We start from the raw sequence: 114,877 nt of genomic DNA on the forward strand, positions 1-114,877 counted from the left end.
CAAGTCTATGTCTCCGCGCGCATTCTGGGACGCGTTGCTGGAAACCGGGCACATCACGGCGGCGATCCTGTTCCTGATTACGGCGGCTTCAATATACAGTCGAATGCTGGGACTGGCGGGGTTGCCCAATCAACTTCAGGACTTGCTTGCAGGGAATTCCGCGTCCTTTTGGTCGATCATGCTGCTTTATGTTCTTCTGATGCTGTTCCTGGGAACGCTGCTCGACACGGCGTCGATCATTCTTATCGTTGTTCCGTTGTTCCTACCTATGGCCGAGGCGCTGGATATGTCGCTGATCTGGTTCGGCATTATCACCGTGGTCGGAGCCGAAATCGGGCTTTTGACACCGCCTTTAGGCATATCCTGCTTTGTCATAAAATCCACGATCAACGACGACCGCATATCACTCAAAGACGTGTTCATGGGCGCACTTCCCTTTGCGTTCGTGATGCTGATCGTTCTGTTCATTCTGATCGAGTTCCCGATCCTCAGCCTTGCCCTGATTTAAGGAGGCCAAGATGCGCTCTGTCACCAAAGACAATATCACTGACGTCTTCATGGGGTACCTGTCCAAAGACTCAGATCCACGAATGCGCGAGATCATGGGCTCTCTGGTCAAACACCTGCACGATTTCGCACGGGAAACCAACCTGACGCATGACGAGTGGCGCGCTGGGATTGCGTTTCTGGAAGGCTGCGCCGCGGTGGAAACCGAGGATAGGCATGAATTCGTGCTAGCCTCGGACGTGTTGGGCCTGTCGTCATTGGTTGACATGCTGCATTCCAGCCCTGACGCGACCAGTTCGTCTGTGTTGGGGCCGTTTCACGTCTCAGGCGCACCCCCGCTGCCGATCGGTGGCGATATGAAACGTCACTACGGCGGGCCGGTCCTTCTTGCTGAAGGCGTGGTCCGGGATACAAAGGGCAATCCGATTGCGGGTGCCGAGCTCGACATCTGGCAAACCGCACCAAACGGGCTCTACGCCAGTCAGGATGAGGAACAGGATATCTACTCTTTTCATGGCTTGATGACGGTCGGCTCAGATGGCCGTTACGCTTTCACCACGGTCAAACCAGTGGAATACACGGTGCCATCTGATGGGCCAGTCGGAGACATTCTGCGAGCCTGTGGTCGCCATCCCTGGCGACCGTCGCACCTGCATTACATCGTCAAAGCTCCCGGTTATCGCACTTTGGTGACCGAGATATTTCCCGACGATGATCCCTATCTGGATGAAGACACGGTGTTTGGCGTGCGCGACGATCTGGTGATGACATATGTTGAACGCCCGGCTTCTGAATTTCCTGATGGCATGGAGCTTTCTGGTAAGATCCATGAACCTTTCTTGCATGTGAATTTCGACGTGACGCTTGCCAAGGACTGATTGATAGATAGGAGGCTTGAGGTGCTGAAACGTATCTTCATTTTGGGCGCTGCGCTGTTTTGCAGTGCCGCCATCGCACAAGAGCGCCCCATCTTCGACACGCATATTCATTACAGCCACGACGCCGTCGAACTGGTGCCACCAGAACAGGTGGCTAAAATCCTTCGGGATGCGGGCGTGCGGAAAGCGCTAGTTTCCAGCTCGGACGACAATGGCACTCAGCTGTTGTTGGACGCGGCACCGGACATCGTCGTTCCAGCGTTGCGCCCGTACCGTCGTCGCGGTGAAATCAACACCTGGATGCACGATGAAACTGTAATTGATTATCTGGAAGAAAACCTGGCCAAAAACGACTACGAAGCTATCGGCGAGTTTCACGCTTACGGCGAAGATATCAAAACGCCGGTCATCCAGCGTATGATTGCACTGGCCAAAGAGCGGAACCTCATTCTACACCACCACGGTGATCGAGAGGCAGTTGACCTGATCTTCGAGACTTGGCCAGAGGCGCGGGTTTTGTGGGCGCATTCTGGCTTTGACGACCCGGCCAGCGTGTCTGACGCTTTGGACACTTATCCCAGGCTTTGGGCGGACTTGGCTTTTCGGTCGGATATGGTTTCACGCGGCCGTTTAGACCCGGATTGGAAGGCCGCGTTCGAGGCGCATCCCGATCGGTTCATGGTTGGCACGGACACATTTGCGCCGGAACGTTGGTACTACGTTGGCCCGCACGCATATTTTTCGCGTGAATGGCTGGATCTGCTGCCGGAACGGATCGCAGACAACATCGCCTATGCCAACGCTGAACGTTTGCTGGCATCAGAATGATCCGCTGGGTTATATGGCTTCTTGCTTCATCGGGCGCAGCAATTGCTTGTGACGCTGTGGGGCAACGCATGGGGTCGGAAGCCCCAGATGCGCCTGCGGTTTATTTGGCTGTCAGCGAAATTCCGTTGGCCCAACCGTTTTCCGTTCTGATTTCAGTCTGCAATGAAGCAACAGCACATGAGGTGCGTGTTGATGCAATCATGCCCGCTCATCAGCACGGTTTGAATTACGTTCCCGAAGTTTCGGCATTGGGCGATGGAATGTTCCGGGTCGATGATTTGCTGTTTCACATGCCGGGACTCTGGGAGCTGCAGGCTGACGTTCATATCGGAGGGCGATCGCTGTCCTACACGTCAGAGATTACGCTCAAATGAAGTTCTGGGCTTTAACCGCGCTAATGGCGCTTCCGGTTGCTGTACACTCAGAAATTCTATTGTCCGAAGAGGAAATACAGCAAACGCTTTCCTTCGGGCCGTGGCCGCCAACATACAAGCCAGACCCCAGCAATCGCGTTTCAGGTGACTCAAGAGCTATTTTGCTCGGCGCGGCTTTGTTCAACGATCCGGTGCTGTCGGTAGACGGCGCTTTTTCTTGTGCGAGTTGTCACGACCCCGAACAGGCATTTACAACATCCGAGGCGCGGGCGCTCGGCCGTGTCAGGTTGGATCGGAACACCCCATCCCTGAGAAACCTTGCGAGTCTGCGCTGGTACGGTTGGGGTGGCAAGAGCGATAGTCTCTGGGCAGCAAGTCTGCATCCGATCATCGAAGAACAAGAGATGGCTCACAGCAGCGAAAGTCTAAAGGCGGCAATTTCCGAGAGTTCTTATGTTGCTGATTTTGAGTCCATTTTCGGCAATATCCGAAGTCAAGACCCGGAGTTGGTCCTGGTCAACACGGCCAAGTCTCTATCAGCCTATTTGGAGACGCTTAGAACCGAGCGGACACAATTTGACAGTTTCCGCGATGCGCTGGAACGCGGAGATCTGTTGGCGGCTGCGAACTATCCCGAAGCTGCTCAGAGAGGTCTAAAGCTCTTTCTGGGGCGCGGGAAATGTGCCCTTTGCCACAATGGCCCGGCATTTTCCAACAATGAATTTCACGACGCCGGTGTGCCTTACTTCCTAAGCGAAACCGAAGTCGATGAAGGACGGTTCGGCGGGTTGAACTTCCTATTTTCAAGCGTCTACACACTGGACGGGGAATGGAACGACGATCCCGCCAAGCAAGGTGCGTGGGCGGTTCGCAGTGTGCATAGGCGTCATTCTGATTTTGGGACCTTTCGTACGCCAAGTTTGCGGGGTGTGGCTGAAACTCCGCCCTATATGCACGACGGCAGTTTGATCGACTTGGACGCGGTGGTCCGGCACTACAGCGAGCTTGATACCGAAAGGCTGCATGCCGACGGTGAGGCCATACTCTCAGAACTGAGCTTGTCCGAGCAGGAGATCGCTGATCTCATTATGTTTTTGGAGACTTTGTCCGGCGTTACATGGCCTTGAGATACTCCAATTCAGCCTGAGTGCCGCCTGAGTTATGCGGCACACCGCATTTGGTTGACCCCATCTCCACGTCAGAGAGTGTGGTCAATGACCCAGCCCGGGGACCTTCAGGCTGATCCGCCCCGCTGGTTCAAGCGAGGAGAGTCAACCTTGTTCCGGATAGGTTCGTGGTTGCCGAGGTAAACTGAGACTGGTTCGAATGCGCCTGACAGCGCCGCCACTCACTCCCGCCTTTCTCCACTGATTTTTTCGCCACGGGTTTCTGTGGGTGGTACCGTGGGCTGTGCCGCTCTACCTTGATCAGAGAAAGCGCGATATGGAGACTGCGGCCGTTTATCCGAAGCGTGCAGTGTTTACCTAAATCCTTCGCCGTCCATTCATCACTCTGCAGCAATTTCAAGCAGGAGCGTCATCTCTACACACGAGTGAATTTCAAGCGTATCCGCAAGGCCGCTCTCGCCGAGCGGCCTCAACGTTGCATGGCCAAAAAAGGGCAGTGCCACGGACAATGTGGAGACCGGTGCTCATCCGCCTACACCTCCATGCATCCTGTTCAATTGAATTTATTTAGTATGAACTCTGCTTCCACGATGTTGACTGAAAGATAGGATCGTCCATCTGGGCGCTGGCCAGACAGGAAACCTTTCGCGATCTCTACTCAGACAACACTGCGCCATTCAGGTCAAAGTGCTTTGGGAACATTGCACGCAGAAATCGGAAAACAATTCTCATTGCTTCGTCGCGGTCAAATGAATCCGGGTGGAGTAGATAATCAGTCCACATGCCTTCGAGCATTGCGAGTGTGCCGTGCGTGGCGTCCCTGGCAACTTGGTTAGGGTGTTCCGAGCCAGTTTCTTTTGCAATTCGAGCGAAAGCGTTGAAAACCAAGTTTCGAAGCTTGGCGTCGCGGGTATCTGAAAACGCAGCGATTGCTGATCTGTTTCGGGCCTCGCCTCGAAATGCGTACCAAATGGAGACGTTTTTCTTGTTGAGGATGGTTTCACTCAAGTCACCCCGAACAATCATTTCAATATGTTCCTGTCCGGTTTGCCCGGTCGCTTCCAACAACTCATAAATGCCATTGTAGTATTGTTCGGATGAATAGCGGGCGGCTTCGTCGACCAAGTTGTCCTTGCCACCAAAATGAAGATGAATCATGCCGCGGGACAGCTTGGCGCGTTGAATGATTTCGCTGACTGAGGTCTCGGAAATCCCTTTCTCTGCCACCGAGTCGAGTACGGCCTCGATCAGAGAAAGGCGATTTCGTTCGCGTATTTCTTGTCGTCTTCCGGTCATATGATTAGGCGGCTCTATTTGTTTTCAGTCTCTTGCGGTGGCGTCTAGTGGCCGATGCGAAGTTGGCCAGCCTCTATGTCGAAATAATCAGTTGACACAACTAGTGCAAAAATCCCAGATTTAAATGGACGATTGTCCATTTTGTGATCGACTGTTGTCACAGCATCGAAAACGACATTCAGCAGGGAAGCATGGCAGGAGCACTACGAAGTGAGACGGGCAGGGGCCTGGCACTTAGCGCGCCTGCGACGCTCTACGTGGGGCTGCTTGTAGCCGTACCGCTTTGTATTCTTGTCGCCTACAGTTTTTGGACCCAGACATATGTCCAGATTGACCGGACATTTACTTGGGCGAATTACCAAGAGGCGTTTACTGACCCCTTGGTTCGACACCTAATGATCCGTTCGGTTGCAATTGCGGGCGCGGTGACATTGGCAACGGTTTGTCTGGCCTATCCGATTGCCTACTTCATTGCTTTTCGTACGCAAAAAAAGACCCTCTGGCTGTTGTTGATCACTATTCCTTTTTGGAGCAGCTACCTTCTGCGCGTGTTCAGTTGGAAACTCATTCTTGGTTTCAACGGGGTGTTGAACTCGGCACTGATTTCATTGGGTTTGATACAAGAACCACTGACATTCCTGCTCTACAATGAGTTTGCTGTGGTCCTTACGCTCGCCCACGCCTGGGCACCTTTTGCCATCCTGCCGATCTATGTATCGCTGCAAAAGATTGACCGCAGCCTTTTGGAGGCCGCAACAGACCTTGGCTGCAGTAAGTTTGAGCGCTTTGTACGTGTGACGCTGCCCCTGACGGTGCCGGGGATCATCGCGGCCTGCCTGATCATTTTCATCCCAACCGTCGGCGATTACGTCACTCCGGCCTTGGTCGGTGGATCGCAGGGAAAAATGGTCGCGAACTTGATCCAGGTGCAGTTTGGCGCCGCCAATAATTGGCCGTTGGGTGCAACCCTGTCTCTTCTCGCCATGCTTTCGGTCGGCTGCGTTGCGATCCTGTTCGTGGTGATCGTCACCGCATTGGGTCGGAGGATCAGATGACCAGGGTATTTCGCATCTCATGGTTGCTGGTTTACGCGATTGCCTACCTGGTGTTTCTCTATCTGCCGGTTTTGCTGTTGCCGCTGTTTTCGTTCAATGACGGAACCATCGTTGCGTTCCCGCTCAAAGGTTTCACGTTGAAATGGTACGCGCAGTTGGGTCAGCAAGACACGCTGTTGCAAGCCATGGTGAATTCGCTGATCGTCGGCAGCGTGACCGCCGTGATGGCAACTTCTCTGGGTCTCTTTGCAGCTCGCGCCTATGTCCGTTATCGCTTCACTGGGCGTGAGTTGTCCGAGGGACTGGTCATGCTTCCACTGGTCATTCCCGGCATCATCGTTGCCAGTTCAATGCTGGTTCTGTTTATCAGCATCGGGCTGAAACCATCGCTGACCACCGTGATCCTTGGGCATGTGTTTGTGGCGCTGCCCTTTTCCGTGTCGATTATGAAGTCTGCGTTTGACGATTTCGACCAGTCTTTGGAGGAGGCCGCGTTCGATCTTGGTGAAAGCGTTGTTGGAACGTTTCGACGTGTTACCCTGCCAATCGTCGCGCCGGGTATCATTGCCAGCCTATTGGTCACCTTCACAGTGTCGTTTGACGAGTTCGTCTTGGCCTTTTTCCTATCCGGAAACAGCCCAACACTGCCGGTCTATATCTGGAGCCAGATCCGCTTCCCGGCAAAACTGCCCAACACGTTGGCGCTTGGGTCACTGCTTTTGCTGTCGTCCGTTCTGCTGCTGTTGATTGCTGAATATTTCCGCCGCCGATCCATCCAGTCCTCAGATTGAAGCCAAAGGAAACAAGTAAGATGAGCGAACAGAACATCATCGAAATTCGGGGCGTAGAAAAACGCTTTGGTTCCTTTGTGGCTGTGTCTGATCTGAACCTGACCTTGAAAGAAGGTGAGTTCTTTTCGTTGCTTGGCCCTTCGGGCTGCGGCAAGACAACGGCATTGCGCATCATCGCGGGTTTTCAGGATCACGAAGAAGGCGAGATCCGGATCGATGGTCGAACAATGGGAGAGGTGCCTGCCAACAAGCGTCCCACCAATATGGTGTTCCAAAGCTATGCGATCTTTCCGCACCTGAACGTTGGCGACAATGTTGGCTTCGGATTGCGCAAGACAAAGCTGTCTCGGAGGGAAATCAAAAAGCGTGTTGCCGAGGCGCTTGAAATGGTCGAGCTTGGCGGCCTGCAGGACCGAAAAGCCAACGAATTGTCGGGAGGTCAGCGGCAACGTGTGGCACTCGCCCGGGCACTCGTTATGCGGCCCAAGGTATTGCTATTGGATGAACCGTTATCTGCGTTGGACAAAAACCTGCGCGAAGCGATGCAGTTGGAAATGCGACGCCTTCAACAGAAGCTTGGAATTACTTTCGTCATGGTCACGCATGACCAGTACGAGGCGATGACCATGTCCGACCGCATCGGCGTCATGTTCGCCGGGCAGCTCAAGCAGGTGGATAAGCCAGAGGTCCTTTATTCCCAACCCTGCAACCGGGAAGTGGCGTCTTTCATCGGTGGAATGAACTTTCTGGATGCCGAAGTGACTTCGGAGAATTCTGAAACGCTCGAAGTCAACGTCAACGGCTTTGGGAAGATGGAAATCGGGGTGAACCCCAACGTCCAGGTGCATGACAAGGAACTTCTTGTCGGGGTTCGACCTGAGCAACTGGAAATCAGCTCGGAAAAGCCGGATGGCTACGATGCTCTTGTTAAGGGAGAGGTTTCGGACGTCGCCTTTTATGGTGAGAGTGTCCACTACTATGTGCGCGTCGACGGTCTGAAAGACAGCATCGCCGTCGCAGTACCAAACTACTTTCACACGGTCGATCACACGCGCGGCGATACCGTCTGGCTTGGCGTTCAAAGCGCCTCGGTGATTGACTTGGGTAAACGTGAATCTTTGGGAGGAGAACAATGATTAAAACAGCATCACTTACGGCAGCAGTAGTTGCCACCTTTACCGCGGGCCAAGCTCTGGCGAACGCCGCTGACCTGACCGTTTTTGACTGGTCCGGATATGAGGATCAGGGTTTCTACGGCGATTATGTCGCAAAGTACGGTGGGGCGCCCAGCTACACCTATTTTGGCAGCGTGGAAGAAGCGTTCACCAAGCTTCAATCCGGGTTTGAAGCCGATTTGGCTCACCCCTGCACAGATGCCCTGAGGAAATGGGTGGCGGCAGATTTGATCAAGCCAATCGACACCAGCAAGCTGGAGAATTGGGACAAGTTGATGCCCAAGATCAAAGAGGTCGATGGCATCACGATCGATGGGCAGACCTACATGGTGCCGTTTGAGTGGGGCAACACTGGCCTGATCTATCGCACCGATATGATTTCGGCGGATGATGTTTCGCTGCAATTGCTTGCAGATCCCGCCTATCAGGGCAAAGTCGCCATTCCGGACGCCGCTTCCAGTGCCTTTGCAATGGCAGCCTTGGCGACCGGAGCGTCCAGCTATACCGATATGAGTGACGAGGAATTCCAAAAAGCGGCGGACTATCTGCGCGCGGTTCATCCGAACGTGCGTTTTTATTGGTCTGATGCCGGCCAGCTGGATCAGGCAATTGCCAGCGGTGAGGTCACGCTGGGTTGGGGATGGAACCAATCGGAACTGAACCTGATCTGGAACGAAACCCCAGCAGTCATGATGCGTGATGTGGACAAAGGCATCGCGACCTGGGTCTGCGGGTATGTACATCTGAAATCTGCGAAGCAGTCGGATGAGCAGGTCTATGACATGCTGAACGCGCTCAGCTCCGCAGCAAGTGGGAAGTACATCATTGAAAGCTGGGGCTACGCCCACGCCAATGAAGACGCTTTTGCACAGGCAGACCCGGAGTTGATCGAAACTTACGGGTTCTCGGATGTGGACAGCTTCTTTGAAGGCAGCCTGTTCTTCGACGCCGTTAACCCTGAGTTGGAGGCCAAGATGTTGAAGGAATTCGAGCGCATCAAAGCGGGTTTCTGAGGGCGCTCTTACAACACAGCCGGGAATGGTGGGGACGTAGTAACCCTTCCATTCCCACGAAACTATTTCCGATTTTCTTGGAGGAAGCGCGGCAATGTCAGGCGCTGACGGATATTCTGTACTCTTTGAACCGGTTCAAATTGGGCCAGTGACAGCCCGAAACCGGTTCTATCAAGTGCCCCACTGCAACGGCATGGGGCACTTGCGACCGCAGGCCGAGGCCGCCATGCGGGCAATGAAGGCCGAGGGTGGTTGGGCCGTCGTCTCCAACCAGGAGACGGAAATTCACCCGACTTCCGACCTGTCCCCGTTTGCCGAAAACCGACTTTGGGATGAGCGGGATATCCCGGCGCTGCGCCTGATGACCGAGGCGGTGCATGGAAAGGGGTCTTTGGCGGCTATTGAATTGGCGCATAACGGTCACCATGCGCAAAATCATCTGAGCCGGGCCCCTTTGCTGGCGCCTTCAGAACTTGCCTTGCAAACTGCTTATCCCAAGCAAGCCAGGGCGATGGATAAAGCGGACATTCGCGAATTTCGAAAGTGGCATCGCGCAGCGGCTCGCCGCTCGCGCGAAGCCGGGTTCGACATCGTGTATGTATATGCCGGGCATCACATGACCTTGCCTCATCATTTCCTGCTGCCACAGTTCAATGATCGAACGGATGAATATGGAGGTTCATTGGAGAACCGGGTGCGGCTAACCCGCGAGCTTCTTGAAGAAACCAAGGAAGAGGTTGGAGACGATTGCGCAATTGCCCTGCGATTTGCGGTTGACGAAATGCTCGGGGCAGACGGCATGCAAGCGCAGGAAGAAGGCCGTGCTGTAGTCGAGTTGCTGGCCGAGCTTCCAGACCTTTGGGATGTTAACGTGGCAGATTGGAGCAACGACTCTGCAACGACCCGGTTCGAGCCCCGCGACGGCTTTCAAACCTCATATATCGAATTCGTGAAACAGGTGACTTCCAAACCTGTTGTTGGCGTCGGGCGTCTTACCTCGCCGGATTTGATGGCGTCACTGGTCAGGAAAGGCATCCTTGATTTTATCGGCGCGGCGCGGCCATCCATCGCTGATCCGTTTCTGCCCAACAAAATCAAGGAAGGTCGCATCGAAGAAATCCGTGAGTGCATCGGATGCAATATCTGTGTTTCATCCGACTCTCTCGGTGTCCCCATACGCTGCACACAAAACCCGACCATGGGCGAAGAGTGGCGGCGGAGATGGCATCCAGAGTTCATTGAGCGTCGGGGGAAAGAGAAAACTGCGCTCGTTGTGGGCAGCGGACCAGCCGGACTTGAATGCGCCATGCAATTGGCGCGGCGGGGATACGAGGTAACTCTGGCGGAAGCCAAGCAAGAGCTTGGCGGCCGTGTCTTGCAGGAGTCTGGTCTGACCGGGCTATCCGCTTGGAAACGCGTCACCGATCACAGGATTTATGACCTTAGGCAAAGAGGGAACGTTCAACTGTTCACCGACAGCCTGTTGTCAGCAACCGAGGTTGTCGAGCTGGGTATTCCGAACGTCTTTGTTGCAACTGGCGCAAAATGGCGACGAGACGGGCGCGGGAAATCTGGATTTCATGGCGTATCAATAAGCGCCGGCGCTCAGGTATTTACGCCGGATGACATCATGTCAGGGACACTGCCGGGGAGCGGTCCGGTTTTGGTCTACGATGATGAACAGGCATATCTCGGTGGTGTGTTGGCGGATCATCTGGCTCGGGCTGGACATGAGGTCGTCTTTGTAACCCCGGCTTCAATGGTTTCGCCGTTTACTGAACTGACGCTGGAACAAACACGGGTACAACGCAGTCTTCTGGAGGGCGGCGTCCAACTGGTCCTGTCTCATACACTGGACAACGTGGCGCCGGGGCAGGCGACCGTGCGATGTGCGTACACGGGGCGAGAACAGACCAAAGACTGTGGTTCATTTGTGTTGGTGACGCAGCGCGCGCGCGAAACCAACCTCTACGATGAGCTGCGCAGCTTGGCCAACAACCCGCTGACTACGTTGGAATTGATCGGGGATGCTGCCAACCCCGGCTTGATCGCGGACGCAGTTTATTCGGGCCACATGGCTGCTCGGAATTTCGAACGCGAGGCGGGCGAAATTGACCGCGAATTTTTCCGTCGGGAACTCGTTTCCCTTGAACTTGTTTGAGGTGCGCCATGCCACAAGATGATTTGCAAGTTATGCGCGACTTGGTGGGCTCGCAACGTGAAGGATTCGTCTTGCCTCGTCACTTCTACACGTCTCAAGCCGTATACGAGAACGATATCAGTGCGTTCTGGAACCGAAACTGGATCTGGGTCGGCCATGTTAGCCAGGTCCCTGAGCCGGGTGATTATTTCCTGTTCGACTATGGACCCGAGTCCATCATTGTCGTTCGGGATCGTGAGGGCGAAGTGCGCGGGCATCTGAACGTATGCCGCCATCGTGGATCGCGGGTTTGCATCGAACGGAAAGGCAAAGCCCGCAACTTCATATGTCCGTATCACGCGTGGACTTTCGACTTGAACGGCAAACTGCGGAACGGTCGATCAATGGGATCGGGTTTTGATCCGGGCCAGTATGGGTTGTTCCCGGTTCAGGTGAAGATATACCAAGGTCTGATATTCGCCTGTGCAGCCGCGAATGCACCACCTCTGGATGCCGCGTTGGAGCGACTCGCCCCACTTTCAAAGCCGTTTGACTTTGAAAATCTGAAGGTCGCTCATGAAGCCTCGTATCCGGTTCCCGCGAACTGGAAACTGGCCTTGGAAAACTATCTGGAGTGCTATCACTGCGCCCCGTCTCATCAGGACTATTCGCGCAGTCACTCGTTGAAAGATCCTGCTCAAGTTCTTGAGTTCAGTGGCGCTCTTCACGAGCGGATGGACGAAGTCGGAGTTCCCTTGGAGGAATTGGACCTGACCGGAGAAAACGCGTTCGCGCCGGGTGCAGATGTCTATTGGCGGCGCTACCCGCTGTTTCCCGGGTATTTGACGGGCAGCAAGGATGGTACGCCTTTGGCTCCCGCTCTTGGAGAGCTAAAGGGTCACGACGGCGGTGCCACCGATCTGGGGATCGGGACTTTGAACTACTTCCTTGTTTATGCAGATCACATGGTTGGCTACCGGTTCGTTCCGCGCGCTCTGCAGGAAACGGATATTCAGATCGTCTGGTATGTGCGCGGCGATGCTCGAGAGGGTCGTGACTACGACAAGAATGCGTTGACATGGCTCTGGCATGTCACGTCGCTCGATGATGAGCGGATCATCCGTCACAATCAGGAAGGTGTGAACTCCCACCATTTCGTGCCGGGACCGCTGTCCGAGATGGAGTGGAGCATTCCTGGTTTCTATCGCAACTACTTCAGCATGATCTGACACGCTCAGAATTCGGAGAAACACCATGACAGAGTTAACGAAGCGCAGATCAAGACGGCGCGGGGGCGGGCGTGAGGCACGTGCTGCCGTGCGAACCAGCAATGTCGCTTCGCAGGCAATCTGGCCGGGGATTGCCGGAGGAAGATACAAGCCCCTTTCAGACGCTGACATTGCGCGCATTCATGAAGCCGCCCTGAGTATTCTGGAGCGTACGGGCGTCGGTGATCCAACACAGGAAGTTCTTGATCTCGTGCTGCCCAAAGGGGCGACGGTGAACGAGCACGGCAGGCTATGCTTTCCTCGGGCCTTGATGGAAGACCTGTTGGCCAAGACCGCAAGCGAATTCTATGTCCATGCACGCGGATCTCGGGCTGGAAAGGACGATATGCACTGCACCAAGGACAAGGTGTATTACGCAAATTCCGGTACGGCGGTGACAACGTTTGACGCGGAAACGCGCAGTTACCGACCATCAACGCTCAAGGATATCTACGATTTCACCCGACTTGTAGACCGGCTCGACAACATTCACATGACCGGTGATACGGTTCTGGCAACGGATGTCCCGCAGGACTACGAGCATGACATGAGCATGCTATACGCCATTCTGGCGGGAAGCGAGAAACCGTCCTGCCTGACATTCCGCACGCGCGAACACATAAAAGACGCCATTCATATGTTCGATTTGGCATCGGGCGGGGAGGGAAAGTTCCTTGAAAAGCCTTCGGTGATTTTTGGAGGCTGTCCCATCGTCTCACCGCTTCGGTTCGGGCGGGAAAACCTGGAAATCCTGATTGATACTGCAAAAATGGGCCTTGTCTGCGACCTTGCCGTTCCGCCACAAGCCGGAGCCACGTCACCAGCGCCATTGGCCGGCACGCTGGCGCAGGCGGTGGCCGAGACCCTTTCCTGCGTGGCCGTTGCCAACCTGATCAACCCAGGAACACCTGTCGTCTTTGCGGCTTGGCCGTTCATTACTGATCTGCGCACTGGATCGTTTACTGGCGGAAGTGGCGAGCAGGCTTTGATTTCAGCCGCTGCTATTCAGATGGGCAACTTCTACAACCTACCAACCAGCGTCGGATGTGGAATGACGGATTCCAAAATCCCCGATGCGCAATATGGGCTGGAAAAAGCGCTTACCTTCGCTTTGGCGGCCCATGCGGGAGCAAACCGGTTGTGCGAGTTTGGTGGAATGCTCGGCAGCCTGATGGGCTGTAGCTTTGAGTCAATGGTGATCGACAACGAGGCAGCGGGCATGATCTCTCGAACACTGCGCGGGATCGAGGTGAGTGACGATACGCTTTCGGTCGACGTCATCCATGAATGCGCAATAGATCCCGGTCATTTCCTTGGTAATGCGCAGACCTTGCAATACATGGAGACCGAGTATGTCTACCCAACCTTGATGGATCGGGAGCTTACCGACACTTGGGAGAAGGCAGGCCGTCAGGATATGTTCGAGCGGAGCAGGTCGGTTGTGAACGATATCCTATCCAATCACTACCCGAACTACTTTGGCAGCAAGGCTGATGAAGAGGTTCGATCCAAGTTTCCGATCAAGTTGCCGCCTGAAGAAATGCGGGCTGGGTGAGCGTAGCAGGTCGCGGTAGGGGCTCGCCACTTGCAAGGTTGCGAGGCCACCCCGAAGCCATTCCTAAGTTCTCAACGCATTCTGGCGCGTCAGGTCCTCGGTCGCCAGCCGGATGCCCTTTTCAAGGATGTCGAACATCTGGTTCAACTCGTCTTCCGAAATGATCAACGGCGGAGAAAACACACACATATTGATGATTGGCCGCAGGATCAGTCCGTTCTCCTGACAATGATGATCGATCAATGCGCCAACTGATTTATCAAGATCCAGCAAGTTATCGGCTTTGGCGTCCGCAACACACTCAACGCATCCAACCAGCCCCATACCGCGGGCATCACCGACGAGCGGCAATTCAGCTAGGGCCTGAAGGCGTTCTGCGAACAGCGGCGTGATCGCGCGGACATGCTCAAGAACGCCGTCACGCTCCATGATTTCGATCGTCTTCAAACCGGCCGCCGCGCTTACTGGGTGGCCCGAATAGGTGAAGCCATTAGAAAAGGTAGCGTCCTGGGCGTGTTCGCCGCTTATTTCTGCTATCAGCCGATCAGAAATGATGCAGGCCCCCATCGGCACATACCCTGAAGTCATTCCCTTAGCGCAGGTGATGATATCCGGCTGAATACCGAAGACGGCTTCGGACGCAAACCAATGCCCAAGCCGTCCGAACCCAGTCACAACCTCGTCCGAGATATACAGGACATCGTACTTTCGGCAGATTTCCAGACAGCGCAGATGATATCCCGGTGGAGGTACGATGACACCTCCAGAGCACAAGATCGGTTCAGCGATGAAAGCTGCGACCTTGTCTGCTCCGGTCTGCAGGATCATGTTTTCCAGATCCGCTATTTTTTCGTCCAGAAAGTCGTCGACTGTCTGCTCGGGGCGACGCGTATAAGGATTCACATTCGGCAGGAAGCGCGTCAGGTGACTTGCCTGGTCCAGCCAACCTTTGTCTCGCTCTTTTCCGGACACTGAGGCCGCCAGGTAGGTCGATCCGTGATAGGCTTTCTGCCGCGATATCACGATCTTCTTTTCAGGCTTGCCCAGAAGGTTGTTGCGAAACTGCACAAACCGAAGAGCGGAATCCACGGCGGTTGAGCCACCTGTCGTGAAGAACACATGGTTCAGGTCGCCCGGCGTCCTCTTGGCGATCTCATGCGCCAACCGGGCGGGGGCTGAGTTGGCATTGTTGAAGGGCGAAAAATACGCCATCTCTTTCGCCTGCTGGGCCATGGCATCGGCAATTTCAGTGTTTCCATAGCCCAATTGCATACACCACATGCCAGCAGGGCCGTCTATTAGGCGCTTTCCGTCCTCAGTGAAGACGTGAACGCCCAGGCCGCTTTCTGCAAAGGTGCGTGCGTTTTGGCCCAAACACGACATTCCCTCCCACGGGTGCAGGAAATGTTCGTTATCCCACTCGCGAATGGACCGAAAGTCAGAGTTGGAAAGGGTCATGCAGCGTCTCGATGAAATGGAAATCACAAAATGAACAAACATTTATTCAATGTCAATTCTTGAACTTTCGCTCTGCTAAATGCGAGAAGACAAAGGGCGACCACCCAGCGGAGGACAAACAAGATTACTCTCGAGCCTGATATCCCAACCAATGCCCGTGATCTGGGTAAGCTGCAGAACCGAAAGCAGTTGATCCAAGCGGCTGCAGAGGCCATCTACAAGTACGGAATTCGCGGCACGACCTCGGCGAGAATCCAAGAGTTGTCAGGACTGTCGCAAGGGATGGTAAACCTACACTTTGGCTCCAAAGAAAAGCTTCTGCTTGCGGTGGCTGAGGAATTGTCAGTCCGCTACGCGGAGCAGTGGAAGGTCATCGCAGCCAATCCCGAGTTGGACCCGGCAGACAAGTTAATCTCTTTCATTAAGGCAGACTTCGATCCCTTGGTCCTAAATGCACGGGACGTCGCAATTTGGTTTTCCTTCCGGGCCGAAGCGCTCTCGAACCCGAAGGTATTTCCTTTCATCGACTCGCGAGACAAAGGTTTCAGGGCGGCGATACTGGAGCTGTTGGAGCAAATAAAGGTTGAAGGCCAGTACGATGACGTAGACGCCAATCTTGCAACAGACGCATTGGTTGCTTTGCTGGAAGGGCTCTGGACCGACTACCACTTGCACTCAGAGATCTTCAAACCTTCGGAGGCTTTGAGGATCTGCCTGTTTGTACTGCAATCGATGTTTCCAAAACACTTTAGCAACCAAAAGATCTAAGGATGAAGGTGGCTTTTGAAAATAGGAACCTACCGAGGTCAATCCCTAATCCGTCCGTGTCTCGTGAATGAATCGCCGCAAGTCATTATTCATTGGTTGGGCCCATAAGACGCACATGAGCAATGCAAAACACCAAATAGCAGCGCGCCGATGATCAGCGAACTAGCCGAAGCTTCCAACCCGCGGCCGCGCGCGATCAGCAAGATTCCAATAACAAAGTCAGTAAAAATCCCGAGATGATAGTATGAGTTGCGCCGGCATCTTCAATCCCACCGGTTATGACCGTTTTCACAACAACGACATCAGCGTCGGCATATGTAGCAAGAAGTCTCATGGTTGGGGGCAGGACCGCCAAACTGGCACCAACCTCATTGGCTGCTCCTAACGGTGTCGGACGTTCGTCAGAACTGCCGCTATGACCGGGTCACGGACAAAGTTCTAGGATTCTTCAAACAGATCGGTCATCCGTAGGATTGCACTACACGGCCGTCGAGAGTGGGAAGGAGTACTTTTCTTCTCTTCCGAAAGTGTAGTGACTCAATTCAAGGCCTCCCTACATGCTGAGAAGGCCGTTACGGCTCACCGGTGTCCAGAAACCCTCCGGTGGAGCCTTTCTGTGTGTCTGACGGTATCGTTTCCAAGGCTACGTTGCTGGATGCTCGGGTGCGTCACCCAAAGCCAATAGTAAAAGGATGGCCAAAAGCGGTGATCCAACCAGACCGATCAGGAACCAAATCAAACCGGATCGGTTGCGCCGCCCCGCCATCGTGATCGGCAGGATATAAAGCCAGATCACGCCAACCAGCAAGGCTAGCATAAATATCAGTTGGATAACCGGTGCGTCCATCAATTTTCGCCTTTCATATCTTGACGCCATGTATAACACGGCTGATCCGGTTTGACAGACGGTGGCCCGAATGTGCTCTTGGGCAAATAAAGTAACTCCCGACATTGGTCCCGGGCGTCCTGGCACTCTCCCGGTGGCTTCCTTGGCGATTAAACGGTGTAGTCCCAATGGTTAGAGCGTTCCGGAGCGCACAGTGGCAAGGTCGGGAATGCGGACAAACTTTCTGTGCGTTGAGGGAACCCTCTAAGTCTAGCCAATATCGGCAGATTGGCCATATATCAGTAGTTTTCTACCAAGACGTTTTTCTGTTGGTCACTTGACTAAAGAAAAGACCGCTTTCCGATCTGAACTGCCAATCTCGCTCAAAGCTTCACCCGCAGCACTGCTGGGCTGGGAGATAGCTAGAATAGTGTGCGGCGTGACAACGGACTCCTTGACTTTCCCACTCTACTCAAAATCCTTGCAGTCAATGAGGGGGAGAGGTTGTGCAAGCTGAGGGATTTGTCAAAGGGCGGCCGATTGACCTGGCAGTATTGGACTACGGGCTGTTCAAGGTTCATTCCACGGGTCGCATCATTGGGATCTGCGGCTTTCTGATCCGGACGGATCTGGGAGAAGCCATACTCATCGACACCGGGTTTCCCGAAAAATATGCGACCGATACCGAAGCCGCGGTAAAAGAAGATCTTTTGTATGAGTTTGGCGAAGTCCTGAAATGTGAACCGGAAAACCTGCCGCGCGCGCAACTGGCAAAGCTCGGTCTCATTCCATCAGACATTACGTTGCAGATTTGTACCCACACTCATATCGACCATATCGGGGCATTGGGCGACTTTCCTGGCATTCCGATACTAATATCTTCCGTCGAGCGGGCTCTGCCTCGTCCATTGTATTGGGGCGATGTGCAGCCTTTGGAGTGGCCCGATCGAGATTACCTCTTGGTTGATGGCGACGGAGAGGTTGGACCAGGTATCCTGGTATTGGCGGCACCTGGTCATGCACCAGGCCAGATCGCCCTGATGGTCGATCTTCCCTCGGGTCCGGTTTTGCTCACCAGTGACGCGATATCCCGACCGTCAGAAATCGATGAGAAATTTGCAGGGTCATGGGATGAAGATGCTGCGATTGCCAGCGCAGACAGGTTGATGCGCCTAGCATCCGAGCGAAACGCCTTTGTGATCTATGGGCATTGTCCAAATCAATGGCCAGTTCTGAAGAAAGCACCAGAGGTCTACCGTTGACCCCAACCGGTGGTCCACCTTTCCCGAAATCGATTGATCTTCCTGAAAACTACCTGACGTCCCGCCCTTGATTCAGAATGATTACATTTCCGCTGGAAACGTCACCGGCCGGTGAAATGAGAAAACTGACCCAAGAGGCGACTTGCTCGGGCTGCATCGCATGACCATGCGGCATGGCGCCAACGGCTTTCTCCAAGACTTCCTCAGACAAGACATTGAACAAGGGCGTCTCGGTCATGGCTGGCGCCAGCGAGTTCACACAGATTTTTTCCTTTGCGTATCGACGGGCTAGGTCTTTCGTAAGGGAATCCATCGCCGCCTTTGATGCCCGGTAGTGCGGAGGGTCAAATACATCGAAATTGTAAGCTCCGTTTGATGAGATATTCACAATCTTTTTGACGCCCTCGCGTTCCAACATCAATCGGACAGCCTGCTGGCAACAATGGAACGCAGAGTTGAAATTGATTGCCATCTGCCTTTCCAGTTCCTCGGGCGGTATATGCGGGAAGTCGGACATGAAGCAGGTGCCAGCGTTGTTTACCAAAGCATCGAGGCCGCCATAAGCTGACTTTATGCCATCAAACGTCTGCGCGATTGCAACTGGATCCGTCAAGTCAACGCAGAATTGTGTGAAATTTGAACCTAACTCTGCCGCCAGTTCATCCAAGCCCTCCTCGTTGAGGTCCAGTCCAAGGACGTGGAACTCACATGTCCGCAATTGGCGGCAGATAGCCTGTCCCATCCCTCCCGCGGCACCAGTCACAACGGCTGTTTTCATAGTAACTCCTCGAACCCTGGCGAAACAGTGGATATCTTGAACTACAGAAGGAAACCCGCAACGCAGGTTTCTGCAAGTATGGATAGTCAATCTCTAAAAAAAATTCGGTGAGCGTCTGGTTTGGGCTCGGAGTTAGACCTTGCGATGTCATTCCACCGCGCTTTGGCGCCGGATGTGCTTTTCGACGTTGCAACTGAAGCAAACGGCAGCATGGTCCGCAAAGCAGACGTTCAAGCAAGTTGCAGCGAATGACCGGTTTGAGCCCCATTCTGACCAATGCTGCAGGTGGAACGAACGACTAGAATACCGACCTCGCGGACATTCCGGAAAGTCAGTCGATTGCCCGCAATGGTTTCTTTGATTGCCTTTGCGAACACCAAGCCAAACCAACTCCTGGTTGACAGCCGTCGAGATAGTGTTCAATCTGCAGAAGCGGAATGCCACTCGGATAGGGGGCTTGCCAATTTGGCCTTGTCCGTGGGGAGGAACTAGGGTGCTGATCCAATTAAGGCAGTGCCCGTGAAGCGCAAATCCGTCTTCACACCCGGTTCTCGATTTGTGTCGAAACCAGTGGTGTTAAATGCCAAAAACAATTGCAAAGTTGAGAAACAAGAAATACGTGAAGCAAGGCGGTCGTTGCTTCTATTGTAACCAACCGATGTGGTCCGGATCGTCGAAGCGCTTCCAAATGACCTATTCGATTTCCGAATCTCATGCGCGCTGGTTTCAATGCACGGCAGAGCACTTGTTGGCAGCGTCTGAAGGTGGGCCTCTGTCGCCAGACAACATCGTTGCCGCCTGCAAGTTCTGCAACTGGACGCGCCATAAGTCGAAGCGGCCACTATCACCTGCAGTCTACAAGAGACAGGTGCTTCGCCGATTGGAGTTGGGAAAATGGAACCGGTTACTTTTCTCGGCCACAACGCTCGGAAACACTGAAAGCAGACGTTGCAAAAAGTAGCCTTAACGTCGGCAATGTGCGCATTGCGAATGAGCGAAAGCACCTCGGGATGATTGGAAATCTGGCGGCGGGTCTAAAACAGCGTGGCGATCGCTTCTGAAAGCGGACAACCATCCAGTGTGTGAGCAACGCAGTTCCCGTCAGCGCTATCTGGATTTACTTGTCGGAGCATGAAGCTTGATTATTGCGGTTTGTGTTCGTCTCGTCTGAGTAATAGACACTTGATGCGGTGTTCTTTGGGAGAGTGGCTGCCCTCTCAAAGTCCCCTGTCGCTTGTGTTTAGCAAATCAATACCAGGTTGAACGATTGACATGCATTCGCAGTTGGTATGCTATCCGCAACCATAACGTTAACAGAAATTTACGACACAGCATCGTGAATTCAATGCGGTCAAACGACTGCAATATGGGAGAAAATAATGAAAAATCCAATACTCGTACTGACGCTTTTGATGACGACGACGTCTTTGGCCAGTGCCGAAACTCTGCGTTGGGCGCGCTCGGGGGATGCGCTGACGCTTGACCCGCATTCGCAGAACGAAGGGCCGACGCATACCGTGCGCCACCAGATGTATGAACCTCTGATCATTCGCGATACGAGCGGTGCATTTGAGCCTGCGCTTGCGACTGATTGGGCCCCCAGCGAGAGCGATCCGAATGTCTGGGTGTTCAACCTGCGTCAGGGCGTGAAATTCCACGACGGCGCCGATTTCACTGCAGAAGACGTGGTGTTCAGCATCAACCGTGCGAAGCAGCCGAACTCGGACATGAAAGAACTGATCAATTCGATTGTCGAGGTGCGCGCTGTCGACGACCACACGATCGAGATCGAGACGGACGGTCCGAACCCCATTCTGCCTGCGAACCTCACCGACCTGTTCATCATGGACAAGGGCTGGACCGAGGCGAATAACGCGGTCAACGTTCAGGACTTTGAAGGCGGTGAGATCACCTTTGCGACCGTCAATGTGAATGGAACCGGCCCCTACAAACTGGTCAGCCGCGAACCGGACGTCAAAACGGTGATGGAGCGGAACGAAGATTATTGGGGGCGTGATCAGTTCCCGATGGCGATCAGCGAAATCATCTATACCCCGATCCAGAATGACGCGACCCGCGTTGCGGCGATGCTGTCGGGCGAGGTGAACTTCCTTCAGGATATGCCGGTGCAGGACCTGGACCGGGTGAATGCCGTCGACGGTTTAGTCGTCAAACAAGCGCCGCAAAACCGGGTGATCTTCTTTGGCATGAACCAGGGCTCGGATGACATCGAGGCGGATAACGTCGATGGCAAGAACCCACTTGCCGACGTCCGCGTTCGTCGGGCCATGTCCAAAGCGATCAATCGAGATGCCATCCAACAGGTGGTCATGCGCGGTCAGTCGCAACCTGCCGGGATGATCGCCCCGCCGTTCGTGAACGGCTGGACTGCCGAGATGGACAGTGAAAGCAGCACGGATGTTGAAGGTGCAAAGGCGCTTTTGGCCGAAGCGGGTTATCCGGACGGTTTCTCGATCCGGCTGGATTGTCCCAACGACCGGTACATCAACGACGAAGGTATCTGTCAGGCCGCTGTCGGGATGCTGGGTCAGATTGGCATCACTGTGAATCTGGATGCCAAACCGAAAGCGCAGCATTTCCCGCTGATCACGGACGGAAAGACCGATTTCTACATGCTGGGTTGGGGCGTTCCGACGTATGACTCGGAATACATCTTCAACTTCCTGGTCCATGGCCGTGAAAGCGACATCGGGACGTGGAACGGCACCGGGTATGACAATGATGAGTTGGATGCCAAGATCGAGTCGCTGGCCTCGAACACGGATCTCGTCGCGCGAGATCAGGCTATCGCCGAGATCTGGCGGGTGGTGCAGGATGAACAGCTGTATATTCCGATCCACCATCAAGTGTTGAACTGGGGTATGGCTGAAAACCTGGACATCAACGTTGATCCCGAAGATCAGCCTATGGTCAAGCATTTTGGCCTGAAGTAAGAAACGTGGCCGGGCCTCGGGATGCGAGGCCCGCCACCAAAGAGTGGGAGCTATCATGAAACGTCTGACCACTGCCGCGCTATTCTGCGCGCTTGCCTTGCCCGTCGCAGGCGAAGAGTTCACGTTTGCCGTTACAACGGACCCGCAAACAATGGATCCTCATGCTGTCAACTCTGCCCCGGTTCTAGGTTTCTTGAACAACGTCTACGAAGGGCTTGTGCGCAGGGGCAAGGACATGACCATTGAACCGGCGCTGGCCACGAGTTGGGAAACCATCGGGGACGGAGCTGGATGGCGGTTCAAACTGCGCGAGGGCGTAACGTTTCATGATGGTTCTGAATTCAATGCGGATGACGTGATCTTCTCGTACCAGCGGGCGTCTGACGAAAAGTCGGACACACGCAGCTGGTTCGCACCCGTCAGCGAGGTGGTGAAGGTTGACGACTACACCGTCGATGTCATGACCACCGCGCCGAACCCGATTTTTCCGGACAGCATTGCCAACTGGATGATCATGGATAGCGGCTGGGCCAAGGCAAACGACGCAGCACTGCCTGACAAAGAATCGGGCAACTATGCGACCCTGAACGCCAATGGCACCGGTGCTTTCCGAGTTACCGCTCGAGAGCCAGGCCTGCGCACTGTTCTGGAGCCGTTCGACGGCTGGTGGGACACAGCAGAACACAACCTGACCCGCGCTGAATTGGTGCCAATCCAAAACCCGGCAACCGCTCTGGCGGCTTTGTTGTCCGGAGATGTCGACTTCATCAACCCGGTCCCAATTCAGGATGTGGCTCGGTTGCAAGGCAATCCGGATGTGAAGGTCATTCAGGGCGTCGAAGCGCGCGTGATCATGCTGGGGTTTGATCAGCAGGAAGGCGCGAGCGAAGCCGGGCAGGGTGGCTCGGACCTTTTCCGAGATGTGCGCGTCCGCGAGGCGGTGGCAAAGGCAGTCAACGTTCCAGCCATCCTGCAAACCATCATGCGCGGCAATGCTGAGGTGGCGAGCCAGTTGGTCAGTCCCGCGATGCGTGGCTATTCGGCTGCGAATGCGGACCCCTATGGCTACGATCCCGAGGGCGCCAAAGCTTTGCTGGCTGAGGCTGGCGCTGAGGGGGCTGAGATCAGCTTTAAATGCCCCAACAATCGCTACCTGAACGACGAAGCCGTTTGCCAGGCGATCACCGCCATGCTGTCTCAGGCCGGGCTGAACGTGACGCTCGATGCGATGCCGGTTCAGAACTACTGGCCTGAACTGCGGGCCGACAACTTTGATATGTATCTGTTGGGTTGGTCACCCGGTACGTTCGATGCCGAGCATCCCGTGCGTTTCCTCGCTTCGACCCCAAATGAGGAAAAGAAGTTGGGGTCGTGGAACTTTGGCGGTTATTCGAACGCTCGCGTGGATGAATTGCTGCCGCTGATCCAGTCCGAGATTGACGAACCCACACGTCAGGCAATGCTGGACGAGGTGGCAGGTATCCTGCACGATGAGGTGGCCTATGTACCGCTTTACGTTCAACCGCTGGTCTGGGGCGCGCGCAGCAATATCGAGCTGACACAACGGCCCGACAACTTCTTCCTTCTGCGCTGGGTAACGGTCAACTAAATGCTGTCATACATTATCAGGCGTGTGGCTCAGTCGGCGCTGGTTCTGTTCGTCGTGGGCCTGGTCGCCTTTTCAATGTTCCGCTTTGTCGGAGATCCGATCGACAACATGCTGGGGCAAGAGCGGACCATGGAAGATGTGGAACGTTTGCGGTCGCAGTTGGGGCTCGATCAGCCGTTTCCGGTGCAATATGTGAAGTTTCTGCAGGAAGCGGTACAGGGCAACTTCGGCGTCAGCTTCCGTCAAGGGCGTCCGGTCGCGGAAATCCTGGCCGAACGCGCTCCGGCAACGTTGGAACTGGCGCTGGTCTCAGCCGTATTTGCCATAGTCTTGGGCATCGCGCTGGGTGTGTTCACCGCAATCCGGCGAGACGGCTTTGCAGCGAATTTCATCATGTCAGCCTCTCTGATCGGGGTGTCCCTGCCGACGTTCCTGATCGGGATCCTGTTGATTTACATCTTCTCAGTTGAACTTGGCTGGCTGCCCAGTTTTGGACGCGGAGAAGTCGTGGATCTGGGCTGGTGGAACACCGGCTTGCTGACAAGCAGCGGACTCAAGGCGCTGATCCTGCCCGCGATTACACTGGGTCTATACCAGATGACCCTCATCATGCGGCTGGTGCGCTCCGAGATGTTGGAAGTACTCCGGCAAGACTATATCCGCTTTGCCCGCGCCCGTGGGCTGAGTGACCGGACCATCAATTTCCGCCATGCGCTGAAGAATACCATGGTCCCGGTCATCACGATTATCGGCCTGCAACTGGGGGCCATCATCGCCTTTGCCATCATCACCGAGACAGTGTTTCAGTGGCCGGGCCTGGGCCTTTTGTTCATCAATGCAATCCAATTCGTGGATATCCCTGTCATGGCAGCATACCTGATGATGATCTCGGTCATCTTTGTCACCATCAACCTTGCGGTCGATATCCTTTACGCCTTCATCGACCCGCGCCTGAGGGTCAGCGCATGAGCCGTGTGAAACGCATTCTGGACAGCGACCAGTTCTACGCCTTCCGCCGCTCGCCCGTCGCCATGGTGTCGGCGACGGTGGCATTGATCCTGATCCTGGCCACGATCCTCGCACCACTGATTGCGCCGACAAACCCGTTTGATCCGGCCAGCCTGAACCTGATGAACGGCTTCACCCCGCCAATGGAACCCAATGCCTTTACAGGCGAAACCTTCCTGATGGGCACAGACGATCAGGGGCGTGATGTGTTCTCGACCATCCTCTACGGAATGCGGATCTCGCTATTCGTTGGGGTGGCAGCCGTTCTGTTCGCGATGGTTCTGGGGATCATTCTGGGCCTGTTATCAGGGTATTTCGGCGGCTGGACCGAAACCATCATCATGCGCACGGCGGATGTGCAGCTGACTTTCCCATCGATCCTTCTGGCCATGCTGATCTTTGGGATCGCCAAAGGCATTACCCCGGTGGAGTATCGCGACCAGATGGCGATCTGGGTGCTGATCCTGGCCATTGGCCTGTCCGATTGGGTGCAGTTTGCTCGGGTGGTCCGGGGCGCAACGCTGGTTGAGAAGAACAAAGATTACGTCGCCGCCGCGCGCATCATCGGGCAAAGCCCGCTGACCATCATGCTGCGCCATATCCTGCCCAATGTACTGTCACCGGTGCTGGTGATCGCGACGATCTCATTGGCGCTGGCGATCATTGCAGAGGCGACGCTCAGTTTTCTTGGCGTTGGCGCGCCGCCGACACAGCCTTCGCTGGGGACGCTGATCCGCATCGGGCAGGGATTCCTGTTCTCGGGTGAGTGGTGGATCCTGTTCTTCCCGGCTTGCACCCTGCTGGCACTGGCGCTGAGTGTGAACCTGTTGGGCGACTGGTTGCGTGACGTTCTGAACCCGAGGCTGAAATGACCGATCCCGTTCTTTCGATCCGCAACCTGACAGTGGAAATCCCCACACGCCACGGCATCTTCAAGCCGGTCGAGCATGTGACCTACGACCTGCATCCTGGCGAGATCCGGGGCGTTGTCGGCGAAAGCGGTGCTGGCAAGTCCATGACCGGCAACGCCGTGATCGGCCTTCTGGATCCCCCGGCCCATGTCTCCGAAGGCGAAGTCTGGCTGAACGGTCGTCGGATTGACGAACTGGACGCCGAGGACAAACGCCGAATCCGGGGCAAAGAGATCGGGATGATCTTTCAGGACCCGCTAACCTCGCTGAACCCGTTGTTCACCGTGGGTGAGCAATTGGTCGAGACGATCCAGCTTCACCTCGGCCTTTCCGCTTCCGAGGCCAAAAAACGCGCTATTGCGCTGCTGGATCGCGTGTCCATCCCCGACCCGGCGGACCGTTTCAACCAGTATCCGCACCAGTTCTCCGGAGGGATGCGTCAGCGGGTGGTAATCGCGCTCGCACTCTGTACCGAGCCCAGTGTTCTGATCGCTGACGAACCCACAACGGCCTTGGATGTTTCTGTCCAAGCGCAGGTGCTGGATCTGATCAAGGAACTGGCGAAGGAGCGTCAGGTCGGCGTGATCCTCGTTACCCACGACATGGGCGTTATCGCCGACACCACCGACTCGGTAACCGTGATGTATTCCGGTCATGTGGTTGAAAGCGGAACGACCGATCAGATCCTCGGCGCACCGAAACATGAGTATACCAAATCTCTGATTGCCGCCGTGCCGCGCCCGCACACCAAAGTCGAGCGTTTCCCAGTGGTCAATTATGGCGAGCGGGAAAGAACCTTCAAGATCGACGATCTGGCGGCCCATTGGGAAAAGACCGATCTGTCCAAATCCGGCAAACTGCTGGAAATCGAAAACATTACTAAGACGTTCCTGCAAAAGGGCGGGCTGCTGCCCTCGCAACGCAAGTACTTCACTGCCGTCGATCAGGTGAGTTTCGACATTCGCGACGGTGAGGTTTTCGGCCTTGTCGGCGAAAGTGGCTCTGGCAAGTCCACAGTCGCCCGGATGATTGGAACACTCTATCCCGTAGACGGTGGTAGGGTGATCTTTGACGGCGAAGACGTCACAGTGATGGAGGCAGAGGCCCTGCAAGCCTACCGCCGCCAGATCCAGATGATCTTTCAAGACCCGTTCTCCAGCCTAAATCCCCGCATGAGGGTCGGGGACCTCGTTGCCGAGCCCATCCATCATCACAAAATCCTGCCCAAGCCCGCTATTGAACCGCGCGTGCGCGAATTGCTTGACTGGGTTGGCCTGGCCAAGGACGCGTGGCGCAAGTATCCACACGAGTTTTCCGGTGGGCAGCGTCAGCGCATTTGTATTGCTCGCGCCCTCGCAACTCAGCCCCGTTTTCTGATCTGCGATGAGCCGACCAGCGCCCTGGACGTGTCCATTCAGGCGCAAATCCTGAACATTCTCAAAGACCTGCAGGAGCATCTGGGCCTGACTATGCTCTTTATCAGCCATGATCTCCCGGTCGTACGTCAGATGTGTGACCGGGTGGGCGTGATGCGACATGGGAAGCTGCTTGAAGTTCAGGAGACGGACGCGTTGTTCGAAGCTCCAGAGCATCCGTATACGCGGGAACTGTTGGATTTGATGCCACGGCTGAAGCAATTGGCATAACCGTAACGGTTTGGTCTTGCATCTGTTTTTCCAGAAGAAGTTGTTTGAGAGGCGCACGCGCAAGCGATCAACGGTAGTTTGAACTCAAACACCGACTTGAATTGGCTCCATCGCAAAGCGTCTGGTACTTGTTGTCGACCCATTTTCGGACCCAGACGAAGCCGAATGAAATGCAATCTCGGTCAATGAGGTCTGCGTCGAGGTCACAGCCGACGGAAGCAACGCGGTTTGCGACTTCAGAATTCAGGATATCCCTTGAAAGTCGGCTTTCCACGTCTCGACACGGAAGTACGCGAGACTTGTTAGGGACTGGGTGTCGGCCATTGGTCTCAAACCAAGCGGCTACGGTTCACACCCCCTATGCCGGACCAATGCATCAGAGAACTGACATCAGAAACAAGTCGGCGGCTGGATCCCAACCAACGCACTGTCCACTAGCGCGCATAGGCGCTGAGTTCCCGCCCCTGCAGAGCGGAAAATATCCGCTCTGCAGTTCCTGAGAAGAATCTGCGAGTGGCTAGAAGCGGTTTGTCTGCTTGCCGCCGAACGCAAACGGCACTCCGTCCGGATCACATAGGATGGGGATTTGAGCTTGAACGGTTTCGCTCACCTTCAAGGAGGCCGGACCTGCGCCTTTGGTTTCAGCAACACGGATGGGGTCGGGGACTGAAGTAACTTTAAGGCAAGGGACCCAAGATGCGTTTGAGGCGGTTGCCCAAGTCGCCGCGTGCTGGATTGCAACAAGACGGCCCCGAGGCCCGAGGAGAGTGGCGCAATCCTGGTCCTTATCGGGAGACACCTGCCATCCGAAGAGTTCGATGTAGAACGCTTGCGGAAAGTCATCACCGTTGCCGATATACACTTCAGGGCCAAACTGCCGTCTCGGCACGGGGAAACTGTGCCGAGACAGCGAAATCCCCACCAACGCGCCGAGCGGATCGCGAACGAGTGCGTTGCGCCCGACGCCCGGCACCTCGAATGGCTCCCGAACGATTTTGCCTCCGAGCGTGTCGACGCGCTTGGCCGCCAGGTCCACGTCGGGGACCTCGATGTAGGCGACCCAGCCCTTCGCTTGCTCCGGAGGCGTCTCGATTAACCCCGCGCCCGCTTCGTCACCGGAGAGGGCGAGGACGAAATCCTGCTCGCCGCCACCCCATGCAAAATCCGATGCCCGCTCGACTTCATAAGTCCAGTCGGCGACGTGCTGGTAGAATGCCATTGAACGCGCCCTGTCCGGTGTGAACAGGTCATGCCATACGATTTGACCGGCTTTCGACTGTGTCATCGCCTTACTTCGTGACATCTTTGAGTTTTTTGACTCCGCGGACCATCTTCCCGAACGCCTTGTCGCGCGACCTGCGTTCCGCAAGACTCGCCGAGTTAAACGCATCTTCGGCCATGAGCTTGCGCCATCTGCGAAGCCGATCGCCATCAAGAACACCCTCATCGATAGCCTTCAAAACAGCGCATTCCGGCTCAGAATCGTGCTGACAGTTCTTGAATCGACACTGTGCGGCCAACTCCTGAATGTCGGCAAAAAGATCATTGATGCCTTCCGCTGCGTCGGTGAGCTGCAGTTCCCGCATGCCCGGAGTGTCCAGGACCAGACAGCCATTGGGCATCGCATGAAGCTCGCGCCGCGTTGTCGTATGCCGCCCCTTTGCGTCGTCCTCTCGAATGGTTTGGGTTTCAATGGACTGGCTCTCGAGCAGCGCATTGGCCAACGTCGACTTCCCGACACCAGATGAGCCGAGAAACGCCACCGTCTTGCCGGGCTTGCACCAGGGAAGCAGTTTTGTCCGTGGCGCATCTCCGCGGGCGTCAAGGGCGACCACATCGATCATGTCCGATACCGCGCGAGCCGCGTCGACATAGTTCTGCGGGTCTGTCACGAGGTCGGTCTTTGTGACGACGATGACGGGTGTCATCCGTGCCTCAAAAGCCAGAGCTGCATAGCGTTCGAGCCGGGCCACCTTGAAGTCCTGATTGCAAGACGTGACGATAAAGGCCGTATCAATGTTCGCCGCGATCAGTTGTTCCTGCCGGTCGGTTCCGGGCGCACGCCGCTTTATGAGGCTTGTGCGCTCAAGAACCCGACTGGAGCGCGGACGTGTGGAGTCCAGCATCAGCCAGTCTCCGACAGTTGCGTCGGCTCCCGGCGGAAGTACCGTATCTATGCCGTCACCGACGACATGCAGCCCATTGCGATGCACTTCGACAACGCGAACGGGAGGTGTCGCCGACAAGTCCTCTACGCTGATCTGTTGGGCGAAAAACGGTTGCCATCCCAATGCCTGAAGAGGGCTGGGATTGGCGTGCGATCCGGCGTCGCTTGCGCGAAGCGGAAGGAAGTCGGAGTAATCCCTTGTCATAGGGTGTTCACTTTCATGTCTCTGGCCCAGGTCAGATTTGGGCGCTGATGGTAGGAAAGAGTGCGCACATCAAAACACTCCGTCGGCAACAAAGCGACGGCGGTGCTTCAGATTTTGAATATGCTCCGGGAGGCGCGCTGCCTCCCTTCCTTACCGGGACATAAAATCTCCATTTCCGATGAAGTGCACATAGGAAGACCGCGGGCAGAACACAACAGTTGACCGGTGATTTGGCGCACTTCGTCACTTCTCTGTAGCAACCGTTCAACACGAAGAAGAGTGTGTGAGCTTTACCCGCGTAGCAGCCTTTTGTGCTAGAAACAGCAGTTGACGGCACCGGGTCAAAATTTCCCCAAGGTCCTCCTTGGGCCGTTATCACACACCCCAACAAGCTGAATATTAGGCGGCTTCGTCCGCAATGCGCCTGTTGAATTGGACTATAAGCGACTGCTCCGAGCCATAAACTGACACTCGGTATCGAGTACGCTAAGCTGGATCGTGCGAGGCACACATACATTCAGAAACCGCACCTTTGGGAGGACGGATGTATGATCATGCGAATTTTTCAGGTGACGACGCGGTCAGGTAAAGAAGACGAGTTTTGCCGCTTTTTTCGCGACACTGCGATCCCGTTGATGAAAAGCACCCTTGGAATCGTGCACCTTTTTTCGGGGCGCGCCGAGAGGGTGGTCTTGACCCCTGAAACTGGTCCGAGCCGAGTACGAGATTTTGGGTACATTTCTGGCAACAAGGGAGTCTGGCGATGCCGAGGAAACGATTCAGCGACGAACAGATTGTCTTTCGATTGTGGACAGGATGCTTCATCAGTCGATCAATCTAATACTCATGACGGGCTGACTGGCTTCGAACCGCAATTCCTCTGGAACGACACTACTTCAGGAAACCTCCCCACCTTTCTCGGAACATACTTGCATTCTTGCCTCTTGGCGTAGTCACCTATGTGTGACGAGCGGAGGAAGTCGATGAAGCCTTGGACAATCATGTTTTGTGCGTTCTGCACATTCGCTCTTGTCGCTTGTGCCCCAAAAGTTCGTACATATGAGAAGACCAATTCGGTTTCATTTTCGGCAAGGACAAACAGCGCACTTGGGCAGGCGGCGACCCGGCTCGGAGACCCCAAAGACGGCCGGTCCGGTGTCAAATTGATCAGCGACGGTGAACAAGCCTTGGTGTCGCGGCTCCTACTCGCTGCAGCGGCTGAACAATCGATCGACGCTCAATACTACCTTTTGCATAACGACCCGACAGGTCACCTCTTCGCGGCCAGCCTTTTGCAGGCGGCGGATCGAGGTGTACGTGTTCGCTTGCTTTTGGATGACATGGACACATCCGGATACGACGCGATGACAGCCGCTTTGGACTACCACGAGAATATTGAAATCCGTCTGTTCAATCCTTTCTGGCGCGACCAAAGCCTGATCATTGCCGGGCTCACGGACTTCAAGCGGATCAATCGCAGAATGCACAATAAGTCGATGACCGCAGACAACGTGTTCACAATTGTCGGTGGTCGGAATATCGGCGCCGAGTACTTCCTGGCGCGGGAGGAAATGAACTACGCGGATCTGGATGTTCTGGCAGCCGGTCCTGTCGTAAATGAAGTTTCACACAGCTTTGACGAATATTGGAACAGTGAGTTCGCGGTTCCGGCCCGCGTGGTCGTCGGGCAACCTGATGAATTTTCGCTTGGCCAAGCGCGAAGCAGACTGAATGAGCTTGTGGAGGCGGCAAAGCAGACCCAGTACGGCGAAGCTCTCAGAAAATCTGCAAGGGAGAATTTTGCAGACGGCACGCTTTCCCTGGATTGGGTGCCCGCAAAACTCTACGCTGATCCGCCTTCCAAAGCCGCAGGGCTTGATAACTCAGATCCAATTCTTGCGTCGCAACTGCTGCCGTATTTCGAAGGTGCTGACAGGGAGGTCAATATCGTTTCGGCCTACTTCGTGCCACGCAACAACGGCGTGAAGTGGATGACCGAACTGGAAAACCGAGGTGTCGACGTCAAAGTCGTAACCAACTCGCTTGCTTCAAACGACGTAGCACCAGTCTATGCGCACTACGCCAAGAAACGCCGGGCGTTGCTGCGCGGTGGGGTCGAGCTTTATGAATTGCGGCCTGACGCTTATCAGGTCCAACGTCGTGGAATAAACTGGGCTCAATCTCGGTCAGGTCTTCATTCCAAAGCGTTCGCTGTCGATGACCGATATCTGTTTGTCGGTTCGTTCAATTGGGACCCGCGTTCAGTCAACATCAACACGGAAATGGGCATTCTCATCGACTCTCCTGCGCTGACCGCACAAACCATGGGAGCTTTGGACGATGCGCTTCCAGCATATACGTATCATGTGACGCTGGAGAGTGCTGGCCAACTCAAATGGAGAACACGGGGCGAGAACGGAGAAATTCTTGAATATGACTCAGAACCAACGGGTTCGGCTTGGGATCATATCGTGGCTGGATTTTTCAGTATTTTGCCAATCGGCTCTCAGCTTTAGTAGCGTGGGAGAAGGTCCGTTCTTCTACTGTGCTGTTGACGTTCTATCAATTGCATCGCGCTTGTGGCAGTCTTCTTCGCATTTGAAGAAAAGTGGATAAGCAGGAGGGGCACATGGAAATTCGAACCACATCCGGGCGCGGCCGTTTATATGACAGCGTCTTGGATACGGTCGGCAACACGCCGTGCATTCGCATCAACAAAATCGCGCCGGCCAACGTGACGGTCTACGTCAAGTTTGAAGCCTTCAACCCCGCGGGCTCGGTCAAGGACCGCCTTGCGCTGAACATCATCGAAGCTGGCGAAAGGGAAGGTCGGCTGAAACCCGGGCAAACGGTCGTCGAGGCTACCTCGGGAAATACCGGGATAGGTCTTGCGATGGTATGTGCCGCAAAGGGTTATCCGCTTGTGGTCACTATGGCTGACAGCTTCTCGGTGGAACGCCGCCGGTTGATGCGGTTTCTTGGGGCCAAGGTTGTGCTGACGCCTCGTGCGCTCAAGGGTTTTGGGATGTACTCCAAGGCCAAGGAGTTGGCCGAGGCAAATGGCTGGTTTCTCGCCAGCCAATTCGAGACAAGCGCCAACGCCGACATCCACGAGGCCACGACAGCGAGGGAAATACTAAGCGATTTCGAAGGAGAGCGGCTGGATTACTGGATCACCGGTTATGGAACAGGCGGCACCGTTTCGGGCGTGTCGCGCGTGCTCAAGCGTGATCGCCCTGACACCAAGATCATTCTGACCGAGCCTGCAAACGCTGCGATTGTCGGGTCTGGCTACGTGAACACCCGCAACGAGGCCCATCAGCCCACTGAGAGCCATCCGGCCTTTGAACCGCATCCCATTCAGGGTTGGACGCCCGACTTCATCCCGTACGTGCTTCAGGAAGCTCTGGACAATGCCTATTATGATGAACTGCTTCCCGTCGCCGGAGCGGACGGTATCGCCTGGTCCAGGCGTCTGGCCGCAGAGGAGGGGATCTTCACCGGAATTTCAGGGGGGTCCACATTTGCCATCGCAATGGACGTGGCCAAAAGCGCCCCGGACGGATCGGTGATGCTGGTGATGCTGCCCGACACAGGCGAACGGTATCTTTCGACACCGCTCTTTGATGGGATTGCCGAAGATATGACGGATGAGGAACGAGCGATTTCCATGTCGACACCAACGGCGCAAATGCCGTCTGAGTGAGCCAGGTCTCGTTGCTAATTAATCCGGGTATTAGAACGTTCGATCTGTAGCGTTGATGCCGTATGAAAGTCTGCGGACAGCGTGGTTGCCGCAATGCATGGCCAGACGGTCAAACGATCCGGTTGAGTTGCGATTCAGAAGTTGAGCGGACTTCAACCGATGGCCGCCGAGTTTCCTGTGTCAAAGCCGCGTCTGTGCGGTGGAATGCTGACCTGAAGCGTCGATCGACAAAGCCTATCGTTGACAATAGATTTGCTTCTTCGAGGGAAGTACAGAATTTGCACCGTCAACTGAAAGGCTTTTGGGTGCCCTTGTGCAAGGCGGATTGGGGGATCCAGCACCTCCGCGATCTCAGGCTGGCGTGGCATCACCTTTTGGGGCGCTCGATGGGCGTCATGTTGTCTCAGGAAATCGCCTGCCACAGCCGCCCTTCGGATCGCTGCAACTTGGTTTCTGGAACGTGAAGCCGCACAAGGGTTTGAGCACTGCGCCGCTGTCGCCGCGCAAAGCAAACTGGCTGCAATAAACGCCGGCCTGGACGCGATGCACTCCTGGTCCGGAGAGCAGAACCTCAGCCAAATCCGGCAGGAAACACTTGTGCTTTGGGGCGATCGGGATCGGACTTATCCGTGGAGCCAGACGCATATGCTTTGGCAAGAAATCCCCAAGACCTCGCTTGCGGTCGTGCCGGGTTGCGCCCATGCGGTTCATGCCGAGAAAACTGAACTATTCCAGCTTCTGGTCTCCGACTTTCTTGAGTGATGGGCACTGCAGGCGGCAGGGCGCTCTGCAGGAAACAGCCGAGTTCGGGCTGTTGAAGTTTCATTGGCGTTTATTCAAGAGCCAAGCGGGTTTATCTTCGTACCAGTCGCAGCGCACGGGTTTTCCGCGCAGGGCCAGAAAGACCTATGTGAATCGCTCGTGGCTCGATTTGACGGCGACACGGGGCCCACACTCAAGTCTCACGAAATGCTTTCGCAAAGTAGTCGCTGAACGGTTTGATAAGGTAGGCAATCGGTGTTCTGTCCTGCGTCCGTATGAAGGTTTCGACCGGCATTCCAGGGACCAGAGGTGTTTCCGCGGGCAGTTTTTTCTGCTCTCCGGCATTCAGTGCGATCTCGGCCGTGTAGTAGGTCTGGTTTGTCGAAGCTTCCTCGAACGCATCCGCAGAAACCAGGGTGACCCGTCCTGTCAATTCGGGAGTCTTGCGCTGATCCATGGCCGAAAAGCGCAAAACGACATCTTGTCCGACGAACATCTGGTCAACGTGAATGGGGTCGACGCGGGCACTTATGATCAGCGGACGATCCTGCGGAACGAGGTACAATACCGGTTCAGCCGGTTTCACAACCGCGCCAAGGCTGAAGATGTTCAATCCATGTACGACCCCAGAGACCGGCGCCGTGATTTCAAGGTTGGCGATACGCTCTGCGATATTCGTCGTTTCCTCGCGTAATTCCAGTTCCCGATACCGCAGGTCCCTGAGGCGGGTAATGGCATCTTCGCGGCGTTTGCTTTGCAACTTGAGGATTTGAATCTCGATTTCGGTCTTTCGCCCCTCGGATTCCGCGATACGGGCAGTCAGATCACCCATCGTGCCGCTCAAGCGTGCTTCTTCCCGTTGCAATGACAGAACGCGGGATGCGGGGGCCAATCCGCGTTCAAACAAGGATTCCTGATCCGTCAGTTCCTTTCGTATCAGGTCCAGCTGGGTGGCAAGCGCCAGTTTTTGAGCATCAATCCCGACAATCTGACTGTCGATCTGACCAACTCTTTTGAGTTGCTGATCAATCTCCTGCGCGATGGATTCCTTGCGCGCCACAAACAATCGTTCCTGCCCATAGACCAAGTCCGCGATATCGATGTCCAAAGATGCGGCTTGCTGAAGTATGGGGTCAAAGCGAATTTCTTCGGTTCCGTCTCTTTCCGCCTCAAGACGACCACGGCGGGCCATGAGCTCGTAAAGCTCTTTTTCGGCGATCGCCAATTTGGTGGCAAGGTCATTGGACGCCAGCTTGATCAGAACATCACCGGCCTCGACCAAGGACCCTTCGTCGACAAGTATCTCGGCCACCACGCCGCCATCGGGGTGTTCTACAACCTGTTGATTTTGATCGACTTCAATTCGACCGCTGGCAACGATTGCCCCGGCAATATTGGTCGTGAAGGACCAATAGCCAAAGCCCCCAAGCAACAGCATCAGGCCCACGAGACCCACGAGCACTGGTCCGCGCGCTGACCAGGAAACAGACGAGTTTACGTCGGACCGTTCCGGTTTCATTTCAGGCCTCCCTGTCTGGCAGTTTTTGCGATTTGTTCGTGGTTGATAACGAGTTTCCGAAGAACGTCTTTCTTGGCGCCGAAGTCCCGGACGGTGCCGTTATCAAGCATTATCAGCTTGTCGCATTCCTGAATTGCGGCCGGCCGGTGGGCCACGATCAACACGGATTTTCCGTTTGCCTTGAACTCTTCAATTGCGCGATTGACCGCGGCACTGCCTTCGACGTCGAGGTTTGAATTGGGTTCGTCCAGCACGAGCAGAACGGGGTCGCCGTACATGGCGCGGGCAAGGCCGATACGTTGCATCTGACCACCGGACAGCTGCCCTCCGTTCGCCGACACGTTGGTGTCATAGCCATCAGCGAGCCGCAGTATCATCTCATGCGCATCTGCTTTCTTTGCGGCTGCCACGACGGCGGCATCGTCCGGCTCGGGCGTCATTCGGGCGATGTTTTCGGCAATCGTGCCGTCAAACAGCTGAAACCGCTGCGGAAGATAGCCGATGAGGCTGCCAAGTTCGGTCGAGCCGTATTGATCCAGCGCGGCGCCATCCAGCCGGATCGTGCCGCTGTGCGGACGCCATACGCCAGTCAAGGATCTGGCGAGTGTGGACTTCCCCGCGCCGGACGACCCAATCAAGCCAACCGCTTCGCCGGGGTTCACGTTGAACGAAACGGATTTCAGAGCGGCTTGCCGTGAGTTCGGCGGAAATACGGTCAGGTTTTGAACAACCAACTTGGCCTTGGGTTTCGGCAGTCGCGTATTCACACGTTCGGGCGGTACGGTGCCGAGCAGTTCGGCCACACTATCCCAGCCCCTTTTTGCGGTCTGAACCAACTGCCATTGCGCCACAAGCTGCTCCATCGGTGCCAGCGCCCGGCCCAGCAGGATTGAGCTTGCAATCATTGCGCCTGCAGTCAGTTCCCCCTGAAGCACAAGAAATGCACCAACACCAAGGATGGCTGACTGCAGAAACAACCGGAAGGTCTTTGTTGCGTTGGCAAAGCTGCCGCTTACATCTGCCGAGCGGATCTGCTCCTTCAGCGCCCGGTCGCGCAACGTCTTCCACCGCGTGTAGGTCGCATCGCGCATACCCATCGCCTCAACGATTTCGGCTTCGTTCCGCAACTGGTTGGACATTGCTTCGGACGAGGCGACAGCACGGCTGGCATTCGACATGGGGCGTGCCGAAAAGACTCGGTTCAAGCCGGTCAGTGCCAAGATGACCAAGCCACCCAGCGCAGCGACAGCACCAAGCCAAGGGTGGAATATCCAGATGCCCAAAAGGAAAACGGGCGTCCAAAACAAATCGAAAAAGGCCATTGGAACCGGAGAAGACAAAAGCCGCTGAACAGCCTCAAGATCGCGCAGGCCGGTTTCCGTTTGATCGTCCGGAGCGACCGAGGCTTTGCGCTGCACCGCCTCGAATACCCGACGGTCAAGCCGCGCCTGGAATCGGGCCGCGACGCGTCCGAAAATCCTCCCCCGAGCATATTCAAGCAGGCCCAGAATGCCGTACAAGAACGCAACAAGCACCGAGAGAGCGACCAGCGTTTCCACCGATCGACTGCCCAAAACCCGGTCGTATACCTGCAGCATATACAATGGCCCGGTCAGCATCAGAAGGTTGGTGAAGCAACTGAGAACACCGACAAAAACGTACAGCCGCCAGCTTTCCCGACGCACTTGGCGAAGTTCCTGACGCCCCGTTTCAAATACGAATTTGGATTTTCCCATTGGCCGTCACCTTTGCTCTCAACTGATGACCGATACGCTGATCTGATCCGGTTGGATTTGTTTTTTGGTTTCGGCCTCAGTGGGCGCGGAAACGATCTACGCGCTATCGCCGGGGACACATCGTGACTCAGAAATATTTGATCCGAACTGCCTGTGCGCTCCGTACCAGCGGTAAGCCAATCGTTGGCTTGCAAATCTCAGGTGGAGGAAAATATGACGACAATTGCAGGAATTGCCGCAGGAAATCCAAGCTTTAGCATTCTTGTCGCAGCAATAGGTTTTATCGATGACCAGAAGGGGACTGACTACCTTGGTGTCCTCAGTGGAACTGCCGGTGACCCTTCTGCGACCTACACGGTTTTTGCCCCGACAAACGCGGCATTCGGGCAGCTTGCAGCTGATCTGGGTTTTGCGGGCGACGTTACTGACACCGCAGCCGTAACCGCATTTCTGACCTCTCTGAACGAAGATCCGGTGGAAACCGCAACGCTGCTTGAGACGATCGTCACCTACCATGTTGCAGCTGGCACCCAAGGGTCGTCCGAGATTGCGTCGGCGGGTTCGGTGACCTCACTTCAGGGCGGAGTGATCGATGCGTCCGAACTACCGACACTTGGCGATCTGGAGCCGGACCTCATAAATCCGTCGCTGGTGCAGACAGACATCCTGGCGGACAATGGCGTGGTCCACGTGATTGATCGCGTTCTGCTGCCGATCGATCTGCCAGGCAATGACGCCCCGACGATTACGGAAACCGTTCTGGCGGTAAGCGGCGCATCCGGCTTTGACGAAAACGGAGGTGATTTCGACATACTCCGAGAAGCTCTGATCGCGGCTGATCTGGCGGGCGCCCTTAATGACCCGAATGCCGACCTTACCGCCTTCGCGCCGACCGATGACGCGTTTATCGCGCTCTCGAACTCACTGGGATACGAAGGCAGCGATGAGGGCGGAGCGTTTGCATACCTTGTTGACGCACTGCGTTTGCTCAACGGCGGAAACGATCCCATCGAGCTGTTGACGACGGTGCTGACATACCATGTCTCGGGTGAAAGCCTGCAGGCCAGCCAGGTTCTGGCGTCTGAGGAAATCGAAACGCTCCAGGGCGGAACGATTGGTGTGGTTGCCGAGACCCTTACCCTAGTCGATGCCGATCCGGACGTTCAGGATCCAAGCCTCATCGCGACCGACATTCAGGCGTCTAACGGTGTGATCCATGTGTTGAACGGCGTTCTGCTGCCCGCCGATCTACTGCAATCTGACGGTTCAGGGGCAGTCGATTTCGTCATCGGAGACGACGGTCGCGAAGTTATCCGCACAGGTCGGGACAATGACCTGATCGATGCCAAAGGCGGCAACGATATCGTTTTCGCAGGAAGTGGTGACGATCTGGTTCTCGCCGGTGACGGTCGGGACAAAGTTTTCGGCGGTAAGGGTGACGACACCCTGAACGGCGAGGGTGGAAACGACATCATCTTCGGCGGCCGCGGAAACGACGAGATCGCGGGCGGCGCCGGAAACGACAAACTCATCGGCGGCTCGGGCTCTGACAGCTTCGTCTTCGAACAAGGCGGCGGTCATGACACTGTGTTCGGCTTTCGCGCAGGTCGCGACAAGATCGACCTCAGCGCCTATGGCTTCACAGATTACGAGGAAGTCGAGGATGCGATCAGCGGCCGTTTCTTCAAGACCAAGATCGATTTGGGAGACACGGAAATCTCGTTGTTCGGCGTCCGCGCAAGCAGCCTAGACGAAGGTGATTTCATTCTCTGAAAGGCAAGCCCGCCTGGACCGACCAAAACTGTTTGGGCGGGCTTTTCTTGTTGAAACGGCTTCACAATATTTTTCGGGAACAGTGTTTTGGCGTGTGTGTGGCGACAGCCCGGGCAAACGACGTTACTCGCCTTAAGTTATTATTTTTAAATACTTTAACTATTTGGGTCCGCGTGCATCCTGCAAGGCACAGGCACCCAATCAAGGTCGAAAACTTGTGATTACGGCGGTGCCGGGCGAGGTCGGGCCACGCATCGCGCGAAGCTCACCGCTGGCATCCTCAAGGCGGACCTCTCGGGCCACCATCGGCTGCATGTCAACGTTACCCCGCTCGATCAGTCCAAGCAGACGCGGGTACTTCCAGGACGGCATGCCCCGGGTGCCATAAACCGAGAGCTGTTTGGAATATATCGCGCGCATGTTCATGCGCATCCAACCTTCACCCGACGGCATCCCAATCTGTACATGACGGCCCAAGATCGCGAGGCACTCCAGCGAAGCGTTCGTCGTTGTTTCGATGCCCAGAGCTTCGATGGAAACCTGCGCTCCTCCACCGGTGATATCCAGGATCGCGATCGCCGCATCCTCTTTGGATGCATTGACTGTCGCGTCCGCGCCGTGGAGTTTTGCGTGCTCGAGTTTCTCATCGACCACATCCACCACGACAACCCGGCATCCCAGCATTTTCGCAAGCAAGAGAACGGACAGACCAATTCCACCGGTTCCATGGACGGCAACCCATTCGCCCGCAGCAACATCTGCTCGGTCCGTCAAAGCATGCCATGCGGTGGTGACGCGGCAGCCCAGGCCGGCGGCGAGGGCAGGGGAGAGTGTGTCTGGCAAGTGAACCAAGTTATGGTCAAAGGGCACCGCAACATATTCCGCATAGGCGCCCGGTGCGCCAAATCCGGGAACGATCTGGTTGGCGCAGGTATTCGACACTCCGGTTTGACAGGCATGGCAACTGCCGCACCCTAGGATGAATGGGGCGATGAGGCGATCACCCACTTTGTGTTTCGCATTGGACCCGGCCTCGACCACGGTGCCACAATATTCGTGCCCCAGGATGGAGCCGTTTTGAACTTTCGGGTGGGCACCGGACCAGCCGTGGTAGTCCGAGCGGCACACGCCGCAGGCGGCGACCTCCAAGACCACTCCGTTGTCGGGGCAGGTTGGGTCCGGGACCGTTTCAATCGAAAGGTCCTCGTTGAACTCTCTGACGACTGCAGCTCGCACTTCGCGCTCCAAAATGGTTTCTTCGACCCAGAAATCCCGTCCCGTCAGAACTAGACGGGTCGGTCGCCTTTCACGGTTACACGCCGCCCCTTTCGTTCCGCGGGCCAATAGTCCCAGATGGCACGATGCATACAGCAACGATTGTCCCAAAACGCCATATCGTTGAGCGACCACCGGAACCGGATTTGATAGTTGATCTGCTCGGCATGCTCGAAAAGCATGTTGAGGATCGCCTCACTTTCCTTGGCCGACAAGCCGATAATCTTCGTTGTGAACGTTCGGTTGACGAACAGCGATTTTCGTCCTGTCTCGGGGTGAGTTCTGACGATCGGATGAATTGCTTCGGGGCAATCAATATCCGCGTCCTTTTGGCCCCGGTCGCTGTACCGGCCCTTGTATATGTGCTCGGAGCTGTGGAGGGCGGACAGGCCGCCGAGCATGCTTTTGATCGGTTCGGACAGATCATCGTAAGCCGCATACATATCGCTGAACATGGTGTCCCCGCCGCAAGGAGGGGCAATGTGGATCTGAAGCATTGTTCCCAATGGCGGCGTCTCATCACATGACACGTCCGAGTGCCAGAACTCACCGTTGGCTACCTTTGAATTTTTGGTGGCATGGATCTCGAATATCTCCGGATACCCTTCCATCGTTGGGGCTGCGGGGTGTGCGTGGAGCGGCCCGAAGCGTTTCCCAAACTCGATGTGCTGCGCAGGCGGTATCTCTTTCTGCTCTTTGAAGAACAGAACCTGATAGGTGTGAAAGGCATCGCGGATCTCGGCGAACTGGTCTTCGGGCACAGGCTGGCTCAAATCGACCCCATAGATCTCGGCCCCGAGGTTAGGAGCGAAAGGCTTGGCAATGATGGACGTGTAGGTGTTGGACTTTGGGGCAACCATGGGGACCTCAGGACGCTGTTTCATTGAGCTTGTTTCGCGCAGGGTACAGATCAAAAAATGTAAACAAAAACGAAAATGATTTGATCCATCGGTGAAAATCTCTCACCTTTTGCGGGTCCGGCAAAAGTGGTGAGGTCTTTGAGATGAGCATTCGAGCGTTGCGAACTTTGATCGCAATACATCGGCATGGAAGCTTTCGAGCAGCATCGGAGGCCGAGCATCTGACGCCGTCGGCGGTAAGCCATCAGATGCGGAATCTTGAAGCCATGTGGGGGCTCGACTTGTTTGACCGGTCGGCGAAGACACCCAAACTGACCAGTGCGGGGCTCATGCTTGTTGAAGAAGCGGCGGCGGTCGTCGCCGCGTATGATGGCCTGGCTGACAAGGTGAGATCAGACAAGGAACTTGCCGGCGAGATCATCTTGGGTGCAGTTCCAACGACTTTGACGGGTTTGGTGCCTGCTGCGTTATCAAGGCTGAAGTCAGAACATCCTGACGTGCGTGTCAGAATTGTTCCGGGCTTGACCAATCAGCTGCTGTTACGGCTGGACCGCAAGCAGGTTAACGCAGCAATCATCTCACGCCCGGATATCCTGCCGAAGTCGCTGGAGTTCTCGGAAATCGTGACCGAGAAACTGGTCCTGCTCGTCTCGGAAAACACCCCGGACCTTTCTCCCGAAGAGCTTCTCGGCGCGTTGCCGTTTATCCGGTTCACTCGCGACGCGGTTGTGGGGAGGCAGATCGAGACCTGGCTGCAAAGGATGGGCATAGAAGTCAAGGACGCCATGGAGCTTGAAAGCCTCGAGGCAATATCAAGCATGGTCGCCGCTGAACTCGGGGTCTCGATCATACCTGACAGTCGTCTGGCGTCTTATGACCATTTACAGCTCAAAAAAATTCCTCTGGAGCAGTTCGGACCCCGACGCATCGTCGGTCTTGCGAGTGTCGCAATGTCACCCCGTGCCAGAATGGTAGACGCAGTCCGGAGCGCACTGCTGGATGCGGTGGGAGCTTAGCCGGTTCTCAGGCGGAGCCGAGGCCCCTGATTGCTTTCGAGAATTGCTTTGGTGGCTGCACGTTATTGAAGCCAGAAGCCGGTAGAGTGGCGGCGATGATTTTCGCTGCACCCAGAACCAATTTCGTCACCGACGGGCGGGCTGCTGTTCGCTCGAAAACTGTGCATTTCTTGGTAGGCCGCCAACTGGAAAAGCCAGTACAACTTGCAAAGTTTGAATTGATCGTCACACTTCTCGTATGAGCGAGTATTTTGATGAGATGTTCAACGGCGACGGATCTCTCAGAGGTCCTTACGAAGAGATCGGACGTTGGTTCAATGCGGAAGATGTCTCACGGCTGAGGGCCAAACAGCGCGAAGCCGAAGAAGTTTTCAGGCTGACGGGGATTACTTTCAACGTCTACGGCAAGACCGAGGCCGAAGAACGTTTGATCCCATTTGATATCGTTCCGCGCGTGATTTCAGGACGCGAATGGCAACGTCTGGAGCGTGGCATCGAACAGCGGGTTCGGGCGATCAATGCGTTTCTTCACGACATCTATCACCGTCAGGAAATCGTGCGTGCCGGTCGCGTTCCGGCAGAGATGATTGCCAGCAACGAAGCCTTCCTGCCGCAGATGCTGGGTGTCTCACCGCCGGGGCAGGTCTACACCCATGTGGTTGGCGTCGATCTGGTGCGTACCGGGCCAGACGAGTTCTTTGTATTGGAAGACAACGCCCGTACGCCGTCCGGGGTCAGCTACATGCTCGAGAACCGGGAAACCATGCTGAAGATGTTCCCCGAGCTTTTCAGCGCCACGAATGTGCGCAATGTATCCGATTATCCCCGCAATCTGAGACGCTCGCTTGCGTCCAGTGCGCCGGCCTGCGCGGATGGCGAGCCGACCGTCGCGGTATTGACTCCGGGGATCTACAATTCAGCCTATTTTGAACATGCGTTTCTGGCCGATCAGATGGCCGTGGAACTGGTCGAGGGCCACGACCTGCGGGTTGTCGATGGGCGCGTCTGCATGCGCACCACGCGTGGTTACAAACCAATCGACGTTCTTTACCGCCGGGTTGACGACGATTTCCTGGACCCGCTGAATTTCAACCCGGACAGCGCGCTGGGCGTACCCGGCATTCTGGACGTCTATCGGGCCGGGGGCATCACGATCGCCAACGCGCCGGGCACGGGCATTGCCGATGACAAGGCAATCTATTCCTACATGCCTGAAATCGTTGAGTTCTACACGGGCGAGAAGCCTCTGCTCAAAAACGTTCCTACGTGGCGCTGCAGCGACCCCGAGTCGCTTTCCTACGTATTGGACAACCTGTCGGATCTTGTCGTCAAAGAGGTGCACGGCTCGGGCGGCTATGGAATGCTGATCGGCCCGACCGCCAGCAAGAAAGAGATTGCGGCCTTCCGTGACAAGCTCAAGTCGCGGCCGTCGAACTATATCGCGCAGCCCACACTGTCTCTCTCGACAGTACCGATCTTCGCCCGTTCGGGACTTGCCCCCCGGCATGTCGATCTGCGGCCGTTTGTTCTGGTGTCCCCGGATGGGATCGAGATTACCCCCGGCGGCCTGACGCGCGTTGCGCTGAAAAAAGGATCCCTGGTCGTGAATTCAAGCCAAGGCGGCGGGACCAAAGACACCTGGGTTCTGGAGGACTGACCATGCTGGGAAAAACTGCTGGCGGGTTGTTCTGGATGTCCCGGTATCTTGAGAGGGCGGAAAACACGGCCAGACTGCTTGAAACAGGTCAGAGGATGGCGCTGACCCGGACCAAGAATTCCGATGCGGAATGGGGCTCGGTTCTGAAAACAGCCGGCGTTTTCGGTGGATACAGCGCCAAATATGATGAGATTTCAAAAGACAATGCCGTGGATTGGATGTTGCGTGATGCCGACAATCCATCCTCGATCAAGTCGGTCATCAAGCAGGCGCGAGATAACGCGCGCCTTGTTCGAACTGCATTGACCCATGATGTCTGGAGCGCGGTGAACGCCACGTGGATGCAGATTGATCAAGCCATGAAGCGCCGCGTGAACGAGAGAGACCTGCCGGGGACGCTGGAGCTTATTCGTCAACAGGCGGCTCTGGTTCGTGGTGCGACGCTAGGGACCATGCTGCGCAACGATATTTTCGACTTCACCCGGATCGGCACCTTTGTCGAGCGGGCCGATAATACCGGGCGCATCCTGGACGTGAAGTACTATGTCCTTCTGCCCACGGCCTTTTCGGTCGGCTCGTCACTGGACAACATCCAATGGGAAAGCATCCTGCGGTCCGTGGGTGCGGGTGGTGGCTATCGCATGACCCACGGCCAGAATACCCGGCCGTCGGAAATTGCGCAGTTTCTGATCCTCGATCAGCGGATGCCTCGCAGCCTGCATTTCTGCTGCAGGAAGATCCAAGAGAACCTTTCTTATCTCAGCAAAGACTATGGCTTTGCGGGGCCGTCGGTTACGGCGGCCAATGCGCTGTCCGAGAAGTACCTCGACCGGCAGATTTCCGATATCTTTGACCTTGGGCTGCACGAGTATATTCAGGACTTTTTGAAAGATCTCGGAGACTTGAGCCGCCAGATTGAAGTTGACTACCGGTTCTATGAGTGACCAATGAAACTGCATATTCGCCACGAGACACGATACGATTTCGACGCGCCGGTTCCCTTTGGCCTGCAGCAGCTGAGAAAAACACCCAAATCCTTCCGCAATCAGAATATCTTCTCTTGGAGCACCGAAGTGACCGGGGGGCGCAAGGAGCTGAGCTTTGAGGACTACCATCGCAACACGGTGGAACTGATCAGTTTCGAAGCGAATACCCAAAGCATCTCATTGATCTCCGAAGGTGTTGTCGAGGTTGAAGATACGCATGGTGTGTTGGGACGTCACGAGGGCTCGACGCCGTTGTGGCTTTTTCAGCGGAGCACGCCTTTGACAACGCCGGGCAAGGGTGTTGCAGACGTGATCGCCGCTTTGCCGGATGGTGAGCCGCTTGAGCGGATGCATGCCCTGTCCGAAAGAGTTCGGGCTCAGGTCTCCTACGAAGTGGGTGGCTCGCACCCGGACTGGAGCGCAGAAGACGCTCTCAAGGCCGGGCGCGGCGTGTGCCAGGACCATGCGCATGTGTTCATCACCTGTGCGCGGAAGATCGGTGTGCCGGCCCGCTACGTCTCGGGTTACCTGATGATGAACGAAACCGAATTGCAGGATGCCACTCACGCGTGGGCCGAGGTTCATTTGGACGGGCTTGGCTGGGTTGGATTCGACGTGTCCAACGGGATTTCACCCGATGACAGATACGTGCGTGTCGCAACCGGTCTGGACTATGCCCAGGCGGCCCCGGTAATAGGAAACAGAATTGGGGCAGCGGGCGAGCAGTTGACGGTTCAATTGCAGGTCGCACAGCAGTAACGGAGAACCTGATGACCTATGCTGTGGGCATGCGGCTGAACCGCGGACTGGTTTTCATGTCGGACACGCGCACGAATGCAGGTGTCGACAACGTGTCCACCTTCAACAAGATGTTCAATTGGACCGTCGAAGGCGACCGTTCGATCACCTTGTTGACGGCTGGCAATTTGGCGACCACCCAAGCCACCATAAGCCTGCTGGAAGAACGTACAAAAGCACCGGAAGACCGATCGCCGTCGATCCTTGAGGCGCCGACGATGTTTCAGGTCGCCCAATTGGTTGCGGCGACGCTGAACGACGTCATCGAGGGGCATTCCCGAGCGGGCCAACAGGCAGACAGCGCCTTTCACGCGACCCTGATCCTGGGGGGGCAGATCAAAGGCGGCCCGTCGCGCCTGTTTCTGATCTATCCCGAGGGCAATTTCATCGAGGCCGGTGAGGATACCCCGTTCTTTCAGATCGGTGAGACGAAGTACGGCCGCCCCATACTGGTACGTGCGTTTGATCCGGACATGAGCTTTTCCGAAACGGTAAAGCTGTTGCTGGTCAGTTTCGATTCAACGATCAAGGCCAATTTGTCCGTCGGTGCACCGCTTGATCTGCTGCTTTATGAGGAAGACAGCCTTACGGCCGGCACGCGTTCAAGGTTCGAGCCTGACGATCAGTACTTTCGGACCATATCCGAAGGGTGGGGCGATGCGCTGAAGGTCGCCCTGTCAAAGCTTCCGGCATACGAAGCCTGAGGAGCGAAGTCTTGTGCTCCCGCAGGGCGCAGGTTTCAGGCTGCCAGACCCTCAGCAGCCATTTGACTCAGGGTCACTCAGATAGGCGATCATCTGGTCCAGGTCGCGGCGAATCCCGTGCAGGTCTTTGATCTTTTGATCCACATCGGCCAACTTGCTTTTTAGGTTCGCAATCACTTCGGGCCGCGGGATGGTGTTTTCCGGGTCTTCCGGTAGGAAGCGCTTGATTTCCGAAAGAGAAAAGCCAAGCGACTTGCTCATTGCGATGGTCTTGATGCGCGAAATCATTGCGTCGGGATAGTCGCGATAACCGTTCTCTAGGCGCTCGGGCGGTGGGATCAGGCCGTGTTTTTCGTAGAACCGAATGCTTGACGCTGACACGCCCGTGGATTCTGCCAATTTTCCGATCTTCATGCCCTTGACCTTCAACCATTGTCGAAGGTTTATATCACCTGGGATCGAGAAGAAAAGGATCCCAAGATGACTGTTTCACCGCTGTTCGAACCGCTCACATTGCCAAATGGCGCGGTTCTCAGAAACCGTCTGGCAAAAGCTGCAATGGAAGAAAGTCTGGCGACTTTCGGGCAGGTGCCAGACGAGAAAATTCACCGGCTTTACCGCCGCTGGGCCGCGGGCGGCGCGGGCCTGTTGATCACTGGAAATGTAATGGTCTCGGCTGATGCGCTGTCGGGCCCCGCCAGCGTGGTTCTGGAAGACGGAACCGATCTTGCGCCTTTCCGGGAATGGGCCGAGGCAGGGCAGACGCGCGGCGGAGCAATCTGGATGCAGATCAATCATCCCGGTCGTCAGGTCCTGGCGAGCCTGGGAGAAGAAACGGTGTCGGCGTCCGACGTTCCGGTCGAGATCCCCGGCATGTCCAAAAATTTCAACCCGCCGCGGGCCCTGACCGAGGCCGAAATCCAAGACCTGATTGCCCGTTTTGCTCGAACAGCCGCGTTGGCCGAAGAAGCAGGATTTGACGGCGTTCAGATACATGCCGCCCACGGCTATCTTATCAGCCAGTTTCTATCGCCCTTGACCAATCGCCGTACCGACCATTGGGGCGGCACTTTGGAGAATAGGGCGCGTATTCTTTTTGAGGTCGTTCGCGCGATCCGGGCCGGCGTGTCCAAGGGTTTCACCGTTTCGGTGAAGCTGAACTCGGCTGATTTTCAGAAAGGTGGATTTGGGCAGGATGATGCCAAATGGGTGGTCAACCAACTTGGCGATATGGCTATTGATCTGGTCGAATTGTCTGGCGGTTCCTATGAGAGTCCGGCCATGCAGGGCAGGCAGGAGGATGGCTCCAGCACGGCCCGGCGCGAAGCCTATTTTGTAGACTTTGCGCGGGAGATCGCTGCTGACGCGAAAATGCCGATCATGGTGACCGGCGGCATTCGCTCTCGGGCTGTTGCCGAGGATGCATTGGCCAACAACCGGGGCGGGATTGGCGTCTCGGTTCTGGGGGTGGCCCGCGCGATGGCCTTCGAACCTGATCTTGTCGAAAACTGGCGGAATGGAAAATCAGAGTCGGTCAATATCCCGGAAGTGTCTTGGGAAAACAAAAGGCTGGCCGGGTTCGCCTCGATGGTTCTGGCGTATTTCCAGCTTGAACGACTGGCAAATGGCAAGCCACCGAAGGTACCGCACTCGGCGTTTCTTGCGCTGATGCGAAATCAGTTGCGGGCGAAGCGATGGACGAAACGTTACCGTTCTTGGCGCGATGCCCGAGCATAATGTGGTCAGGGACGCCTAAAGCAGGGATCCAACGGCGTTTGTGCGGGTAATCACCGTGTGGCGGCACCTTTGACGCTCGGCTTCCGGCGCCGACCGCAGGTGTTTCTTCCGTTGCCGCCAGTGCCGGAGCCGGGCGCACCTTTACCCAAGGTGCGTCCGGACCTTTTGCCTGCTCGCCCTTGCTATCCAAGCAACCCTGGCAGGGTCAGCGAGATAGCGGGCACAAAGGTGATCAGCATCAGGGCGACCAGAATTGCCAGGTAAAAGGGCCATATCGTCCGAACCGCCTTTTCCATCGGCAGTTTGCCAACGGCGCAGCCGACAAACAGGCAGGAGCCAACCGGAGGAGTGCACAGTCCCAGGCCCAGATTCACCAGCAAGATCATTCCGAACTGCAGGGGATCAATGCCAAGGCTGTTGGCAACCGGCAGGAAGATCGGCGTGCAGATCAGGATCAGGGCCGCCATGTCCATGATCATACCCAGAAGCAACAAAACCGCATTGATCATCAGCAGGATAAGGATCGGGTTTTCCGTCAGGCCTGTCAGCAGATCCACCGTTTTGTCCGGCACTCTGTAGAAGGTCAGCATATAGGCAAAGGCACCCGCGCAGGCGATCAGGATCATGACCATGGCCGTCGTACGTACGGCCGACGCAACCGCGATGCAGAACTTGTCCCAGGTGATGCTCCGGTAGACCACGAGCGTGACGACAAAGGCATAGATGGCGCCGAACGCCCCGGATTCGGTGACCGTGAAAATGCCCGACAGGACGCCTCCGACGATGATCACGGCAGTCAGCAGCCCGGGGATCGCGCTGAGAAAGCTGATGACCAGAGCCTTCCAGCCCGGAAAGGTTTCGGCCTGATACCCTCGGCGCACCGCAACAAGATACGCGGCGACGGCTAGGCAGAGGCACATCAACACGCCCGGAACTACACCCGCGAGGAAAAGCTTTGAGATCGAAATGCCGCCCCCCGCCGCAATGGCGAAGATGATCATGTTGTGGCTGGGAGGGATGATGATCCCTGCGATCGACGACGTGACCGTCACATTGACCGCATAATCCGCGTCGTAGCCTTTCTCCTTCATCACGGGAACAAGAATTGAGCCGAGAGCAGATATGTCGGCGATGGCCGATCCGGAAATTCCACCAAACAACATCGACGAAAACACATTCACGATGCCCAAGCCCCCACGAACGGCGCCGACCGCGGCTGACGCGAACCGCACCAGACGCATGGCGATCCCGCCGTGGAACATCAGTTCGCCGGCGAAGATGAAGAACGGGATTGCCATCAACGAGAAAACGTTGATGCCCGAGATGATCCGCTGGAACCCGATCATCAGCGGCAAACCTTCGAACCAGAAGGCCGAGATGGCGGCAATGCCCAAGGCGAAGGCCACGGGTGTTCCGATCAGTACACACAGGGCGAAGACGCCAAGCAAAAGAAGAATTCCCATGATCCGCCTCTATTCGATGCTGTCTTTTCGCTCGTCAAAACCGACGCAGAGGCGGATCAGGTGACCAACGGAAAACACAAGGATAAGGCCCCCGCCAATGGTCAGGGGCAATGACCGCAAGCCTTCGGGAACCTGGATCAAGGGAATGAGCGACCCCCATTTGAACATCGTAAGCCGCGCCCCGAACACCAGCATCAGAGCGCCGAATCCGGCCATGATCACATCCGTGCAAACGACCAGAGCCGTCCTGAATCGTCGCGGAACGGCCGAGCGTACGAGGGACACGGACAAATGCGTGTTGTCGTGCACACCGACCGCCGCGCCGATGAACGCGATCGTCATGACCAGCAGCAGGGCGACCTGCTCGACCCACGTTGGCGTTGCGTTCAGGACGTAGCGGCCGAAGACGAGCCAGCCGAATATGACAGTGACCACGACCAGCGCGACACCGGTCACGATCCGGCATGCATCGGCGATGCGGTCGAGGATCCGGACCATAGTGCGCACTGAGGACGGGGGCGGAGATGTATTGCTCATAAGCCTGAAACTCTTGATCAGATGTCCGGCCCCGCATTGGCAGGGCCGGACTGTATCAGATCCGATACGGTTCGATCACTCGGTCGCTTGGATGGTTTCAACCAACGGGCGGAGGTCAGGGTTGGTTGCGAAATAGGCCTCGTAGACCGGGGCCATCGCGGCCTGGAACGGCGCTTTGTCGGCCACTTCGTTCACTACCACACCCGCAGCCTCGACCGCCGCGCGGCTGGCCGCTTCACGCTCGGCCCACAATTGCCGCTGCAACTCGGCGGACTCTTGCGCCGCCTCTCTGACTGCGGCCTGCAGTTCGGGCGACAAGGCGTTGAATTTGTCGGTGTTGACGCACACGCATTCAGGGATGATCAGGTGCTGGGACAGCGAGTAATAGCCGGCAACCTCGAAATGGCCGGTCGACTCGTAGGACGGCCAGTTGTTCTCGGCGCCATCGACGACCCCGGTCTTCAGGGCCTGATAAACCTCGGCGAAGGCCATGGGCGAGGGGTTGCCGCCAAGTTCGGCAATCATGCCGGTGAACAGATCGTTGTTCATGACCCGCACTTTCATGCCCTGGACATCGGCCGGGGTATTGATCGGCTTGGTCCCGTTGTAGAAGGATCGGGCGCCGGCGTCATACCAGGCAAGCGGGGTCAATCCCTTGGCTGCCATACCGGCCGCGATCGCGGCACCGCCCTCGCTGTCCAGAACGCGGAACATGTGGGGGACGTCCTTGAAGATGAAGGGCAGTGAAACGACATTTGCCTCGGCGACAATCGGTCCGATCGGACCCAAGTTGAAATTTCCGACCTCCAGAGCGCCAGCGCGGACCTGTTCGACCGCATCGGGCTGGCTGCCCAATGTGCCGCCGTGGAACATTTGCAGGTTGATTTCACCGCCGGTCTTTTCGGTGACCAGTTCGGCGAATTTGTCCATCGCGACAGTATTCGGGTAGCCGTCTGCGTGGATGTTCCACCCGCGCCAATCCTCGGCCAAAGATGCGCTGCCGGTCATGACGACCATGGCTGCGGCGCCGATCAGTGTTTTTGTAAGTTTGGTGTTCATGCTTTCCTCCCTAGAAGCAGACAGATGTTTTTGGTGATCGGTCGGAGCCGGCTATGAAAAGAGCAGGCCTCCGTTGATGTCGATGTTCGCGCCCGTAATGAATGCGGCGGCGTCCGAGGCCAGAAACGCGACGAGGTTTGCCACATCCTCGGACGTGCCTTCGCGTTTCAGCGGTGTGGCGCTGGCCACGTTGGTTCGGACTTCGGTCTTGGTGAAGACATTGTGGAAATCTGTGTTGATCATGCCCGGGCAAACCGAATTGATCCGGATGTCGGGGCCCAGTTCCTTGGCCAGCCCACGTGTCATCGTCATGACCGCCCCCTTCGAGGCCGCATAGGCAACCGCGCCGGGACCACCCCCGTCACGACCCGCCTGACTGGCGAACCCGACGATCGCGCCGCCTTTTTTCATGTGCGGCAACACCGACTGAACGGCGCGGGCAAAAGAAGTGGTGTTCAGGTCCATAACGTAACGCCAGTGGTCCATGTCCATATCGGACAGGGTCTTCCGGGCCACCAACCCTCCGGTCACGTGGACAAGAATGTCGATCCGGGGTCCAAAAGCGGCAATCGTTTCTGAGACCAGCCTGTCCACATCCGCGCCTGACGTCATGTCGCCCTGTACGGCAATCGCCTGACCGCCGGCAGCCGTAATCTCCTGGACCGCCGTCTCTGCACCCGTAGATGAGCTGTGATAGTTGATTGCGACCGACGCTCCGGCCTCGGCCAGTTTCAGAACGCAGGCACGGCCGATGTCCCGTCCGCCGCCGGTCACGATCGCAACCTTCCCTGCAAGGTCCCGGTTCAGGCCAATCTGTTCGGCGTTCAATTCGGTCATTCTCTTGTCCCTTTGGATCCCCGGTCAGCCTGCCGCGCGCCCGTTCCGATCTTTGAGTTCGGACGGACAAGAAGCAGTGTTGCGTATTTTAGTCGACTAGTATACTAGTATTGTCAACAACTTTGTTTGGGGATCACAAAGGGCATCGCACGGCAGGTGCCAAATCAATTGGCTGGAGTTACATTGAGGAGTATCGAGGGAGGGGTCTCGAGCCACGGAAAACCACCCGAGTTGGTCACGCGCAGAAAAAGGCAGGAAATGCAAAGTATTACGGACAAGATCGAGCGGCGCACAACCACCGATATCGTTTATGAGAGCCTGTACGAGGCGATCGTTTCGCTTGAAATCCTGCCGGGGACGAAACTGTCCGAAGCCGACATCGCAAAAAAATTCGAGGTATCCAGGCAGCCTGTCCGCGATGCTTTCAACAGGCTCGAGGCGCAGGACTTGCTGCTGATCCGGCCTCAGAAAGCCACTCGGGTCCGTAGCTTTTCAATGGAACGGATCGGTCATGCACGCTTTGTTCGCCTGGCCGTCGAGTTGGAGGTGGTGCGCGCTGCGTGCCAGGTTTGGAAGCCCGAATACTCGAAGCTGCTGGAGGACAACCTCAAGCGGCAGAAAGACGTGGTTTCAAGGAACGAGGCCGAAGAGTTTCATCAACTCGACTATGACTTTCATCGGTTGATATGCGAGCTGAGCGGCAACCCGCTGGCCTTTGACACGATTCAGGAATGCAAAAGAAAGATCGACCGCCTGTGCGTTCTGAGCCTTGGGCGCGAGAGCGAGGCCGAGACTCTGGTTCGGGATCATGTGGCGCTGGCCAAGGCGCTTGCAGACCGCGACGAGGCGAAGGCGAGCGAAACCATTCGCCGTCATCTGGGCCGTATCGACAAGACCATCGAAGAGGTTCACGCGAAACATGCCGAGTATTTCGAGTGAAATGAACGCCGCCACCTGACCGAGGACACTGCATCATGACCAATAGCTATCCGATTGTGTCGCCCGCCCCGGGCGTCACGCGCCAGGTTTTGGCAGATCACGAAGACCTCATGATGGTGTCCTTCCGCTTTGAGAAAGGTGCCGAAGGCGCGTTGCACGACCACCCGCATGTGCAGTCGACATTTGTGCGGTCCGGGCGGTTCAATTTCGTTATCGGAGATCAGGAGCGAGAGCTGGGGCCCGGTGACAGCCTGATCATTCCGTCCGGCGTTAGCCATGGTTGTGTTTGCCTGGCGGCCGGAGAGTTGATCGACTGTTTCACGCCCAGGCGGGACGACTTTCTGTAAGGCGCATTCCGCGAACGCGCTTGCCGTGGCCCGCGATTACCTTGACCCCATGAGGCCGGGTAACCTGTTTTTCGGCGAAACGGGTCGGGCAGGGGGGCATATCATTGCGCCGGAAGTCGGATCAACCGACAGCGGCCCCGCAGCTTGGGCTAGGAATTGCGGTCCTCACGTGCTGATCCAATGCCAAGGATCAGGTCGGCGCATCGTTCGCCCAGCATCATCGCAGGTGCGTTTGTGTTGCCGGCGTTGATGTCCGGCACGGCGGACATGTCGCACACCCGCAAGCTCTCGACCCCGCGCACGCGCATTCTGGGGTCCAGCACGGCCATTCCATCACCGTCACGGCCCATTCTGGCAGTGCCCGCCGGGTGATAGTTGGTTTTCACGAACCGTTTGCAATGTGCTCGCAGCGTCTGGTCGTCGTCCGCTGTCGGAATCACGATTTCGCGGATCCTTTGTGCAAGTGGGCCCGAGGTGAATGCTCGACGAAAAAAACGCTGCCCCAGGATCATCTCCTGCATGTCGTCTTCATGCTTCAGAAGATTCGGCGAAACTACTGGCATGGCGTCGGGGTCTGCCGAGCGAAGCCGAACCTCTCCGCGTGATTTCGGTTTGACCACGACAGTCGTGACGGTCAGGCCAAAGTCATCTTGCACCTCGTCAAGCGCGTCGCGATCCAGATAGACGATGGGAACGCAAAATGCCTGAATGGTCGGTTCTCCATCAGGGTTCGACGGATTGACGAACGCGCCGGCTTCTACCCCGGCCGAAGTCACCGGGCCGCTGCCGAACAGCTTGAACTGGATGCCGTTGCGGAGCATCCGCCAGCCCTCACCTTGTTTGAAATATCCGTAGGGGCCGTTGGCAAAGGCGGTGATCGGAACTTCGGGGTGGTCGGTCAGGTTTTGGCCGACCCCGGGCAATGGGCAGACCACGGGAATATCGTGTTCGGCAAGATGTGCATCCGTTCCGATACCCGACAGCATTAGAATTTTCGGCGTGACGAGGGCGCCAGCCGCAAGCACAACCTCACCATCACATCGGACGGTGTGGGACCCGCGTTTGTCTCGATACTGCACGCCGACGGCCCGGTCGTTTTCGATGATGATTTTGCTGACTTTTGCGCCCAGCTGGATGGTCAAATTCGGGTTCGCCTCAAGTGGAGCGAGGAAAGCGTAAGCTGACGAGCTGCGCTTTCCGGCGCGATTGGTGAACTGATAGAACCCGACGCCGCGCTGGGTTGCGCCGTTGAAGTCCGTGTTGAATGGTTCGCCAAGGGCCTGCACGGACTGAACGAACCAACGGGACATGTCGTCGATATGCCCGGGATCCGAGACCTGCACCGGACCGTCGCTGCCATGCAGGTCGTTGTGAAGCCTGTTGTTGCCTTCCATCCTGCGGAAATAAGGCAGCACATCGTCCCACGCCCAACCGACCCCGTCGTTGGTCTGTCGCAGCAGGTCGTTCCATGCGTCATAGTCAGAAGGCCGACCGCGCATATAGACCTGCGCATTCACCGACGACCCGCCGCCCAGCACGTTGGCCTGCGGAATGTCATGCACGCGGCCGTCCAGGTGGTCCTGCGGTTCGGTCTGGTGGTAGGTCATGAACTTGGACCCGTTGATCATCTTGAAGATACCCGGCGGCATATCCAGCAGCGGATGGCGATGCGAATGCCCCGCCTCCAGTACCAGAACCCTGCACTTGCCTTTGTTGACCAGCCGCGCTGCTGCCGCGGCGCCGGCCGAGCCGCCGCCGATGACGATGTGATCGAAGGTTTCCGTCATGATTTCGCCTTCAGGTCCGGCGTTTGGGCTCGCTGATCGAGTCGCGCTCGACCAGTTCGCATTCCAGCTTCACGAGTGGATGCCGCTGACCGTCCGTCGGTCCATGGAACAGCTGTTCGACGACCCAGCGTCCCATCGCCCGGGTGGGAAGGATCATCGAAGTCAGGGGCGGCGACAGGTGTCGCGCGGTTTCGTCATCGTCAAATCCGATGACTGAAATGTCCTCGGGGATGGACAGGCCAAGTTCCTTGAGAGCCTCATAGCAGCCGATGGCCATGCGGTCATTCTGGCAGAAAATGGCGGTTGGCGGAGAGGGCAGGTCCATCAATTCCCGCGTGGCGGCGTAGCCTGCGCTGGGCAGCCAGTTGCCCTCGATGACCAAGTCCTCGTCAAATGGGATGTCGGCGGAAGCCAGGGCGTTTCTGTACCCGGTCGTACGCCCGGCGGCGCATTCCATGAACGGCTCGCCGGTGATGGTGGCAATTCGTTTGTGCCCGGCCTTGATCAGGGCGTTGGTCGCCGTATGTCCGGCAGCGACTTCGCCGGGGATCACCGCAGGAAAAGAGAGGTCGTCGCAGAAGCAGTTCAACAGCAGAACCGGGGTGGCCGTGTGCCTGAGGATATCCGGCACGACCACCCGCCGCGTAAAAACGGTCGCGTAGATGATGCCTGCAACCTGTTGGTCGAGGAAATACCTCAGCGTTCTGGGCTCGACCTCGGGGTCGTTTTGAGTCTCGGCCAGTAACACAAGATTTCCGGTGTCCCGAACGGCCTGTTTCACGCCGTTGAACGCGTTCACCATCTCGGGGCTCGACGCCAGATCATCCACGACGAAAGCTATGGTTCCGTCCAGAGCCGCGGGCCGGCGCGCGCTGTCCTGGGGTTTCCTGAGTTGAGAGGGCATGGCGTATCCAAGCGTGTTGGCGGCATCCAGGACCCGTTGCTTGGTATCCTCGGAGATCTTGACGGAATCATTCTTGTTGAGAACCAGCGATACTGTCGTCTGCGAACACCCGGCGACGCGCGCAATGTCGTGCATCGTCACGCGCTGCCGGCCCGCGACTCGTCCTACACCCCTGTGCTGCCCGGCTTTGTTCGCTTGATCGTTCATCGCTCAACCTTTTTGTTCGCATCCTTTTTATCGACTATGCGGAGGGTGCGCAACTAATATTAGTAGGTGATAATTAATATTAGTGTTGACGAAATAATATTATTAGTGTTTTGATCGGCGGTGCGGTCGCCATTGTGGTCTGGCCGAGCAAGTGCGGGAGGCGAAATTGCGGTCTGTAGTGGGGGAGTTGGGTCAAGTCGTTCGCCATTCGATGTTCATCGATGGCCGCTTTGCCGACTTTGACGCGGACGCGGTCGATGTCGAAAACCCTGCAAATGAAGAGATCGTAGCACAGGTTCCAGATGGTGGTGCCATGCATGCCGATGCGGCGGTCGAGGCGGCCCGCGGGGCTTTTGGCGCGTGGTCTGCGCGCCCGGCGATCGAGCGGGCGCAAATGGTCCGAGGGCTCGCCGAGGCCATCCGGGCCGACGCCGCGCGTCTGGCTGCTTTGATCACAGCCGAGCAGGGCAAGCCGATCTCGCAAGCCCGAGGTGAAGTGGATGCTGCCGTCACCTTTCTGTGCCATGCAGCAGAAGAGGCCCGGCGGATTTCGGGTGACATAGTGGCCTCGGACAACAGGTCCGAAGAAATCCAGATTCGGCGCCATCCCTATGGTGTTGTCGTTGCGCTGACGGCCTGGAACTATCCCTTGGCATTGGCCGCCAGAAAAATCGGGCCAGCGCTGGTCGCGGGCAACACCGTTGTTTTGTTAGGACATGAAATCACGCCGCTGTCCGGTCTCGCGGTTGCCGAGCTTGCGGACAAGGTCGGCTTTCCGCCCGGCGTTCTGAATGTTCTGACGGGGAAGGGGCCGGTGGTTGGGCAGCGGCTGGTCGAACACCCCGATACGTCACTGATCACGATGACCGGCAGCACGCGCGCCGGGAAAGAGATTTTTCGCACAGCGGCCGACCGGATCAAGGTTGTCCGGCTCGAGCTTGGAGGCAAAGCTCCGTTCATCGTGATGGAGGATGCGGATGTTGACGCCGCCGTTTCGGCCGCCATTGCCGCCCGGTTTGCCAATTGCGGCCAGATCTGCACCTGCAACGAGCGTATGTATCTCCATCGCGACATTGCCGACCAGTTCTTGGAAAAATTCGTGTCGGCAGCCCGCGCATTGTCGATCGGGGATCCGATGGAGGACTGCGACCTAGGGCCCAAAGTCAGCAAGGTCGAAGTGACCAAGGTCGCCGAAATCATCCAACGCAGCATCGCAGAGGGTGCCACGGTGCATCTCGAAGGTGGGCCTTTGACGGACGGCGCGCACGGCAAAGGGCACTGGATGTCCCCGACCGTTCTTGAGGTCTCCGACAACGGCAATGCCGCGATGCAGGAGGAGGTCTTTGGTCCCGTGGCGACAGCCATGCGAGTCGATGATTTTGATCAGGCGATAGCCTTGGCGAATGACACGTCATTCGGGCTGTCCGCCTATCTCTTTACGGCATCGCACCGCCGATTGATGGAGGCCCCGAGCCGTTTGAAGTTCGGCGAACTGTACCTGAACCGTTCGAACGGCGAAGCCGTGCAGGGGTTTCACACAGGTTGGGGGCTGTCCGGGGTTGGGGGCGAAGACGGCGCCTATGGCTTCGATGGCTATCTGAGGAAACAGACGACTTACATGAATTGGGCATGACCTGAAAACTCGCGGTCAAAACGGAGGCGACCGCACCAATGGAGGAGGAATAACCATGAAACGAAGAACTCTTTTGATCTCGACGGTTGTCGCAGGTGCGCTGTTGGGCACCACGGCGATGGCACAGGGTCTGCCGCCGCTTGAGCAGAAAGATCGCTACAAGGTCGGCTTTGCGCAGATGGAGTCGAACAATCCCTGGCGCATTGCCGAGACGAAATCGTTCCATGACACGGCAGAGGCCTGCGGCTGGGATCTTATCGCGACGGATGCGGCCGGATCTGCGGCCAAGCAGGTTGCGGATGTGGACAGCATGATCGCGCAAGGCATCGACGTCCTGTTCCTGCCCCCGCGGGAAGAAAAGCCGCTGATCCCGGCCGTTATGAAGGCTCGTGCCGCCGGCATTCCAACCTTTCTGGTGGACCGCTCGGTTGATCCAGCCGTCGCCAAGCCGGGCGAACATTTCGTGGCATTTCTTGGATCGGACTTCATTGATCAGGGCAACCGGGCCGCGCAATGGCTGATGGAGAATTTCGAGGGCGACAAAGGCATCATCGTCCAGTTGGAAGGCACGACAGGGTCCTCGCCTGCAAATGACCGCAAAAAGGGTTTCGACGACGCGATTGCAGCGGATGACCGTTTTGAGATCGTGGCCTCTCAGACCGGGGACTTTGCACGCGACCTGGGTCGTCAGGTGATGGAAACCCTGCTGCAGGCGCATCCCGACGTGAACGTGGTCTACGCCCACAATGACGAGATGGCGATCGGCGCGATCCAGGCTCTGGAACTGGCGGGCCGCAAGCCCGGCGAGGACGTGACCATCGTTTCGATCGACGGGACACGCGATGCGCTACAAGCCATCATCGACGGCAAGATGGGCGTCACGGTCGAAAGCTCGCCTTTCTTCGGCCCTCTGGCCTGTGAAGTCATGAAGAAATACGCGGCTGGCGAGACGATCCCGGAATGGGTGAAAGTCGAAGATCGCATCTTTACCAAGGACAACGCGGCCGATCACATCGACGAAGCCTATTGATTCTCCCTGGTGGGTGGTGCTGGCCTGTGGTCGGCGCCGCCTGCAAGCAATAGGAGGAAGACATCTCATGAATGCGCTCGTCTCGATGTCGGGAATTGAAAAGTCCTTTGCCGGCGTACCGGCACTCAGCCAGGCCAGCCTGGAGATCGCACCGGGCGAGGTTCATGCGCTGATCGGTCAGAACGGTGCCGGCAAATCGACGATGATCAAGGTCCTGACCGGAGTTTACGACCGGGATGCCGGCGACGTGCATCTGGCGGGTGTGCCGAGCCACATCTCCACTCCGCGCGAAGCGCAGGAATCCGGAATTGCCACGATCTATCAAGAGCTCAACCTAGTGCCGCTGCGGTCAGTGACCGAGAACATCATCATGGGGTACGAGCCCAAACGTCTTGGCTTTCTGGTCGACTGGCGCGAAGGCAACAGGCGCGCACGCGAGGTTCTTGCGCGCTTTGGCATAGATATCGACGTGACCGAGCCGCTGGGAAATTTCTCGACAGCGATCCAGCAGTTGGTTGCGATTGCGCGGGCTGTGTCATTGGACGCAAAGCTGGTCATCATGGACGAACCCACCTCGTCATTGGATGCCAGCGAGGTCGAGGTTCTGTTCGGTGTGGTGCGCGAGTTAAAGAAACAGGGCGTTTCCGTCCTGTATGTCTCGCATTTTCTCGATGAGCTGTTCCAGATCTGCGACCGGGTCACAACGATGCGAGACGGCCGCACAGTCAGCACGCGCAACGTGCAGGACACGACCAAACTGGAAATGATCGCGGACATGCTGGGCCGCAACAAGGACGAGATCGCGGCAGACGGGCTTACGGACTTCGCCGGCGCTAAGGCCAAGAAAGGCGATATCGTTTTGCGGGCTGTCTCTGTCTCGACAGGCCCGCGACTGACGCATTTCGACCTCACGCTCCACCGCGGGGAGATCGTTGGGCTGGGCGGGCTTCTGGGCTCTGGCCGGACAGAGGCTGCGCGCGCGTTGTTCGGTGTGGACGGGGCCCGCAGCGGCGCAATCGAGCTGCACGGTGCGGTCGGGCAACCGTCCGGACCGGGTGACGCGATCGCAAACGGGGTCGGCTTTCTGACCGAAGATCGCAAGGCCGAAGGGATCATTCCTGACATGTCCGTGCGCGAGAACATGACGCTGGCCCTGCTGCCGAAACTGGCCAGCCGTGGTCAGATCGACTTTGCCCGCGAGCGCGAGATCGTTCAGGCCTTCATCGACGACCTGGGCATCAAGGCGGCGCATATGGACCAACCCATTCGCGAGTTGTCCGGCGGCAACCAGCAGAAGGTGCTTCTTGCCCGTTGGCTGGCGACACAGCCCGACATCCTGATACTCGACGAGCCGACCCGAGGCGTGGATGTCGGCGCCAAGCGAGAGATCCAATCTTTCATTCGGTCTTATGTTGAAAAGGGGTTCGGCGTTGTCCTCATCAGTTCGGAATTCGAAGAACTGGTGGAAGGCGCTGACCGCATCGTGGTCATGCACGAGGGGCGCTCGGTCAAGGAACTGACCAACCCCGGGATTACCGAGAATATGCTGGTGCGCGCGCTTGCGCATCATGAAGAAGGAACTGGTTCATGGACCGCGCAATGAAGTTGCCGCAACGGGTCGCATCGATGCCCTTCCGCTTTCATGGCGGCATCGCCGCGTTGGTCGCCCTGCTGGTGTTCAACGCGTTTTTCACCCCCAATTTCCTGCAGTTGCAGACCCTGTTCGTGAATATCAGCCAGGTTGCCACGATCGCCATCGTGGCCATGGGCATGACGCTGGTCATCGCCACGGGTGGGATCGACCTGTCGGTTGGCGCGGTCATGGCTCTGGCCGGTGCGTTGGCCCCGCTGATCTTTCTGTCGGATCTGGGCGCCGCCAATCCGATGCTCGGCGTCACTTTGGCCATTGTCCTGCCGCTGTTCGTCGCGGGTTTATGCGGGGTATTCAACGGCGTGATGGTTGCTGTGTTGAACGTGCAGCCCATCGTTGCGACGCTCATTCTTTTCATCTCGGGTCGCGGAATTGCTCAGGTTTTGACGAACGGGAACCTGCAGACATTTTCCAACCCTTCATTCAGTTATCTTGGAACCGGCAAGGTGCTTGGCTTGCCGTTCCAGGGGTGGCTGGCGCTGGCGATTGCCTGTGTGCTGTTTTGGGTGATCACCAGAACCACTTGGGGCCGCTACCTGCTGGCGATCGGCGGCAATGAACGTGCGGCCTATCTGGCGGGTGGTCCCGTCCGGCGGGTCAAGATCGGGGCCTATGTCATCTGCGCGGTGCTTGCAGGCCTGGCCGGTCTGATCGTGGTTGCGATCAACTCGGCCTCGGACGCCGCGCGCAACGGCAATCTGATGGAGCTTGATGCCATCGCGGCCGCTGTCGTTGGCGGGGCTCTTTTGCAAGGCGGGCGGGCGCCGATCTTTGGCGCCATTCTGGGTGCCGTGATCATCCAGCTGGTCAAATATACATTGTTGGCCAACGGGGTAGAGGACGAAGTTGCACTGATCGCCAAAGCCGTCATCATAATCCTGGCCGTTTGGGTCCAGCAGTTCCGGAGGGCTTGATCGATGTTGGATGAAACGGCTTTTGACCTGCGAAAGTACCTTCGGCGCAATTCGGCCTCGGTGACGGTGTGGATCGCACTGCTGGCTTTGATTCTGTTCGGGCTGATGCGCTATGACAACTTTGGCAGCGCCTACAACTTCTCGTCTTTCCTGAACTACAACGCGATGTTCATCGCGATTGCGCTGGGCATGTGCTTCGTGATCATGACCGGCGGGATTGATCTGTCGGTTGGATCCGTGGCGGCCTTTACGTCGGTCGTTGCGGCTTATCTCAGCCCATACGGGATTCAGGTTGCCCTGCCGGGGGCCGTGCTTGCCGGGATTGGTTTCGGGGCGATCAACGCCTTTTGCATCATCGTCCTTCGCATCCCGCCTTTCATCGCCACGCTGGCCACCATGCTGGCCGCAAAAGGCGGCGCATTGGTGATTTCGGGCGCCCAGACAATTTCGGTCGATTGGGGGTCGAACTTCACCAAGCTTGGCATGGGGCAGGCGTTCGGCCTGTTTCCATGGGCAATCGTCATCGTGGCCGGACTGACGCTGGCACTTTGGCTGGTGCTGGAAAGAACAACCATCGGGCGGACCGTCTTGGCGATCGGTGGCAGCGAGGATGCCTCGAACCTCATGGGTCTGAAGGTGAACCGCGCCAAGGCTTTCGTCTACCTGCTTTCGGGTGGCTGTGCCGGGCTGGCTGGCGTCTTTCTGGCCTCGGGTTTTGGAGCAGGACAACCCCTTGAGGGCATCGGATGGGAATTGTCGGCCATCGCGTCCGTCGTTGTGGGCGGCACCTTGTTGACAGGTGGGATGGGGTCGATCCCTGCAACCGTGGCCGGAGCGCTTTTGCTGGGTCTGGTGTTCAACGTTCTGAACTTTGAAAACGGTCAGGGCACCATCAGTTTCAGCGCCTATTGGCAGATGGTTATACGTGGAGGCTTTCTTTTTGCGGTCATCCTTTTACAGTCTCGGGTTATTGCCAGGCAGCAGAAGGTCTTGGGTTCGTGAATCGCATAGAAAGTGTTTCAGCGCGGCTGTTCAACGTCCCGCTCGCCGAAGTCCTGGTCGATGCCAAACACGGGGATCACACGTTCTTTCAATTGATCACCGTCACCATTCAAACGACGGATGGGGTCGAGGGGGTTGGGTATACCTATACGGGCGGCAAGGGCGGTCATGCCATCTTGGCGATGATCCAGCATGATCTGGCACCGTTCCTTGTAGGACAAGACGCGGAACAGATCGAAAGCCTGTACGATGCCATGCAGTGGCACGTGCACTACGTCGCACGGGGTGGGATAGCCTCGTTCGCTATCTCGGCCGTGGATATTGCCCTTTGGGACATTCGTGGCAGAGCGCAGAATGCACCGCTGTGGCAAATGGCGGGCGGAGCGTCCAGACGGTGCAAGGCCTACGCCGGCGGGATCGACCTGAATTTCTCGTTGGAGAAACTGCTGCGCCAGACCGAAGGCTACCTTGCGCGTGGGTTCAACGCGGTCAAGATCAAGGTTGGGCAACCGGATCTTGCCGACGATCTTGCACGTGCCCGGGCAGTGCGCGAGATGCTGGGGCCGGACCGGTTCTTCATGGTCGACGCGAATTACTCCATGAGCGTCGAGCAGGCCATCGAGGCCGCCCAGGGGTTCGCCGACTGCGATATCCTGTGGTTCGAGGAGCCGACAATTCCAGACGATTACAAAGGCTATGGCCGAATTGCCGAAGCCACGGGCGTTCCCCTTGCCATGGGTGAAAACCTGCACACGATTCACGAATTCGAGTATGCCTTCGATGACGCCAAGCTGAGTTTCATCCAGCCCGATGCCTCAAACTGTGGCGGCATTACCGGCTGGTTGCGCGTGGCCGCGCTAAGCGCCCAGCACGGCATTCCGGTTTGTAGCCATGGTATGCAGGAGCTGCACGTCAGCCTTGTTTCGGCGCAACCCAATTCGGGTTGGCTGGAAGTACACTCATTCCCGATAGACCAGTACACGACCCGTCCGCTTGTCGTGGAAGACTACCTGGCCGTGGCCCCGGATACGCCGGGGACCGGAGTGGAATTCGACTGGGACAAACTGAATGCGGAACACAGGGAGATGCATACATGACGACCCAGACGATCTCTGCGGCGTACTACAGGGGCAACAAGAGCTTTGCCGTGGAACAGGCCCAGGCGACGGCTCCGGGCGCTGGCGAGGCCGCCATTCGCGTTGCGTATTGCGGGATATGCGGGACGGATATGCATGTCTACCACGGCAACATGGATGCCCGTGTCGGCCTGAACCGGGTAATCGGGCACGAGATGTCCGGTGTCGTCGAAGCGGTGGGCGCGGGCGTCGATACTGTAAAACCCGGCCAGAAGGTCGTGGTCCGACCGCTTGATCACTGCGGCGAATGCCCGGCCTGCAAACGGGGGCATCAGCATATCTGCCAGAACCTCAAGTTTCTCGGCCTCGATACCGATGGTGCCATGCAAGAGATCTGGACCGTTCCGGCCCACACCTTGCACGTTCTACCGGATGACTTGCGCATGGATCACGCGGCGCTGATCGAGCCGGTCGCCGTTGCTTGCCACGATGTGCGGCTGTCTGGACTGCAGCCTGGCGAGGACGTCGTCGTCATCGGCGGTGGCCCGATCGGCATCCTGGTTGCCATGGTTGCGCGGGACGCGGGCGGAAACGTCGTGATTTCCGAAGTGAATCCGAACCGTCTGGCGATCGCAGAAAGACTTGGCTTTGATACGATCAACCCAACCGAGACCGATCTGGTGTCCACAATCAACGCGCGCACGGGCGACAAAGGGGCGGATGTGGTTTTCGAGGTATCGGGAACGCAGCCCGGTGTTGATGCGATGACCGCCGTTGCCGCGACGCGGGCCCGGATCGTGATGGTCGCGATCCATGCTCAAAAGCCCCATATCGACCTGTTCCAATTCTTCTGGCGAGAGCTGCAACTGATCGGTGCTCGGGTCTATGAGCCGGAGGATTACGATAAGGCGATCGCAGTTGTCGCCTCGGGCGGAGTGGACGCGGATGTCGTGATCACTGACGTCAGCCCTCTGGCAGACATTCAGTCCGCGTTCGAAGCACTGGATCGCAGCCCAACCGCAATGAAAAGCCTGATCGAAGTAGGACCGCGTTCATGAGTGTTTTGCAAAGTTTCGACCTGACGGGGAAAACGGCCCTTGTGACCGGGTGCAAACGCGGCATCGGGCGCGGTATGGCCGAGGCATTGGCATCGGCCGGAGCTGATATCATCGGAGTGTCGGCCTCGCTTGAACTGTCCGGGTCAGAGGTCGAAAAAGCCGTCACGGCGATGGGGCGCAGTTTCCGGGCTTACCAATGCGACTTCTCGGACCGCTCCGCGTTGCATGGGTTCATTGATCAGTTGAGAGCCGACGGACAAACTCCTGATATCCTTGTCAACAATGCCGGTACGATCAAACGCAAACCTGCTGCCGAACATCCGGATGACTGGTGGGACGAAGTGATTGAGGTCAACCTGTCCTCGCAGTTTGTTCTGTCCCGCGAGATCGGCAAGGACATGCTGGCGCGCGGCTCGGGGAAGATCATCTTCACCGCATCGCTGCTGACGTTTCAGGGCGGCATCACCGTTCCCGGATATGCGGCCTCGAAAGGTGGTATCGGACAGCTGACGAAGGCCCTGGCCAATGAGTGGGCCGGGCAGGGTGTGAACGTGAATGCAATCGCCCCCGGCTACATCGCGACCGACAACACCCAAGCCCTGCAGGACGATCCGGTTCGGTCGAAGTCGATCCTGGAACGAACACCCCAGGGCCGTTGGGGTACGCCAGGTGATTTTGCTGGACCTGTAGTCTTTCTGGCTTCTGCAGCGTCGGACTACGTCAACGGTGAAATCCTTGTTGTCGACGGGGGCTGGATGGGGCGGTAGCACCGTCAACGCTCCATGTGACCCAAGGCCTCAAGTCCCGATGTAGTGCACCTTCAATCGTCGTGTCTTGGGTGCCTCGCGATGTTCGAACAGGTACAGGCTTTGTACGCGACCCAGCGGAAGCTGTCCCTGTTCGACCGGGATCGACACCTGCGTTTGCGTCAACAGCGCCCGCAGGTGCGATGGCGCGTTGTCGTCTTCGCTCGGGCGGTGGTGATACTTGCCTGGTGACTTGGGGACCAGTTCTTCGAAGAACCTCTCGATATCCTTAACCACCTCGGGATCGGCATTGGCCTGCACCAACAGCGCGGCACCGGTGTGGACGCACCAAAGGGTCAGCAGGCCGGAGACAAACTCATGTTCGGAAACCGCACGCTGAACCACCCCGCTGATGTCGGTCAGGGATTTGCCGGGCGTTTCAATGGACAATTCAAAAAACTCTTGCTTCATCCATCAGATCCTTTCCTTGATTTTGCGGGAGTGTGCCCAGCTTTCCGCGCCCCATTCGGCATTCAACTTGGAGGCTTAAGTATCTGATTTGTAACACTCTAGAGCTTTCATTCATGCAAACAGGCTTTTGAACTTGTCTATGCACAGACGAAACCCATCTTCGAAATTTCCGTTGCCGGGATGATAAACGCTTTCGAAGGAAATCACGCCTTCATAGCCGTCGGATCGGAGCGCGTCCGCGATGGGTTGGAACAGAGGCGCAAGCTGACCTTCCCCCATGCGGCGCACTTCCAGCGTTGCCCGCGGTGTATCGACCTTTACGTCCTTGATGTGAATGTGCCCCAGATAGCCGCCGCGCAGTTCTTCGTAACCGTCCGGGTATGCCAGTTCATGGCACCAGCAGTTGTTTCCGGGGTCCCAAAGAACTTTCAACGCATCCTTTGCATCCAACTCGTCAATCAGCTTGCGGGCGGTATAGTTGGAATTGACCAGCGTGCCGTTTCCGGTTTCCACGACAAGCGTCACTCCCTCAGCCCGGGCCAGTTCAACCGCCGGCGCGATCAGCGGCGGCATCGAGTCCCATACCCCATGCGCCACGTTCCACTTCTCAGCGCCGTTTTTTCCCCAGAGTATCTGCTCTTTTCGTTGGGTCATGATCCGAACCAGCGGAGACCCCACGACATGCGCCATGTCGATCACGCGTTTCAGCGCGTCCATGTGTCGGGTGTGCAGGTTGTCACCGGGTCTGTTGGCAGCTGTCATCCCCGCGAAGATATGGCGCGACAGACAGGAAACAGGCTTGCCCCGGTCGCGCAAGAGCGCGTCGATTTCGGCAATTTCCTGCGGGGAATGGTCCCCGACCTCGGTGTCGCCTACGAACTGAAGCTCTGCATAGTCCAGACCGAATTCGTCCATCACGTCCACGGCATGCCGCAGATCGCGGGAAATGCCGTCGCAAATTACACCTAATTTCATGTCCGGCCCCCTCAGCGATGCAATTCTGCGCCAACGATCTCTTCGATGACGCGGGTACACACCCAGTTGTCGCCGTTCGGGTATTTGGTTTTTCCGGCGTGAAAGATCTGCATTGCGGATGATGCTGTGTGCATTGGAACGCCCAACGCACCGGCCAGGGCCAGCGAGATCGTCAGGTCCTTGTGCATCGTTGCGATATGGCTGCCAGTGGCTTCGAACTTGCGATCAATGATGTTTTCAAGGGCGGTATTCACAACACCACATCCCGCGCTAGACGATGAGAACACGTCAAGCAATGCTTGACCGCTGACACCGGCTTTGGCCGCCAGGGCCGCAGCCTCGAATGTGGCGGAAAAGATCGATCCGATCAGGGATTGCAGGCAGGCTTTCACGGTTTGCCCGTCACCGGCGTTTTCTCCAACCCGGTGTATGGTTGCCGACACTGCTTGCATGACTTCGGCATTTTGGTCCAGCACATCCGCAGCACCGGCAGCCATCATCGTCAATGTGCCGTTCTGCGCGCCGGGAAACCCACCCGAGACCGGAGTGTCGATCAGGTTGATGCCCGAACCCTCCATGTCTCGCCCGATGGCGCTTGCTTCGGCCGGGGTAATGGTCGCCGACAGGATCACAGTTCCGCCTTCGGCCATGTTCGCAACCAGTCCGTTTTCTCCCAGAATGACATCGCGGGCCTGATCTCCGTTCATCACCATGACGAACACGCTGGCGGCGTGACGGCCGACCTGTCCCACGCTGTCCCTGGCCAGGCCGCCCATGTCGGCTAATGCCGTCATACGCGTCTCACTCAAGTCGAAACCAGATGTTTCAAAGCCATTCTTGATCAGGTTCTTGGCAAGGCCGCTGCCCATGTCGCCAAGACCGATTACGCCTGCGGTTTTCATTTGGAGTCCTCCCGTTCTTTCGTCTTTGCCGTCTGGCAGACGTTTCGAAAAATGATGCCATAAGGCGTCGGTTTTCGCGGGAGTTTCACGCGTCTTGAACAGACGTCGGGCGAGTCCGGAAGACACCCCGCTGCCCGTTTACGTAACGTAAGTAAACGAAGAAAGCCGCGCACAGGCAAGCAAAGAAGTGTTGCGGCGGAAAGAAACCGCCTGATCCGACGCGTTACGAGAACGCTGCCATGATGCCGCGCAGTTCGGCCAACCCGCGCATGCGTCCGATCAGCGGATAGCCGGGAGTGCTGTGTCCGCCCAGATCGCTCAGCAGTTCTTGTCCGTGGTCGGGCCGCATCGGAATTTGCCAGTCGTCCCGCCCTTGAGATTTGCGGCGGCGCTGTTCGTTCATCAACTCGCGAATGGTTCCGACCATGTCGGTGTCGCCCTCCAGATGCGGAGCCTCATAGAAATCCGGCTTTTGGCTGTCCGACCCCGCGATGCGCCGGGTGTTTCGCAAGTGAACAAAGTGAATCCGGCCGCCATGCCGGCGCACGAACTCCGGCCCATCGAATTCAGGGGAAACACCCAGCGATCCGGTACACAAGGTTGCGCCGTTCGCGGGCATATCAACCGCATCCAGTACGGCGCCGTAGTCATCGGTACTGGACATGATCCTTGGAAGACCGAGCAGCGAGAAGGGCGGATCATCGGGATGACAGCACAAGCGCAGCCCCAATTTTTGGGCCACCGGGGCGACCTCAGACAGGAAGTCGATGAGGTTGGCGCGCAGCCGGTCACGGTCTATCTTGGCATATGTCTGCAACAAGGCGCGCACGTCCTCTACGCTCCACTGATCGTTGGCGCCGGGCAGCCCCGCGGTGACATTGTGCTGCAACTGGGCCTTGGAGACATTCGACATGCGCAAGAAACGATCCTTGGCCGCTTGCTGGACGGCATTGGAATAATCTTCGGACGCGCCCGGACGTTCAAGAATATGAATGTCGAAAACTGCAAAATCGGTCAGGTCGAACAGCATGGCCGTTCCGCCATGCGGCTGCGGGGCGCGAAGGGCGGTGCGCGTCCAATCCAGGATCGGCATGAAGTTGTAGCAAACAACTTTGATGCCACGGGCGGACAGGGCCCTGAGGCTGGACTTGTACGCCTGCAGATGCTCGACCATGTCCGCCGACTGGGTCTTGATCGCCTCTGAGACGGGCAGGCTTTCGACAACGTCCCAACTGTACCCGGCCGCGGCCAGAACGGCCTGCCGATCGGCGATGCTCGGTTCGTCCCAGGGCAATCCCGGCGGGATGTGATGCAGCGCGGTGACGATGCCCTGAACCCCGACCTGATGGAGATCGGCCAAAGCGATCGGATCCTCGGGTCCGAACCAACGCCAACATTGTTTCATGGCAGCCATCCTTCATACAGCGGGTGATCGGGCCTGATGGGAAGGGCAACGCGCTGCCCGGTGCGCGCCGCGTGATAAATCGCCGTCACAAGGCCGATGGACGCAGCGCCATCCTTCAGGGTAACGGCCGAATTTGCCTCGGACCGCAGCGCCTTGCCGACTTCGGTAAAAAAACCTTCGAACCCCGTTGGCTCGGCCGCGGCGGCGGCAAGAGCCGCGTCGATAGCGGCTTGATCCGCCGGATCCCGTGCGACGAATGACCAGGGCGTTTGACCCGGGGCATAGGGTTCGGTGCCAGAAGTGGCGGTCAGTTTTTCAAAGACGAACCGCAGGCGGGTTTCGTCCGTGGCTGCGCCCAAGGTGATATTGCTTGTGCATAAGGCACCGGACGTCATGCCAAAGCAGATCGCGGCGCAGTCTTCGGTCTCGATCGGGTTGACCCGCGTTGTGGTCATTGCAGAAACCCAGGCGATATCACCCGCGATATGAGTCAGCAGATCATGGTTGTGGATGGCATGGCCCAGAACCGCGCCGCCGCGTTCACCGGCCCATGTCCCCCGCCACGGTACCGCGTAATAGTCCGCCCCTCGGGACCAATGGGTTTCAAGCGCGGCAGTTTGGACCGCTCCGGTCAGGCCCGCGCGTTGCAGGTGGCGCAATTGGGCCAGTGACGGGCCCCACCGGTATTGAAAGACCGGAAACACATGCTTGCCCGCGCTGCTTGCGGCTGCCGTGATCCGATCCACATCCCGCATCGAAGTCGCAAGAGGCTTTTCGCAGACAACGTGTTTTCCTGCGGCCAGTGCGGCAAGGGTGGTCGGTACATGCAGATGGGGCGGAAGGCAGAGGTCGATGACATCAATCGTCGGATCATCCAGAGCGTCCTGAATGTTGGTCAATGCTCGAAAACCCGAGTTCTGCCGTATCTGTTCGATCCGGTCGATATTCTGGTCGACCACGGCGGCTACGCAAAAGGTGCGGTCAAGCCGTTCCAGAGCGTCCAGATGCTGCGCACCGATACCTGCGCCGAGGATCGCAACGTTGATCATCTGCGTTCCGCCATTTCCTGCGCGCGCAGTGCCAGTTCCATGACCGTAAAGCAGTGGGTCTGCGTCATTGCGGTTTCGGTCCGGTTGAGGATGTCATCGGCGAGGCGCGAAAAGTAGGGAAGGCCGGCGTCGGATGCGTCGATCTTTTGGCAGGTGTCACCATTAACGAGGATCAGATGATCTGTCCCCGGGGCTCCACCCACATCGACGTATTTCCGCAACTCGATGTATCCTTCGGTGCCTAGGATCGTCAGACGACCATCCCCCCAGTTTGGCAAGGCATCCGGCGTAAACCAGTCAACCCGGATGTACCCGGTTCCATTCTCGCTGCGCAGATTGATCTCGCCGAAATCCTGCAATCCGGGATCGCTCGGGTTTGCGTAGTTTGCCACATAAGCGTTTGTGATTTCGACGGTTTTCGAACCCGTGTAGTGCAGGAACTGATCAATCTGATGCGAGGCGATGTCGGTCAGAATGCCGCCGTAGCAGTCGCGCCGAAAAAACCATTCCGGCCGGGTCGCCCGGTTCAATCGGTGCGGGCCAAGTCCGACCGTCTGGACCACGCGCCCGATGGCACCGGCCTCGACCAGTTCGATGGCCCGGGTGCTGACGGGCGTTTCGAACCGCTCCGAGAAGTTCACCGACCAGATCCGACCGGTGTCTGCGACCGCTCTTTTGATCTGGTCGAGTTGTTCCAACGTCGTGCAGCCCGGCTTGTCGCTCATGACATCCATACCGTTCTGCATCGCGCGGATCGCCAACGCGGCCCTATCTGCCGGTATCGCTGAAATCAGCGCCAGATCCGCCCCGCAGGTCAGGGCGTCTTCCAGTTGGGCCAGCCGCGGAATTTCGGGAAACCTTTTTACGTATCCCGCCAGCATCTCCGGATCGCCCTGTGTCCAATAGCCAACGCAGTCCACGCCGATTTTGCGCATGTTTTCCGTCATGCCGTAGATATGACGGTGGTCGAGGCCAAGGGCGACGCAGGTCAGGCTCATGAGATGACTCGTGTTTTCTGGCCGGTTCGATTGGCGATCTGCATCGCGTCGATGACGGCGTGGGTCAAAAGGGCACTGCGTCCGGTGGCCATAGGTTGCGTTCCACTGGAAACGGCCTTGGCGAAGTCCTCGATGACCGCTTGGTGCCAGGCATGTGTAAACGCCATGGGATCGGCCCCTCCGCCCGTGGCGGCTGTTTCGCCGACCGTGGATTCCCGGCCGTCGAAAGTGGTCACAGTCAGCACTCCTGACTCCAGATGCGCTTTGGCTAGGGTGCCCTGGATCGTGATGGACTCAGCAGACCCGGGATATTCGGCGGTAGTTGCCATCAACGTTCCCACCGCGCCGTTGTTCATTTCAAAAACTGCACCTGCCCAATCCTCGGCCTCGAGATTGTGTAGAGGAGTTTTTCTCATCACGGCCTGAATGTCCGAGATCGGCCCCAGCAGCCACATCGCAAGGTCAAGCGTGTGGATTGCCTGCGAGATCATGACGCCGCCTCCGTCACGTGCATAGGTGCCGCGACCCGGTTCGTCATAGTAGCTTTGATCGCGCCACCAGGGGACACGAATCGCGACCGTGGCGATCGCGCCCAGTTCCCCTTGTTCGATGGCCGATTTAAGCGCCTGCGACGCGGCGCGTGCGCGGTGCTGAAAGACGATGCCCAGCGGCACGCCCGACACCTCGCACTGCTCGACAATGGCTTTCGCGGCGCCTAGCGTTCTTTCGATGGGCTTTTCCATCAGGATCGGTTTCGACGCGGTCGAAAGAATCCGTACCAACTCTGTGCGCTGATCGGGCGGGGTTGCGATGATCGCAAAGTCGACCTTTGGGTCGTTTGCGATTTCCTCGACCGAGGCGAATGCGCGGGTCTCTTTTCGCCGCGCGAACGCAGCTGCCTTGTCAGGATTGCGCCCAAGGACTCCAGCAAGACTGAGGCCTTGATCCGATGCCCGAATGGCGGCGACATGCGTGCCGGAAACCATCCCCAAACCAATCAGCGCAATATTCATTCAATCCCCCGGATCACCCGGTCAGTCTGCGGGTTCGAACGGGAAAGATGCAACCATTAAAAACTGTGTTAACAATTGACGGTAGCAGTATCGGAGGCAGAATTGACTGGCAATTTGAATGGGATGGCAGAAGACCTGTATTTGGGCACCAAGGACCTGCCGATCGTATCTCCGCATGGTCACTGCGATCCGGGGTGGTTTGCATCCGATGCGCCGTTTCCCAACCCGGCAGAGCTGTTGGTGGTTCCCGACCATTACGTGTTCCGTATGCTCTATTCGCAGGGCGTTCCCTTGTCGGAACTCGGCGTTGGGGAAGAGGGGCGAAAGAAGGATCCTCGCGCCGTTTTCCGTACCTTTGCCGAGCACTGGCATCTGTTTCTTGGAACGCCTTCCCGGATCTGGATGAACTACGTACTGCATGAAACGCTGGGCGTGTCCGAGGAGTTGTCTTCTCGCACCGCAGATCTGATCTACGACAAGATCGCGGAAAAGTTGGCGCAACCCGATTTTCGCCCGAGGGCATTGTTCGACAGGTTCGGGATCGAGGTTCTGGCCACTACGGATTCGGCTCTCGACACTCTCACACAGCATCAGGAGATCCGTGCAAGCGGTTGGGGCGGGCGGGTTGTTCCGACGTTCCGCCCAGACGGGGTCTTGGATGGGGCGGACCCGGAGTTCGTACAGAACCTGGACAAGTTGGCCGAGCTGACAGGCTGCGATCTGGACAGCTATGATGGCTATCTCAACGCACTGCGGATGCGGCGATCTTATTTCATCCAACTGGGCTGTACCGCCACCGACCACGGTATCGAACGTGTACAGACCGAGTGGCTTGAGGACCCGGATGCGCTGTACCAGCGGCTGAGACGGCGGGAGGGGACCGAACAGGACGCCCGCCGTTTCTACGGGCATATGCTGATCGAAATGGCGCAGATGTCTGTCGATGATGGTCTGACCATGCAGATACATGCGGGCAGCAAACGCAACACGAACAACGCGGTAATGCGGGATTTCGGACGGGACAAGGGGGCCGACATTCCAATCGCGATGGATTGGGTCACGGGCCTTGAGGCGCTGTTGAACCGGGTCGGAAACTCGGCGGAACTGCGCATCATTTTGTTCACACTGGACGAAGGCACCTACGCCCGTGAACTGGCACCAATGGCGGGACATTGGCCGTGCCTTCGGATCGGGCCGCCTTGGTGGTTCCACGACAGTCCAGCCGGGATTGCGCGGTATTTTGATCAGGTCGTTGAAACGGCCGGGTATTACAATCTGGCCGGGTTCAATGACGACACACGGGCTTTTCTGTCCATTCCTGCACGACACGACCTCTGGCGGCGGGGCGTGGCGATTCATTTGGCCGAGCAGGTTGCGCGCGGTTACTTCGGTCGGGACAGTGCCGAGCATCTTGCACGGTTGTTGGCGGTCGATCTGGCGAAACAGGTTTATGGATTGCAGAGTTAGATGGGGACAATTCTTCACTTCGGCCTCGGAAACTTTGCCCGGGCGCATTTGCTGGACTACACCGATCAAGCGGGTGGATGGGACGTTGTCGGCGTCAGCCTGCGTTCATCCTCGGTTCGGGATGGATTGGCACGACAGGGTTTCAAGTACGATCTGTGCGTACAGGGGCAGGGCGTCCGGCGCATCAAAGCTCTGCGCGACGTTCTGGTCGCGCCCGAGGATCGCGCAGCGATTTTCGATGTGATGGCGGATGCCGAGATCATTTCGGTGACCGTCACCGAGAAAGGTTATCATCTGGATGCCGCGGGCAAGCTGAACCTCCACGACCCGGCGATTGCCGCCGATCTGGCAGGGCAGGGGCCCGCAACGCTGATCGGGTTTTTGGCTTTTGGCCTTGCGGAACGGCGCAAACCCGTGACGGTGCTGAGCTGCGACAATCGTATGGAGAACGGAAAAACGCTCGAGACGGCCGTTTTCGGTTTCGCGAAAGCAGCCGGTCTGGACGTCAATTGGGACGCCGTTCGCTTTCCTAACGCGATGGTCGACCGGATCACCCCGGCCACAACGGACGCCGTTCGCTCAATCAGCGGTGACCCAATGGCTGTTCCGACCGAGGCGTTCTCTGAGTGGGTGATCGAAGAAAATTTTGCCGGACCGCATCCGGATTGGCCGGGCGTGCAACTGGTCGATGACGTGGCCCCGCACGAGATGCGAAAGCTGCGCATGTTGAACGGGGCCCATTCCCTGTTGGCATATGCCGGGTTGGAGCGCGGCCTGACCTACGTCCACGAAGCGGTTCGAGACCCGGTTCTGCGCCCGCTGGTTTCCGAGTTGATGAAGGATGCGGGCACAACGCTGCCCGCCGCGGTGCAAGCACAGGTTCCGGACTATGCCGAGGCTCTGTTGCACCGCTTTGAAAACCCCGAGTTGGCGCATCGTCTGGACCAAATCGCGATGGATGGAAGCCAGAAGCTGCCCTATCGATTTGTTCCCACACTTCGTGAGACTGGCTCTCAGGCGGTGATTGCGGGGATGCGGGCCTGGGTCTCCTATTGCCTGTCCGAGACCGCCAAAGGTCGGGCGCTGAACGATCCTTGCGCGTCGGAAATCGCTTTGGCTGTCAAGCAGCCAGATCCGCTAATGCCGCTTTTGCGTCTTGTCGGAGCCGAGGATCTCGCGCCGCTTATCCGGGAATGATCGCGCCGCGGAACTGAACAACGGTGGATGCCAGATTGTGTCCAGCCATCAGGGCCTCGGCCTGTGTTTTTCCCGTCAGCAACGCCGCGAGGTACCCACCGTTGAAACTGTCGCCTGCCGCGGTCGTATCCAGCACGTTTTTGGCAGGCTCATAGGTTTGGTCAATGCTCTGACCAATGGACAGGGGGCCATTCTCTCCGCGCTTCAACGCGCCGATTCCGTGATGACCCGCAAAGCGCGCCGCCACCTGTTCGGCGCTTTCCCCGAACAGTGCCATCTCGTCGTCGATGGATGGCAGGGCGATGTCCGCACGCCGCCAAAGCCGTTGGTTGATCTGCCGGGCGTGTTCAACGCTATCCCAAAGACGTGGACGAAAGTTGCTGTCATAGACCAACCGGACTGAAGCGCCGTCGAGCCAGTCCAGAAGCGCAAGCCTTACCGAATGCGGAAGAATGGCCACGGAAATCCCCGACAAGTACAGCACGTCATAGCCGTTCAGCGAGCTGAAATCGTGATCGGAAAAAAGCTGACGGGCGGCCGCTTCGCTGCGCCAATAGGTAAAGCTGCGTTCACCATCCGCAGAGGTCGTGATCGCGTACAGGCCCGGAGAGGCGTTCGGAATGATTTGGATGCCGGATGTCCCGATACCATGGCTGGCGATGAAGTCCGCGATGCGCCCCGAGAACGGGTCGTCGCCCAGACATGTCACATACTCCACCTGCAGATCAGGCGCTGCGCGGTGCATGTAGATGGCCGTGTTCAGCGTATCCCCCGCGACGCCCACCTTTGCGCCGGTTTCCAGCATGGACAATTCGATCATTGCTTCGCCGATGCAGGCAATTCGCGTCATTTCTTTTCTCTTTTCCAGATGATGAGACCGGCAGCCATGATCAGCGCAGCCCCTGCCAACGTGAATGCGTCCGGTACCGTGTCAAAGAACAGATAACCCCAGATCGCAACATAGATCAGGAACGAATAGGTAAATGGCATCAGCTGGTTCGCCGTTCCGAACCGATGCGCGTTCGTCAGCAGTTGATGCCCGCACCACCCAAAGACGCCAAGACTGATCAGGACGATCATGCTCCACGTGTTTTCCGGTTGGATCCAAAACCAGATGGCGAAAGGCAGCAGGACCACTGTACCGGTAAGCCCGAGGTAGAATTGCATGGTGTCCACGGCAACAACCCCCGACAGCCTGCGCGTCATGATCGAGTACAAGGCCAACGCGGTGGCATTGTAGACGATCAGCAGCATGGTCGGATGAAATGCCGAACCAAACGGCCGCACGACAACCAACACCCCCAGAAAGCCCAGTACGATAGCCGCCCAACGCCATGGTCCCACGCTTTCTTTCAACACGAAGACGGACAAAAAGCACACGATGACCGGGCTTGAGAACATGATTGCCGACACGACGGTCAGAGGCAAAAACCGCAGGGCATAAAAATTGAAAACGGTTGCTGAGATCAGCAGCAAGGCCCGGCTAATGACCTGCCATGGATGGTCGGTCTTGAACCGGCTGGCCTCAATCCCGCCCTTGGCGATCACGCCCACTGAGATCACGAAGTGCCCTGCATAACGCATGAACGCCAACTGAAATGCCGGCACGCCGGCCAACGCCAACCATTTGGCCCCAAGGTCCACCAGCGAAAAGAACAGCCACGCCGTCAGCATCAGCACGATGCCAAGGCGCGGCAGGTCCGCGTTGGGGTTGGCGGTGACGGCCATAGATCAGGTGTTGAAACGTTTGACGTAGTAGTCAACCATCTGGCTGACCATGTCATCCGCCTGACCGTGGTCGCGCGCGTCGTTCAGCGCGGAAAGTGCGCCCTGTGACATCACGCTGGTAACGCCGGCCTCGCGTGCCATTCGATCATAGTACCCAAGGTCTTTTGCGGCGTTCTTGATGGCAAAGGCCAGCTGGTTTGGATCATTCTCGACACCGTAGGCTTTGACGAAATCCATCATTCCGGAATGCAGCGGCCCTGCGGCCATCACCTCGTACAGCTGCTTGCGGTCAACGCCGGTGATGTCGGCCATGGCAAAGGCCTCGGCCATCGCGTTCGCAACGGTCATTCCGAAGAAGTTGTTGATCAGCTTGATCGTATGTCCCGATCCGACAGGACCCAGGTAGAAGACGTTTTCGCCCAGATCCTTCAGTGTCTGCTCGGCCTTGTCGAAGGCAGCCTTGTCGCCGGACGTCATGATGTTGAGCTTGCCTTCCAGCGCATGCGACGGTGTTCGGCCAAGTGGCGCGTCAAGGTAGCTTCCGCCGGCTGCGGCAACCTCCTCGGCCAGGGCGCGTGTACTGCCCGGAAGCGAGGTGCCAAAGTCGATGACGATCGCCCCGGGCTTCAGTCCCGCGATCACTCCATCAGCACCGCGCATACGGCCCTCGACCTGCTCGGACGTTCCCATGCACAGCATCACGATGTCGCTGGCCTGAGCCAGTTCCCGCGCGTTTTGCGCCTCGCGGGCGCCCCGGTCAATCGCGGCGTCCAGATGTGTGCGGTCGCGGTTTCCCAACACCGTGACCGAGTATCCCTGGTCCAACAGCCGGCTCACCATGGCTCCGCCCATGAGTCCCAAGCCGATAAACCCGATTGATGGTTTGCTCATTGGTTTCCCTTTCCGTGAATATGTCTGGTTTTCATTCTTGTGTTTGTCGCGGGCGGATTTGCAGTCTGATTGCTCATATTGCCCGGGGAATAGTCATTGGTCTTTTGAATGGTCCGAAATTTTGCCCTGCCGCGTCTCAGTCAGGCCGGCGCCCGCGCTCGAGCGGTTCGCGCCTTCAGCTCCTGTTCGATGCGTGATGTGACTTCGAGCGTCCGGGCTGCATCCCCGACGTCGATCAAAGGTGGGGCGCCATCGATTACGTCAAGGAAGTGATCCAGTTGCGCCTCCAGCGGTGTGCGTGTCTGGTCCGGCCTTGGAAGTTGGTCTTTTTGGGCCGCAGTGCCCCAATCCTGTCCGCGCCACAGGGTCATGGATGGAAAACTGAAGGCGCCCCTGGTTCCCGTGATCCACATCATGTCCTGGCGGGTCGTGCCGATGTTCGGATTTTCGCCGGTTCCGGCTTCAAACCCCCAAGGGCTGGGCGCGGTGTCGGCAAAGCTGATGGTACCCGTCGCGCCGTTTTCGAATGCGATCGCGACAGCGCCGCTTTCGATCCGATCCGATCCGCGGATCGACGCGCCGGGCAGGGCGACGACATCCGAGATTTCTCCGATCACAAAGCGCAAGACATCGATATCGTGCACGAGATTGATCATCACCGGGCTGCCGTCGGAAGTCCGCCAGTTCTGTTCAAAATAGCTGTCGGGTTTACGCATGGCCCACAGCAACGAGACGTTGATGACTCGTCCGATCGTACCTTGCGCGATCACCTCCTTCAGGTGCTGCAAGGTTGTGTGGTACCGCCTATGATGGCCAACCAGGCTGCGGACATTGGCCTCGCTAACGGCCGTCTTAAGGCGCAGGGCATCATCGACCGATGCGGCAACCGGCTTTTCGATCAGCATATTCCAACCACGGGACGCGGCCAGAATGCCATGTTCGGCATGCAGGCGGGTCGGCGTCGCGATGATGACGCCATCCACTGTGTCCTGCACCTCGTCCATACTGGCAAAACGCGGCGCGTCGATCTGGATCGAGCCATCCGGATCGGCCAACCCGACCAACGTGCAGCCGGGATGCTCAATGACGGCGCGGACGTGGCGGATACCGATCAATCCGCCGCCGGCTACGAGGATCCGTTTCACATCACCGCTCCGATTTGCCAGGGAACGAATTCGTAATCACCCAAGCCCTGTGCCTCGGACTTGGTCCGCGCGCCCGAGGCGACTTGGAGCAGCCGTCGGTATATCTCCTGTCCTTTTTCTTCGACGCTGACGCCTTTGGTCAGGATGTCGCCCGCGTCCACGTCCATGTCTTCGAACATGCGCGCCGCCAATTCAGAATTGGTGGCGATTTTCAGTGTCGGCGCCGGTTTGGACCCAAAGGCCGACCCGCGCCCCGTGGTGAAACACACAAGGTTGCACCCGGCCGCGATCTGCCCGGTCACCGAGGCCGGGTCGTATCCGGGGCTGTCCATGAAGGTGAAGCCTTTGGCGGTGATGGGTTCGGCGTATTTGAATACACCGGTCAGAGGGGTGGTTCCGCCCTTCGCCGCTGCCCCCAGCGATTTCTCGAGGATGGTCGTCAGACCCCCTTTCTTGTTGCCGGGGCTTGGGTTGTTGTCCATCGAACCGTGATTGCGGGCGGTGTAGTCCTGCCACCAATCGATCAGTCCGATCAGTTTTTCCCCAGTTGCGCGGTCAAGGGCACGGCGGGTCAAAAGATGTTCGGCTCCGTAGATTTCGGGCGTCTCCGCGAGGACACCCGTGCCATCTTGAGCGACCAACAGGTCGCAGGCATGTCCGAGCGCCGGGTTCGCCGTCACACCGGACCAAGCGTCCGATCCACCGCATTGCAGCGCGACCATCAGTTCAGACGCCGGGGCTTCTCTGCGCTTTGCCTCATTGGCAATGGGCAGCATCTGGTTGATTTTGCTGATGCCCATTTCCACGGTCCGGCGCAATCCCGCGACGTTCTGGATGTTCATCGTCTGGAAGGTTGGACTCTGCTTCAGCCCATAAGCGTCCAACAGCCAGTCGATCTGGTTCATCTCGCAGCCCAGACCGACCATCAGAACGGCAGCGTGGTTGGGATGTTTTGCAAACCCCCACATGACCCGTTGAAGAGCTTCGAAACCGTCGCCGGAATCTGCCATTCCGCAGCCCGTTCCGTGGACAAAGGCCACCACGCCGTCGACATTCGGATACGCGGCAAGCTTGTCCGGCGTGAAGTGGTTAGCGATCATGCGGGCCGCCGTAGCAGAACAGTTCACGGTGGTCAGAACCGCAATGTAATTGCGCGTGCCGACCCGACCGTTGTCCCGATGGTAGCCCATGAACGTATCGACCGAGGTGGCGGGTCTCATAGGCCTGTGATCCGTCGCAAACTCATAGTCCACGCTGGTGTTTCGGAACTCGACATTATGGGTGTGTACATGATCGCCGGGGTGGATCGGTTGGGTGGCGTAACCAATGATCTGGGCGTATTTTCTGACCGGATCGCCGGGTGCAAGGGTCGCCGTGGCGACCTTGTGGCCCGATGGGATGCGCGCATTGGTCGTGACGCCTTCAACCACGCTGCCGGCCTCCAGCAGCCGAGTTGCAACCACCACACTATCCGTTCGATCTAAACGTACAAAAGTCATAATCAGCTTTCCTGGCGGCTGCAGCTAGGCGCAGAACGGCGAGTCCGATGTCCACCGGTGAATATCTATATGCGGCTGTCCGGACAGCCTTGCTCGCGCCGCCTCCCAATTGGATTTGCAGACACGCCAATCCCGCAGCTCGGTTTCGGGGCGCGATCTGGATCTTGCGATGAAGCTGGGGAAATGGTCTCGACCGGTGGGTTGGCCTGCCGCACTGAAGCGGATGTCGAACGACCAGCGGAACCGGTCCGTTTCGTTGACCAGCGACGCATGTGGCGTCAGCGGGTGAAACAGGATGACCCCGCCCGCCTTGACGGGCAAGGGCACGGCTCGGTCTTCGTCAATAAACCCGTCGGCAATGCCTGTCTGCGTGCGCGCGCAATGCGGCAGGATGGATTGGTCCTGTGCCTTTGGCAGCACTTGCAGGCAGCCGTTCTCGATCGTTGCATCGTTGACGGCAATCCAGACCGTGACCATGTCGGTCTGGTCCGCATCCTCCAACGCAACTGCCCGGTCCTGATGCCAGTCCGTTGCGGTTATATGCGCCCGCACCTCGTCCTTGGACAGCTTGAGGGCAGGGGGCTTCAGCCGAACGTGCTGGATCGGATTGCTGACCAACTCTGGCCCGATCAACTGCTCGACGATGTCAAGCATGGGCTGGGCCGTCAGCAAGTCGAACACTGCGGGTCCTATATGGAACGGTGTGTCAGCCATGATCCGGTCGCCGGGCAAAGAGATGTCCAGCGGCTGGAAATAGTCGCAACCGGCCTGATAAGCGGACAGAAGTTTGTCCCAGAATGACATCCCGGATGGTTCGTCCTTGACCAGCCCTTTTTCGTACCAACCGTCAAAGAGCCGGTTCAGGACATCCGAGTATTCGGCTTGCACCCGATCAAGGACGTCACCGGGAATTACATCCTCGACCACGAGGTATCCGTCCGTCTGGAACTTGCCAATCTGATCTTGTGTCAGCATGGGTGCAACCTCACAAAAGCAGCGCGATGATGCCCGGCCAGATCAGAAGAACGGAAAGCGCCAGCAGCTGGATCCCGATGAATGGCAGGAAGCCGCGGAAGATATCCGTCAGGCTGATATTCGGCGGGGCCACCGATTTCAGGTAGAACGCCGCCGGGCCGAACGGGGGCGACAGGAAGCTGACCTGCATGTTCATACAGAACACGACGCCAAACCAGATCGCGACATGGCTGGGCTGCAACTGGCCGATGAGTCCGATTTCCTCGATGGGAAGGCGCAGAACGATCGGTAGAAAGACCGGAATGATCAAAAGCACGATGCCGACCCAATCCATAAACGCGCCCATGAACAGCAGGATCAGCATCATAACCAGAATGACCAGCATCGTCGGCAGGTCCTGCCCAACGATCAGATCGGCCACGTATTGGGGCCCGCCGGCAATGGTGTAGGCACCCGCCAGCGCGGCGGCGCCGATGGTGACCCAGATGATGGTGCCTGTGGATTTGAGCGTTCGCATCAAGCTGTCCCAAACCAGCTCGAACGATCCTTCGCCCCGTAGGATGGCGATGATCAGAACGGCGAAGGCGCCCATGCCTGCAGCCTCGGTGATGCCTGTGATCCCGCCATAGATCGAGCCGAGTACGACGCCGATGACGACCAGCGGCGCGACGAGGCCTTTGCCCATTTCCCAGCCGATTTTGGCGCGCTCTCTGCCAAAGACGAAGAAGATCAGCAGAAGGGCGACGATCGTAATACCGGCAAACCAGGGCAGGTAGTCAGCTGTCCCCAATCGCGCGGGCTCGCCCTGGCTGGCAGCGTTCGAGCCGGAAAGCTCGAAAAACGCGGCCCGGATAAACAGAACGGTGGAAAATCCGGCGACGACGATGCTCATGAAGGCGGCAAACAGTTTGCGCTTTTCAGCCGGTTCGGGGTCGTTCGGATCCGGTTCCGGAAGCGGCGCGTGGTGAGGATTCAACTGCGTGCGGATGATGATGTACAGGATGATCATCGAGGCCAGCATGAAGCCCGGAATAAAAGACGCGGTGAACAGCGACTTGATCGAGGTTTCGGTAATCAGCCCATAGATGATCAGAACGATCGAGGGCGGGATCATGGTCCCCAGCGACCCCGAGGCGCAGATGACGCCGATCGCGAGGTTCTGATCGTAGCCGAGGCGCAGCATCTGGGGCAGGGCGATCAGACCCAGCAGGACAACCTCACCACCGATGATGCCGGACATGGCTGCCATGATCACCGCCATGATCGAGGTCACGATCGCAATGCCGCCGCGCGTTCTGGACAGCCAGACATTCAGCGACGAATACATGTCGCGCGCGATCCCGGATCGCTCCAGCAGCGATGCCATGAAGATGAACAATGGCACGGATATGAGCACGTAGTCCGTTAAGAGCCCATATATCTTCTGCGCCAGAATATAGAGTGGCCCAGTCCCGGGGCGTCCGGTCAGAATGCCATCGCCGAATGAAAACGGGTTCAAAAGAAGTGTCGGCTCGAACTTCAGAACAAGAACCAGAACCGCAAGCGAGGCCGAGGCCAGACCCAGGGGCATCCCGATCGCCAGAAGCACGATCAGGGCGACCATCAGGATGAGTGAGATCGTTCCAATATCCATCAGTCTTGTCCCACCGCTCGTTTGATCATTTCAATTTCGTCTTCGTCCGGTTCATCCGTGTGGATTTCCGGTTCTTTGTTCCAATCCGCGATCAGGTTCAGAACGGCCTGCATGGCGACCAGGGTGATCACGATCAGGACCATGGGCTGCAACGTCGCCGGGATCGGCGGGTTGAAGGCCGAGCCATAAAGCTCCCATTTGTAGAGTTTGTTGACGAAAACCTGCTGATAGCTGCCGTAGACCAGAAAGAACGCGAACATCACGATCAGGATGGTCGAGATCGTGTCGAACACCCGCTGCAACCAGCGAGGAACCGCATCATACAGCAGAAAGATCCGGATATGGCTGCGTTGCTGCATGGCATAGTAGCCGGACATCAGGAACACGAAGCTGGCGAACCACAGTGTCATCTCGTTGGCCCATTCGGTCGGCTTTTCGAGGATGTAGCGCATGAAGACTTCGTACAGCATCACCACCGTCATGATGGCGATCATCATCATCGTGACCCGGCCGATGAAAAGGGCGAAGCGGTCCATCGCAGTCGTGCCCTCGTATTCCATCGCGGCCGGCTGGACGGTCTTGGTTCCGATCACCGCAAGGATCGGCAGCAGTATCAGCGCGCCGATATCGACAATATCGACAAATCCGCCGAAAACCCCGGTCATTTCGGGCGTCACGTCGCTGCGCAGATAGATTTCCGTTACCTGGCTTTTCAGAGATTCGGACGTGTAGGGCAGCCAGTCCAACAGGAAGGCCGGCAGATGCCAGACGAGCCAACTAGCCGTTGCGACGAAGGCGAGCGGGATGAGCCACTCCAGTATTCCGCCTGAGTTTTTTTGCATCACGTAGCCCTCGTCCTTATCCGTCGATCCGGTGGTGATCGATAAATTCCAGGTCCGGCTCGACGCCCAGTCCGGGGCCGGTCGGGATCGTCACGCGGCCTTTGTTGGCCTTGACTTGTTTCTGTATCTCCAGCGGAACGGTCAGCAGATCGTCGCGGAACTTGTTGTCCGTGGTGTCGAATTCCAACATCGGTTCCCACGGGTGCAGACCGCCCGGAATTGCCGGCATTGCCGCGAGCAGATGCAGGTTGGTGGCCAAAGCAACCGCACTTCCCCAGACGTGATTGACGACCGGGGTGAAGTGTGCGTGGCACAGCGCAAGTACCCGCAGATACTCAGAGATTCCGCCCAACGCGCATACTTCGGGCTGAGCGATATCGACACTGCGGTTTTCGAGAAGCGCGCGCCATGCCCAGCGATTGAACACAGCCTCGCCGCCGGAGATATTGACCTTCAGCCCCGCGCGCAGTTCGCGATAGCCATCAAGATCCTCAGGGGCCACCGGTTCTTCAAACCAATAGGCGTCAAGCTCTTCCAAGGCGCGGCCCACATGAAACGCGTCCGAGGTCGTGTAGGCATGATTTGCGTCGACCATGAAGGGGAAGTCGTCTCCAACCCCACGACGCACCGCCTCGCACAGCTGCACGTCCGGTTTGGGTCCGAACCCGGTCTTCATCTTGGTGGCGACAAACCCCATGTCCTTGATCGTTGCGGCTTCGTCCTTGAACCGGGCGGCAAGGTCGGCGATCGGCTCATCCCGCAGCATCATCCCGTAGCCGTAGCAGGGAACGCTTGTCCGATGCGCGCCGCCGATGAGTTTGTGCAGCGGCAAACCGGCCACCTTGCCGACGATGTCCCAAAGGGCGATGTCCACGCCGGACAGCGCCTGTATCGGCATTCCGCCTTGCCCATGATCTCGCAGAAGGTTGTACACCTTGTGCCAGATCACGTCCTTGTCCAAAGGGTCCAGCCCCAGAACCATCGGCTGAATGACCTGTTCAACGATGGATTTGTTGGCTCTTGCTACGTTGCCGGGGCCAAAACACTCTCCCCAGCCGGTCACGCCTTCGTCGGTTTGAACCTCGACCAGATGGGTTGTGCGCTTGTCATAATACTGCTGCGAATACCCCAGGACTTCGGGCATCTTGTACTGCAGTACATGGCTGGTGATCTTGGTGATTTTCATGAAATGCAGGGTCCCGGGCACATTCGGAGAGGCCGTCAGCACGGCCTTTCCGATTGTCGTTGAATGGCCGAAGCCCGATTATTGCATTGCGCCCAGATCGCGCAGGAAGTTGATGTGGCTTTCCAACAGCGCCTTGGCCTCTGGGGTCGTGGCGAACTCGGTCCACCCGACCTGAACGGCTGCGCGGTAGGCGGCCAGATCTTCCGGCGACCACTCATACAGCTGAACGCCTTTGGCCTTCAGGTCCTTGGCGGTCTGAGCGTTCTGCACTTCGTTGATCGTCGCATTGTGCAGCGCCAGGCTGTCCATCGCGACTTCCATGATCTTTTTGTGATGTGCAGGCATCGCGTCCCAAACGTCCTTGCGGCAGGCCAGATGGTCTGCGGGCATCGAGTGGAAGCCGGGATAGTTCGTGTGACCGGCGATTTCGTACAGACCCAGACCCACGTTGTTGGTCAGGTTCGCAGCATCCGCGCCGTCGATGATGCCGGTTTCCAGAGCGGTGAAGATTTCGTTGAAGTCCATCACGATCGGCGATGCGCCCAACTCGGCAAAGACCTTGGTGGCCAGGCCCGGGGGCGAACGGAATTTCCAGTCTTTGAAGTCATCGACCTTGGCGATCGGCTTGGTCGAGGCCAGAGATTCCGGCCCCGGGATCCACCAGCCGATGAATTCCATGTCGTAGCCGTTGTACAGGTCATTGACGGCATCTCTGCCGCCACCGTGCAGCAGCCATGCCATTTGCTGATAAGGGTTCTGGTAACCGCCCAGCAGATCGCCCGCGAACTGGAAGGCCGGGTTCTTACCGGTCTGATAGCCGCCGCCGGTCATGTCGCAGTCGAGGATGCCTGTCGCCGCGGCATCGAAGGTTTCGACCGATTTGACCACCGAGGACGAGTAGAACATCTCGACTTCGATCTCGCCGTTCGACATTTCCTGGATGTCTTCGACGTATTTTGCCGCCATCTGCCCGGACAGCGTCTCGGGCGAGAAATGGGTTTGAATTCTCAGCTTGGTCGTTTCAGCCACCGCGAAACCGGCCGCCATCGTCGTTGCTACGGCCGCAACAGCCGCTGTCTTGACTATTTTCATATTGTCCTCCCAGACGTTGAGCAGTGCGCCGGGTAGGAGATCTTGCCGCCTCCCTTGTCGACACGCTGCTAGACGTTAAGCGGTCGAATCGAATGCAACAAGTAAAATATGAAATTTTCAAGAATTTCGAGATTCTTGCAATAAATCGAAAATATGATTAGGACACTAAGTGGCCAGACCTGAAAGGTGCAAACCGGAATGAATGAAGAAGTAGATATTTATCAGCACCTTAAAATGCGTCTGATCTCGAACGGATTCGAGCATGGTGCCAAGGTTCGGGCCGAAGAGTTGCGCAAGGACTATGGGTGCTCGGCCAGCACGGTTCGCGAAGTTCTTTTTCGTTTGTCATCGGTGGGTTTGGTGGACTTTCAGGAGCAGAAGGGCTTTCGCGTCCCGAAGCGTTCGCCGAAAAAACTGATCGAGCTGACCCACATCCGCGTTTTGCTGGAGGGAGAAGGCACCGCAATGTCGATCCGCAACGGCGGGGTGGATTGGGAAGCCAGACTGACCGCGGCGCATCACAAGCTGAGCCATATCGAAAAGCGCATTCATGCCACCGACGACCCCAGCGAGCTGATCGAGATCTGGTTTGCTTCGGAAAAGGAATTCCATCAAACGCTGATCTCGGCCTGCGGATCGGAAACGTTGAAGCAGATGCATGGCCGCATCTATGCGCAATTCCGGCAGCAGCTGATGGTGGCGGACCGGCGGTTCGAGTTCATCTCCGAGAACATCCGGCATCACGCCGACATCCTCGAGGCCGCATTGTCCGGCGATGAGCAACTGACCAAGCAGAAGATTCATGACCACCTCAAGCGTCATCTGACAGGCAAGACGATGGGCGACTAAGCGCGGAAGTCATCCTCAAGATAAACGCGGATGATATCTTCAAAGCTCGACTCTGCGCGGAAGCCCAGCTCAAGCGCGCGGTCGGTTTGAAAGTCGCGTGGCCAGCCTTTGACAATGCGCTCTATGTCGGGGTCGGGAACATGCTTGATCAGGTTGACCGCGTCTTGACCGGCGACAGTGCGCAGAGCTTCGATCTGTTCGGCGACCGTACAACTGATGCCGGGCATGTTCAGGGCGCGCCGGTCGTTCAGCAGCTTCGTATCGAGATCGGCCGCGTGGGTCAGAAATCTTGCCGCTGCCCGAGGGCTGGCGTGCCAGTGGCGAACGGTGTCGTCGACCGGCAGAACCGCCTCGAGCCCGTTCAGGGGCTCTCGAATGATACCCGAAAAGAAGGAGGAAGCGGCGGCATTTGCCTTGCCGGGCCGCACGCACAGCGTCGGCAGCCGCAGGGAGATGCCGTCGATGTATCCTTTTCGACTGAAGTCGGAAATCATCAACTCGGACGCAGCCTTCTGCGCCCCGTAGCTGGTCAGAGGGGCGCACAGGAATTCATCGTCGATCCTTGCGGGGAAAGGGGCGCCAAAGACGGCTATGGACGAAGCGAAGACCAGCCGCGGGCGGTAGGCGCCGCTGGTGGCGTCATGCTCGTCCTTCAATGCGTTCAACAGTGCCCAGGTCGTCATCAGGTTGACGTCCCAACCAAGGCCAAAATCAGCTTCTGCCTGACCCGAGACAATCGCGGCCAGATGAAAGATCACGTCAGGGCGCTGAGCGGCCAGAATCTTGGCCGAGTTTGGGACCGCGATGTCGCCAACGGTTTTTTCTCCCGGTGCACCCTCGGCCGGAAATGAAAGGTCGAACAATGATACACGGGCGTCCGGGCCAAAGGTCTGTTCGGCCGAAATGTGATGCGCCAGTTTCTGCCCCAGCATTCCACCGCCGCCGATGATGAGGATATGCGTCACGACATGCCATTCCGTTTTCTGAGTTCGAGGTAGAGCGCAGAATGATCCAGCCCGGCCCCATCCATTTCGTTTATCAGGTATTCGAACCGGTCGCGTACGGCTTGCGTATTGGGCAGTTCCAGGCCCAGACCGCGCGCCTCAGCCAAGGTGTTGTCCAGATCCTTCAGCTGAAACTTCGAGAGTCCGCCGGGAACGAAGTCCCGGTTGGACATGCGTTCCCCGTGCTGCTGCAGGATCACGCTGTCGGCAAACCCACCGCGAAGCGCGGCGCGCAAAGCAGCCGGGTCTGCGCCACCTTGTTCGGCCAGCAGGGTTGCCTCGGCAACGGCGGAAATCGTGACGGCCACGATTGTCTGATTGGCCAGTTTGCACAACTGTCCGGCGCCGCTGGGGCCGACATGCACGGGGCGCCCCATGGCGGAGAGGATTGGCAGGACCTCCCGCATGACCTTCTCATCGCCGCCCACCATGATCGCCAGCGAGCCCGCCTCGGCCCCCTTGGTGCCACCGGAGACTGGGGCATCCAGATGCCGCAGGCCGAGGGTTTCGAGTTGGGCCGACTGCGCGCGGGCATGTTCAGGCTTGGCGCTGGACATGTCGATCCAGACGGCACCAGGTTTCAGCTGGTCGCAGAAAGAAGGGTCTTCAAGCAGCGCGCCGGTTGCGTATCCGTCGGCCAGCATGGTCACGATCACATCGGCTTGGGCAACCGCGTGGGCCGGGGTGTCTGCAACCGCGGCACCTTGGTCCGCCAATGGCCGTGCCTTTTCGGCGCTACGGTTCCAAACGGTCAGGGGAAAGCCTGCCGCAAGCAGGTTTCGTGCCAACGGCGCCCCCATTAGGCCGGTGCCCAAAAGGGTCACTTTGCGCTGTTCACTCATGCTTGCTTGTCCTCCTTCGGGCCGCACCACGCATGGTTATAGCCAAACCAAAATCTCTGTCATACGCTAACGGCATCAAGTTCCTGCGCCAAAGCCTGTCGCGTTTCCGTGCAGAATTTTTTGGTGCTGCCCGGTCGCACTCGGGCCCGGGGTCCTGGTGTTTGATCGCAAGTAGTGAAAGGTAAATTTTACATATGTCAGAAAGACTTGTGGGGAAGCGCGTCCTTGTGACGGCCGCCGGACAGGGTATCGGTCGTGCCAGCGCAATTGCAATGGCGCGCGAAGGGGCGCAGGTGTTTGCGACGGATATCAACCTCGAAAACCTTTCTTCGATTCGGTCCCAGAATCTCGAAAATATCGAAATTTTCGAGATGGACGTCACCGATGACGCCAGCGTCGCTCAGGGGGTTGAGCGGGCAAATCCGGACGTGTTGTTCAACTGTGCGGGCTTCGTGCATCACGGTACCATCCTGGACGCCACCGATGATGAGTGGGATTTTGCGATGGACCTCAACGCGCGGTCCATGATGCGCACAACGAAGGCTGTGCTGCCGGGGATGGTCGAACGGGGCGGCGGCTCGATCATCAACATGTCTTCCGCTTTGGGGTCGATCATCGGCGCGCCCAACCGCTTTGTTTATGGCGTGACCAAAGCTGCGGTTGTGGGGCTGACGAAATCGGTTGCGGTTGATTTCATCACGAAGGGCATCCGCTGCAACTGCATCTGCCCCGGAACGGTCGACAGCCCCAGTTGGCGCGATCGGGTCGAGGCTTTGGCCCAAGAACTGGGCAGCAGGGAAGAAGCCATGGCGCAGTTCGTGGCCCGCCAGCCCATGGGCCGCGTCGCCAAGGCGGAAGAAATAGCGGCACTGGTCGTCTACCTGGCAAGCGATGAGAGTGCTTTCACCACAGGACATACACACATAATCGATGGGGGGTGGTCAGGCCAATGACGAAGATAACAAAGGACGATCTGCGGTCGCGGAAATGGTTCATGAACTCGGACAACCTCGAGATGACCGCGCTGTATCTGGAACGGTATCTCAATTACGGCCTGACCCGCGCCGAGCTTCAATCCGGCAAGCCAATCATCGGCATTGCGCAAACGGGTAGCGATCTCAGCCCGTGCAACCGCCACCACCTGGAATTGTCCAAACGTGTGCGCGACGGGATCATCGCGGCTGGTGGCACGTGCATCGAAATTCCGGTGCACCCGATTCAGGAAACGGGTAAGCGGCCCACTGCCTCGCTGGATCGCAATCTGGCCTATCTTTCGCTGGTCGAGAGCTTGTTTGGTTACCCGATCGACGGCGTGGTGCTAAACATCGGTTGCGACAAGACCACGCCGGCGCTGTTGATGGCGGCCGCCACCGTCAATATCCCCGCAATCGCTCTGTCGGTCGGCCCGATGCTGAACGGCTGGTGGAAGGGTGAACGCGCGGGGTCGGGAACCGTGATCTGGAAGGCTCGGGAAGACCTTGCTGCCGGTGAAATCGACACTGATGAGTTCATGGAAATCGCAGCGGCTTCGGCGCCTTCTGTTGGCTATTGCAACACGATGGGAACGGCGACCACGATGAATTCCCTGGCCGAAGCCTTGGGAATGCAACTGCCTGGGTCCGCCGCGATACCAGCCCCGTACCGGGAACGCGGACAGATCAGCTATGAAACCGGAAAGCGCATCGTCGAGATGGTGTGGGAGGATCTGCGCCCAAGCGATGTCATGACGCGGGCGGCATTTGAAAATGCGATCGTCATCAACTCGGCGATCGGTGGATCGACGAACGCGCCGATCCATTTGAATGCGATCGCCCGGCATCTTGGCGTTCCTCTCAACAACGATGACTGGCAAAGCCTGGGTCACGACGTACCGCTGCTGGTCAACATGCAGCCGGCCGGAAAATACCTTGGAGAAGATTACCAGCGCGCCGGCGGTGTCCCTGCCGTGGTCGGTGAGTTGATTGATGCCGGATTGCTGCCCAACCCCGATGCGCTGACGGTCAACGGCCGGTCGATGGGCGAGAACTGCCGGACACGCCGGTCGCTGAACGACGACGTGATTAAGCCGGTGAGAAATCCGGTCAAGCATCAGGCCGGGTTCATCAACCTCTCGGGCAACCTGTTCGAAAGCGCGATCATGAAGACATCGGTGATCTCGTCCGCTTTCCGCGAGGCCTACCTGTCGAACCCGGATGACCCCAATGCATTCGAGGGCCGGGCGGTCGTTTTTGACGGGCCTGAGGACTTTCATCACCGCATCGATGATCCGGCAGAAAACATCGATGCAGACTGTATCCTGATCATGCGCGGGGCCGGACCCAAGGGTTACCCGGGCGCGGCCGAGGTGGTGAACATGCGGCCGCCCTCATACCTGTTGAAACAAGGGGTCGAGGCGCTGCCCTGCATCGGTGATGGGCGCCAGTCCGGCACGTCCGGAAGCCCGTCGATCCTGAACGCCTCGCCCGAGGCGGCCGAAGGCGGCGGGCTGGCGCTGGTGCGAAATGGCGACCGGTTGCGCATCGATCTGGGCAAAGGGACGGCGGATATGCTTGTTCCGCTGGAGGAGCTGCATGAACGCGCCCGCGAACTGGAAGCTGCAGGTGGCTATTCGGTCCCGTCCGACCAGTCACCCTGGCAGGAGATCTTCCGCGAGAAGGTCGATCGTCTGGATCGCGGCATGACGCTGAAGGGCGCCGACAAATTCAGGGACATCGCGCGGCAATTCCTGCCGCGGGACAATCACTAAAAGGAACCGAAATGAAACTTGTTCGCTACGGAGCCGCAGGGTCGGAAAAGCCTGCGTTGGTCGACTCTGCGGGTCAATTGCGGGATTTGTCCGCCCATGTCACCGATATCACCGGTGAAACGCTGGGCGACGCCGTGCTGGACAGGCTGCGCGCAATTGATCCCGAAAGCCTGCCGATTGTTGAAGGGGATCCGCGGATCGGAGCTTGCGTGGGCAAGATCGGCAAGTTTCTGTGCATCGGACTGAACTACTCGGACCATGCTGCCGAAACGGGCGCGGATATTCCCAAGCATCCGATCCTGTTCTTCAAGGCAAATTCCGCCATCGTGGGGCCTTATGATGACGTTGTGATGCCGCGCGGGTCCACCCATACCGATTGGGAATGCGAGTTGGGTGTGGTGATCGGGAAAACGGCGAAATACGTCTCCAAGGCCGATGCTTTGGACTATGTCGCCGGTTATTGCATCGTCAATGACGTGTCCGAGCGGCATTTCCAGACGCAACTGACCGGACAATGGACCAAGGGCAAGTCCTGCGACACGTTCGGTCCGACCGGTCCGTGGCTGGTCACCCGCGATGAGGTTCCCGATCCTCAGGCGCTGGGCATGTCCCTGGACGTGAACGGTCAGCGGATGCAGACCGGAAACACGGCCACCATGATATTTACCGTTGCCGAGATCATCGAGCATCTGAGCCAGTTGTTCACCCTTCATCCCGGTGACGTGATTTCGACCGGCACACCGCCCGGGGTCGGCATGGGGATCAAGCCCGATCCGGTCTATTTGAAGAAGGGCGACGTGATGGACCTGAGGATCGACGGGCTGGGTTTGCAGCGGCAGAAGGTCAGTCAGGATGACTGAGCTGTTGCAGATCGGCGGGATTACCGACCGGATGAAAGATCGGCTGTCCGCCGCATTTGATATTCGCCGGCTGGACGATTTTGATGCCGCGCGCATCACCCATGTGGTCACGAACGGACATGACGGCGTGCCGCCCGACCTGATGGCCCAACTGACAAACCTGAAGATGATCAGCGTCTATGGGGTTGGATATGATGCGGTCGATGCAACGGCTGCTGCAGCCCGCGGAGTTGTCGTCACACACACACCGAATGTGCTTAACAACGAGGTCGCTACCACCGCCGTTCTGCTGATGCTGGCCTGCTACCGAGAGCTTGTTCGCGACCATGAATACGTCCGATCGGGACGGTGGGAGACAGAAGGCAATGCCCCTTTGACCCGATCAGCCGACAATCAAAAGGTTGGAATTCTGGGGCTTGGCCGTATCGGCCAGGCGATTGCCGACAAACTGGCGCCGTGGTCGCCCGAAATCTCTTATCACACCCGCAGTCCCAAGGATGTGCCATACCGATATTTCGACAATCTGGTCGATATGGCAAACCACGTGGATGTGCTGATTTGCATAACACCGGGCGGGCCGTCGACCAACAAGCTGGTCAACGCCGAGGTGATGCGGGCGTTGGGGGGCAGGGGCACGCTGATCAATGTCAGCCGCGGGTCCGTCGTTGACGAGGCAGCTTTGATTGAAGCGCTGCAAAGCGGTGCGCTTGGCTGGGCAGGGCTGGATGTTTTCGAGGATGAACCTCGCGTTCCACAAGCGTTGCGCGAGTTGCCAAACGTGGTTCTGTTGCCGCATGCGGGCAGTGCTACTGTCGAAACGCGTGCCGCGATGGGTGATCTGACGGTCGACAATCTGTTGCAACATCTCAAGGACGGATCGGTTCTGACCGCCGTGCCAGAATGCAAAGATCTGTGAATTGACCGCTTGGGCGCTCAGAACCCGTTGACCCGCTCGATCAGCCAATAGAGCGATATGCAGCCGATGGCATAGCCTGTTACGGGGGTGGCCAAGTGGGTCACCCAACCGGCGTTCCGTGGCACGATAAGGCGCCACATCGCAATCAGAAGCGCGAGCACTGCGATAAAGGCAAGCTGACCGGCCTCGACGCCGATGTTGAAAGCCAGCAGCGCTGCAGGGATCTCTTGCGAAGGCAGGCCGATTTCAGCCAGAGCACCGGCAAAGCCAAGCCCATGCAGCAGGCCGAAACTGAAGCAGACGATCCACGGGTATTGCTCGGATAACCGCAGCTCGCCCTCTTTGTGCCTCAGGATTTCCAGAGCAAGGAATACGATGGACAAGGCAATAACGGCTTCGACGGGGCCGGCGGGCACGTTGAGAAACCCAAGCGTCGCCATCGCCAGCGTCAGCGAATGCGCGACTGTGAACGCGGTTATCGCACCGACCAACCGCCATGGGTTCCGCACCAGAACAAAAAGCGCAAAAACGAACAACAGGTGGTCCCAGCCGCCCAAAATGTGTTCGAACCCAAGCAGAAAGTAGCTGCTGAAAACCGACCAGATCGTAGGCTCCGCCGGAACCATCAATTCGGCCTCATCAGGCGTAAATCTGAGCGTCACGGGTTCAGTGTTCAGCGGTCGAACGCGTAGCAAGACATCGTTCTGCTGGCGCTCCAACCCGTCTATGGCCACAACATGGCCCGCGATTTCGGCATCACATTCTGCAATCCAAGAAGACACCCAAGCCTGGTTTTCCGCTGTTGGCTCCGGGCCATTTGCCGGCGCGCAATGGTCGGGCAGAACCGCATCGATCTCCATGGGTTGTCCGTTCACGTCGGGAATACGCCAAAGGATTCTCCAGGTGCCCGGCGCCAGTTCGTTCAGGTCCAGATAGCCGGGGTCAAGCGCGTGTGCTCGGCCGAATTGCGGAACCATGCCCAGCCAGAAACTCAGCAGAACAAAGAAGACCGTCTTCACGAGCCGCCCTCTGCGGATTCGGGTGTCTCGACACGGTACTGGGCGGCGAGGCTTTCGTATTGAGCCTGCGCCAGGTCCTGAGCCGTCGCCCTGCGCCAATCGTTCAGAACGGAGTCGTAGATCTCGGCGAGCGGCGGAAGATAACCGGGCTTTGCTTCGGTCACGCGGACAAGATGTTGCCCGTATCCCGAGTTGATCGGACCGATCCAAATCATCGGCTCGCTCCCGTCAAGCTGTGACGCAAACCCGCGACCAAAGGTTGTGTCGATTGCACCCGCGGCTGTCAGTGGCATCGACCGCGCCAGCAAGGACGAAACGCCAAGGCTGGACCAATCCGCGCCACCGTTCAGCGCCTGCAGAGTATCGTCGACGACGTCCGGGTCTGGGGCATCACCCAGATAGATCTGATCAAACGCGATCAGGGTAGGGGTCGTGAAGCGGTCTGCGTTCTGGGCCAGATGCTCTTCTAAAACAGCCTCCTCGGGGGCGACCGAGGACGCAATTGCGGTAGTCAGAAACTCCATTTTTCGGGCAAGGCGGGCCCGGATCACCTGATCACCACGGTCCAAGCCCAGCTTTCGGGCCTCGCGCACAAGAATTTCTTCGCGGGTCCAGGAATCGATCAGCGCCTGCAACTCGGCGTCGGTGGGTTGGCGTTTCCAGCTGGCCTCGAACCGTGTTCTCAAAAGCGCGATGTCGTCGCTGTCAATTGTGATCGTTTCGGCCTCTTCCGGGGGCTCGGCCTCGTCGGATACAAGATAGAACCAGCCGAAAATGGCCAGCCCGATCAGAATGAAATGGAACAGCGGTTCTTTGTAAAAGCGCATGAAAGATCTGACCTGCTGGCAATTCGATACCCGATCGTTGATCCCAACGGCCCGTCATGTCAAATCGCCGATTTCAACTTGGGTGAAGATGTTGCAGCAACGACCCCGGCCCAAGGGCGCGATCCCACGCCCCCGGTTTCGGTCTTGGTTCATTCGCTGGCAGGCGTGTACCAGATCGGTGACGAATACGCACGTTCCTGATGGATCAACTGGGCCTCGGCCGGCAGATCGATTCCAAAACGAAGCTTGTCGTACAGCACCCAGCGCGGGGTCGGGATTTCCAGAACCCGCACGTAGTAGAATGCCCGCGCGTTGGGATCGAAGTCGGGATCCGTCCAAACGGTCACCAATTCCGATGCGCCGATCGAGTTGCTCCAGCTGGCGGTATCCAGATCGACGGTATTGCCGACTTCGGGAAGGTTGCCATTGGCATCCAGCGCACGATCGTCGGACCAGGCCACGTTGTAGACCTTTTCCTGAAGCGCGCCGTCTGCATCCAACCAGCCCTTGACGACCTGAACTCGATCAAGGTTCGCACCGACGGGGTCACGCAGCGCGCCGATCAGGAAAGTCGGTGCGCCTTCGCCCTCGGGCGGACGCAGGTCACCGCCCATCGGCACCCCTTTGGTGTATCCCACATCGGCCACCAGACGCGTCAGCAGGTCGGACTCATCGAAATCCCATCCGCCGAAGAAACGAAGCCCGATGCGAGGCCCGGTCGTGGCGTATGTCTCGCGTCGCTTGAACGCGTCGAAAATGGCCGAGCGCGTATTCTCGGACGCCCAGACTGCGGTATAGCCCGATGCGACCAGCGTATGCCCCTCAAAGGCGCCCAGATCGCTTTCGACAAACGGGTGCAGAACGCGCGTAGCCGACGGCTCAGCGCTTACGGATTTGCCGAAATAGTTGTCTTCCTCGGCCGTTGCCAGCGACGTATGGCTGTCCGTCGCGCCGCCCATCCCGAACTTGTAGGGGTTCACGCCAAATTTCTCTTCAAGCATCAGCCCGCGCTTCAGCGCCTCGCGCGCGTATTCGCCGGCCAGCATGTCATCGGTTTTCAGCTCGGAGATATCGAGGTTCCCGACATCCCAGTTTTCATAGTCGGCAAATGGGTCGTCGGGGCTGAGATAAGGATGGGCTTCGCCGTCACCCTTGATCTGGGTGACCTCGTAATGCGGTTCCCACTTGGCGCGGTTCTGTACGTATTCCTCATCCACCTTGCCGCCGTGATAGGTGTCTTCGGTCGGGAACATCCAGCCGTTCGACAGATTGCCGTTATGCGCGAAAGCAACGGCACGGCCTCCGGTCTTGGCCTGGTACTCCTCGAGCCACTCGTAAAGTGCCTTCGGATCCGTGTTCCCATAGGGCGGCTGCGTGACCGGCGGCACCATCTGCAACGCACGGATCGGGCCATCGCGCAGCATGACGTTTCGATGCAGGTTGAATCCCTTGGGCACCGAGGTCCATTCGAAACCGATGAACGCTGTGAAATTGCCCGGGTCGTTGTGCCGTTCTGCGGCCATCACGATATGTTCCCAGGTAAACGCAAAGGCGTCCGCTCCGGGGCTGTATGATTCAAGCAGGTCTTCCGGAAGGGTCATCTGCGAGAAATTGGAAATGATGTCGAACGCCGCTTTGGCAGCTTCGTCTCCGCCCGCAGAGTATCCTTCGTACCATTCCAGACCCTTGGGATGTGCCAAGACCCCCGGCTTTCCGGCCTGCAGGTCCGGGGCAAACCCCATCAGGTCGGTATGATCCGTAAGAACCATCCAATCCAGTGGGCGCGCAAGCCGAACCGGCTGTCCGGTCGACGAGATGACCTGTTGGCCTTTCGCAAATCGCCAGGCGTCATCCGGCAGCAGCGTGTTCCCGAACGTTCCGGCGTCCAGTGACAACCCTGTGTGCAGGTGCGTGTCCCCCCAAAGAGGGCGCTCCGGGAATGTCCGGTTGGCATAGGGCGAGAACGGACGCTCGGCAAAGGTACCCTCTGCGGCTTCTTTGGTCGGCACAGCGTCGGCGAGAACGCCTGCCGGGCCGAGTGTCAGCAGCATTGAACAGACGTAGAGTCGCAGCATGAGAACCTCCCAATTCAACAGCTTCGAATTCAAAGAAACGGTTTTATGTCATAACATTCTGATATGACGATAGCATGCGAGTGGGGCCGACTGTCAATTCTGCCGGGTTCAGGAAGCCAGAAAAGCCTTGCACTCACGGAAGGGCGGGAGCCTTGGCTGCCGGTCTTTAAAAGTACAATCCGAAGATTGCTGTGACTAAGGTGCGTCCGAGATTATCCGCGGTTTGGCCAGGCGGCTTTCCAATAGATCGCCCGTCTCTTCGGCGATCGGGTAGGCCACAAAGGCCAGCGCCGCATTGATTTGCTTCAATAGGCGCAGCGTCTCCTGGTGGATATTGGTTGTCTCGATGCTGGCCGGACCCCGACTTTGCAGGCGCTTCAGGTGGCGCTCCTGCAGGTATTGCTCTTCAATCCGGATCCGATCCTTTTCGGCCACCAATTGGCGGGCCGCCTCAGCGTCGCCGGTGGTCAGAATGCTCAGAGCCAACTGGCCGTTCGTTGTGATCTGATCGTGGAATTGTTCAATGTCGGTCAGACCTTCCTTTGAAAAGGTTATGCCCTCGTCAGCCATTTTTTTCGCCAGCGCCACAAGGTTGACCGCGATCCGGTCGGCGGCCTCTTCAAGGTTGTTGGCCATCGACACCAGCTCGAGTGTCTTTTTCTCCTGCTGAGGTGTCAGATCGCCTTCCCGCAGACGCGAGACGTAGATTTTGATGTCAAAATGCATGCGGTCGACATCGTTCTCCCGCAATTCGATGGTGCGGGCCAGTTCGGGGTCCCAGTTCCGGAACAGATGAATGGTTGGCACCAGCATCGCCTGAACCGTTTCAGCCATGCGCAGCAGTTCGCGCTGTGCGCAGGCTAGCGCCAGAGGCACGTGGTCCAGTGCGCCGGGGTCCAATGCGGTCACGTTGTCGGCGGTGATGCTGGAATGGCGGGGAACGAACGCGTCTGCCAACCGGATCAGCAGGTTGGTGAACGGCAGCGCAACGACCAGAAGGGCGACATTCATCGCAATGTGCAGCATCACCACCTGTTGACCGGGCGCTGTGCCGAACACGGATATGTTCAGCACGCCGGTCAGCAGCAGGGCCAGCGCCACCACAGTGACACAGGCCCGAGCCACTAGGTTGGCAAGGACGACCAACTTGGCCGGGCGCTCCTGCGACCAGAGCAGGGCGAATGAGATCACGGCGCCACCGAGATTGGCACCGATGACAAGCGCGGCGGCCACCGTGCCGCCAACCAGTGCTGACGCCGCGAATGTGGCAAAGGTCAGCACCGCGGCAAGGCTGGAATGCATGAGCCACGCCAGAATTGCGCCGACCACATAGGCGCTGATCAAGTCACTTTGAAAATATGCGGCAATGCTTTGAACGATTGGGCTGGCCCCGATTGGCACTGTGGCTTCGCGGATCATTCCAAGCGACAACAGCACCAGGGCAAAACCGATGGTGATGCGCCCGATTTGTTTCGTCCGCCGTCGACCGGCTTTCAAAAACACCACGACGCCGACCAGCAATGCGAATGGCATCACCGCCTGGACGGGCAGGGTCAGAACCTTTGCCATCAGGGCGGATCCCACCTCTGCCCCCAGCAGCAGCGCAAGGGCCGAGGGTGGGGCCAGCATGCCCGATACCGCAAATCCGGCTCCGATCAAAGCAACCGCAGTCGAACTTTGCATCAGCATCGCTGCCATACCGCCGCCCAATGCAGCGGACATTCGATTTTCAGAAAGGATTTTCAGGCCGCGTTTCAACTCGGGCAGGAACGCTCGCTCCACTCCGGTCCGGATCAACCGGACAGACCACAAAAGCAGGGCGACGCCGGCCGCCAGATGGGTGGCCAGCACGATCATGCGTTCGATACCTTGTTTGCGCTGCGCCGTTGCATGGCCAACATTTTGCCTTCCACAATGGGGTGAGTCCGACGATTTTCATCACCAGTTTGAGGGTAATGCAACAAAATATTTGCAAAAATGAGGCAAACGCCACAAAAGTTGATTGTCGTCTAGCCGGGGCAATGAGATGTCAAAGGCCAAAACTCGTCAGAAACACAGCAAGAAAGGGCGGGATCGGCTGAAAAAGTCCGATCGTCGCCAACGTATCCTGCTTGAACTCAAGCTGCGCCCGCATGTGCGCATCAGTGATCTGGCCCGCAGTTTCGACGTGTCCACCGAGACCGTCCGCAGGGATTTTGACGCGCTGGCCGAAGATGGCCTGATTGCGCGTGCGCACGGTGGCGCGTCGGCGCCGGTACAAGGGCATTATCTCAGTCTGGACGAGCGCAATGCGGCCCGGGTTGCCGAACGCGAGCGGATCGGAAACGCCGCCGCTGGCCTTGTGCGTGAAGGTGAGACGGTCATGATCGACTCGGGCTCGACAACCGCTCAGCTGGCGCGCTCATTGGCATTTCGCGACATACGTTGCACTGTCATCACGAATTCGATTCCGGTGGCCGTGACACTGGGCGGCAGCGCGGCCGAGGTGATTGTTTGCCCCGGTGCTTATCTTGCCGCCGAGGCTGCCGTCGTTGGTTACGAAACGCTGGAGTTTCTGGGCCGGTTCAACGTCGATCGCTGCATGATCGGCGCGTCGGGATTGTCCGATGATGGCCCCAGCGAACCGATCGGTGATATCGCCGCCGTCAAACGCGCGATGCTGGGCCGTTCTGCGGAACGCCATCTTCTGCTGGATGCCCAGAAGTTCAATCAGAAGCAGTTGCACAAAGTGTGCGAACTGTCGGATTTGGACACGTTGATCGTCGACACGGTCCCGCCAAGCCAGTTGGCCGTGGCGCTGGGCGTGGCAGATGTCGAACTGTTGATCGCCGATCCTGCGCCCGAGCAGGCTTTGGCCTGAACCGTTGAGGTCCAGCCCGGGCCGGGACCGGCAGCGCAGAGGGGCAGGGGGCGAAATTGCGGTCTAAAACCTTGGCGCTGCCTTATCCCTAAGAAGCGTAGTCCGGCCGGGATCATCCCGACCGGATTGCGTGGGTATCAGGCCTCTTGCAGTAGCCGTTCGCTTATGTCCCACAGCTTTTCGGCTGATGCGTCATCGCAGGCATGTGCGTTAACCCCAAAATATCGGGCCGTCGGGCTGTTGGGGTCGGTCGGGGCAGCAATGTCAGCGTCCTCGCAATAAACCCCGGGTTTGCCAACCAGCATTGGTGAAGTCGCAGCCCAAACCGTTGTTGACGCGCCCTGTTCTGGCGTCTTGAAACCCTCCTTGGCCAATTCGGACGGTTCGCCATCCTTGTTCAGCCAGCCCAGCGCGATCATCTCTTCCTTCGGCAGGTGCCGTTGCAGAGGGGTGAATATCCCACCGGGATGTACCGAAAACGCCAACCCGCCGGTCTCTGCCAAACGGCGGGACAGGGCGTTGGCAAACAACGCATTTGCGGTCTTTGCTTGCCCATAGGCCTGCCATTTGTCGTAGTCCGTCTTTTCGAACTGGATATCATCCCAATGCACGTCGCAAATCTTGTGTGCGGTCGAGGAAAGAGCAACGACCCGCGCGCCCGGCGTTTGCTCCAAAGGCGGCAGCAGCAACTTGGTCAGGGCAAAGTGGCCCATGTGGCAGATACCGAATTGGGATTCCCAACCGGGTCCAACACGGGCCTCGGGGCACGCCATGATCCCGGCGTTGTTGATCAGCAGATCCAGGTTTTGCAGGTCGCTGGATACCGTTTCGGCAAACCGTCGGACCGAACCAAGATCCGCCAGGTCCATCGGTGCGGTTCTGACATTGCCATCCACGCTCGCCAGGCTCTCTTGTGCTTTGGCTTCCGAGCGTACCGGAACGATCACCGCGGCCCCCTTGTCGGCAAGGGCGCGGACGGTTTCGAGGCCAATACCGCTGTAGCCACCGGTTACGATTGCGGTCTTTCCAGTCAGGTCGATATCGGCCAGCACTTCGGCCGCCGTGCTTTTTGCGTGAAATCCTGAATTTGTAGGAACTTGGTCGGGAACTGCCATCAGGTATCCTTGCGATTTCGGGGGCAACATCGCCCGGTTGCATCATGGATGAACCTAACCTGTCCGCCTCGGGTGGGACACAGAGCTTCCTCCTCAACTCTTGCTCGATTCTCCGAAACCCAAGAGCAAAGCGTGCAGCTCAGGTCACGTGATCCCGGGTCAGTTCTCGGGGCGGAAAGCCAAATTTCTTGGCGAACTCACGGCTGAATTGGGCCGGGCTTTCATACCCAACTGCATGTGCAACACTCGATACAGGCGTTCCCGTCTGCTGAAGCAGTTGGAAGGCCTCGGTCAGGCGTAGGTCTTTCTGGAACTGCAGCGGACTGTTGGCCGTCACCCGTTTGAAGGCGTCATAGAATACCGACGCGCTCATGCCCGAGATCGCGGCAAGGTCCGAGGCTTTGATCGTCGAGCGGTACTCTTTGCGGATATGCGCGATTGCCTTGGCGACCTGGTTGGCCTTGCTGTCCGCGCGGATGATACGGCGCAGCGCGCGCCCTTTGTCGCTGCGCAGAACCCGGAAATAAACCTCGCGGACGGCGGCGGCCCCCAACGCTTGCTCGGCTATCGGATCTCGGCGCAAACGAAAAAGACGTGCAAATGAATCAATGACTTCCGCGTCGGCCTGACCGCTTTCCAAGGCCGGACCCGCATCGTCCAGAGAGGTGCCGCCCATGTCGGTGTAGACGCCCCGCAATACGCGCATGTCAATGCCGAGATACAGGGCGATGTAGGGGTTTTCGGGCGAGGCATCCACAAGGCCCGAGACCATTGGCAGGGCGCTTCCAACGACAATGACGTCCCCGGCGTCATAGCGGACATGCTCGGTTCCGTACTGCACCGACTTGCTGCCCTGAAGCACCAGCCCGATCATGGGCTCAACGACCGAGCATGACGGGCGTTTGGATTGGCGCGTCTGGGCCAATGCCATTTCCCGCACACCACAGGGCCAAAAGCCGTCATCCAGCTGGGCCTCGGTAATCAGCGCCTTGGCGTCGTCAAGGAGTCTCTGCAGTTCCAATGGGATCTCTCCGGCCAGTCTGCCAAGACTACAACCTGCATTTTTCCGCACAAGAGTTTCGGTCTGACATTCGGAGGATCAGGCAAGCCCGCCGGAGAAACAGATGACTGAATTTACAGAGGCGTGCAGTTGAACACCGTTTCTTATTCTTAGATTGGGGCCAACTGATCTGACCGGTCTAAGCACAAAGGTAACAGTGGTCGCAGCCTGATTGGTTCTGAGAGAACCCAGGCGAATTGTCCGAAGGGGCAGGCCGGCTACTATTCCGCCGCCGAAATCTCCCACGGTGGACGATAGATGCAATCAGCCAGTGTCGCCCGGTTCAGGTCGTCAAAAAACGCCTGCTCGGCTTGCTTCAGTCGGTCTTTCAAAAGGCAGCTTGGGGTCAGAGTGCACGCACTGCCATCGGCCGAGAAACACTCAACGATTGGTTGCCCGGTCTCCAGGGTGCGCACTACGTCGCCCAAGCGGATGTCCGACGCCGGGCGAGACAGGACGGCGCCGCCGCCACCGCCACGCCGCGTTTTGAGGTATCCGGCATTGGCAAGCGCCGAAATGACCTTGGCAAGATGGGCCCGTGACACCTTGAATTCATCCGCAAGTTCGCCGGTTGAAAACGGGCGGTCCGAGCTGCCAGCCAGCCGCATCAGAATGCGGAGACCATAGTCAGTGAATGAGGTGAGGCGCATGGTCGCGTTTTCCAATCGGTATTTTCTATGCGTATTAACAAAACAGAAAGCGCAAATCAAATTCCGATTCGAGATGCTCGGGTCGTGAACCCTGAAAGCACGGACCATGACGAACTTCGATATGCACGAAGCTGATCTTGAGACAGGCGCCCTGATTGATCACATCCTCACACGGTATCACGAAACACACCGGACCGAGCTTGAACAGCTTCAACATCTTGCTGAACGCGTGGCCTTGGTTCACCGAGACGACCCCCAAGCCCCCCGAGGGTTGGTCCGCGCGCTGGCCGAACTGGCGGCCGAAATGGAAACGCACATGGCAAAAGAGGAGATCGTCCTGTTTCCCGCCATGCGCATGGGCGGCATGGAAGGGATCGAAAACCCGATCCGAGTTATGCGCGCCGATCACGACGGCCACGCCGAGAGTATCGCACTGATCCGGCATATCACCCATGACCTGACACCGCCCGCACATGCCTGCGGGTCTTGGCGACGGCTTTACGACGGGCTGCGGAACCTTCTGGCGGATCTTGACCGGCACATGATGCTTGAAAACCAGGTCCTGTTTCCACGGTTCGAACGGTAGAGGGGTTCAATCATGCTTCTTGCAGGTGTCGACGCAAGTGGGGCAGGCGGAACGGATCATTTGCTGGCGACGGTGGCCGCGCGATTGCAGGAGGAAGGTCTGCGCTTGCTTGGGGCGTTGCGTGTGAACCTTCCGGATACTGGTACCCAGTTTTGTGAGACAACGCTTGGACTGCTGCCGCATGGCCCCAATATCCGGGTCACGCAGGATCTGGGTTCGGGCTCAGGCGCGTGTCGCATGGACGCCGGTGCGATCGAAGACGTGGTCGGCATCGCGACCGCTCAGTTGCGAGATGACGGTTGCGATATCGTTCTGTTGAATAAGTTCGGAGTCAGCGAGGCCGAGGGTCGCGGATTTCGCACCCTCATTGCCGAGGCCTTGGCGCGGGATGTTCCGGTCCTGATCGGCGTGAGCAAAACCCATCGCGCCGCCTTCGATCAGTTTGCCGGAGGAACCGCCAAACTCCTGTCGCCCGTCGAGGACGTTGTGGTCGAATGGTGCCGATGCTCCATCGCGCAAGGTCGAAACACGGCGGCACCGGGTTGAACCCGCACAAATCCAACAGCCAAACGGATGAGGCAGTACATGCAGCATATGGTGAGCCCAACACAGACATCGAACAGGCCAAGGCCGCCGGGACAGGCAATCGTCTCGCGTTTGGCCTGCTTGGCGGTTCAGCCCATTCTCGCGCGGGTGGTCCGTAGGGTCGCGCAGGAACATCCTGCGCTGTTCGCCCGACTGGGCCCGTATCAAAGCGCCGATTTCCTGATCGACCCGATCGAGCTGCCGTTCGCGCTGCATCTGCGTCCAGATCCTCAGAACCTGAGCTTTCGCGCCGTGCCACGGTCGATGCTGCCTGACGCCACAGCCATTATCCGAGGGCGGTTCCTGCTGCTGTTGGAACTGGTCGACGCGGAACAGGACGGCGACGCGGCCTTTTTCTCGCGCGATCTGGAGATCACAGGAGATACCGAGGCCGTCGTCCGTTTGCGCAATGCATTGGACGACATGGATGGATCCATCGCTCAGGAGGCTGCGGACATGTTCGGCCCGCCTGGCCGCGCGATCCTGTCCCGGTTGCGCCGAAATTACCACGAAGCAGAAGGAGCGACCGCTTCATGAGCCTCGCCGAATTGATATGCCCCGCCGGAACTCCCGCTGCCCTGCGCACAGCGGTCGATGCCGGGGCCGACGCCGTCTATTGCGGCTTTCAGGACGCCACCAACGCCCGAAATTTTCCGGGGCTGAATTTCACGCCGCAGGAATTGGAGGAGGCGGTCGCCTATGCCCATGCCAGGGGCTCCAAATTCCTTCTGGCACTCAACACTTATCCCCCGGCAGGCAAGGTCGACCTTTGGCGGCACGCTGCCGACACCGGTGCGCGGATCGGCGTTGATGCCTTCATCGTGGCTGATATGGGCGTGGCCGACTACATCGCCCGAACCCATCCACAGGTACGCTTGCACCTGTCGGTACAGGCTGCAGCGTCGTCACCCGAGGCGATCCGCTACTATTGCGAGAATTTCGGTGTCAAACGCGTGGTCCTGCCCCGTATTTTGACCATTCCCGAGATCCGGCAGATCCGAAAAGAAATCCCTTGTGAGATCGAAACCTTCATCTTCGGAAATCACGGTCTGATGGTCGAAGGGCGCTGCAGCCTGACGAACTATCTGACCGGGCAGTCCACGAACCTCGATGGCGTCTGTTCGCCGGCGTCCGACGTGGAGTACGTGCGCGATGCCGATGGTTCGATGTCATCGAAGTTGGCTGGCTTTACCATCGATCGGTTCGGGCCAGATGAGAAGGCCGGTTATCCGACGATTTGCAAAGGTCGCTATCAGGTCGCACATCGTCCGGACGGGTACTATGCGTTCGAGGAACCGATCAGCCTGAACCTGGCCCGCCTTCTGCCTGAGTTGATCGATGCTGGGGTGCATGCGTTCAAGATCGAAGGGCGGCAAAGGTCCAAGAGTTATGTCCGGTCCGTGGTGTCTGCATTTCGAAACGCTGTCGACGATATCCGGGCGGGCCGCGAAGCGGATATCGGGAACCTCGCCGCACTGACCGAGGGTCAGAAACAGACGCAAGGCGCTTTTGCCACGAAGAAATGGCGGTGAAACGATGACGAAACTTACATTGGGCCCGATCGCCTATCACTGGTCGGCCGACCAACGCCGGGATTTCTATGCGCGTGTCGCCGACGAAGCTCCGGTGGATGAGGTCTATCTGGGCGAGGTCATCTGTTCAAAACGCGCCCCGTTCCAAGAGGCTGACCTGCCGTCCATCATCGAAAGGCTCGAACGGACGGGCAAAAAGGTGATTTTGTCCTCCTTGGCCGAAGTGATGCTGAAGCGAGAGCGCAAGGCCACCGAAGACCTGTCTGAGATGGAGTCGCCCGAGATCGAAATCAACAACGCTGCGGGACTGTATGCACGTGGTACGCGACCGCATCGCATCGGCCCATTCATGAATGCCTATAACGAGGCCACAATCCGCTGGATGGCGTCAAAGGGGGCGACGCATGTCTGCCTGCCCACCGAGTTGCCAGCGCCCTCGATCGCCGTCGCGGCGCGAATGGCGCGCGACTTGGGTCTCGGGGTTGAAGTGCAGGTCTTTGGCCGGGCGTCGCTGGCCGTTTCGGCGCGGTGCTATCACGCGCGCTCGCACGGGCGGACAAAGGACAATTGCCAATTCGTCTGCGAAGAAGACCCCGACGGGATGCCCCTGCGTACGAGGGATGAGCAGCCGATCCTGCGCATCAACGGGATCCAGACCCAATCCGAAGGGTATCTGATCCTGCTGCAGGAACTGCCCCAACTGGTTGCCGATGGTGTGAGCCATCTGCGATTGATGCCGCAGGCCGTCGACATGGTCACCGTCGCTGAGGTTTACCGGGCGCTGTTGGATCAAAGCATGTCGACCGAGGCGGCCGAAGCCCGGTTGCGGCAGGTTTGTGCAGATACGCCGTTCAGCAATGGGTTCTATCACGGTCAAGCCGGCTATCGCAGGATAGCCCAGGCGTCCCTTGCATGATCGGAAACCATGCTGTCCTCGCCTCATCGGATCATGTTTCCTGCGGCGGGGGCAGCTGCCCTTCTGGGGGTGAGCGGCCTGTTTCTGGGGCAGGATTTCATCACCCATTGGTCGCCGTTGCTGGGGCTGTACGCCTGGCATGCGCATGAGATGTTGTTCGGCTTCGTCGGCGCGGCATTTGCGGGCTATTCGCTGACGGCGATGCGCAGCTGGTCGGGGGGCGATTCTTTCTCGCCAACCGGCACATTGTTGCTGTTTGCGATTTGGGCGATGTCCCGGTTTGCCGCCATCGGTGCGCTTGGGGGCGAACCCATGTTCATCGTCCCAATGGGCACGGCGTTCTTGCTCTTTCTCGCCGGTCGTCTCGCTTGGGCTGCACTGCGCGAGCCCGCGGTTGCCGGAGGGCTTCAGGCGCTTTTCGCCCTTTTCCTGGCCATCTGCCAACTTGCCTTTCTAGCTGGGTCTGCGCCGTCCTTCTCCACAGTTTTACTCGTTGCACTTTTGGTGTCGGTTGTCGGTGGGCGCATGATCGCTGCTTTCACATGGAATTGGACGCACCAAAGCCCAACCGCCGCGCAAAAGTTTCGGTGCGCGAGGGCATTGGGGGACGCTTCGGCGGCAGCTCTGGCTTTAACTGCGGTGCTTCTCGGGCTTGTTTCCGTCGCCGATGGTCCGCTTATCGGCGTCCTTCTTGTGATCTGCGCCGGGTGCGAAGGTGGGCGTCTGTGGCTCTGGCATTCAACGGCAGTTCTTCAGGATGGATTGCTGGGGATGCTTCATATTGCCTTTGCGTGGTTGCCCGCTGGTCTGTCCCTGTTGGCGGCTTCGCTGTACTTCCCCGACTTGCTGGCGGCCCATGATGCGTTGCACGTTCTGACGGTCGGAGCGGTCAGCTGCGCGATCTATGCCGTAGCTGCCCGTGCGGTCGCGCGCCGTTGCGGCCGGCTGCGCCCCAGTGCGATCGATAGTATTGGATATGCTTTGCTGTGCCTTGCCGCGGTTTTGCGGGCGTCCTCTGCAGACGTGCCCGCGGCCCTAGCTTGGGGAGCATGTTGGGCAGTGTTCCTCTGGCGGCACGTCCAAGCGTTGGGCCGCCCGCTCGAGCGACCCGTGTTCAGCGGTCGGGCCAGCAACAGGATAGATCCGGGCGTCGCCGATCAGTTGCCCTGATTGCGTGCCTCGAGCCGTTCAAGGTTCACGACGGTCGACAGCATCAGCCGGTCATGGCTCCAGTCCTGAGTCTGGCGGATCGTGGCTGCACCCAAGGCCAGGAGAACAGCGAACAGCAGGGCTGAACCCAGGAACATTGCCGGCAACGGTGCCGAGAACGAGGGCGCATCGGCCAGCGCGATCACGCGCTGTTTCAGAACCCGTTTGGCCTTGCCACCAGAGACCAGCGCCACGTTCAAAACCCGTGGCCGGCCTTGTGCGACGGTGCGGGCGCAATAGCTCAGCAGGCAATCGGTATAGTCGCGCGCGTCGATCCCGCGCCGGGTGACGACGGACTGGTCGCAGGCCAGTTCGCGCAATCGGCTGAACTGGTATTTTAAAACCCAGTAGGCAGGGTTCCAGAACAGCAGCGGTCGCACGGCCTCAAACGCAATCTCCCATTCGACATCCCGGGCGCGAACGTGCTGCAATTCATGCGCCAGGGCAAATCGCAGTTCACGGGGGGTGTCCAACAGATGGCTGGGCAGAACGACATGGCGACGACGCGCCCCGCGCACGGCAAATGGAACCGTGATCCGATCGGACAAGCGGATGTCCACGTTGGCCGAACGCCGCCACAGGAAGCTGGAAACCACCGTATCGCGGATCGCCAGCGCATCCCGGACGGTGCGGACCAGCATCCGGAGGGCGGCCAGGGCCAGCAGCACCAGCACGGCCGTCACAAGGGCGCTTTGTCCGGACAGAACCGTGTCGACCCAACGTTCGCGCGTGTTCAGCAGAGCTTCGAATTGTGTAGCCGGAATCGCGATTTCACCGCGCAAATACGCCGCTACCGCAATATCACCGATGGAAACGGCCTGACCCGGCCAGAAAAAACCGGCGGCTGCCGTGACCCCAAGGGCCAGAACAGGGCTGAGCATGACGCAGACGCAAAGAACCTTCAGCACGCGCAGCTGTGTCATGTAGTCGTGCCGCAGACGCGTTCGGGCCACGGCCATGCGGGCGCACAGCCAGATGAGTGCTGAAAGAACCAGCACCACGTTCAGGTCGAGAAATACATCGAGAACCGGTTTAACCGCTGTCATTTTGCAGTCTCCTCTCTACCAGTGCTCGAATTTCCTCCAGATCAGCTTCGGTCAGGCCGGCGTCGTCGACAAGTCGTGCCACCAGCGAGGCCGGGGTGTCATCGAACAACGTGCGGGACAGGTTCTGCAGCGACCGCGCCTGATAGGTGTCCTTCTCAAGCAGCGGACGGTAGATCAGGGTTTTGCCATTCTTGCGGCTTTGGACAAATCCCTTTTCATCCAGGATACGCAGGATCGTCGCGCCCGAGGTGTAGGCTAGGTTCCGCTCGGGCGGCAGCCGGTCCAGCACGTCGCGCACCGAGCCTTCGCCAAGTGCCCAGAGCTCGTTCATGAACTCCAGTTCGACCTCGGTCAGCAGATTTCCTGTCTTTCTCTTTCGCATCGGTCTCGGTGTCACCATTTTGCCTGTTATGCTTGCCAGACAAGCATCCTTTCGCGGTTACGCAAAGCCTAAACTTTCCAGAAAACGAAAATGCCCCAGCCGATCGACAGGAAAAGCGGGGTCCAGACCGGTTGGCCGACCAGCCCCAGCCACGCCAGAAAGATGTAGGCCGAACCCAGCAGGGTGATGAACAGCCGGTCGCCCAACGTGGTGGTCAGGCCCAGCACGCCCCGGCGTTCGATCCCGTCGCGGAACTTGACCACCTCGAGCACGCCGATCAGGGCGATGGCCGAGAAGATGCCCACGAAAACCGCCAGCGTTGCCGGGGTCCAGGCCATCCAGAAATCGGGCCACAGCGGGTCGGTCCAGGAAAAGCCCTTGGGTTCTTCCTGACCGACATTGCCCCAGCCGGCCTTGGCTTGAGCCAGCGCCGAGGACGGGGCGAGCAGGGAGAGGGAGAGAAGAATTTTGCGCATGTCGAACCTCATACACGTCCCATCGCGAAGCCGCGCGCGATGTAGTTGCGGACAAACCAGATGACGATGGCGCCGGGGATGATGGTCAGCGTGCCGGCGGCGGCCAGCAGGCCCAGCTCGTAGCCGGCGCTGGACGCGGTGCGGGTCATCACGGCGGCGATGGGTTTGGCCTCGACCGCCGTCAGGGTCTTGGCCAGCAGCATTTCCACCCACGAGAACATGAAGCAGAAAAACGCCGCCACGCCCACGCCCGCTTTGATGTTGGGCAGGAAGATCGTGACGAAGAACCGGGGGAAGGAATAGCCGTCGACATAGGCGGTTTCATCCAGCTCTTTCGGAATGCCGCGCATGAAACCTTCCAGGATCCACACGGCCAGCGGCACGTTGAACAGCGTGTGCGCCAGTGCCACCGCCAGGTAGGTGTCGAACAGGCCAATCGACGAATACAGCTGGAAAAAGGGCAGGGCGAACACGGCCGCCGGGGCCATGCGGTTGGTCAGTAGCCAGAAGAACAGCTGCTTGTCGCCCAGGAACCGATAGCGCGAGAACGCGTAGGCCGCAGGCAAGGCCACGCAGACCGAAAGCACCGTATTGATCGTCACGTAGGTGATCGAGTTGATATAGCCCCAATACCACGTTGGATCGGTGAAGATGGTGATGTAATTCTCCAGCGTAAAGGTCTGGGGAAAAAGGGAAAAGCCTGAAAGGATCTCGTTCGTGGTCTTGAAGGACATCGCCACCAGCCAATAGATCGGCAGCATCAGGAACGCGATATACAGGATCGGGATGAGGGACCGCTTCTTCATTGCGCGTCATCCTTTGTCATGAGGGTGTAGAAGACCCAGGAAACCAGAAGCGTGATGGCGAAATAGATCAGGCTCATCGCGGCCGCGGGGCCAAGGTCGAACTGCCCCAGCGCGATCTTCACCAGGTCGATCGACAGCAGGGTGGTCGAGTTGCCGGGGCCGCCCCCGGTCAGAACGAAGGGTTCGGTGTAGATGTTGAAACTGTCCATGAACCGCAGCAGAACCGCGATGGTCAGAACCGTCTTCATCTTGGGGAGTTGGATATAGCGGAACACGGACCAGGGGCTTGCCCCGTCGATCTTGGCCGCCTGGTAATAGGCGTCAGGGATCGAAACCAGACCAGCATAGCACAGCAGCACCACCAACGAGGTCCAGTGCCAGACATCCATCACCACGATGGTGATCCAGGCCGACAGCGGCTGTTGGGTCATGTCATAGTTGATGCCCAGCACGTCGTTCAGGAAATACCCCAGCAGGCCGATCTTGGGCAGGGTGAAGATGTTCCACATCGAGCCGACCACGTTCCACGGGATCAGCATCGGCAGGGCCATCAGGACCAGGCAGACCGGCACCCAAAAGCCCTTGCGCGGCATCGACAAGGCCACGATGATGCCCAGCGGCACCTCGATCATCAGGATCAGCGCGGTGAACAGGAACTGCCGCCCCAGCGCCGCCTGGAACCGGTCGGACCGCAGGATCTGTTCGAACCAGCCCAGCCCTTCCCAGAAGAACTGGTTGTTGCCAAAGGTTTCCTGCACCGAGTAGTTGACCACCGTCATCATCGGCACCAGCGCGTTGAACGCCACCAGCGCCAGCACCGGCAGGACAAAGAACCACGCTTTCTGGTTTTCCGTTCTCATCGGGCGCGCTCCTCGGTTGCGATCCAGCCGTCGCGATACACGCGCGTCTGTTCAGGTTTGAATTTCAGAAAGACTTGCGATCCGGGCTCGGGGGGCGCGTGTTCGGTCACCGCCTTCAACGCGGTGTTGCCGACCATGGCACTGACCACAAAATGCCGGCCGATATCGGCCACCTTGGTGACATGGGCCGGAATGCCCTCGGGGCCGAAACCCACATATTCGGGCCGGATGCCCAGATCTGTGCGGCCGCCACTGCCGCTGACCGGACCTTCCAGCGCCACCTCGTGCCCTTCGAACAGGGCACGATCGCCGCGGGCTTCGCAGGGCAGAACGTTCATGCCGGGCGAGCCGATGAAATGGCCCACGAACGTGTGCTGCGGGCGTTCGAACAGCTCGACCGGGGTGCCGATCTGGACCACTTCGCCTTCCTGCATCACCACGACCTCGTCGGCGAAGGTCAGCGCTTCGGTCTGGTCGTGGGTGACATAGATCATCGTCGCCTTGACGCGCTGGTGCAGCTCTTTCAGCTTGGACCGCAGCTTCCATTTCAGATGCGGGTCGATCACGGTCAATGGCTCGTCGAACATCACCGCATTCACGTCGTCGCGGACCAGACCGCGCCCCATCGAGATCTTCTGCTTGTTGTCCGGGCTGAGGCCGCTCGCGCGGGTGTTCAGCATGTCGGTGACATCCAGCATCTCGGCGATCTCGTCGACGCGGCGCTTGATCGTCGCGGGATCGACGCCGCGGTTCTTGAGCGGAAAGGCCAGGTTTTCGCCCACGGTCATCGTGTCGTAGATCACCGGGAACTGGAACACCTGCGCGATGTTGCGCTGATCGGGGGGCAGGGCGGTCACGTCGCGGTCGTCGAACAGGATCTGCCCCTCGGATGGGGTCAGCAGCCCCGAGATGATGTTCAGCAGCGTGGACTTGCCGCAACCCGACGGCCCAAGCAGAGCATAGGCCCCGCCATCACGCCAGGTTACGTCGATTTCCTTCAGCGCATAGTCCTGTGGGCCTTGCGGCGATGGCATGTAGCTGTGTTTGAGGTTTGCAAGCTTGATCTGTGCCATGTCAGGCCACCCTTTTGCCGTCTTGGCCGAAATACCGGCAATGGGCCGGGTTCATGTAGAATGTGTGGTCCTCGCCCACCTGATAGGGGTGGACCCCTGCGGCCAGAGACACCCAGGCTTCCTCGCCATGTTGGAAATGCGCGCTGGAGTCGGACCCGGAGAGCTCGGTCACGATCACGCGGCCGGTCAGTTCAACGTCGGCGTCAGAAGCCTTGAGCGGAGTAACACGGTGCGGACGCACGGCGACCATGTATTCGCCATCGGCAATTCCGGACACAGTCCATCCACCTCCGCCAGCCAGGCGCGCTTGGGCACCGGCGACCGTGACGCGGGCCACGTTGATGGGCGGGTCGGAAAACACCCGCGCGGCGGCGAGGTTTTCGGGGTTGCGATAGATGTCCGCCGTCGGGCCGAACTGGGTCACGCGGCCGTCTTCCATCAAGGCGGTGTAGCCGCCCAGCAGCAGCGCCTCTTCGGGTTCGGACGTGGCATAGACCACCACGGCGCCGCGCCCGGCGAACAGCTCGGGCAGTTGCTCGCGCAGTTCCTCGCGCAGCTTGTAGTCCAGGTTGGCCAGCGGCTCGTCCAGGAACACGGCGCGGCTGTCCTTGGCGATGGCGCGGGCCAGTGCGGTGCGTTGCTGTTGGCCGCCTGACAGTTCATGCGGACGACGGTGCAGCATCGGGCGCAGTTGCAGCAGGTCGGCGGCCTCTTCCACGCGGCCTTCGATCTCGGATTGCGCCATTCCGGCAACGCGCAGCGGCGAGGCGATATTGTCGAATACAGTCATATGCGGGTAGTTCACGAAGAACTGGTGCACGAGGCTGATCTTGCGTTTTTGTGTGCTCAGCCGGGTCACGTCCTGCCCATCCATCAGGACCTTGCCCGAGGCAATCGGATCCAGGCCGGCCATCATCTTGATCAGAGAGGTCTTGCCCGACCCGGTCGCGCCCAGCAGCACGTTGAAATGGCCGGTCTGCAGCGTCAGGGACGTGGGTTTGATATGGGTAACGGTGCCGACCCGCTTGGTTGCGTTTTGTAGTTCGATCATGTCCGTGGGTTCCGATCCCGCAGCGCGTGGCAACGCTGTTTGGTCTTGGTTGGTAAGGGGCGCCGGTACCGGCGCCCCCCGGGGAGTAGTGGCTTACTGGGACTGCCAGCGTGCCACCAGTTCGTCGTAGTTGACGGTCTGGCCTTGCGGCTTCTCGTTCTCCAGCTTGGCTTTCGGCGCGCCCGGCTTCTCCAGCCAGAAGGCCGGATCCTGCGGTTCGTTCAGGCGCGGACCACAGCCGCCGTAGACGCCGGCGCTTTCATCCGCGGCCTGCATGCGGGCCATGGTGATGTCCATCTCTTCAGCCAGACGGTCCATCGCCTCTTGCGGGGTGAAGGCGCCCGAGTTAACGTCACCGATCTGCTGCCACCAGATTTGGGCCAGCTTCGGATAGTCGGGAACGTTGATGCCGGTCGGCGACCACGCCACGCGGTCGGGCGAGCGGTAGAACTCGACCAGGCCACCCAGCTTGGATGCGCGTTCGGTGAACGACTCGTGGTTGACCGAGCTGTCGCGGATGAAGGTCAGACCCACATGGGACTTCTTCACATCGACAGTCTTGGACGTCACGAACTGAGCGTAAAGCCACGCGGCCTGTGCCCGATCCGACGGGGTGGACTTCAGGAAAGTCCACGATCCCACGTCCTGATAGCCAACCTTCTGGCCTTCTTCCCAATAGGGGCCATGCGGGCTGGGCGCCATCCGCCACAGCGGGTTGCCCTCATCATCGACGGTATTGTTGCCTTCGGACTTGGGCTTGACCATGTCGGCGGTAAAGGCCGTGTACCAGAAGATCTGTTGGGCCACGTTGCCTTGCGACAGGGCGGGCAGCGACTGGTAAAAGTCGTAGGACGCCGCACCCGGAGGCGCATAGGCCCGCAACCACTCGTCCCATTTGCGGATCGCGTAAACGGCCGCCGGGCCGTTTGCGGCACCGCCCCGCGACACCGAGGCGCCGACCGGGTTACAGGTGCCCGCTTCCATGCGGATGCCCCATTCGTCGACGGGTACACCGTTCGGCTCGCCCTTGTCGCCGGCACCGGCCATCGACAGCCAGGCGTCGGTCATCCGCCAGCCAAGGTCAGGCGCGCGCTTGCCGTAGTCCATGTGGCCATAGATCGCGACACCGTCCACTTCCTTCACGTCATTTGTGAAGAACTCGGCGATATCCTCGTAGGCAGACCAGTTGACCGGAACGCCCAGATCATAGCCGTATTTTTCCTTGAATGCGGCCTTGTTGGCTTCGTCATCGAACCAGTCCTTGCGGAACCAGTACAGGTTGGCGAATTGCTGGTCGGGTAGCTGGTACAGCTTGCCGTCGGGACCGGTGGTAAACTGGATACCCATGAAGTCATCCAGGTCCAGCGTCGGCGAGGTTGTCGCCGCCCAATCACCCGCCATCATGTCCGACAGGGGATAGGCCAGTTGCAGGCGCGAGTGCGTGCCGATCAAGTCACTGTCGTTGACATAGCCGTCATACAGGTTCCGTCCGGTCTGCATCTGCGTCTGAACGGCCTGAACGACCTCACCTTCACCCAGGATCTGGTGGTTGACCTTGATGCCGGTGATTTCCTCGAACGCCTTCGTCAGAACTTCGGATTCATACGAGTGGGTCGGGATACCTTCGGACAGAACGTTGATCTCCATCCCGGCATACGGTTCGGCAGCCTTGATGAACCACTGCATTTCCGCCATCTGCTCGTCTTTCGACAAGGTGGATGGTTGGAATTCGTCGTCGACCCAGCG

104 protein-coding genes and 2 pseudogenes (2 of these 106 cut by a window edge) are annotated in these 114,877 nt (G+C 58.1%); 55 read left to right on the forward strand and 51 right to left on the reverse strand.

Annotated features, from left to right (window positions below; genetic code table 11):
• The 5 genes in view from ACR0DA_RS03290 to ACR0DA_RS03310 are tightly spaced (at most 21 nt apart) and all read left to right on the forward strand, a layout consistent with a single transcriptional unit that may run on beyond the window.
• Positions 1–508: the 3' portion of a TRAP transporter large permease gene (locus ACR0DA_RS03290; RefSeq protein ID WP_170339327.1), read on the forward strand. The gene continues 797 nt to the left of window position 1, outside the view; the window shows 508 of its 1,305 coding nt (coding positions 798–1,305); its start codon lies beyond the left edge, outside the window; its stop codon occupies positions 506–508.
• Positions 509–518: 10 nt separating this feature from the next.
• On the forward strand, positions 519–1,385 hold the full coding sequence (locus ACR0DA_RS03295; RefSeq protein ID WP_170366815.1) for a dioxygenase family protein: 867 nt from the start codon (positions 519–521) through the stop codon (positions 1,383–1,385).
• Positions 1,386–1,406: 21 nt separating this feature from the next.
• Positions 1,407–2,213 carry an amidohydrolase family protein gene (locus ACR0DA_RS03300; RefSeq protein WP_480752941.1) on the forward strand — a complete coding sequence of 269 codons (807 nt, stop codon included), beginning with the start codon at positions 1,407–1,409 and terminating at the stop codon, positions 2,211–2,213.
• Complete coding sequence (locus ACR0DA_RS03305) at positions 2,210–2,587, forward strand: hypothetical protein (protein WP_170598279.1); 378 nt, start codon at positions 2,210–2,212, stop codon at positions 2,585–2,587. Before ACR0DA_RS03300 ends, ACR0DA_RS03305 begins: the two co-directional genes overlap by 4 nt.
• On the forward strand, positions 2,584–3,714 hold the full coding sequence (locus ACR0DA_RS03310; RefSeq protein ID WP_480752943.1) for a cytochrome-c peroxidase: 1,131 nt from the start codon (positions 2,584–2,586) through the stop codon (positions 3,712–3,714). The genes ACR0DA_RS03305 and ACR0DA_RS03310 overlap by 4 nt, the downstream gene beginning before the upstream one ends.
• Positions 3,715–4,368: 654 nt before the next feature.
• Here ACR0DA_RS03310 and ACR0DA_RS03315 read toward each other — a convergent pair.
• On the reverse strand, positions 4,369–5,010 hold the full coding sequence (locus tag ACR0DA_RS03315; protein ID WP_480752945.1) for a TetR family transcriptional regulator C-terminal domain-containing protein: 642 nt from the start codon (positions 5,008–5,010) through the stop codon (positions 4,369–4,371).
• 191 nt (positions 5,011–5,201) lie between these two features.
• On the opposite strand from ACR0DA_RS03315, the gene ACR0DA_RS03320 reads away from it, so the two are divergent.
• The 7 genes from ACR0DA_RS03320 (at position 5,202) to ACR0DA_RS03350 (ending at position 14,007) form a co-directional block, all read left to right on the forward strand.
• Positions 5,202–6,065: an ABC transporter permease gene (locus ACR0DA_RS03320; protein WP_480752947.1), complete on the forward strand. Its 864-nt coding sequence runs from the start codon at positions 5,202–5,204 to the stop codon at positions 6,063–6,065.
• Entirely contained in the window at positions 6,062–6,856 is a 795-nt protein-coding gene (locus ACR0DA_RS03325) for an ABC transporter permease (RefSeq protein ID WP_170339925.1), read from the forward strand. The genes ACR0DA_RS03320 and ACR0DA_RS03325 overlap by 4 nt, the downstream gene beginning before the upstream one ends.
• A gap of 20 nt (positions 6,857–6,876) precedes the next feature.
• Entirely contained in the window at positions 6,877–7,992 is a 1,116-nt protein-coding gene (locus ACR0DA_RS03330) for an ABC transporter ATP-binding protein (RefSeq protein WP_480752949.1), read from the forward strand.
• Complete coding sequence (locus ACR0DA_RS03335; RefSeq protein ID WP_480752950.1) at positions 7,989–9,044, forward strand: ABC transporter substrate-binding protein; 1,056 nt, start codon at positions 7,989–7,991, stop codon at positions 9,042–9,044. The genes ACR0DA_RS03330 and ACR0DA_RS03335 overlap by 4 nt, the downstream gene beginning before the upstream one ends.
• Before the next feature lie 94 nt (positions 9,045–9,138).
• Positions 9,139–11,205: an oxidoreductase gene (locus ACR0DA_RS03340; RefSeq protein ID WP_480752951.1), complete on the forward strand. Its 2,067-nt coding sequence runs from the start codon at positions 9,139–9,141 to the stop codon at positions 11,203–11,205.
• An 8-nt stretch (positions 11,206–11,213) separates the two neighbouring features.
• On the forward strand, positions 11,214–12,413 hold the full coding sequence (locus tag ACR0DA_RS03345; RefSeq protein WP_480752953.1) for an aromatic ring-hydroxylating oxygenase subunit alpha: 1,200 nt from the start codon (positions 11,214–11,216) through the stop codon (positions 12,411–12,413).
• Between the two features lie 25 nt (positions 12,414–12,438).
• Complete coding sequence (locus tag ACR0DA_RS03350) at positions 12,439–14,007, forward strand: trimethylamine methyltransferase family protein (protein ID WP_480632848.1); 1,569 nt, start codon at positions 12,439–12,441, stop codon at positions 14,005–14,007.
• A gap of 63 nt (positions 14,008–14,070) precedes the next feature.
• Here ACR0DA_RS03350 and ACR0DA_RS03355 read toward each other — a convergent pair whose 3' ends face one another.
• Positions 14,071–15,465: an aminotransferase gene (locus tag ACR0DA_RS03355; protein WP_170446014.1), complete on the reverse strand. Its 1,395-nt coding sequence runs from the start codon at positions 15,463–15,465 to the stop codon at positions 14,071–14,073.
• A gap of 189 nt (positions 15,466–15,654) precedes the next feature.
• Here ACR0DA_RS03355 and ACR0DA_RS03360 point away from each other — a divergent pair, with 189 nt between their 5' ends.
• Complete coding sequence (locus ACR0DA_RS03360) at positions 15,655–16,233, forward strand: TetR/AcrR family transcriptional regulator (protein WP_254428901.1); 579 nt, start codon at positions 15,655–15,657, stop codon at positions 16,231–16,233.
• A 643-nt stretch (positions 16,234–16,876) separates the two neighbouring features.
• Here ACR0DA_RS03360 and ACR0DA_RS03365 read toward each other — a convergent pair.
• Positions 16,877–17,080 carry a hypothetical protein gene (locus ACR0DA_RS03365; RefSeq protein ID WP_170389536.1) on the reverse strand — a complete coding sequence of 68 codons (204 nt, stop codon included), beginning with the start codon at positions 17,078–17,080 and terminating at the stop codon, positions 16,877–16,879.
• A gap of 485 nt (positions 17,081–17,565) precedes the next feature.
• On the opposite strand from ACR0DA_RS03365, the gene ACR0DA_RS03370 reads away from it, so the two are divergent.
• Entirely contained in the window at positions 17,566–18,321 is a 756-nt protein-coding gene (locus ACR0DA_RS03370) for an N-acyl homoserine lactonase family protein (protein ID WP_480752955.1), read from the forward strand.
• 49 nt (positions 18,322–18,370) lie between these two features.
• On the opposite strand, the gene ACR0DA_RS03375 is transcribed toward ACR0DA_RS03370, so the two are convergent.
• Positions 18,371–19,099, reverse strand: coding sequence for an SDR family NAD(P)-dependent oxidoreductase (locus ACR0DA_RS03375; protein WP_480752956.1), 729 nt, complete (start codon positions 19,097–19,099; stop codon positions 18,371–18,373).
• 688 nt (positions 19,100–19,787) lie between these two features.
• Between ACR0DA_RS03375 and ACR0DA_RS03380 the strand changes: the two genes are divergently transcribed.
• The 7 genes and pseudogenes from ACR0DA_RS03380 to ACR0DA_RS03410 all read left to right on the forward strand — a co-directional run.
• A complete protein-coding gene (locus tag ACR0DA_RS03380; protein ID WP_367648038.1) occupies positions 19,788–20,060 on the forward strand; it encodes an HNH endonuclease in 273 nt (90 codons plus the stop codon).
• Between the two features lie 418 nt (positions 20,061–20,478).
• Positions 20,479–22,053 carry an ABC transporter substrate-binding protein gene (locus ACR0DA_RS03385; RefSeq protein WP_170442185.1) on the forward strand — a complete coding sequence of 525 codons (1,575 nt, stop codon included), beginning with the start codon at positions 20,479–20,481 and terminating at the stop codon, positions 22,051–22,053.
• A 55-nt stretch (positions 22,054–22,108) separates the two neighbouring features.
• Positions 22,109–23,662 carry an ABC transporter substrate-binding protein gene (locus tag ACR0DA_RS03390; RefSeq protein WP_480752958.1) on the forward strand — a complete coding sequence of 518 codons (1,554 nt, stop codon included), beginning with the start codon at positions 22,109–22,111 and terminating at the stop codon, positions 23,660–23,662.
• Positions 23,663–24,631, forward strand: coding sequence for an ABC transporter permease (locus tag ACR0DA_RS03395; RefSeq protein WP_170357427.1), 969 nt, complete (start codon positions 23,663–23,665; stop codon positions 24,629–24,631).
• Positions 24,628–25,542, forward strand: a complete 915-nt coding sequence (locus tag ACR0DA_RS03400) for an ABC transporter permease (protein WP_170339892.1) — start codon at positions 24,628–24,630, stop codon at positions 25,540–25,542. The genes ACR0DA_RS03395 and ACR0DA_RS03400 overlap by 4 nt, the downstream gene beginning before the upstream one ends.
• A complete protein-coding gene (locus ACR0DA_RS03405; protein ID WP_170371393.1) occupies positions 25,539–27,227 on the forward strand; it encodes an ABC transporter ATP-binding protein in 1,689 nt (562 codons plus the stop codon). Before ACR0DA_RS03400 ends, ACR0DA_RS03405 begins: the two co-directional genes overlap by 4 nt.
• A 271-nt stretch (positions 27,228–27,498) precedes the next feature.
• Positions 27,499–27,609, forward strand: a pseudogene (locus ACR0DA_RS03410) (integrase); the annotation flags it as partial.
• A 135-nt stretch (positions 27,610–27,744) separates the two neighbouring features.
• On the opposite strand, the gene ACR0DA_RS03415 reads toward ACR0DA_RS03410, so the two are convergent.
• Positions 27,745–28,530, reverse strand: coding sequence for a VOC family protein (locus ACR0DA_RS03415; protein WP_480752960.1), 786 nt, complete (start codon positions 28,528–28,530; stop codon positions 27,745–27,747).
• The gene (rsgA, locus tag ACR0DA_RS03420) at positions 28,517–29,599 is read right to left on the reverse strand and encodes a ribosome small subunit-dependent GTPase A (RefSeq protein ID WP_480752962.1); all 1,083 of its coding nucleotides are present in this window, start codon (positions 29,597–29,599) and stop codon (positions 28,517–28,519) included. Before rsgA ends, ACR0DA_RS03415 begins: the two co-directional genes overlap by 14 nt.
• Before the next feature lie 983 nt (positions 29,600–30,582).
• On the opposite strand from rsgA, the gene ACR0DA_RS03425 reads away from it, so the two are divergent.
• The 3 genes from ACR0DA_RS03425 (at position 30,583) to ACR0DA_RS03435 (ending at position 34,067) form a co-directional block, all read left to right on the forward strand.
• Positions 30,583–32,115 carry a phospholipase D family protein gene (locus ACR0DA_RS03425; RefSeq protein WP_480752963.1) on the forward strand — a complete coding sequence of 511 codons (1,533 nt, stop codon included), beginning with the start codon at positions 30,583–30,585 and terminating at the stop codon, positions 32,113–32,115.
• Positions 32,116–32,228: 113 nt separating this feature from the next.
• Positions 32,229–33,305, forward strand: a complete 1,077-nt coding sequence (locus ACR0DA_RS03430; protein WP_170366842.1) for a PLP-dependent cysteine synthase family protein — start codon at positions 32,229–32,231, stop codon at positions 33,303–33,305.
• A 543-nt stretch (positions 33,306–33,848) separates the two neighbouring features.
• Positions 33,849–34,067 carry an alpha/beta fold hydrolase gene (locus ACR0DA_RS03435; RefSeq protein ID WP_480752964.1) on the forward strand — a complete coding sequence of 73 codons (219 nt, stop codon included), beginning with the start codon at positions 33,849–33,851 and terminating at the stop codon, positions 34,065–34,067.
• Positions 34,068–34,260: 193 nt separating this feature from the next.
• Here ACR0DA_RS03435 and ACR0DA_RS03440 read toward each other — a convergent pair whose 3' ends face one another.
• Entirely contained in the window at positions 34,261–35,586 is a 1,326-nt protein-coding gene (locus ACR0DA_RS03440) for an HlyD family type I secretion periplasmic adaptor subunit (RefSeq protein ID WP_170433420.1), read from the reverse strand.
• A complete protein-coding gene (locus ACR0DA_RS03445) occupies positions 35,583–37,322 on the reverse strand; it encodes a type I secretion system permease/ATPase (RefSeq protein WP_480752965.1) in 1,740 nt (579 codons plus the stop codon). Before ACR0DA_RS03445 ends, ACR0DA_RS03440 begins: the two co-directional genes overlap by 4 nt.
• A gap of 213 nt (positions 37,323–37,535) precedes the next feature.
• Between ACR0DA_RS03445 and ACR0DA_RS03450 the strand changes: the two genes are divergently transcribed.
• A complete protein-coding gene (locus ACR0DA_RS03450) occupies positions 37,536–39,095 on the forward strand; it encodes a fasciclin domain-containing protein (RefSeq protein ID WP_480752966.1) in 1,560 nt (519 codons plus the stop codon).
• Between the two features lie 201 nt (positions 39,096–39,296).
• Here the strand turns inward: ACR0DA_RS03450 and ACR0DA_RS03455 are convergent, their stop codons facing one another.
• Together ACR0DA_RS03455 and ACR0DA_RS03460 are read right to left on the reverse strand one after the other, a co-directional pair.
• Entirely contained in the window at positions 39,297–40,331 is a 1,035-nt protein-coding gene (locus ACR0DA_RS03455) for a zinc-binding dehydrogenase (RefSeq protein WP_480753901.1), read from the reverse strand.
• A 50-nt stretch (positions 40,332–40,381) separates the two neighbouring features.
• Positions 40,382–41,230: a TauD/TfdA dioxygenase family protein gene (locus tag ACR0DA_RS03460; RefSeq protein WP_170437059.1), complete on the reverse strand. Its 849-nt coding sequence runs from the start codon at positions 41,228–41,230 to the stop codon at positions 40,382–40,384.
• Positions 41,231–41,373: 143 nt separating this feature from the next.
• Between ACR0DA_RS03460 and ACR0DA_RS03465 the strand changes: the two genes are divergently transcribed.
• The 5 genes from ACR0DA_RS03465 to ACR0DA_RS03485 all read left to right on the forward strand — a co-directional run bounded on the left by ACR0DA_RS03465 (position 41,374) and on the right by ACR0DA_RS03485 (position 46,391).
• Positions 41,374–42,246: a LysR family transcriptional regulator gene (locus ACR0DA_RS03465; protein WP_480752968.1), complete on the forward strand. Its 873-nt coding sequence runs from the start codon at positions 41,374–41,376 to the stop codon at positions 42,244–42,246.
• A gap of 238 nt (positions 42,247–42,484) precedes the next feature.
• The gene (locus ACR0DA_RS03470) at positions 42,485–43,903 is read left to right on the forward strand and encodes a circularly permuted type 2 ATP-grasp protein (protein WP_170363774.1); all 1,419 of its coding nucleotides are present in this window, start codon (positions 42,485–42,487) and stop codon (positions 43,901–43,903) included.
• Between the two features lie 2 nt (positions 43,904–43,905).
• On the forward strand, positions 43,906–44,847 hold the full coding sequence (locus tag ACR0DA_RS03475; protein ID WP_170363773.1) for an alpha-E domain-containing protein: 942 nt from the start codon (positions 43,906–43,908) through the stop codon (positions 44,845–44,847).
• A gap of 3 nt (positions 44,848–44,850) precedes the next feature.
• Positions 44,851–45,648: a transglutaminase family protein gene (locus ACR0DA_RS03480; protein WP_170371541.1), complete on the forward strand. Its 798-nt coding sequence runs from the start codon at positions 44,851–44,853 to the stop codon at positions 45,646–45,648.
• Positions 45,649–45,659: 11 nt separating this feature from the next.
• Complete coding sequence (locus ACR0DA_RS03485; RefSeq protein ID WP_170339269.1) at positions 45,660–46,391, forward strand: proteasome-type protease; 732 nt, start codon at positions 45,660–45,662, stop codon at positions 46,389–46,391.
• Positions 46,392–46,442: 51 nt separating this feature from the next.
• Here the strand turns inward: ACR0DA_RS03485 and ACR0DA_RS03490 are convergent, their stop codons facing one another.
• Complete coding sequence (locus tag ACR0DA_RS03490; protein WP_170508742.1) at positions 46,443–46,820, reverse strand: MerR family transcriptional regulator; 378 nt, start codon at positions 46,818–46,820, stop codon at positions 46,443–46,445.
• 51 nt (positions 46,821–46,871) lie between these two features.
• Between ACR0DA_RS03490 and ACR0DA_RS03495 the strand changes: the two genes are divergently transcribed.
• Complete coding sequence (locus ACR0DA_RS03495) at positions 46,872–48,128, forward strand: NADH:flavin oxidoreductase/NADH oxidase family protein (protein WP_480752970.1); 1,257 nt, start codon at positions 46,872–46,874, stop codon at positions 48,126–48,128.
• 182 nt (positions 48,129–48,310) lie between these two features.
• Here the strand turns inward: ACR0DA_RS03495 and ACR0DA_RS03500 are convergent, their stop codons facing one another.
• The 4 genes from ACR0DA_RS03500 to ACR0DA_RS03515 all read right to left on the reverse strand — a co-directional run bounded on the left by ACR0DA_RS03500 (position 48,311) and on the right by ACR0DA_RS03515 (position 52,024).
• A complete protein-coding gene (locus tag ACR0DA_RS03500) occupies positions 48,311–49,591 on the reverse strand; it encodes a TRAP transporter large permease (protein ID WP_170339264.1) in 1,281 nt (426 codons plus the stop codon).
• A gap of 9 nt (positions 49,592–49,600) precedes the next feature.
• Positions 49,601–50,089 (reverse strand): TRAP transporter small permease, encoded by a 489-nt coding sequence (locus ACR0DA_RS03505; protein ID WP_254430270.1) that lies wholly within the window; start codon positions 50,087–50,089, stop codon positions 49,601–49,603.
• 114 nt (positions 50,090–50,203) lie between these two features.
• Complete coding sequence (locus ACR0DA_RS03510; protein ID WP_093961689.1) at positions 50,204–51,187, reverse strand: TRAP transporter substrate-binding protein; 984 nt, start codon at positions 51,185–51,187, stop codon at positions 50,204–50,206.
• Between the two features lie 51 nt (positions 51,188–51,238).
• A complete protein-coding gene (locus ACR0DA_RS03515) occupies positions 51,239–52,024 on the reverse strand; it encodes an SDR family NAD(P)-dependent oxidoreductase (protein WP_480752972.1) in 786 nt (261 codons plus the stop codon).
• A 258-nt stretch (positions 52,025–52,282) separates the two neighbouring features.
• On the opposite strand from ACR0DA_RS03515, the gene ACR0DA_RS03520 reads away from it, so the two are divergent.
• A complete protein-coding gene (locus ACR0DA_RS03520) occupies positions 52,283–52,963 on the forward strand; it encodes a GntR family transcriptional regulator (protein WP_170419421.1) in 681 nt (226 codons plus the stop codon).
• Positions 52,964–52,998: 35 nt separating this feature from the next.
• Positions 52,999–53,310, forward strand: coding sequence for a cupin domain-containing protein (locus ACR0DA_RS03525; protein WP_170419419.1), 312 nt, complete (start codon positions 52,999–53,001; stop codon positions 53,308–53,310).
• A 149-nt stretch (positions 53,311–53,459) separates the two neighbouring features.
• Here ACR0DA_RS03525 and ACR0DA_RS03530 read toward each other — a convergent pair whose 3' ends face one another.
• Together ACR0DA_RS03530 and ACR0DA_RS03535 are read right to left on the reverse strand one after the other, a co-directional pair.
• Entirely contained in the window at positions 53,460–55,097 is a 1,638-nt protein-coding gene (locus ACR0DA_RS03530) for a GMC family oxidoreductase (protein ID WP_480752973.1), read from the reverse strand.
• A gap of 10 nt (positions 55,098–55,107) precedes the next feature.
• Positions 55,108–56,208 carry a LacI family DNA-binding transcriptional regulator gene (locus tag ACR0DA_RS03535; RefSeq protein WP_480752975.1) on the reverse strand — a complete coding sequence of 367 codons (1,101 nt, stop codon included), beginning with the start codon at positions 56,206–56,208 and terminating at the stop codon, positions 55,108–55,110.
• Positions 56,209–56,374: 166 nt separating this feature from the next.
• Between ACR0DA_RS03535 and ACR0DA_RS03540 the strand changes: the two genes are divergently transcribed.
• The 8 genes from ACR0DA_RS03540 (at position 56,375) to ACR0DA_RS03575 (ending at position 65,339) form a co-directional block, all read left to right on the forward strand.
• Positions 56,375–57,841 (forward strand): aldehyde dehydrogenase family protein, encoded by a 1,467-nt coding sequence (locus tag ACR0DA_RS03540; protein WP_480752976.1) that lies wholly within the window; start codon positions 56,375–56,377, stop codon positions 57,839–57,841.
• Between the two features lie 55 nt (positions 57,842–57,896).
• Positions 57,897–58,871 (forward strand): ABC transporter substrate-binding protein, encoded by a 975-nt coding sequence (locus ACR0DA_RS03545; RefSeq protein ID WP_480752977.1) that lies wholly within the window; start codon positions 57,897–57,899, stop codon positions 58,869–58,871.
• Between the two features lie 67 nt (positions 58,872–58,938).
• The gene (locus ACR0DA_RS03550) at positions 58,939–60,474 is read left to right on the forward strand and encodes a sugar ABC transporter ATP-binding protein (protein WP_480752978.1); all 1,536 of its coding nucleotides are present in this window, start codon (positions 58,939–58,941) and stop codon (positions 60,472–60,474) included.
• The gene (locus tag ACR0DA_RS03555; protein WP_170442258.1) at positions 60,459–61,436 is read left to right on the forward strand and encodes an ABC transporter permease; all 978 of its coding nucleotides are present in this window, start codon (positions 60,459–60,461) and stop codon (positions 61,434–61,436) included. Before ACR0DA_RS03550 ends, ACR0DA_RS03555 begins: the two co-directional genes overlap by 16 nt.
• A 3-nt stretch (positions 61,437–61,439) precedes the next feature.
• The gene (locus ACR0DA_RS03560; RefSeq protein WP_170357453.1) at positions 61,440–62,438 is read left to right on the forward strand and encodes an ABC transporter permease; all 999 of its coding nucleotides are present in this window, start codon (positions 61,440–61,442) and stop codon (positions 62,436–62,438) included.
• A complete protein-coding gene (locus ACR0DA_RS03565; RefSeq protein ID WP_170442262.1) occupies positions 62,435–63,535 on the forward strand; it encodes a mandelate racemase/muconate lactonizing enzyme family protein in 1,101 nt (366 codons plus the stop codon). Before ACR0DA_RS03560 ends, ACR0DA_RS03565 begins: the two co-directional genes overlap by 4 nt.
• Positions 63,532–64,572, forward strand: coding sequence for a zinc-dependent alcohol dehydrogenase (locus tag ACR0DA_RS03570; protein ID WP_170598221.1), 1,041 nt, complete (start codon positions 63,532–63,534; stop codon positions 64,570–64,572). The genes ACR0DA_RS03565 and ACR0DA_RS03570 overlap by 4 nt, the downstream gene beginning before the upstream one ends.
• A complete protein-coding gene (locus ACR0DA_RS03575) occupies positions 64,569–65,339 on the forward strand; it encodes an SDR family oxidoreductase (RefSeq protein ID WP_093961700.1) in 771 nt (256 codons plus the stop codon). The genes ACR0DA_RS03570 and ACR0DA_RS03575 overlap by 4 nt, the downstream gene beginning before the upstream one ends.
• Positions 65,340–65,369: 30 nt before the next feature.
• Here the strand turns inward: ACR0DA_RS03575 and ACR0DA_RS03580 are convergent, their stop codons facing one another.
• The 7 genes from ACR0DA_RS03580 to ACR0DA_RS03610 form a co-directional block, all read right to left on the reverse strand.
• Positions 65,370–65,789 carry a secondary thiamine-phosphate synthase enzyme YjbQ gene (locus ACR0DA_RS03580; RefSeq protein ID WP_170403924.1) on the reverse strand — a complete coding sequence of 140 codons (420 nt, stop codon included), beginning with the start codon at positions 65,787–65,789 and terminating at the stop codon, positions 65,370–65,372.
• A gap of 111 nt (positions 65,790–65,900) precedes the next feature.
• On the reverse strand, positions 65,901–66,764 hold the full coding sequence (locus ACR0DA_RS03585; protein ID WP_170598218.1) for a sugar phosphate isomerase/epimerase family protein: 864 nt from the start codon (positions 66,762–66,764) through the stop codon (positions 65,901–65,903).
• A gap of 11 nt (positions 66,765–66,775) precedes the next feature.
• Entirely contained in the window at positions 66,776–67,666 is an 891-nt protein-coding gene (locus tag ACR0DA_RS03590) for an NAD(P)-dependent oxidoreductase (RefSeq protein ID WP_170357458.1), read from the reverse strand.
• 223 nt (positions 67,667–67,889) lie between these two features.
• Positions 67,890–69,071, reverse strand: coding sequence for a mannonate dehydratase (gene uxuA, locus ACR0DA_RS03595; RefSeq protein WP_480752982.1), 1,182 nt, complete (start codon positions 69,069–69,071; stop codon positions 67,890–67,892).
• Complete coding sequence (locus ACR0DA_RS03600) at positions 69,068–70,120, reverse strand: Gfo/Idh/MocA family protein (protein ID WP_480752983.1); 1,053 nt, start codon at positions 70,118–70,120, stop codon at positions 69,068–69,070. The genes uxuA and ACR0DA_RS03600 overlap by 4 nt, the downstream gene beginning before the upstream one ends.
• Entirely contained in the window at positions 70,117–71,118 is a 1,002-nt protein-coding gene (locus ACR0DA_RS03605; protein WP_480752985.1) for a Gfo/Idh/MocA family protein, read from the reverse strand. The genes ACR0DA_RS03600 and ACR0DA_RS03605 overlap by 4 nt, the downstream gene beginning before the upstream one ends.
• A complete protein-coding gene (locus ACR0DA_RS03610; protein ID WP_480752986.1) occupies positions 71,115–72,131 on the reverse strand; it encodes a Gfo/Idh/MocA family protein in 1,017 nt (338 codons plus the stop codon). The genes ACR0DA_RS03605 and ACR0DA_RS03610 overlap by 4 nt, the downstream gene beginning before the upstream one ends.
• Before the next feature lie 123 nt (positions 72,132–72,254).
• On the opposite strand from ACR0DA_RS03610, the gene uxaC reads away from it, so the two are divergent.
• Entirely contained in the window at positions 72,255–73,598 is a 1,344-nt protein-coding gene (uxaC, locus tag ACR0DA_RS03615; RefSeq protein ID WP_480753903.1) for a glucuronate isomerase, read from the forward strand.
• Complete coding sequence (locus tag ACR0DA_RS03620) at positions 73,599–74,795, forward strand: mannitol dehydrogenase family protein (protein ID WP_480752987.1); 1,197 nt, start codon at positions 73,599–73,601, stop codon at positions 74,793–74,795. It abuts the gene before it with no gap.
• Here ACR0DA_RS03620 and ACR0DA_RS03625 read toward each other — a convergent pair.
• The 10 genes and pseudogenes from ACR0DA_RS03625 to ACR0DA_RS03670 form a co-directional block, all read right to left on the reverse strand.
• The gene (locus ACR0DA_RS03625) at positions 74,782–75,645 is read right to left on the reverse strand and encodes a sugar kinase (protein WP_480752988.1); all 864 of its coding nucleotides are present in this window, start codon (positions 75,643–75,645) and stop codon (positions 74,782–74,784) included. The genes ACR0DA_RS03620 and ACR0DA_RS03625 overlap by 14 nt on opposite strands.
• On the reverse strand, positions 75,642–76,523 hold the full coding sequence (locus ACR0DA_RS03630) for a DMT family transporter (protein WP_170419382.1): 882 nt from the start codon (positions 76,521–76,523) through the stop codon (positions 75,642–75,644). Before ACR0DA_RS03630 ends, ACR0DA_RS03625 begins: the two co-directional genes overlap by 4 nt.
• Positions 76,524–76,526: 3 nt before the next feature.
• Positions 76,527–77,438, reverse strand: a pseudogene (locus ACR0DA_RS03635) (NAD(P)-dependent oxidoreductase); the annotation flags it as partial.
• Between the two features lie 116 nt (positions 77,439–77,554).
• Positions 77,555–78,559 (reverse strand): Gfo/Idh/MocA family protein, encoded by a 1,005-nt coding sequence (locus tag ACR0DA_RS03640; protein ID WP_480752990.1) that lies wholly within the window; start codon positions 78,557–78,559, stop codon positions 77,555–77,557.
• Positions 78,556–80,058 carry a UxaA family hydrolase gene (locus ACR0DA_RS03645; RefSeq protein WP_480752991.1) on the reverse strand — a complete coding sequence of 501 codons (1,503 nt, stop codon included), beginning with the start codon at positions 80,056–80,058 and terminating at the stop codon, positions 78,556–78,558. Before ACR0DA_RS03645 ends, ACR0DA_RS03640 begins: the two co-directional genes overlap by 4 nt.
• 24 nt (positions 80,059–80,082) lie before the next feature.
• Positions 80,083–81,033 carry a phytanoyl-CoA dioxygenase family protein gene (locus ACR0DA_RS03650; RefSeq protein ID WP_170371333.1) on the reverse strand — a complete coding sequence of 317 codons (951 nt, stop codon included), beginning with the start codon at positions 81,031–81,033 and terminating at the stop codon, positions 80,083–80,085.
• Positions 81,034–81,043: 10 nt separating this feature from the next.
• Positions 81,044–82,666 carry a TRAP transporter large permease gene (locus ACR0DA_RS03655; RefSeq protein ID WP_480752992.1) on the reverse strand — a complete coding sequence of 541 codons (1,623 nt, stop codon included), beginning with the start codon at positions 82,664–82,666 and terminating at the stop codon, positions 81,044–81,046.
• The gene (locus ACR0DA_RS03660; RefSeq protein WP_174819626.1) at positions 82,666–83,508 is read right to left on the reverse strand and encodes a TRAP transporter small permease subunit; all 843 of its coding nucleotides are present in this window, start codon (positions 83,506–83,508) and stop codon (positions 82,666–82,668) included. Before ACR0DA_RS03660 ends, ACR0DA_RS03655 begins: the two co-directional genes overlap by 1 nt.
• A 16-nt stretch (positions 83,509–83,524) precedes the next feature.
• The gene (locus tag ACR0DA_RS03665; protein ID WP_480752993.1) at positions 83,525–84,694 is read right to left on the reverse strand and encodes a mandelate racemase/muconate lactonizing enzyme family protein; all 1,170 of its coding nucleotides are present in this window, start codon (positions 84,692–84,694) and stop codon (positions 83,525–83,527) included.
• Between the two features lie 78 nt (positions 84,695–84,772).
• Positions 84,773–85,786, reverse strand: a complete 1,014-nt coding sequence (locus ACR0DA_RS03670; RefSeq protein ID WP_093961716.1) for a TRAP transporter substrate-binding protein — start codon at positions 85,784–85,786, stop codon at positions 84,773–84,775.
• Between the two features lie 198 nt (positions 85,787–85,984).
• On the opposite strand from ACR0DA_RS03670, the gene ACR0DA_RS03675 reads away from it, so the two are divergent.
• Positions 85,985–86,635, forward strand: coding sequence for a GntR family transcriptional regulator (locus tag ACR0DA_RS03675; protein ID WP_170357473.1), 651 nt, complete (start codon positions 85,985–85,987; stop codon positions 86,633–86,635).
• Here the strand turns inward: ACR0DA_RS03675 and denD are convergent.
• Both denD and ACR0DA_RS03685 read right to left on the reverse strand, forming a co-directional pair.
• Positions 86,632–87,600, reverse strand: a complete 969-nt coding sequence (gene denD, locus ACR0DA_RS03680) for a D-erythronate dehydrogenase (RefSeq protein ID WP_480752995.1) — start codon at positions 87,598–87,600, stop codon at positions 86,632–86,634. The genes ACR0DA_RS03675 and denD overlap by 4 nt on opposite strands.
• Entirely contained in the window at positions 87,597–88,481 is an 885-nt protein-coding gene (locus tag ACR0DA_RS03685) for an NAD(P)-dependent oxidoreductase (RefSeq protein ID WP_480752996.1), read from the reverse strand. Before ACR0DA_RS03685 ends, denD begins: the two co-directional genes overlap by 4 nt.
• Positions 88,482–88,675: 194 nt before the next feature.
• Here ACR0DA_RS03685 and ACR0DA_RS03690 point away from each other — a divergent pair, with 194 nt between their 5' ends.
• From ACR0DA_RS03690 to ACR0DA_RS03705, 4 genes are read left to right on the forward strand one after another with little or no spacing between them, the layout of a single operon-like run.
• Entirely contained in the window at positions 88,676–89,434 is a 759-nt protein-coding gene (locus ACR0DA_RS03690; RefSeq protein WP_480752997.1) for an SDR family oxidoreductase, read from the forward strand.
• Positions 89,431–91,227: an IlvD/Edd family dehydratase gene (locus ACR0DA_RS03695; protein ID WP_170371320.1), complete on the forward strand. Its 1,797-nt coding sequence runs from the start codon at positions 89,431–89,433 to the stop codon at positions 91,225–91,227. The genes ACR0DA_RS03690 and ACR0DA_RS03695 overlap by 4 nt, the downstream gene beginning before the upstream one ends.
• Before the next feature lie 11 nt (positions 91,228–91,238).
• The gene (locus tag ACR0DA_RS03700; protein WP_170371507.1) at positions 91,239–92,087 is read left to right on the forward strand and encodes a fumarylacetoacetate hydrolase family protein; all 849 of its coding nucleotides are present in this window, start codon (positions 91,239–91,241) and stop codon (positions 92,085–92,087) included.
• Positions 92,080–93,003 (forward strand): 2-hydroxyacid dehydrogenase, encoded by a 924-nt coding sequence (locus tag ACR0DA_RS03705; RefSeq protein ID WP_170442320.1) that lies wholly within the window; start codon positions 92,080–92,082, stop codon positions 93,001–93,003. Before ACR0DA_RS03700 ends, ACR0DA_RS03705 begins: the two co-directional genes overlap by 8 nt.
• Before the next feature lie 17 nt (positions 93,004–93,020).
• Here ACR0DA_RS03705 and ACR0DA_RS03710 read toward each other — a convergent pair whose 3' ends face one another.
• From ACR0DA_RS03710 to ACR0DA_RS03725, 4 genes are all read right to left on the reverse strand, one after another.
• Complete coding sequence (locus ACR0DA_RS03710) at positions 93,021–94,022, reverse strand: HupE/UreJ family protein (protein WP_480752998.1); 1,002 nt, start codon at positions 94,020–94,022, stop codon at positions 93,021–93,023.
• The gene (locus ACR0DA_RS03715) at positions 94,019–94,849 is read right to left on the reverse strand and encodes a peptidyl-prolyl cis-trans isomerase (RefSeq protein ID WP_170389682.1); all 831 of its coding nucleotides are present in this window, start codon (positions 94,847–94,849) and stop codon (positions 94,019–94,021) included. The genes ACR0DA_RS03710 and ACR0DA_RS03715 overlap by 4 nt, the downstream gene beginning before the upstream one ends.
• Positions 94,850–94,998: 149 nt before the next feature.
• On the reverse strand, positions 94,999–96,924 hold the full coding sequence (locus ACR0DA_RS03720) for a DUF3604 domain-containing protein (protein WP_244952398.1): 1,926 nt from the start codon (positions 96,922–96,924) through the stop codon (positions 94,999–95,001).
• A gap of 195 nt (positions 96,925–97,119) precedes the next feature.
• The gene (locus tag ACR0DA_RS03725) at positions 97,120–98,781 is read right to left on the reverse strand and encodes a Na/Pi cotransporter family protein (protein ID WP_480752999.1); all 1,662 of its coding nucleotides are present in this window, start codon (positions 98,779–98,781) and stop codon (positions 97,120–97,122) included.
• Positions 98,782–98,950: 169 nt separating this feature from the next.
• On the opposite strand from ACR0DA_RS03725, the gene ACR0DA_RS03730 reads away from it, so the two are divergent.
• On the forward strand, positions 98,951–99,784 hold the full coding sequence (locus tag ACR0DA_RS03730) for a DeoR/GlpR family DNA-binding transcription regulator (RefSeq protein ID WP_480753001.1): 834 nt from the start codon (positions 98,951–98,953) through the stop codon (positions 99,782–99,784).
• Positions 99,785–99,921: 137 nt separating this feature from the next.
• Here the strand turns inward: ACR0DA_RS03730 and ACR0DA_RS03735 are convergent, their stop codons facing one another.
• From ACR0DA_RS03735 to ACR0DA_RS03745, 3 genes are all read right to left on the reverse strand, one after another.
• Positions 99,922–100,899: an oxidoreductase gene (locus ACR0DA_RS03735; protein WP_480753002.1), complete on the reverse strand. Its 978-nt coding sequence runs from the start codon at positions 100,897–100,899 to the stop codon at positions 99,922–99,924.
• A gap of 139 nt (positions 100,900–101,038) precedes the next feature.
• Positions 101,039–101,920: an AraC family transcriptional regulator gene (locus ACR0DA_RS03740; RefSeq protein ID WP_480753003.1), complete on the reverse strand. Its 882-nt coding sequence runs from the start codon at positions 101,918–101,920 to the stop codon at positions 101,039–101,041.
• Positions 101,921–102,180: 260 nt separating this feature from the next.
• Complete coding sequence (locus ACR0DA_RS03745; protein ID WP_480753004.1) at positions 102,181–102,609, reverse strand: RrF2 family transcriptional regulator; 429 nt, start codon at positions 102,607–102,609, stop codon at positions 102,181–102,183.
• A gap of 106 nt (positions 102,610–102,715) precedes the next feature.
• Here ACR0DA_RS03745 and ACR0DA_RS03750 point away from each other — a divergent pair, with 106 nt between their 5' ends.
• From ACR0DA_RS03750 to ACR0DA_RS03775, 6 genes are read left to right on the forward strand one after another with little or no spacing between them, the layout of a single operon-like run.
• Positions 102,716–103,195: a hemerythrin domain-containing protein gene (locus ACR0DA_RS03750; protein ID WP_254428897.1), complete on the forward strand. Its 480-nt coding sequence runs from the start codon at positions 102,716–102,718 to the stop codon at positions 103,193–103,195.
• 12 nt (positions 103,196–103,207) lie between these two features.
• Positions 103,208–103,741, forward strand: coding sequence for a DUF2478 domain-containing protein (locus ACR0DA_RS03755; protein WP_480753005.1), 534 nt, complete (start codon positions 103,208–103,210; stop codon positions 103,739–103,741).
• Between the two features lie 39 nt (positions 103,742–103,780).
• The gene (gene ubiT / locus ACR0DA_RS03760) at positions 103,781–104,317 is read left to right on the forward strand and encodes a ubiquinone anaerobic biosynthesis accessory factor UbiT (protein WP_480753006.1); all 537 of its coding nucleotides are present in this window, start codon (positions 103,781–103,783) and stop codon (positions 104,315–104,317) included.
• Entirely contained in the window at positions 104,314–105,312 is a 999-nt protein-coding gene (gene ubiU, locus ACR0DA_RS03765; RefSeq protein ID WP_480753007.1) for a ubiquinone anaerobic biosynthesis protein UbiU, read from the forward strand. Before ubiT ends, ubiU begins: the two co-directional genes overlap by 4 nt.
• Positions 105,313–105,316: 4 nt before the next feature.
• Positions 105,317–106,228 (forward strand): ubiquinone anaerobic biosynthesis protein UbiV, encoded by a 912-nt coding sequence (gene ubiV, locus ACR0DA_RS03770; protein ID WP_170339185.1) that lies wholly within the window; start codon positions 105,317–105,319, stop codon positions 106,226–106,228.
• A 9-nt stretch (positions 106,229–106,237) separates the two neighbouring features.
• Entirely contained in the window at positions 106,238–107,398 is a 1,161-nt protein-coding gene (locus tag ACR0DA_RS03775; RefSeq protein WP_480753008.1) for an NnrS family protein, read from the forward strand.
• Here ACR0DA_RS03775 and ACR0DA_RS03780 read toward each other — a convergent pair.
• The 8 genes from ACR0DA_RS03780 to ACR0DA_RS03815 all read right to left on the reverse strand — a co-directional run.
• Positions 107,386–108,483 carry a M56 family metallopeptidase gene (locus ACR0DA_RS03780; protein ID WP_480753010.1) on the reverse strand — a complete coding sequence of 366 codons (1,098 nt, stop codon included), beginning with the start codon at positions 108,481–108,483 and terminating at the stop codon, positions 107,386–107,388. The two genes, ACR0DA_RS03775 and ACR0DA_RS03780, sit on opposite strands and share 13 nt — an antisense overlap.
• Positions 108,470–108,865, reverse strand: coding sequence for a BlaI/MecI/CopY family transcriptional regulator (locus tag ACR0DA_RS03785; RefSeq protein ID WP_170339764.1), 396 nt, complete (start codon positions 108,863–108,865; stop codon positions 108,470–108,472). The genes ACR0DA_RS03780 and ACR0DA_RS03785 overlap by 14 nt, the downstream gene beginning before the upstream one ends.
• Positions 108,866–108,933: 68 nt before the next feature.
• Positions 108,934–109,203, reverse strand: a complete 270-nt coding sequence (locus tag ACR0DA_RS03790) for a DUF2160 domain-containing protein (RefSeq protein WP_370797609.1) — start codon at positions 109,201–109,203, stop codon at positions 108,934–108,936.
• A gap of 146 nt (positions 109,204–109,349) precedes the next feature.
• On the reverse strand, positions 109,350–110,147 hold the full coding sequence (locus ACR0DA_RS03795) for a carbohydrate ABC transporter permease (protein ID WP_170389712.1): 798 nt from the start codon (positions 110,145–110,147) through the stop codon (positions 109,350–109,352).
• Positions 110,144–111,007, reverse strand: coding sequence for a carbohydrate ABC transporter permease (locus ACR0DA_RS03800; RefSeq protein ID WP_005983941.1), 864 nt, complete (start codon positions 111,005–111,007; stop codon positions 110,144–110,146). Before ACR0DA_RS03800 ends, ACR0DA_RS03795 begins: the two co-directional genes overlap by 4 nt.
• Positions 111,004–112,080 carry an ABC transporter ATP-binding protein gene (locus tag ACR0DA_RS03805; RefSeq protein ID WP_170368276.1) on the reverse strand — a complete coding sequence of 359 codons (1,077 nt, stop codon included), beginning with the start codon at positions 112,078–112,080 and terminating at the stop codon, positions 111,004–111,006. The genes ACR0DA_RS03800 and ACR0DA_RS03805 overlap by 4 nt, the downstream gene beginning before the upstream one ends.
• Position 112,081: 1 nt before the next feature.
• A complete protein-coding gene (locus ACR0DA_RS03810) occupies positions 112,082–113,131 on the reverse strand; it encodes an ABC transporter ATP-binding protein (RefSeq protein WP_170528218.1) in 1,050 nt (349 codons plus the stop codon).
• A 93-nt stretch (positions 113,132–113,224) separates the two neighbouring features.
• Positions 113,225–114,877, reverse strand: the 3' portion of a protein-coding gene (locus ACR0DA_RS03815) for an ABC transporter substrate-binding protein (RefSeq protein WP_170357493.1). Its footprint extends 87 nt past the window's final position; 1,653 of the gene's 1,740 nt are visible here — the last part of the coding sequence; the start codon falls outside the window, past its right edge — the gene reads right to left on this strand; it ends in the stop codon at positions 113,225–113,227.

It is taken from the genome of Ruegeria sp. CI8, from assembly GCF_056536865.1.

Bases quoted from the DNA above. Each gene is read 5' to 3' on its own strand.
- ACR0DA_RS03685 (WP_480752996.1), bottom strand. From the start codon at position 88,481: ATGAGTGAACAGCGCAAAGTGACCCTTTTGGGCACCGGCCTAATGGGG.
- ACR0DA_RS03535 (WP_480752975.1), bottom strand. From the start codon at position 56,208: ATGAACGATCAAGCGAACAAAGCCGGGCAGCACAGGGGTGTAGGACGA.
- ACR0DA_RS03775 (WP_480753008.1), top strand. From the start codon at position 106,238: ATGCTGTCCTCGCCTCATCGGATCATGTTTCCTGCGGCGGGGGCAGCT.
- ACR0DA_RS03380 (WP_367648038.1), top strand. From the start codon at position 19,788: ATGACCTATTCGATTTCCGAATCTCATGCGCGCTGGTTTCAATGCACG.
- ACR0DA_RS03295 (WP_170366815.1), top strand. From the start codon at position 519: ATGCGCTCTGTCACCAAAGACAATATCACTGACGTCTTCATGGGGTAC.
- ACR0DA_RS03510 (WP_093961689.1), bottom strand. From the start codon at position 51,187: ATGAACACCAAACTTACAAAAACACTGATCGGCGCCGCAGCCATGGTC.
- ACR0DA_RS03320 (WP_480752947.1), top strand. From the start codon at position 5,202: ATGGCAGGAGCACTACGAAGTGAGACGGGCAGGGGCCTGGCACTTAGC.
- ACR0DA_RS03675 (WP_170357473.1), top strand. From the start codon at position 85,985: ATGAATGAAGAAGTAGATATTTATCAGCACCTTAAAATGCGTCTGATC.
- ACR0DA_RS03350 (WP_480632848.1), top strand. From the start codon at position 12,439: ATGACAGAGTTAACGAAGCGCAGATCAAGACGGCGCGGGGGCGGGCGT.
- ACR0DA_RS03745 (WP_480753004.1), bottom strand. From the start codon at position 102,609: ATGCGCCTCACCTCATTCACTGACTATGGTCTCCGCATTCTGATGCGG.
- ACR0DA_RS03625 (WP_480752988.1), bottom strand. From the start codon at position 75,645: ATGACGCGAATTGCCTGCATCGGCGAAGCAATGATCGAATTGTCCATG.
- ACR0DA_RS03705 (WP_170442320.1), top strand. From the start codon at position 92,080: ATGACTGAGCTGTTGCAGATCGGCGGGATTACCGACCGGATGAAAGAT.
- ACR0DA_RS03500 (WP_170339264.1), bottom strand. From the start codon at position 49,591: ATGGGAATTCTTCTTTTGCTTGGCGTCTTCGCCCTGTGTGTACTGATC.
- ACR0DA_RS03325 (WP_170339925.1), top strand. From the start codon at position 6,062: ATGACCAGGGTATTTCGCATCTCATGGTTGCTGGTTTACGCGATTGCC.
- ACR0DA_RS03780 (WP_480753010.1), bottom strand. From the start codon at position 108,483: ATGACAGCGGTTAAACCGGTTCTCGATGTATTTCTCGACCTGAACGTG.
- ACR0DA_RS03435 (WP_480752964.1), top strand. From the start codon at position 33,849: ATGCACTCCTGGTCCGGAGAGCAGAACCTCAGCCAAATCCGGCAGGAA.
- ACR0DA_RS03600 (WP_480752983.1), bottom strand. From the start codon at position 70,120: ATGATCAACGTTGCGATCCTCGGCGCAGGTATCGGTGCGCAGCATCTG.
- ACR0DA_RS03690 (WP_480752997.1), top strand. From the start codon at position 88,676: ATGTCAGAAAGACTTGTGGGGAAGCGCGTCCTTGTGACGGCCGCCGGA.
- ACR0DA_RS03385 (WP_170442185.1), top strand. From the start codon at position 20,479: ATGAAAAATCCAATACTCGTACTGACGCTTTTGATGACGACGACGTCT.
- uxuA (WP_480752982.1), bottom strand. From the start codon at position 69,071: ATGAAACAATGTTGGCGTTGGTTCGGACCCGAGGATCCGATCGCTTTG.
- ACR0DA_RS03645 (WP_480752991.1), bottom strand. From the start codon at position 80,058: ATGACTTTTGTACGTTTAGATCGAACGGATAGTGTGGTGGTTGCAACT.
- ACR0DA_RS03480 (WP_170371541.1), top strand. From the start codon at position 44,851: ATGAAACTGCATATTCGCCACGAGACACGATACGATTTCGACGCGCCG.
- ACR0DA_RS03430 (WP_170366842.1), top strand. From the start codon at position 32,229: ATGGAAATTCGAACCACATCCGGGCGCGGCCGTTTATATGACAGCGTC.
- ACR0DA_RS03530 (WP_480752973.1), bottom strand. From the start codon at position 55,097: ATGACGGAAACCTTCGATCACATCGTCATCGGCGGCGGCTCGGCCGGC.
- ACR0DA_RS03735 (WP_480753002.1), bottom strand. From the start codon at position 100,899: ATGGCAGTTCCCGACCAAGTTCCTACAAATTCAGGATTTCACGCAAAA.
- uxaC (WP_480753903.1), top strand. From the start codon at position 72,255: ATGGCAGAAGACCTGTATTTGGGCACCAAGGACCTGCCGATCGTATCT.
- ACR0DA_RS03515 (WP_480752972.1), bottom strand. From the start codon at position 52,024: ATGACCGAATTGAACGCCGAACAGATTGGCCTGAACCGGGACCTTGCA.
- ACR0DA_RS03390 (WP_480752958.1), top strand. From the start codon at position 22,109: ATGAAACGTCTGACCACTGCCGCGCTATTCTGCGCGCTTGCCTTGCCC.
- ACR0DA_RS03730 (WP_480753001.1), top strand. From the start codon at position 98,951: ATGTCAAAGGCCAAAACTCGTCAGAAACACAGCAAGAAAGGGCGGGAT.
- ACR0DA_RS03560 (WP_170357453.1), top strand. From the start codon at position 61,440: ATGTTGGATGAAACGGCTTTTGACCTGCGAAAGTACCTTCGGCGCAAT.
- ACR0DA_RS03810 (WP_170528218.1), bottom strand. From the start codon at position 113,131: ATGATCGAACTACAAAACGCAACCAAGCGGGTCGGCACCGTTACCCAT.
- ACR0DA_RS03610 (WP_480752986.1), bottom strand. From the start codon at position 72,131: ATGAATATTGCGCTGATTGGTTTGGGGATGGTTTCCGGCACGCATGTC.
- ACR0DA_RS03340 (WP_480752951.1), top strand. From the start codon at position 9,139: ATGTCAGGCGCTGACGGATATTCTGTACTCTTTGAACCGGTTCAAATT.
- ACR0DA_RS03590 (WP_170357458.1), bottom strand. From the start codon at position 67,666: ATGAAAACCGCAGGCGTAATCGGTCTTGGCGACATGGGCAGCGGCCTT.
- ACR0DA_RS03570 (WP_170598221.1), top strand. From the start codon at position 63,532: ATGACGACCCAGACGATCTCTGCGGCGTACTACAGGGGCAACAAGAGC.
- ACR0DA_RS03695 (WP_170371320.1), top strand. From the start codon at position 89,431: ATGACGAAGATAACAAAGGACGATCTGCGGTCGCGGAAATGGTTCATG.
- ACR0DA_RS03750 (WP_254428897.1), top strand. From the start codon at position 102,716: ATGACGAACTTCGATATGCACGAAGCTGATCTTGAGACAGGCGCCCTG.
- ACR0DA_RS03785 (WP_170339764.1), bottom strand. From the start codon at position 108,865: ATGCGAAAGAGAAAGACAGGAAATCTGCTGACCGAGGTCGAACTGGAG.
- ACR0DA_RS03655 (WP_480752992.1), bottom strand. From the start codon at position 82,666: ATGGATATTGGAACGATCTCACTCATCCTGATGGTCGCCCTGATCGTG.
- ACR0DA_RS03485 (WP_170339269.1), top strand. From the start codon at position 45,660: ATGACCTATGCTGTGGGCATGCGGCTGAACCGCGGACTGGTTTTCATG.
- ubiT (WP_480753006.1), top strand. From the start codon at position 103,781: ATGCAGCATATGGTGAGCCCAACACAGACATCGAACAGGCCAAGGCCG.
- ACR0DA_RS03305 (WP_170598279.1), top strand. From the start codon at position 2,210: ATGATCCGCTGGGTTATATGGCTTCTTGCTTCATCGGGCGCAGCAATT.
- ACR0DA_RS03520 (WP_170419421.1), top strand. From the start codon at position 52,283: ATGCAAAGTATTACGGACAAGATCGAGCGGCGCACAACCACCGATATC.
- ACR0DA_RS03470 (WP_170363774.1), top strand. From the start codon at position 42,485: ATGAGCGAGTATTTTGATGAGATGTTCAACGGCGACGGATCTCTCAGA.
- ACR0DA_RS03670 (WP_093961716.1), bottom strand. From the start codon at position 85,786: ATGAAAATAGTCAAGACAGCGGCTGTTGCGGCCGTAGCAACGACGATG.
- ACR0DA_RS03405 (WP_170371393.1), top strand. From the start codon at position 25,539: ATGACCGATCCCGTTCTTTCGATCCGCAACCTGACAGTGGAAATCCCC.
- ACR0DA_RS03545 (WP_480752977.1), top strand. From the start codon at position 57,897: ATGAAACGAAGAACTCTTTTGATCTCGACGGTTGTCGCAGGTGCGCTG.
- ACR0DA_RS03450 (WP_480752966.1), top strand. From the start codon at position 37,536: ATGACGACAATTGCAGGAATTGCCGCAGGAAATCCAAGCTTTAGCATT.
- ACR0DA_RS03475 (WP_170363773.1), top strand. From the start codon at position 43,906: ATGCTGGGAAAAACTGCTGGCGGGTTGTTCTGGATGTCCCGGTATCTT.
- ACR0DA_RS03425 (WP_480752963.1), top strand. From the start codon at position 30,583: ATGAAGCCTTGGACAATCATGTTTTGTGCGTTCTGCACATTCGCTCTT.
- ACR0DA_RS03660 (WP_174819626.1), bottom strand. From the start codon at position 83,508: ATGCAAAAAAACTCAGGCGGAATACTGGAGTGGCTCATCCCGCTCGCC.
- ACR0DA_RS03415 (WP_480752960.1), bottom strand. From the start codon at position 28,530: ATGTCACGAAGTAAGGCGATGACACAGTCGAAAGCCGGTCAAATCGTA.
- ACR0DA_RS03365 (WP_170389536.1), bottom strand. From the start codon at position 17,080: ATGGACGCACCGGTTATCCAACTGATATTTATGCTAGCCTTGCTGGTT.
- ACR0DA_RS03755 (WP_480753005.1), top strand. From the start codon at position 103,208: ATGCTTCTTGCAGGTGTCGACGCAAGTGGGGCAGGCGGAACGGATCAT.
- ACR0DA_RS03800 (WP_005983941.1), bottom strand. From the start codon at position 111,007: ATGAGAACGGAAAACCAGAAAGCGTGGTTCTTTGTCCTGCCGGTGCTG.
- ACR0DA_RS03575 (WP_093961700.1), top strand. From the start codon at position 64,569: ATGAGTGTTTTGCAAAGTTTCGACCTGACGGGGAAAACGGCCCTTGTG.
- ACR0DA_RS03700 (WP_170371507.1), top strand. From the start codon at position 91,239: ATGAAACTTGTTCGCTACGGAGCCGCAGGGTCGGAAAAGCCTGCGTTG.
- ACR0DA_RS03665 (WP_480752993.1), bottom strand. From the start codon at position 84,694: ATGAAAATCACCAAGATCACCAGCCATGTACTGCAGTACAAGATGCCC.
- ACR0DA_RS03795 (WP_170389712.1), bottom strand. From the start codon at position 110,147: ATGAAGAAGCGGTCCCTCATCCCGATCCTGTATATCGCGTTCCTGATG.
- ACR0DA_RS03620 (WP_480752987.1), top strand. From the start codon at position 73,599: ATGGGGACAATTCTTCACTTCGGCCTCGGAAACTTTGCCCGGGCGCAT.
- ACR0DA_RS03605 (WP_480752985.1), bottom strand. From the start codon at position 71,118: ATGAGCCTGACCTGCGTCGCCCTTGGCCTCGACCACCGTCATATCTAC.
- ACR0DA_RS03720 (WP_244952398.1), bottom strand. From the start codon at position 96,924: ATGCTGCGACTCTACGTCTGTTCAATGCTGCTGACACTCGGCCCGGCA.
- ACR0DA_RS03330 (WP_480752949.1), top strand. From the start codon at position 6,877: ATGAGCGAACAGAACATCATCGAAATTCGGGGCGTAGAAAAACGCTTT.
- ACR0DA_RS03630 (WP_170419382.1), bottom strand. From the start codon at position 76,523: ATGGCCGTCACCGCCAACCCCAACGCGGACCTGCCGCGCCTTGGCATC.
- ubiV (WP_170339185.1), top strand. From the start codon at position 105,317: ATGACGAAACTTACATTGGGCCCGATCGCCTATCACTGGTCGGCCGAC.
- ACR0DA_RS03715 (WP_170389682.1), bottom strand. From the start codon at position 94,849: ATGCGCTTTTACAAAGAACCGCTGTTCCATTTCATTCTGATCGGGCTG.
- ACR0DA_RS03315 (WP_480752945.1), bottom strand. From the start codon at position 5,010: ATGACCGGAAGACGACAAGAAATACGCGAACGAAATCGCCTTTCTCTG.
- ACR0DA_RS03725 (WP_480752999.1), bottom strand. From the start codon at position 98,781: ATGATCGTGCTGGCCACCCATCTGGCGGCCGGCGTCGCCCTGCTTTTG.
- ACR0DA_RS03375 (WP_480752956.1), bottom strand. From the start codon at position 19,099: ATGAAAACAGCCGTTGTGACTGGTGCCGCGGGAGGGATGGGACAGGCT.
- ACR0DA_RS03345 (WP_480752953.1), top strand. From the start codon at position 11,214: ATGCCACAAGATGATTTGCAAGTTATGCGCGACTTGGTGGGCTCGCAA.
- ACR0DA_RS03585 (WP_170598218.1), bottom strand. From the start codon at position 66,764: ATGAAATTAGGTGTAATTTGCGACGGCATTTCCCGCGATCTGCGGCAT.
- ACR0DA_RS03525 (WP_170419419.1), top strand. From the start codon at position 52,999: ATGACCAATAGCTATCCGATTGTGTCGCCCGCCCCGGGCGTCACGCGC.
- ACR0DA_RS03445 (WP_480752965.1), bottom strand. From the start codon at position 37,322: ATGGGAAAATCCAAATTCGTATTTGAAACGGGGCGTCAGGAACTTCGC.
- ACR0DA_RS03790 (WP_370797609.1), bottom strand. From the start codon at position 109,203: ATGGCCTGGACCCCGGCAACGCTGGCGGTTTTCGTGGGCATCTTCTCG.
- ACR0DA_RS03400 (WP_170339892.1), top strand. From the start codon at position 24,628: ATGAGCCGTGTGAAACGCATTCTGGACAGCGACCAGTTCTACGCCTTC.
- ACR0DA_RS03440 (WP_170433420.1), bottom strand. From the start codon at position 35,586: ATGAAACCGGAACGGTCCGACGTAAACTCGTCTGTTTCCTGGTCAGCG.
- rsgA (WP_480752962.1), bottom strand. From the start codon at position 29,599: ATGACAAGGGATTACTCCGACTTCCTTCCGCTTCGCGCAAGCGACGCC.
- ACR0DA_RS03580 (WP_170403924.1), bottom strand. From the start codon at position 65,789: ATGAAGCAAGAGTTTTTTGAATTGTCCATTGAAACGCCCGGCAAATCC.
- ACR0DA_RS03355 (WP_170446014.1), bottom strand. From the start codon at position 15,465: ATGACCCTTTCCAACTCTGACTTTCGGTCCATTCGCGAGTGGGATAAC.
- ACR0DA_RS03505 (WP_254430270.1), bottom strand. From the start codon at position 50,089: ATGGTCCGGATCCTCGACCGCATCGCCGATGCATGCCGGATCGTGACC.
- ACR0DA_RS03460 (WP_170437059.1), bottom strand. From the start codon at position 41,230: ATGGTTGCCCCAAAGTCCAACACCTACACGTCCATCATTGCCAAGCCT.
- ACR0DA_RS03310 (WP_480752943.1), top strand. From the start codon at position 2,584: ATGAAGTTCTGGGCTTTAACCGCGCTAATGGCGCTTCCGGTTGCTGTA.
- ACR0DA_RS03495 (WP_480752970.1), top strand. From the start codon at position 46,872: ATGACTGTTTCACCGCTGTTCGAACCGCTCACATTGCCAAATGGCGCG.
- ACR0DA_RS03805 (WP_170368276.1), bottom strand. From the start codon at position 112,080: ATGGCACAGATCAAGCTTGCAAACCTCAAACACAGCTACATGCCATCG.
- ACR0DA_RS03395 (WP_170357427.1), top strand. From the start codon at position 23,663: ATGCTGTCATACATTATCAGGCGTGTGGCTCAGTCGGCGCTGGTTCTG.
- ACR0DA_RS03650 (WP_170371333.1), bottom strand. From the start codon at position 81,033: ATGCTGACACAAGATCAGATTGGCAAGTTCCAGACGGACGGATACCTC.
- ubiU (WP_480753007.1), top strand. From the start codon at position 104,314: ATGAGCCTCGCCGAATTGATATGCCCCGCCGGAACTCCCGCTGCCCTG.
- ACR0DA_RS03465 (WP_480752968.1), top strand. From the start codon at position 41,374: ATGAGCATTCGAGCGTTGCGAACTTTGATCGCAATACATCGGCATGGA.
- ACR0DA_RS03555 (WP_170442258.1), top strand. From the start codon at position 60,459: ATGGACCGCGCAATGAAGTTGCCGCAACGGGTCGCATCGATGCCCTTC.
- ACR0DA_RS03335 (WP_480752950.1), top strand. From the start codon at position 7,989: ATGATTAAAACAGCATCACTTACGGCAGCAGTAGTTGCCACCTTTACC.
- ACR0DA_RS03550 (WP_480752978.1), top strand. From the start codon at position 58,939: ATGAATGCGCTCGTCTCGATGTCGGGAATTGAAAAGTCCTTTGCCGGC.